At 75.0% G+C, this 110,600-nt stretch carries 119 protein-coding genes and 1 pseudogene (2 of these 120 running past the window's edge); 52 read left to right on the forward strand and 68 right to left on the reverse strand.

Annotated features, from left to right (window positions below; genetic code table 11):
- The 5 genes in view from QSK03_RS19615 to QSK03_RS19635 are tightly spaced (at most 27 nt apart) and all read right to left on the reverse strand, a layout consistent with a single transcriptional unit that may run on beyond the window.
- Positions 1–174: the start of a zinc-binding metallopeptidase family protein gene (locus tag QSK03_RS19615; RefSeq protein WP_285655475.1), read on the reverse strand. 1,161 nt of this gene lie to the left of the window's left edge; only the first 174 of its 1,335 coding nucleotides appear in the window; its start codon is at positions 172–174; its stop codon lies off the left edge, out of view.
- Complete coding sequence (locus tag QSK03_RS19620; protein ID WP_285655478.1) at positions 171–293, reverse strand: hypothetical protein; 123 nt, start codon at positions 291–293, stop codon at positions 171–173. The genes QSK03_RS19615 and QSK03_RS19620 overlap by 4 nt, the downstream gene beginning before the upstream one ends.
- The gene (locus tag QSK03_RS19625; RefSeq protein WP_285655480.1) at positions 290–1,081 is read right to left on the reverse strand and encodes an alpha/beta fold hydrolase; all 792 of its coding nucleotides are present in this window, start codon (positions 1,079–1,081) and stop codon (positions 290–292) included. The genes QSK03_RS19620 and QSK03_RS19625 overlap by 4 nt, the downstream gene beginning before the upstream one ends.
- The gene (locus QSK03_RS19630; RefSeq protein WP_285655482.1) at positions 1,071–2,297 is read right to left on the reverse strand and encodes a Rieske 2Fe-2S domain-containing protein; all 1,227 of its coding nucleotides are present in this window, start codon (positions 2,295–2,297) and stop codon (positions 1,071–1,073) included. The genes QSK03_RS19625 and QSK03_RS19630 overlap by 11 nt, the downstream gene beginning before the upstream one ends.
- 27 nt (positions 2,298–2,324) lie before the next feature.
- Entirely contained in the window at positions 2,325–3,305 is a 981-nt protein-coding gene (locus tag QSK03_RS19635; protein WP_285655484.1) for a PDR/VanB family oxidoreductase, read from the reverse strand.
- Positions 3,306–3,575: 270 nt separating this feature from the next.
- On the opposite strand from QSK03_RS19635, the gene QSK03_RS19640 reads away from it, so the two are divergent.
- Positions 3,576–4,916 (forward strand): MFS transporter, encoded by a 1,341-nt coding sequence (locus QSK03_RS19640; RefSeq protein ID WP_285655485.1) that lies wholly within the window; start codon positions 3,576–3,578, stop codon positions 4,914–4,916.
- A 66-nt stretch (positions 4,917–4,982) separates the two neighbouring features.
- Here QSK03_RS19640 and QSK03_RS19645 read toward each other — a convergent pair whose 3' ends face one another.
- Positions 4,983–5,702 (reverse strand): TetR/AcrR family transcriptional regulator, encoded by a 720-nt coding sequence (locus tag QSK03_RS19645; protein WP_285655487.1) that lies wholly within the window; start codon positions 5,700–5,702, stop codon positions 4,983–4,985.
- Between the two features lie 77 nt (positions 5,703–5,779).
- Here QSK03_RS19645 and QSK03_RS19650 point away from each other — a divergent pair, with 77 nt between their 5' ends.
- The 4 genes from QSK03_RS19650 (at position 5,780) to dmpG (ending at position 9,452) form a co-directional block, all read left to right on the forward strand.
- The gene (locus QSK03_RS19650; protein WP_285655489.1) at positions 5,780–6,550 is read left to right on the forward strand and encodes an IclR family transcriptional regulator; all 771 of its coding nucleotides are present in this window, start codon (positions 5,780–5,782) and stop codon (positions 6,548–6,550) included.
- A gap of 120 nt (positions 6,551–6,670) precedes the next feature.
- Entirely contained in the window at positions 6,671–7,471 is an 801-nt protein-coding gene (locus QSK03_RS19655) for a 2-keto-4-pentenoate hydratase (RefSeq protein ID WP_285655491.1), read from the forward strand.
- The gene (locus tag QSK03_RS19660; RefSeq protein ID WP_285655493.1) at positions 7,468–8,430 is read left to right on the forward strand and encodes an acetaldehyde dehydrogenase (acetylating); all 963 of its coding nucleotides are present in this window, start codon (positions 7,468–7,470) and stop codon (positions 8,428–8,430) included. The genes QSK03_RS19655 and QSK03_RS19660 overlap by 4 nt, the downstream gene beginning before the upstream one ends.
- The gene (gene dmpG, locus QSK03_RS19665; RefSeq protein ID WP_285655495.1) at positions 8,427–9,452 is read left to right on the forward strand and encodes a 4-hydroxy-2-oxovalerate aldolase; all 1,026 of its coding nucleotides are present in this window, start codon (positions 8,427–8,429) and stop codon (positions 9,450–9,452) included. Before QSK03_RS19660 ends, dmpG begins: the two co-directional genes overlap by 4 nt.
- Here dmpG and QSK03_RS19670 read toward each other — a convergent pair whose 3' ends face one another.
- Genes QSK03_RS19670 through QSK03_RS19680 form a run of 3 tightly spaced genes read right to left on the reverse strand, consistent with a single transcriptional unit; the run spans position 9,453 to position 10,838 of the window.
- The gene (locus QSK03_RS19670; RefSeq protein WP_285655497.1) at positions 9,453–9,947 is read right to left on the reverse strand and encodes an SRPBCC domain-containing protein; all 495 of its coding nucleotides are present in this window, start codon (positions 9,945–9,947) and stop codon (positions 9,453–9,455) included. It lies immediately after the preceding gene.
- On the reverse strand, positions 9,925–10,269 hold the full coding sequence (locus QSK03_RS19675; protein ID WP_285655499.1) for an ArsR/SmtB family transcription factor: 345 nt from the start codon (positions 10,267–10,269) through the stop codon (positions 9,925–9,927). Before QSK03_RS19675 ends, QSK03_RS19670 begins: the two co-directional genes overlap by 23 nt.
- 53 nt (positions 10,270–10,322) lie before the next feature.
- Positions 10,323–10,838, reverse strand: a complete 516-nt coding sequence (locus tag QSK03_RS19680; RefSeq protein ID WP_285655501.1) for an isochorismatase family protein — start codon at positions 10,836–10,838, stop codon at positions 10,323–10,325.
- A 57-nt stretch (positions 10,839–10,895) separates the two neighbouring features.
- On the opposite strand from QSK03_RS19680, the gene QSK03_RS19685 reads away from it, so the two are divergent.
- From QSK03_RS19685 to QSK03_RS19695, 3 genes are read left to right on the forward strand one after another with little or no spacing between them, the layout of a single operon-like run.
- Positions 10,896–12,137, forward strand: a complete 1,242-nt coding sequence (locus QSK03_RS19685; RefSeq protein ID WP_285655503.1) for an acyl-CoA dehydrogenase family protein — start codon at positions 10,896–10,898, stop codon at positions 12,135–12,137.
- On the forward strand, positions 12,134–12,649 hold the full coding sequence (locus QSK03_RS19690; protein WP_285655505.1) for a cytidyltransferase: 516 nt from the start codon (positions 12,134–12,136) through the stop codon (positions 12,647–12,649). The genes QSK03_RS19685 and QSK03_RS19690 overlap by 4 nt, the downstream gene beginning before the upstream one ends.
- Complete coding sequence (locus QSK03_RS19695; RefSeq protein ID WP_285655507.1) at positions 12,646–14,010, forward strand: alkaline phosphatase family protein; 1,365 nt, start codon at positions 12,646–12,648, stop codon at positions 14,008–14,010. Before QSK03_RS19690 ends, QSK03_RS19695 begins: the two co-directional genes overlap by 4 nt.
- Here QSK03_RS19695 and QSK03_RS19700 read toward each other — a convergent pair.
- The 7 genes from QSK03_RS19700 to solA all read right to left on the reverse strand — a co-directional run bounded on the left by QSK03_RS19700 (position 14,007) and on the right by solA (position 22,884).
- Positions 14,007–14,402 carry a VOC family protein gene (locus QSK03_RS19700; protein WP_285655510.1) on the reverse strand — a complete coding sequence of 132 codons (396 nt, stop codon included), beginning with the start codon at positions 14,400–14,402 and terminating at the stop codon, positions 14,007–14,009. The two genes, QSK03_RS19695 and QSK03_RS19700, sit on opposite strands and share 4 nt — an antisense overlap.
- A 42-nt stretch (positions 14,403–14,444) precedes the next feature.
- The gene (gene treS / locus QSK03_RS19705; protein ID WP_285655513.1) at positions 14,445–16,688 is read right to left on the reverse strand and encodes a maltose alpha-D-glucosyltransferase; all 2,244 of its coding nucleotides are present in this window, start codon (positions 16,686–16,688) and stop codon (positions 14,445–14,447) included.
- A 37-nt stretch (positions 16,689–16,725) separates the two neighbouring features.
- Positions 16,726–17,700, reverse strand: coding sequence for an NAD-dependent epimerase/dehydratase family protein (locus QSK03_RS19710; RefSeq protein WP_285655516.1), 975 nt, complete (start codon positions 17,698–17,700; stop codon positions 16,726–16,728).
- A 61-nt stretch (positions 17,701–17,761) separates the two neighbouring features.
- Positions 17,762–18,940, reverse strand: a complete 1,179-nt coding sequence (locus QSK03_RS19715; protein WP_285655519.1) for a M24 family metallopeptidase — start codon at positions 18,938–18,940, stop codon at positions 17,762–17,764.
- A complete protein-coding gene (locus QSK03_RS19720; RefSeq protein WP_285655522.1) occupies positions 18,937–20,334 on the reverse strand; it encodes an aldehyde dehydrogenase family protein in 1,398 nt (465 codons plus the stop codon). Before QSK03_RS19720 ends, QSK03_RS19715 begins: the two co-directional genes overlap by 4 nt.
- Positions 20,335–20,342: 8 nt before the next feature.
- A complete protein-coding gene (locus QSK03_RS19725; protein ID WP_285655525.1) occupies positions 20,343–21,653 on the reverse strand; it encodes an aromatic ring-hydroxylating oxygenase subunit alpha in 1,311 nt (436 codons plus the stop codon).
- Positions 21,646–22,884 carry an N-methyl-L-tryptophan oxidase gene (solA, locus tag QSK03_RS19730; RefSeq protein ID WP_285655529.1) on the reverse strand — a complete coding sequence of 413 codons (1,239 nt, stop codon included), beginning with the start codon at positions 22,882–22,884 and terminating at the stop codon, positions 21,646–21,648. Before solA ends, QSK03_RS19725 begins: the two co-directional genes overlap by 8 nt.
- Positions 22,885–23,035: 151 nt before the next feature.
- On the opposite strand from solA, the gene QSK03_RS19735 reads away from it, so the two are divergent.
- Positions 23,036–23,962 carry a LysR family transcriptional regulator gene (locus tag QSK03_RS19735; RefSeq protein WP_285655532.1) on the forward strand — a complete coding sequence of 309 codons (927 nt, stop codon included), beginning with the start codon at positions 23,036–23,038 and terminating at the stop codon, positions 23,960–23,962.
- Between the two features lie 170 nt (positions 23,963–24,132).
- Here the strand turns inward: QSK03_RS19735 and QSK03_RS19740 are convergent, their stop codons facing one another.
- A complete protein-coding gene (locus QSK03_RS19740) occupies positions 24,133–26,307 on the reverse strand; it encodes an HNH endonuclease signature motif containing protein (protein WP_285655535.1) in 2,175 nt (724 codons plus the stop codon).
- A 69-nt stretch (positions 26,308–26,376) separates the two neighbouring features.
- Between QSK03_RS19740 and QSK03_RS19745 the strand changes: the two genes are divergently transcribed.
- The gene (locus QSK03_RS19745) at positions 26,377–26,706 is read left to right on the forward strand and encodes a hypothetical protein (RefSeq protein ID WP_285655538.1); all 330 of its coding nucleotides are present in this window, start codon (positions 26,377–26,379) and stop codon (positions 26,704–26,706) included.
- Here the strand turns inward: QSK03_RS19745 and QSK03_RS19750 are convergent.
- Together QSK03_RS19750 and QSK03_RS19755 are read right to left on the reverse strand one after the other, a co-directional pair.
- Positions 26,703–27,824: a mandelate racemase/muconate lactonizing enzyme family protein gene (locus QSK03_RS19750; protein WP_285655541.1), complete on the reverse strand. Its 1,122-nt coding sequence runs from the start codon at positions 27,822–27,824 to the stop codon at positions 26,703–26,705. The two genes, QSK03_RS19745 and QSK03_RS19750, sit on opposite strands and share 4 nt — an antisense overlap.
- A gap of 46 nt (positions 27,825–27,870) precedes the next feature.
- Positions 27,871–28,773: a LysR family transcriptional regulator gene (locus tag QSK03_RS19755; protein ID WP_285655543.1), complete on the reverse strand. Its 903-nt coding sequence runs from the start codon at positions 28,771–28,773 to the stop codon at positions 27,871–27,873.
- A 380-nt stretch (positions 28,774–29,153) separates the two neighbouring features.
- Here QSK03_RS19755 and QSK03_RS19760 point away from each other — a divergent pair.
- Positions 29,154–29,987 (forward strand): annotated as a pseudogene (locus tag QSK03_RS19760) (MFS transporter); the annotation flags it as partial.
- A gap of 148 nt (positions 29,988–30,135) precedes the next feature.
- Here the strand turns inward: QSK03_RS19760 and QSK03_RS19765 are convergent.
- From QSK03_RS19765 to QSK03_RS19775, 3 genes are all read right to left on the reverse strand, one after another.
- Positions 30,136–30,867: a 2OG-Fe(II) oxygenase gene (locus QSK03_RS19765; RefSeq protein WP_285655546.1), complete on the reverse strand. Its 732-nt coding sequence runs from the start codon at positions 30,865–30,867 to the stop codon at positions 30,136–30,138.
- A 179-nt stretch (positions 30,868–31,046) separates the two neighbouring features.
- Positions 31,047–32,408 carry an LLM class flavin-dependent oxidoreductase gene (locus QSK03_RS19770; protein ID WP_285655549.1) on the reverse strand — a complete coding sequence of 454 codons (1,362 nt, stop codon included), beginning with the start codon at positions 32,406–32,408 and terminating at the stop codon, positions 31,047–31,049.
- A 16-nt stretch (positions 32,409–32,424) separates the two neighbouring features.
- Positions 32,425–33,738: an MFS transporter gene (locus tag QSK03_RS19775; RefSeq protein ID WP_285655552.1), complete on the reverse strand. Its 1,314-nt coding sequence runs from the start codon at positions 33,736–33,738 to the stop codon at positions 32,425–32,427.
- A 206-nt stretch (positions 33,739–33,944) separates the two neighbouring features.
- Between QSK03_RS19775 and serA the strand changes: the two genes are divergently transcribed.
- On the forward strand, positions 33,945–35,144 hold the full coding sequence (serA, locus tag QSK03_RS19780; protein ID WP_285655554.1) for a phosphoglycerate dehydrogenase: 1,200 nt from the start codon (positions 33,945–33,947) through the stop codon (positions 35,142–35,144).
- 10 nt (positions 35,145–35,154) lie between these two features.
- On the opposite strand, the gene QSK03_RS19785 is transcribed toward serA, so the two are convergent.
- The 3 genes from QSK03_RS19785 to QSK03_RS19795 are packed head-to-tail and all read right to left on the reverse strand — an operon-like array spanning position 35,155 to position 38,025.
- Positions 35,155–35,943, reverse strand: a complete 789-nt coding sequence (locus QSK03_RS19785; protein ID WP_352232019.1) for an MOSC domain-containing protein — start codon at positions 35,941–35,943, stop codon at positions 35,155–35,157.
- Positions 35,944–35,965: 22 nt separating this feature from the next.
- Positions 35,966–37,069 (reverse strand): flavin-containing monooxygenase, encoded by a 1,104-nt coding sequence (locus QSK03_RS19790; protein ID WP_285655560.1) that lies wholly within the window; start codon positions 37,067–37,069, stop codon positions 35,966–35,968.
- 5 nt (positions 37,070–37,074) lie between these two features.
- On the reverse strand, positions 37,075–38,025 hold the full coding sequence (locus QSK03_RS19795; protein ID WP_285655562.1) for a LysR family transcriptional regulator: 951 nt from the start codon (positions 38,023–38,025) through the stop codon (positions 37,075–37,077).
- Positions 38,026–38,097: 72 nt separating this feature from the next.
- Here QSK03_RS19795 and QSK03_RS19800 point away from each other — a divergent pair, with 72 nt between their 5' ends.
- The 6 genes from QSK03_RS19800 (at position 38,098) to QSK03_RS19825 (ending at position 41,046) form a co-directional block, all read left to right on the forward strand.
- Entirely contained in the window at positions 38,098–38,430 is a 333-nt protein-coding gene (locus QSK03_RS19800) for a DMT family transporter (protein WP_285655564.1), read from the forward strand.
- Entirely contained in the window at positions 38,427–38,744 is a 318-nt protein-coding gene (locus tag QSK03_RS19805) for a DMT family transporter (RefSeq protein WP_285655567.1), read from the forward strand. The genes QSK03_RS19800 and QSK03_RS19805 overlap by 4 nt, the downstream gene beginning before the upstream one ends.
- A 63-nt stretch (positions 38,745–38,807) precedes the next feature.
- Entirely contained in the window at positions 38,808–39,206 is a 399-nt protein-coding gene (locus tag QSK03_RS19810) for a hypothetical protein (RefSeq protein ID WP_285655569.1), read from the forward strand.
- 11 nt (positions 39,207–39,217) lie between these two features.
- Entirely contained in the window at positions 39,218–39,730 is a 513-nt protein-coding gene (locus tag QSK03_RS19815) for a sigma-70 family RNA polymerase sigma factor (RefSeq protein ID WP_285655571.1), read from the forward strand.
- Positions 39,727–40,401: an anti-sigma factor family protein gene (locus tag QSK03_RS19820; RefSeq protein ID WP_285655574.1), complete on the forward strand. Its 675-nt coding sequence runs from the start codon at positions 39,727–39,729 to the stop codon at positions 40,399–40,401. Before QSK03_RS19815 ends, QSK03_RS19820 begins: the two co-directional genes overlap by 4 nt.
- A gap of 222 nt (positions 40,402–40,623) precedes the next feature.
- Positions 40,624–41,046, forward strand: coding sequence for a hypothetical protein (locus tag QSK03_RS19825; protein WP_285655577.1), 423 nt, complete (start codon positions 40,624–40,626; stop codon positions 41,044–41,046).
- A gap of 3 nt (positions 41,047–41,049) precedes the next feature.
- On the opposite strand, the gene QSK03_RS19830 is transcribed toward QSK03_RS19825, so the two are convergent.
- Positions 41,050–41,592: a TetR/AcrR family transcriptional regulator gene (locus QSK03_RS19830; protein WP_285655580.1), complete on the reverse strand. Its 543-nt coding sequence runs from the start codon at positions 41,590–41,592 to the stop codon at positions 41,050–41,052.
- Positions 41,593–41,695: 103 nt separating this feature from the next.
- On the opposite strand from QSK03_RS19830, the gene QSK03_RS19835 reads away from it, so the two are divergent.
- The 5 genes from QSK03_RS19835 to QSK03_RS19855 are packed head-to-tail and all read left to right on the forward strand — an operon-like array spanning position 41,696 to position 45,182.
- Positions 41,696–42,745 carry an aldo/keto reductase gene (locus QSK03_RS19835; protein WP_285655582.1) on the forward strand — a complete coding sequence of 350 codons (1,050 nt, stop codon included), beginning with the start codon at positions 41,696–41,698 and terminating at the stop codon, positions 42,743–42,745.
- Positions 42,746–42,758: 13 nt separating this feature from the next.
- A complete protein-coding gene (locus QSK03_RS19840) occupies positions 42,759–43,538 on the forward strand; it encodes an SGNH/GDSL hydrolase family protein (RefSeq protein ID WP_285655585.1) in 780 nt (259 codons plus the stop codon).
- A complete protein-coding gene (locus tag QSK03_RS19845; protein ID WP_285655588.1) occupies positions 43,535–44,203 on the forward strand; it encodes an alpha-ketoglutarate-dependent dioxygenase AlkB family protein in 669 nt (222 codons plus the stop codon). The genes QSK03_RS19840 and QSK03_RS19845 overlap by 4 nt, the downstream gene beginning before the upstream one ends.
- Positions 44,200–44,424, forward strand: a complete 225-nt coding sequence (locus tag QSK03_RS19850; protein WP_285655591.1) for an Ada metal-binding domain-containing protein — start codon at positions 44,200–44,202, stop codon at positions 44,422–44,424. Before QSK03_RS19845 ends, QSK03_RS19850 begins: the two co-directional genes overlap by 4 nt.
- Positions 44,425–44,429: 5 nt before the next feature.
- A complete protein-coding gene (locus tag QSK03_RS19855; protein WP_285655594.1) occupies positions 44,430–45,182 on the forward strand; it encodes an IclR family transcriptional regulator in 753 nt (250 codons plus the stop codon).
- Position 45,183: 1 nt separating this feature from the next.
- Here the strand turns inward: QSK03_RS19855 and QSK03_RS19860 are convergent, their stop codons facing one another.
- Positions 45,184–46,449, reverse strand: coding sequence for an FAD-dependent monooxygenase (locus QSK03_RS19860; protein WP_285655597.1), 1,266 nt, complete (start codon positions 46,447–46,449; stop codon positions 45,184–45,186).
- Between the two features lie 171 nt (positions 46,450–46,620).
- Between QSK03_RS19860 and QSK03_RS19865 the strand changes: the two genes are divergently transcribed.
- From QSK03_RS19865 to QSK03_RS19875, 3 genes are all read left to right on the forward strand, one after another.
- On the forward strand, positions 46,621–47,562 hold the full coding sequence (locus QSK03_RS19865; protein ID WP_285655599.1) for a PDR/VanB family oxidoreductase: 942 nt from the start codon (positions 46,621–46,623) through the stop codon (positions 47,560–47,562).
- 8 nt (positions 47,563–47,570) lie between these two features.
- Positions 47,571–48,776 (forward strand): cytochrome P450, encoded by a 1,206-nt coding sequence (locus QSK03_RS19870; RefSeq protein WP_285655601.1) that lies wholly within the window; start codon positions 47,571–47,573, stop codon positions 48,774–48,776.
- Between the two features lie 74 nt (positions 48,777–48,850).
- Positions 48,851–48,985 carry a hypothetical protein gene (locus QSK03_RS19875; protein WP_285655603.1) on the forward strand — a complete coding sequence of 45 codons (135 nt, stop codon included), beginning with the start codon at positions 48,851–48,853 and terminating at the stop codon, positions 48,983–48,985.
- Here the strand turns inward: QSK03_RS19875 and QSK03_RS19880 are convergent.
- Positions 48,967–49,773 carry a methyltransferase domain-containing protein gene (locus tag QSK03_RS19880; protein WP_285655605.1) on the reverse strand — a complete coding sequence of 269 codons (807 nt, stop codon included), beginning with the start codon at positions 49,771–49,773 and terminating at the stop codon, positions 48,967–48,969. The two genes, QSK03_RS19875 and QSK03_RS19880, sit on opposite strands and share 19 nt — an antisense overlap.
- Positions 49,774–49,842: 69 nt before the next feature.
- Here QSK03_RS19880 and QSK03_RS19885 point away from each other — a divergent pair, with 69 nt between their 5' ends.
- Positions 49,843–50,901 (forward strand): hypothetical protein, encoded by a 1,059-nt coding sequence (locus QSK03_RS19885; RefSeq protein ID WP_285655607.1) that lies wholly within the window; start codon positions 49,843–49,845, stop codon positions 50,899–50,901.
- Positions 50,902–50,913: 12 nt separating this feature from the next.
- Here the strand turns inward: QSK03_RS19885 and QSK03_RS19890 are convergent, their stop codons facing one another.
- The gene (locus QSK03_RS19890; protein ID WP_285655610.1) at positions 50,914–51,714 is read right to left on the reverse strand and encodes an enoyl-CoA hydratase/isomerase family protein; all 801 of its coding nucleotides are present in this window, start codon (positions 51,712–51,714) and stop codon (positions 50,914–50,916) included.
- 91 nt (positions 51,715–51,805) lie between these two features.
- On the opposite strand from QSK03_RS19890, the gene QSK03_RS19895 reads away from it, so the two are divergent.
- A complete protein-coding gene (locus QSK03_RS19895) occupies positions 51,806–52,027 on the forward strand; it encodes a helix-turn-helix domain-containing protein (protein WP_285655613.1) in 222 nt (73 codons plus the stop codon).
- On the opposite strand, the gene helR is transcribed toward QSK03_RS19895, so the two are convergent.
- From helR to QSK03_RS19910, 3 genes are all read right to left on the reverse strand, one after another.
- Entirely contained in the window at positions 51,984–54,212 is a 2,229-nt protein-coding gene (gene helR / locus QSK03_RS19900; RefSeq protein WP_285655616.1) for an RNA polymerase recycling motor ATPase HelR, read from the reverse strand. The genes QSK03_RS19895 and helR overlap by 44 nt on opposite strands.
- A 116-nt stretch (positions 54,213–54,328) precedes the next feature.
- Positions 54,329–55,228 carry an MBL fold metallo-hydrolase gene (locus tag QSK03_RS19905; protein WP_285655618.1) on the reverse strand — a complete coding sequence of 300 codons (900 nt, stop codon included), beginning with the start codon at positions 55,226–55,228 and terminating at the stop codon, positions 54,329–54,331.
- A 200-nt stretch (positions 55,229–55,428) separates the two neighbouring features.
- Positions 55,429–55,992 carry a hypothetical protein gene (locus QSK03_RS19910; protein WP_285655620.1) on the reverse strand — a complete coding sequence of 188 codons (564 nt, stop codon included), beginning with the start codon at positions 55,990–55,992 and terminating at the stop codon, positions 55,429–55,431.
- Positions 55,993–56,121: 129 nt separating this feature from the next.
- Between QSK03_RS19910 and QSK03_RS19915 the strand changes: the two genes are divergently transcribed.
- From QSK03_RS19915 to QSK03_RS19925, 3 genes are all read left to right on the forward strand, one after another.
- Complete coding sequence (locus tag QSK03_RS19915; protein ID WP_285655622.1) at positions 56,122–56,382, forward strand: hypothetical protein; 261 nt, start codon at positions 56,122–56,124, stop codon at positions 56,380–56,382.
- A 167-nt stretch (positions 56,383–56,549) separates the two neighbouring features.
- Positions 56,550–58,865: an endopeptidase La gene (gene lon / locus QSK03_RS19920; RefSeq protein ID WP_285655625.1), complete on the forward strand. Its 2,316-nt coding sequence runs from the start codon at positions 56,550–56,552 to the stop codon at positions 58,863–58,865.
- 1 nt (position 58,866) lies between these two features.
- Entirely contained in the window at positions 58,867–59,184 is a 318-nt protein-coding gene (locus QSK03_RS19925; protein WP_285655628.1) for a winged helix-turn-helix transcriptional regulator, read from the forward strand.
- 11 nt (positions 59,185–59,195) lie between these two features.
- Here QSK03_RS19925 and QSK03_RS19930 read toward each other — a convergent pair whose 3' ends face one another.
- The gene (locus QSK03_RS19930) at positions 59,196–59,960 is read right to left on the reverse strand and encodes a PfkB family carbohydrate kinase (RefSeq protein ID WP_285655631.1); all 765 of its coding nucleotides are present in this window, start codon (positions 59,958–59,960) and stop codon (positions 59,196–59,198) included.
- 374 nt (positions 59,961–60,334) lie between these two features.
- On the opposite strand from QSK03_RS19930, the gene QSK03_RS19935 reads away from it, so the two are divergent.
- Positions 60,335–60,931 carry a TMEM165/GDT1 family protein gene (locus QSK03_RS19935; protein WP_285655633.1) on the forward strand — a complete coding sequence of 199 codons (597 nt, stop codon included), beginning with the start codon at positions 60,335–60,337 and terminating at the stop codon, positions 60,929–60,931.
- Here QSK03_RS19935 and QSK03_RS19940 read toward each other — a convergent pair whose 3' ends face one another.
- Positions 60,932–62,536 carry a Na+/H+ antiporter gene (locus tag QSK03_RS19940; protein WP_285655636.1) on the reverse strand — a complete coding sequence of 535 codons (1,605 nt, stop codon included), beginning with the start codon at positions 62,534–62,536 and terminating at the stop codon, positions 60,932–60,934.
- Between the two features lie 46 nt (positions 62,537–62,582).
- The gene (locus QSK03_RS19945; protein WP_285655639.1) at positions 62,583–63,548 is read right to left on the reverse strand and encodes an NAD(+)/NADH kinase; all 966 of its coding nucleotides are present in this window, start codon (positions 63,546–63,548) and stop codon (positions 62,583–62,585) included.
- 113 nt (positions 63,549–63,661) lie between these two features.
- On the opposite strand from QSK03_RS19945, the gene QSK03_RS19950 reads away from it, so the two are divergent.
- The 5 genes from QSK03_RS19950 (at position 63,662) to QSK03_RS19970 (ending at position 67,401) form a co-directional block, all read left to right on the forward strand.
- Positions 63,662–64,891, forward strand: a complete 1,230-nt coding sequence (locus tag QSK03_RS19950; RefSeq protein ID WP_285655642.1) for an NAD(P)/FAD-dependent oxidoreductase — start codon at positions 63,662–63,664, stop codon at positions 64,889–64,891.
- A 55-nt stretch (positions 64,892–64,946) separates the two neighbouring features.
- Positions 64,947–65,918, forward strand: coding sequence for a helix-turn-helix transcriptional regulator (locus QSK03_RS19955; RefSeq protein WP_285655644.1), 972 nt, complete (start codon positions 64,947–64,949; stop codon positions 65,916–65,918).
- 248 nt (positions 65,919–66,166) lie between these two features.
- Positions 66,167–66,367, forward strand: coding sequence for a hypothetical protein (locus QSK03_RS19960; protein ID WP_285655647.1), 201 nt, complete (start codon positions 66,167–66,169; stop codon positions 66,365–66,367).
- A 60-nt stretch (positions 66,368–66,427) separates the two neighbouring features.
- Positions 66,428–66,868: a VOC family protein gene (locus tag QSK03_RS19965; RefSeq protein WP_285655650.1), complete on the forward strand. Its 441-nt coding sequence runs from the start codon at positions 66,428–66,430 to the stop codon at positions 66,866–66,868.
- A complete protein-coding gene (locus tag QSK03_RS19970) occupies positions 66,865–67,401 on the forward strand; it encodes an NADPH-dependent FMN reductase (RefSeq protein WP_285655651.1) in 537 nt (178 codons plus the stop codon). Before QSK03_RS19965 ends, QSK03_RS19970 begins: the two co-directional genes overlap by 4 nt.
- On the opposite strand, the gene QSK03_RS19975 is transcribed toward QSK03_RS19970, so the two are convergent.
- The 3 genes from QSK03_RS19975 to QSK03_RS19985 all read right to left on the reverse strand — a co-directional run bounded on the left by QSK03_RS19975 (position 67,382) and on the right by QSK03_RS19985 (position 69,404).
- Positions 67,382–68,029, reverse strand: coding sequence for a PaaI family thioesterase (locus tag QSK03_RS19975; protein ID WP_285655653.1), 648 nt, complete (start codon positions 68,027–68,029; stop codon positions 67,382–67,384). The genes QSK03_RS19970 and QSK03_RS19975 overlap by 20 nt on opposite strands.
- 103 nt (positions 68,030–68,132) lie before the next feature.
- Positions 68,133–68,342: a Rossmann-fold NAD(P)-binding domain-containing protein gene (locus QSK03_RS19980; protein WP_285655655.1), complete on the reverse strand. Its 210-nt coding sequence runs from the start codon at positions 68,340–68,342 to the stop codon at positions 68,133–68,135.
- A 165-nt stretch (positions 68,343–68,507) separates the two neighbouring features.
- Positions 68,508–69,404, reverse strand: coding sequence for an SDR family oxidoreductase (locus tag QSK03_RS19985; protein WP_285655657.1), 897 nt, complete (start codon positions 69,402–69,404; stop codon positions 68,508–68,510).
- Between the two features lie 97 nt (positions 69,405–69,501).
- On the opposite strand from QSK03_RS19985, the gene QSK03_RS19990 reads away from it, so the two are divergent.
- Complete coding sequence (locus QSK03_RS19990; protein WP_285655659.1) at positions 69,502–70,077, forward strand: TetR family transcriptional regulator; 576 nt, start codon at positions 69,502–69,504, stop codon at positions 70,075–70,077.
- Positions 70,078–70,081: 4 nt separating this feature from the next.
- Here QSK03_RS19990 and QSK03_RS19995 read toward each other — a convergent pair whose 3' ends face one another.
- The 9 genes from QSK03_RS19995 to QSK03_RS20035 all read right to left on the reverse strand — a co-directional run bounded on the left by QSK03_RS19995 (position 70,082) and on the right by QSK03_RS20035 (position 79,341).
- Positions 70,082–70,312, reverse strand: a complete 231-nt coding sequence (locus tag QSK03_RS19995) for a hypothetical protein (RefSeq protein WP_285655661.1) — start codon at positions 70,310–70,312, stop codon at positions 70,082–70,084.
- A 71-nt stretch (positions 70,313–70,383) separates the two neighbouring features.
- Positions 70,384–71,208: an alpha/beta fold hydrolase gene (locus QSK03_RS20000; protein WP_285655663.1), complete on the reverse strand. Its 825-nt coding sequence runs from the start codon at positions 71,206–71,208 to the stop codon at positions 70,384–70,386.
- The gene (locus tag QSK03_RS20005) at positions 71,205–72,641 is read right to left on the reverse strand and encodes an AMP-binding protein (RefSeq protein ID WP_285655665.1); all 1,437 of its coding nucleotides are present in this window, start codon (positions 72,639–72,641) and stop codon (positions 71,205–71,207) included. The genes QSK03_RS20000 and QSK03_RS20005 overlap by 4 nt, the downstream gene beginning before the upstream one ends.
- Positions 72,631–73,101: a (2Fe-2S)-binding protein gene (locus QSK03_RS20010; RefSeq protein ID WP_285655668.1), complete on the reverse strand. Its 471-nt coding sequence runs from the start codon at positions 73,099–73,101 to the stop codon at positions 72,631–72,633. Before QSK03_RS20010 ends, QSK03_RS20005 begins: the two co-directional genes overlap by 11 nt.
- Positions 73,098–73,937, reverse strand: coding sequence for an FAD binding domain-containing protein (locus tag QSK03_RS20015; protein ID WP_285655671.1), 840 nt, complete (start codon positions 73,935–73,937; stop codon positions 73,098–73,100). Before QSK03_RS20015 ends, QSK03_RS20010 begins: the two co-directional genes overlap by 4 nt.
- Positions 73,934–76,270 (reverse strand): xanthine dehydrogenase family protein molybdopterin-binding subunit, encoded by a 2,337-nt coding sequence (locus QSK03_RS20020; protein ID WP_285655673.1) that lies wholly within the window; start codon positions 76,268–76,270, stop codon positions 73,934–73,936. Before QSK03_RS20020 ends, QSK03_RS20015 begins: the two co-directional genes overlap by 4 nt.
- Complete coding sequence (locus QSK03_RS20025) at positions 76,267–77,031, reverse strand: SDR family NAD(P)-dependent oxidoreductase (RefSeq protein ID WP_285655676.1); 765 nt, start codon at positions 77,029–77,031, stop codon at positions 76,267–76,269. The genes QSK03_RS20020 and QSK03_RS20025 overlap by 4 nt, the downstream gene beginning before the upstream one ends.
- Before the next feature lie 13 nt (positions 77,032–77,044).
- Entirely contained in the window at positions 77,045–77,836 is a 792-nt protein-coding gene (locus tag QSK03_RS20030; RefSeq protein ID WP_285655679.1) for an MBL fold metallo-hydrolase, read from the reverse strand.
- Positions 77,833–79,341 carry a class I adenylate-forming enzyme family protein gene (locus tag QSK03_RS20035; RefSeq protein ID WP_285655682.1) on the reverse strand — a complete coding sequence of 503 codons (1,509 nt, stop codon included), beginning with the start codon at positions 79,339–79,341 and terminating at the stop codon, positions 77,833–77,835. Before QSK03_RS20035 ends, QSK03_RS20030 begins: the two co-directional genes overlap by 4 nt.
- 100 nt (positions 79,342–79,441) lie before the next feature.
- Between QSK03_RS20035 and QSK03_RS20040 the strand changes: the two genes are divergently transcribed.
- Positions 79,442–80,059 carry a TetR/AcrR family transcriptional regulator gene (locus tag QSK03_RS20040; protein WP_285655684.1) on the forward strand — a complete coding sequence of 206 codons (618 nt, stop codon included), beginning with the start codon at positions 79,442–79,444 and terminating at the stop codon, positions 80,057–80,059.
- Here the strand turns inward: QSK03_RS20040 and QSK03_RS20045 are convergent.
- Genes QSK03_RS20045 through QSK03_RS20060 form a run of 4 tightly spaced genes read right to left on the reverse strand, consistent with a single transcriptional unit; the run spans position 79,956 to position 83,364 of the window.
- On the reverse strand, positions 79,956–80,810 hold the full coding sequence (locus tag QSK03_RS20045) for a class I SAM-dependent methyltransferase (RefSeq protein WP_285655686.1): 855 nt from the start codon (positions 80,808–80,810) through the stop codon (positions 79,956–79,958). The two genes, QSK03_RS20040 and QSK03_RS20045, sit on opposite strands and share 104 nt — an antisense overlap.
- Entirely contained in the window at positions 80,807–81,790 is a 984-nt protein-coding gene (locus QSK03_RS20050; protein WP_285655689.1) for an alpha/beta fold hydrolase, read from the reverse strand. The genes QSK03_RS20045 and QSK03_RS20050 overlap by 4 nt, the downstream gene beginning before the upstream one ends.
- Positions 81,791–81,803: 13 nt before the next feature.
- Positions 81,804–82,949 carry an RNA polymerase sigma factor gene (locus QSK03_RS20055; protein ID WP_285655692.1) on the reverse strand — a complete coding sequence of 382 codons (1,146 nt, stop codon included), beginning with the start codon at positions 82,947–82,949 and terminating at the stop codon, positions 81,804–81,806.
- Between the two features lie 4 nt (positions 82,950–82,953).
- A complete protein-coding gene (locus tag QSK03_RS20060; RefSeq protein ID WP_285655695.1) occupies positions 82,954–83,364 on the reverse strand; it encodes a YciI family protein in 411 nt (136 codons plus the stop codon).
- A gap of 93 nt (positions 83,365–83,457) precedes the next feature.
- Here QSK03_RS20060 and QSK03_RS20065 point away from each other — a divergent pair, with 93 nt between their 5' ends.
- Positions 83,458–84,237: an enoyl-CoA hydratase gene (locus tag QSK03_RS20065; RefSeq protein ID WP_285655698.1), complete on the forward strand. Its 780-nt coding sequence runs from the start codon at positions 83,458–83,460 to the stop codon at positions 84,235–84,237.
- A 10-nt stretch (positions 84,238–84,247) separates the two neighbouring features.
- Here the strand turns inward: QSK03_RS20065 and QSK03_RS20070 are convergent, their stop codons facing one another.
- Positions 84,248–84,976 (reverse strand): GntR family transcriptional regulator, encoded by a 729-nt coding sequence (locus QSK03_RS20070; protein ID WP_285655701.1) that lies wholly within the window; start codon positions 84,974–84,976, stop codon positions 84,248–84,250.
- A 128-nt stretch (positions 84,977–85,104) separates the two neighbouring features.
- Between QSK03_RS20070 and QSK03_RS20075 the strand changes: the two genes are divergently transcribed.
- The 5 genes from QSK03_RS20075 to QSK03_RS20095 are packed head-to-tail and all read left to right on the forward strand — an operon-like array spanning position 85,105 to position 90,329.
- Positions 85,105–86,337, forward strand: a complete 1,233-nt coding sequence (locus QSK03_RS20075) for an acyl-CoA dehydrogenase family protein (protein ID WP_285655704.1) — start codon at positions 85,105–85,107, stop codon at positions 86,335–86,337.
- A 12-nt stretch (positions 86,338–86,349) separates the two neighbouring features.
- A complete protein-coding gene (locus QSK03_RS20080) occupies positions 86,350–87,246 on the forward strand; it encodes a fumarylacetoacetate hydrolase family protein (RefSeq protein WP_285655707.1) in 897 nt (298 codons plus the stop codon).
- On the forward strand, positions 87,243–88,220 hold the full coding sequence (locus tag QSK03_RS20085) for an alpha/beta fold hydrolase (RefSeq protein ID WP_285655710.1): 978 nt from the start codon (positions 87,243–87,245) through the stop codon (positions 88,218–88,220). The genes QSK03_RS20080 and QSK03_RS20085 overlap by 4 nt, the downstream gene beginning before the upstream one ends.
- Positions 88,217–88,822 (forward strand): VOC family protein, encoded by a 606-nt coding sequence (locus tag QSK03_RS20090; protein WP_285655712.1) that lies wholly within the window; start codon positions 88,217–88,219, stop codon positions 88,820–88,822. The genes QSK03_RS20085 and QSK03_RS20090 overlap by 4 nt, the downstream gene beginning before the upstream one ends.
- 4 nt (positions 88,823–88,826) lie before the next feature.
- Entirely contained in the window at positions 88,827–90,329 is a 1,503-nt protein-coding gene (locus QSK03_RS20095) for an FAD-dependent monooxygenase (protein ID WP_285655714.1), read from the forward strand.
- Here QSK03_RS20095 and QSK03_RS20100 read toward each other — a convergent pair whose 3' ends face one another.
- From QSK03_RS20100 to map, 4 genes are all read right to left on the reverse strand, one after another.
- The gene (locus QSK03_RS20100) at positions 90,330–91,523 is read right to left on the reverse strand and encodes a patatin-like phospholipase family protein (RefSeq protein ID WP_285655717.1); all 1,194 of its coding nucleotides are present in this window, start codon (positions 91,521–91,523) and stop codon (positions 90,330–90,332) included.
- 48 nt (positions 91,524–91,571) lie between these two features.
- Positions 91,572–91,901, reverse strand: coding sequence for a putative quinol monooxygenase (locus tag QSK03_RS20105; RefSeq protein ID WP_285655720.1), 330 nt, complete (start codon positions 91,899–91,901; stop codon positions 91,572–91,574).
- Entirely contained in the window at positions 91,855–93,549 is a 1,695-nt protein-coding gene (locus QSK03_RS20110; RefSeq protein WP_285655723.1) for a metallophosphoesterase family protein, read from the reverse strand. The genes QSK03_RS20105 and QSK03_RS20110 overlap by 47 nt, the downstream gene beginning before the upstream one ends.
- A 61-nt stretch (positions 93,550–93,610) precedes the next feature.
- The gene (gene map, locus QSK03_RS20115) at positions 93,611–94,393 is read right to left on the reverse strand and encodes a type I methionyl aminopeptidase (protein ID WP_285655726.1); all 783 of its coding nucleotides are present in this window, start codon (positions 94,391–94,393) and stop codon (positions 93,611–93,613) included.
- Positions 94,394–94,443: 50 nt separating this feature from the next.
- Here map and QSK03_RS20120 point away from each other — a divergent pair, with 50 nt between their 5' ends.
- Positions 94,444–94,710 carry a helix-turn-helix domain-containing protein gene (locus QSK03_RS20120; protein ID WP_285655729.1) on the forward strand — a complete coding sequence of 89 codons (267 nt, stop codon included), beginning with the start codon at positions 94,444–94,446 and terminating at the stop codon, positions 94,708–94,710.
- A gap of 7 nt (positions 94,711–94,717) precedes the next feature.
- Here QSK03_RS20120 and QSK03_RS20125 read toward each other — a convergent pair whose 3' ends face one another.
- Positions 94,718–95,713, reverse strand: coding sequence for an aldo/keto reductase (locus tag QSK03_RS20125; RefSeq protein WP_285655734.1), 996 nt, complete (start codon positions 95,711–95,713; stop codon positions 94,718–94,720).
- A 129-nt stretch (positions 95,714–95,842) separates the two neighbouring features.
- On the opposite strand from QSK03_RS20125, the gene QSK03_RS20130 reads away from it, so the two are divergent.
- Positions 95,843–96,685: a helix-turn-helix transcriptional regulator gene (locus tag QSK03_RS20130; protein ID WP_285655738.1), complete on the forward strand. Its 843-nt coding sequence runs from the start codon at positions 95,843–95,845 to the stop codon at positions 96,683–96,685.
- A gap of 3 nt (positions 96,686–96,688) precedes the next feature.
- Here QSK03_RS20130 and QSK03_RS20135 read toward each other — a convergent pair whose 3' ends face one another.
- The 3 genes from QSK03_RS20135 to QSK03_RS20145 all read right to left on the reverse strand — a co-directional run bounded on the left by QSK03_RS20135 (position 96,689) and on the right by QSK03_RS20145 (position 98,360).
- On the reverse strand, positions 96,689–97,282 hold the full coding sequence (locus tag QSK03_RS20135; protein ID WP_285655741.1) for an NADPH-dependent FMN reductase: 594 nt from the start codon (positions 97,280–97,282) through the stop codon (positions 96,689–96,691).
- Between the two features lie 63 nt (positions 97,283–97,345).
- Complete coding sequence (locus QSK03_RS20140) at positions 97,346–97,675, reverse strand: branched-chain amino acid transporter permease (protein WP_285655744.1); 330 nt, start codon at positions 97,673–97,675, stop codon at positions 97,346–97,348.
- Positions 97,668–98,360, reverse strand: a complete 693-nt coding sequence (locus QSK03_RS20145; protein WP_285655747.1) for an AzlC family ABC transporter permease — start codon at positions 98,358–98,360, stop codon at positions 97,668–97,670. Before QSK03_RS20145 ends, QSK03_RS20140 begins: the two co-directional genes overlap by 8 nt.
- An 81-nt stretch (positions 98,361–98,441) precedes the next feature.
- Between QSK03_RS20145 and QSK03_RS20150 the strand changes: the two genes are divergently transcribed.
- Positions 98,442–98,873: an Lrp/AsnC family transcriptional regulator gene (locus QSK03_RS20150; protein ID WP_285655750.1), complete on the forward strand. Its 432-nt coding sequence runs from the start codon at positions 98,442–98,444 to the stop codon at positions 98,871–98,873.
- A complete protein-coding gene (locus QSK03_RS20155) occupies positions 98,870–99,502 on the forward strand; it encodes a trimeric intracellular cation channel family protein (RefSeq protein ID WP_285655753.1) in 633 nt (210 codons plus the stop codon). Before QSK03_RS20150 ends, QSK03_RS20155 begins: the two co-directional genes overlap by 4 nt.
- Here the strand turns inward: QSK03_RS20155 and QSK03_RS20160 are convergent.
- Together QSK03_RS20160 and QSK03_RS20165 are read right to left on the reverse strand one after the other, a co-directional pair.
- Entirely contained in the window at positions 99,450–101,339 is a 1,890-nt protein-coding gene (locus QSK03_RS20160; protein ID WP_285655756.1) for a sugar phosphate isomerase/epimerase and 4-hydroxyphenylpyruvate domain-containing protein, read from the reverse strand. The genes QSK03_RS20155 and QSK03_RS20160 overlap by 53 nt on opposite strands.
- Positions 101,329–102,255 (reverse strand): shikimate dehydrogenase, encoded by a 927-nt coding sequence (locus QSK03_RS20165; protein WP_285655758.1) that lies wholly within the window; start codon positions 102,253–102,255, stop codon positions 101,329–101,331. The genes QSK03_RS20160 and QSK03_RS20165 overlap by 11 nt, the downstream gene beginning before the upstream one ends.
- Before the next feature lie 78 nt (positions 102,256–102,333).
- Here QSK03_RS20165 and QSK03_RS20170 point away from each other — a divergent pair, with 78 nt between their 5' ends.
- From QSK03_RS20170 to QSK03_RS20180, 3 genes are all read left to right on the forward strand, one after another.
- A complete protein-coding gene (locus QSK03_RS20170) occupies positions 102,334–102,999 on the forward strand; it encodes a TetR/AcrR family transcriptional regulator (protein ID WP_285655761.1) in 666 nt (221 codons plus the stop codon).
- A gap of 85 nt (positions 103,000–103,084) precedes the next feature.
- Complete coding sequence (locus tag QSK03_RS20175; RefSeq protein WP_285655763.1) at positions 103,085–104,431, forward strand: MFS transporter; 1,347 nt, start codon at positions 103,085–103,087, stop codon at positions 104,429–104,431.
- The gene (locus tag QSK03_RS20180; RefSeq protein ID WP_285655765.1) at positions 104,428–105,180 is read left to right on the forward strand and encodes an N-acyl homoserine lactonase family protein; all 753 of its coding nucleotides are present in this window, start codon (positions 104,428–104,430) and stop codon (positions 105,178–105,180) included. Before QSK03_RS20175 ends, QSK03_RS20180 begins: the two co-directional genes overlap by 4 nt.
- Positions 105,181–105,188: 8 nt before the next feature.
- Here the strand turns inward: QSK03_RS20180 and QSK03_RS20185 are convergent, their stop codons facing one another.
- The 6 genes from QSK03_RS20185 to QSK03_RS20210 form a co-directional block, all read right to left on the reverse strand.
- Positions 105,189–105,989, reverse strand: a complete 801-nt coding sequence (locus tag QSK03_RS20185; protein ID WP_285655767.1) for an alkyl sulfatase dimerization domain-containing protein — start codon at positions 105,987–105,989, stop codon at positions 105,189–105,191.
- Positions 105,983–106,363 carry an MBL fold metallo-hydrolase gene (locus QSK03_RS20190; protein ID WP_285655769.1) on the reverse strand — a complete coding sequence of 127 codons (381 nt, stop codon included), beginning with the start codon at positions 106,361–106,363 and terminating at the stop codon, positions 105,983–105,985. The genes QSK03_RS20185 and QSK03_RS20190 overlap by 7 nt, the downstream gene beginning before the upstream one ends.
- Positions 106,360–106,836, reverse strand: coding sequence for an MBL fold metallo-hydrolase (locus tag QSK03_RS20195; RefSeq protein WP_285655770.1), 477 nt, complete (start codon positions 106,834–106,836; stop codon positions 106,360–106,362). Before QSK03_RS20195 ends, QSK03_RS20190 begins: the two co-directional genes overlap by 4 nt.
- A 35-nt stretch (positions 106,837–106,871) precedes the next feature.
- A complete protein-coding gene (locus tag QSK03_RS20200) occupies positions 106,872–109,472 on the reverse strand; it encodes a winged helix-turn-helix domain-containing protein (RefSeq protein WP_285655773.1) in 2,601 nt (866 codons plus the stop codon).
- 172 nt (positions 109,473–109,644) lie between these two features.
- Complete coding sequence (locus QSK03_RS20205; RefSeq protein WP_285655776.1) at positions 109,645–109,875, reverse strand: DUF1049 domain-containing protein; 231 nt, start codon at positions 109,873–109,875, stop codon at positions 109,645–109,647.
- Positions 109,868–110,600, reverse strand: the 3' portion of a protein-coding gene (locus QSK03_RS20210; protein WP_285655779.1) for an AI-2E family transporter. Its footprint extends 371 nt past the window's final position; the window shows 733 of its 1,104 coding nt (coding positions 372–1,104); its start codon lies beyond the right edge, outside the window; it ends in the stop codon at positions 109,868–109,870. Before QSK03_RS20210 ends, QSK03_RS20205 begins: the two co-directional genes overlap by 8 nt.

Consider the following 110,600-nt stretch of genomic DNA (forward strand, 5'->3'; position numbering starts at 1 on the left):
GAGCTGCCCGGCGAGCCACGCGGCGAGCGGGCCCTCCTCGCCCGTGGGGCTGGGGATGTCGACCATGCCGACCACCAGCTCGGTGAGGCGTGTCGCGTCGAGGCGGGCGCAGGCGTCGTCGATCCACGTGCGCTGCTGCGCGGTGAGGGATGCGGTCAGCGGCGGGGTGCTCATCGGACCGGGTGCACCGTGCGGACGGTGGTGCGCCGGCCGAGCCTGGCGAGCAGCCCGGTGCGCGTGGCGACGGCGGTGGCGGCGGCCGCGGTGACGACGACGGCGGCGGTGCGGATCACGAGGAGCTCCTCAGGTGGGCGTCCACGATCGCGGCGACCGCGTCGGGTCGCTCGGACTGCGGGTGGTGGGCGGTGGCGTGCAGGACGGTGAGGTCGGCGCGGGGCAGGGCGTCGGCGAGCGCGGCGGCGTAGGCCGGCCCGGCGAAGGGGTCGTGCCGTCCCCAGACGAGGTCGACGGGCGCGGTGACGTGCGCGAGCCGGTCGCCCAGGTCCTCGGGGGTGCCGGGCGCACCCGCGGCACTTTGGTCGGACCGAAAGCGGGCGTCGACCAAGGCGTCCGGGACGCGGGACCGGTCGTGCCATTCGGCCTGACCGATCAACTCGCGCATCCGGCCGGCGCTGGGACGGCCGTCGCCGGCGTACGCCGCCCTCAGGCGGGCACCGAGTTCGGGGTCGAGCAGGTCGGGAACGCCCCCGGGTGCGGGCGTAGGCGTGCTGCCGACGAGGACGAGCCGCCGGAACCGGTCCGGTGCCCCGCTCGCGGCGAGCAGTGTGACCGACCCGCCGTAGGACTGCGCGAGCACGTCGGCCCGCTCGATCCCGAGGCCGTCGAGCAGGTCGACGAGCGCCCGCGCCGCCGCGCCCAACCGGGGCCCGGACGCGGCGGGGGAGAGGCCGTAGCCCGGCAGGTCGGCCCACAGCCACGACCGGCCCGGGCGGGCGTCCATCACCGCGGCGAAGTCGCTCGCCGCGTGGCAGCCCGGCCCGCCGCCGTGCAGGACGACCGTGACCGGCCCGCCCACGGCACCGCGCCGGCCGTGGGAGAGCAGGGCCGTCCTAGTGGCCACGGCGCGCCACCGTCTGGACCACGACGTCGCTGTCCTCGATGTGCTTGCGCCACGCGGTGAGCGAGAGGTCGGGGCGGTAGAGCCGCTCGGGCGGCGAGTCCATGACGTCGACCATCCACGCGTCCTGCGCGGTGAACTGGCCGTGGAAGAGCCACCGGATCGCGGTGAGGTACGTCGCCTTGAACGCCGCGGCCTTCCAGCCCGTCTCGAAGCGGACCATCAGCTGCACGTAGCGCACGTGGTCGGCGTCGACCGGGACGTACCACTCGTAGTGGAGGAACTGCGGGTACGCGACGCGCAGGATGCCGGGCAGCCGGATGCTGACGAACCCCGGCAGGTCCAGCGCGGCGATCACGGGGTTGGCGTCGCCGTTCTTGCCGGGCCGGTCGGGCAGCGGCATGCGCTTCCACCAGCGCTTGTTGCTGAACCGCCCGACGCCGGGGAACTCGGCCTCCCAGTGGACCTCGTCCTGCACGCGGATGAGCCAGCCGTCGCGCTCGACGATGCGCGTCCTGTTCCACGTCGGCATGACCTTGAACAGCCGCCACAGCGCCGTGTTGTGCAGGTACTTGGCGTGGCCCTCGTCGAAGCCGTTCTCGGCGGCGAAGCGCCAGTTGCCGTCGCGGATCTCGTTGCGGCCGCCGAGCACGAGCGTGTTCTGCGTCAGCTCGGCCGGGATGTCGTCCTCGACCGGCGGCGGGGTGCCGTCCTCGCGGAGCTCCCCGATGTAGACGAACACGAGCCCCAGGCGCTCCTGCACGGGGTAGGTCGCGACTGACACCTTGCCGCAGATGGGGGAGTCGGGGCCGTCGGTGATGACGGCGGCGAGCCGGCCGTCCTCGAGGTCGTAGGTCCAGCCGTGGTACGGGCACGAGATCGTCCCGGGGAACTGGCGGCGGCCCAGTGACAGCGGCACCCCGCGGTGCGGGCAGCGGTCGTGCAGGCCCTTGATCGCGCCGGTCCGGTCGTCGCGGACGAGCACGACCTTCTCGCCGCAGATCGTCACCGGCACGGGCGTGCGGCCGACCTCGTGCGCCCACACCGCCGGGTACCAGTGGTCGCGGAACCCCAGCTCGGCGCGGTCGTAGGTGCTCCACGTCGACCAGTCGGACCCGGTCTGCACCGGCGGGCCCGGTTCGGCGACGCGCTCGACGTAGCGGCGCGAGAGGCGCGGGCGGCGGGGGGCGACCTCGTCGGGCGCGGCTTCGGTGGTCACGGGGAACTCCTGTGGTGGTCGGGAGGCTCAGAGGTCCAGCACGAGCTCGGCCGACCGCGCGCGGGACACGCACGGGGCCATGACGTCGGTGCGGTCGGGCTCGGTGAGGGCGTCGCGGTGCCGCGGCTCGCCCGCGACGACGCCGACGAGACAGCTGCCGCAGACGCCGTCACGGCAGGCGTTGGGCAGCGCGTAGCCGGCCTCGTCGAGGGCCTCGAGCGCGGAGCGCCCGGCCGGGACGGTGATCCGGCGCCCGGTGCTGGCGACGACGACGTCGAACGGGGTCAGCTCTTCGTGCTCGTCCCGCGCGGCCGCGGCGAACCGCTCCACGCGCGGCGCCGGCAGCTCCTGCTCCGCGCAGTGCGCCTCGACCGCGGCGATGAGCCCGGGCGGCCCGCAGACGGCGAGCGCGGTGTCGGCGTCGAGGCCCTTCAGCAGGCGCCCGAGGTCCGGGACGCCGTCGACGTCGTCGGCGTGGACGGTCACGCGGTCCGCGTGCGCCTCCGGCGCGGCAGCTCCGCTGCGCTTCGTGCCGCGGTCCAGCCTCCCGAGGTCCTCCAGGAAGGCCATGCTGCGCCGCGAGCGTCCGAGGTAGACGAGCCGCCAGTCGGCGCCGCGGGCGGCGAGCTCCGTGGCCATCGTCAGCACCGGGGTGATCCCGATGCCGCCGGCGACGAGCACGTGACGCTCGGCGTCGGCCAGCGGGAAGTGGTTGCGGGGCCCGCCGACCTCGACCTCGTCGCCGGGGCGCAGCCGCTCGTGGACGTGCGCCGACCCCCCGCGGGAGTCGCGCTCGCGCAGCACCGCGACGCGGTAGCGCCGGCGGTCGGCGGGGTCGCCGCACAGCGAGTATTGCCGCACGTGCCCGCCGACCGCGAGGTCGACGTGCGCGCCGGGCGCCCAGGCCGGCAGCAGGCGGTCCCGGTGGTCGCGCAGCTCCACCGCGAGGACGCCGTCCGCCTCGCGGCGCAGTCCGACGACCTCGAGGTCCATCACCGCGTCGTCCATCGAGCCTCCGTCCTCCGTCGCCGTACTTAGTACGGTACGAAACATCGCACATCGCTCCACGCTTGTCACGCGGGCTTCTGTTTCCGTTGGGTGACGACGCAGCGCGATCGAGGAATCGGTTCTTGACGGCCGGGCGGCGCACCGTACAAAGTACGAACACCCGAACGGGCGCTGTGCTCACCAGCGAGGTCGCACACGGCAACGTCGGGTATCCGCGAAGCTCCCGGCGCCGGCCGGCGACTTCTCCGCCCCTCCCCCCGGGAGTCCCGCATGTCCGTCACCACCGGACCTCGCCGCAGTCCGGCGAAGGCCGTGGTCGCCAGCTGGATCGGCACCACCATCGAGTACTACGACTTCGCGATCTACGGCCTGGCGTCCTCGCTGGTCTTCGCGAAGCTGTTCTTCCCGACGTTCAACCCGCTCGCCGGCACGCTCATCGCGCTGTCGACGTTCGGGGTCGGCTACGTCGCGCGCCCCCTGGGCGCCCTCGTCTTCGGGCACTTCGGTGACCGCATCGGGCGGCGGACGATCCTCGTGATCACGCTGCTGATGATGGGCGGCTCGACGTTCCTCATCGGCCTGCTGCCGACCTACGCGAGCATCGGGATCGCCGCACCGATCCTGCTGGTGCTGCTCCGCGTGCTGCAGGGCATCTCGGTCGGCGGCGAGTACAGCGGCGCCGTGCTCATGACCGTCGAGCACTCCGAGGAGTCCCGGCGCGGGCTGCGCGGCGCGCTGGTCAACACCGGCACCTCGGCCGGCATGATCCTCTCGAACCTGGTCTTCCTCGCCGTGCTGACGCTGCCCGAGCCGGCCCTGATGTCGTGGGGCTGGCGCATCCCGTTCCTGGTCAGCGCCGTGCTGGTGGTGGTCGGGCTCGTCGTGCGACTCACGCTCGAGGAGAGCCCCGACTTCCTCGCGATCCAGCGGGCCGGCGCCGTGCGCCGCCTGCCGCTGGTCGAGGTGCTGCGCGGCAGCGGGCGCTCGGTCGTCCTCGTCGCCCTGGCCACGATCTCGGCCGGCATGGTCTTCACGCTCACGACCGTCTTCTCGATCTCCTACGGGAAGACCGCCCTGGGCCTGTCGAGCCCCGCGATGCTCGGGGTGCTGCTGCCCGCGGCCGTCGTGCTGCTCGTCGCCATCCCGGTCGCGGGCCGGCTCGCCGACCGGTTCGGTGTCCGCGCGGTGTTCCTCGCCGGCGGGGCCGCCCTCGTCGTCACCCCCTTCATCTGGTTCGCGCTGCTGAACACCCGGAACTACGGGCTGATGCTGCTCGGCTTCGTCATCGTGTTCCTGGCCTACTCGGCGAACTACGCGGTCTTCCCCGCGTACTTCTCGGGCGTCTTCCCGGCCGCGCTGCGCTTCAGCGGCATGGGGATCGGCTTCACGATCGGCACGATCCTGGGCAACGGGTTCGCGCCGGCGATCGCCGCGTCGCTGCAGGAGTCCGGCGGCTGGGTCGGCATCGCCGTCTACATGGCGGTCGGCGCCGTCGTCTCCCTGCTCGCCGGGCTCGCGCTGCGGATGCCGGCCTCGACGGACCCGACGGAGGGCGCCCCGGTCGAGACCCCCGCGGCGGAGCCGAAGGCGGTGCCGGCCGCCGGGAGCTGACCTCCTCCGACCGGATCGCCAGGACGCCGGACCCGTCGGCGCGACGGGTCCGGCGTCCTGCTGCGGTCAGGCGCCGGTGGTCGCCGGGACGGTCGCGACGAACCCCGCGATCCAGGTCTCCAGGCCGTCGGCGAACTGCTCGTCGGTGGGCAGGGTCGGCAGGTCGTCGGCGAGGTCGACGGTGTGCGGGAAGCGCTCGCGCGACAGACCCGCGTAGAAGTGGGTCCGCTGGCGGCGGGCCTCGGCCGTAGCGGCGGCGTCCTGCGCGCGGCCCCAGGCCCGGGGGGCCTCGTAGGCGGAGAAGCCGAGTGCGTAGGTGATGAGGAAGCCGTAGGCGTGCACCGCGCGCGGCCCGGTGATGCCGGCGACGGCGAGGCGTTCGAGCACGCCCTCCATGGCGTTGACCAGCGCGCCGGGGCTGTCGGTGACGCGGGTGGCGAGCAGGCGGACGACGCTCGGGTGGTCGCGCATCATCGCCAGGAACGCGTGCCCGAGGTCGCGCAGCGCCGCGGCCGGCTCGGTGGCGGCCTGCTCGGGCAGCGTCATCGACCCGAGGATCCGGTCGCCCATCGCGTCGAGGATCTCGTCCTTGTTGCGGAAGTAGCCGTAGAGCGTCATGACGCCGACGTCGAGGTCGGCGGCGAGGCGGCGGACCGTCAGGCGGTCGAGGTCGGCCTCCTCGTCGGCGATGACGAGGGCCGCATCGATGATCCGCTCGGCGGAGAGCCCGGACGCGGTGCTCGCCCGGCTCTCCTTGCCGCTGTCCTTGCGGCGACGTGGGGGCACGGGTCCTCCTCGAGGGAACGGGCCAGCGCGCACGCACGGGCGAACGTCGTACGGTCCAGTGTATCGAGGAGGGTCCCATGACGTCCGCGCCGACACCCGGGGTGCCGGTCACGGTGCTGGGCAAGGCGCTGGCCGTCCTGCAGGCGTTCGCCGCCGAGGACGCCGGCCTGGGGTTCGCCGAGATCCACCGGCGCACCGGCATGGCCCGCAGCACCGTGCACCGCACCCTCGGCGAGCTCGTCGAGCACGGGCTCCTGGAGCGCGTCGAGGGCCGCTACCGCCTCTCCGGGCTGGTCTTCGAGCTGGGCATGCGGGCGTCGGTCGGGCGCGGGCTCCTCGAGGTCGCGACCCCGTTCCTCGAGGACCTCTACGAGCTCACCCACGAGACCGTGCACCTCGGCGTGCGCGAGGGCCACGAGGTCGTCTACGTCGCGAAGATGGGTGGGCACCGCCAGGCCCGCTCGCCCTCGCGCCTCGGCGGGCGGATGCCGCTGCACGCCACGGCGATCGGCAAGGTGCTGCTGGCGCACGCGCCGGTGGAGGTGCGGTCGTCCGTGCTCTCCGTGTCCCTCGAGCGGCGGGCGCCGCGCACGATCACCCACGTCCCGGTGCTGCGCGCCCAGCTGGACGAGATCCTCGGGCGCGGCGTGGCCTTCGAGCACGAGGAGTCCGCGGTCGGCATCACCTGCGTCGCCGCCCCGGTGCCCGAACCCGGCGCGGGCGTGCGCGCGGCCGTGAGCGTCACGGGCCCCGTGCACCGCTTCCGCCCCGAACGCCACGCCGACGCCGTCCGCGCCGCCGCCGGCGGCATCGCCGCCATGCTCGCCCGCCGCGCCTCGGGCACCTGACCCTGTGCAGCGAACGCGGCGTTCGCTGCTTCTCGGGGCTCCCCGCCACCACCTCGAGAGTTCAGCTCACCGGAACTCGGTGCTGGTCTCGCGCGGCTCGGGACCGGCACCGTGCTCCGCGTGCCCACCACGACCGCCGGCGTCGACCAGGCCGCCGAACGCCTCCTCGACGCCGCCGACACCGGGACACCCTGCGCCCCGGTCCGCGACCTCATCGGCCCCGACGACGTCGCCGCCGCCTACGCCGTACAGCGCCGGCTCACCGCGCGACGCACGGCAGCGGGCGCCCGAACGGTCGGCCGCAAGATTGGTCTGACCAATCCGACGGTGCAGGCGCAGCTCGGCGTCGCCAGCCCGGACTTCGGGGTGCTGTTCGACGACATGCCCGTGGAGCACGACGGCACGGTCGCCGCCGGGCGCCTGCTGCAGCCGCGGATCGAGGCCGAGGTGGCGTTCGTGCTCGGCGCCGACCTCGACGGCCCCGACCTGACCGACGCCGACGTCCGCGCCGCCGTCGACCACCAGCGGGCGGCGCTCGAGATCGTCGACAGCCGCATCGCCGGCTGGGACATCACGTTCGGCGACACGGTCGCCGACAACGGCTCCAGCGGGCTGTACGTCCTCGGCCCCGAGCAGGTCGGGCTCGACCGGACGAACCCCGTCGACGTCACCATGACCCTGCGGCGCGGCGAGGAGACCGTCTCGAGCGGCGCCGGCGAGGCCTGCCTCGGCCACCCGCTGGCCGCGCTGGCCTGGCTGGCCCGCACCGCCCGCGACCTCGGCGAACCGCTGCGCGCCGGCGAGGTCGTCCTGTCCGGCGCGCTCGGCCCGATGGTCCCCGTGACGCCCGGCGACGCGTACTCCGCCCACATCACCGGCCTCGGCGACGTCGCCGTCACGTTCGCGAAGGAGACACCGTGACCACGAAAGTCGCGATCATCGGGTCCGGCAACATCGGCTCCGACCTCATGCTCAAGATCGTTCGGCTGTCGGAGACGCTCGAGGTCGCCGCGCTGGTCGGCATCGACCCCGACTCCGATGGCCTCGCCCGCGCCCGCCGCCTCGGCATCGCCGCGGTCGACACCGGCGTGAGAGGTCTGACCGAGCTCGACGGGTTCGACGACCTCGCCATCGTCTTCGACGCCACCTCGGCGAAGGCCCACGTCGCCAACGCCGAGATCCTGCGCCCGTACGGCAAGCGGCTGGTCGACCTCACGCCGGCCGCGATCGGCCCGTACGTCGTGCCGCCCGTGAACCTCGAGCAGCTCGGCGACGCCGGCAACGTCAACATGGTCACCTGCGGCGGCCAGGCCACCATCCCGATCGTCGCCGCCGTCGCGTCGGTGGCCCCCGTGCCCTACGCGGAGATCGTCGCGTCGATCGCGTCGAAGTCGGCGGGCCCCGGCACGCGCGCCAACATCGACGAGTTCACCGAGACCACCGCCGCGGCGATCGAGCAGGTCGGCGGGGCCGGCCGCGGCAAGGCGATCATCGTGCTCAACCCCGCCGAGCCGCCGCTGATCATGCGCGACACCGTGCTCTGCCTCGTCGGCGACGCCGCCGACCCGGCGGACGGGCCGACCCTCGCCGCCGAGGTGACGAGCGCCGTCGAGGCCATGGTCAAGACCGTTGCCGAGTACGTGCCCGGCTACCGCCTCAAGCAGGCCGTGCAGGTCCGGGCGATCCCCGACGACCAGCCGCTGCACACGCTCATCGGCGACGGGGCACGCCCCACCCACCAGGTGTCGGTGTTCCTCGAGGTCGAGGGCGCCGCGCACTACCTCCCGGCGTACGCCGGCAACCTCGACATCATGACCTCGGCCGCCCTGCGCGTCGGCGAGGAACTGGCCGGACACGCAGCCACCCGGAGCACGCGATGAGCCTCTACATCCAGGACGTGACCCTGCGGGACGGCATGCACGCCATCCGCCACCGCCTCGCGCCGGGCGCGGTCGGCACGATCACCCGCGCGCTCGCCGACGCCGGCGTCGACGCCATCGAGGTCTCCCACGGCGACGGGCTCGCCGGCGCCAGCCTCACCTACGGGCCGGGCTCGAACACCGACTGGGAGTGGATCGCCGCGGCCGCCGAGGCGATCGAGGCGAGCGAGAACACCCCGGTCCTGACCACCCTGCTGCTGCCGGGCATCGGCACCATCGCCGAGCTGACGAAGGCCCACGACCTCGGCGTCCGCTCGGTCCGCGTGGCCACCCACTGCACCGAGGCCGACGTCGCCGCCCAGCACATCGCGACCGCCCGCGAGCTCGGCATGGACGTCTCCGGCTTCCTCATGATGAGCCACATGGCCCCGCCCGCCGAGCTCGCGCGGCAGGCGAAGCTGATGGAGGACTACGGCGCCCACTGCGTCTACGTCACCGACTCCGGCGGCCGCCTGACGATGCCCGACGTCGCGGCGCGCCTGGACGCCTACCGCGAGGTGCTGCGGCCCGAGACCCAGATCGGCATCCACGCCCACGAGAACCTCTCGCTGTCGGTGGCCAACTCCGTCGTCGCGGTCGAGCACGGCGCCGTCCGTGTCGACGCGTCGCTGGCCGGGCAGGGCGCGGGGGCGGGGAACACGCCGATCGAGGCGTTCGTCGCCGTCGCGAACACCTACGGCTGGACCCACGCCTGCGACCTCTTCGCCCTGCAGGACGCCGCCGACGACCTCGTGCGCCCGCTGCAGGACCGCCCCGTCCGCGTCGACCGCCAGACGCTGACCCTGGGCTACGCCGGGGTCTACGGCAGCTTCCTGCGCCACGCCGAGAACGCCGCCGTGCAGTACGGCGTCGACACCCGCGAGCTCCTCGTCGAGATCGGGCGCCGCGGGCTCGTCGGCGGCCAGGAGGACATGATCGTCGACGTGGCGCTCGACCTCGTCGCCGCGCGGGGTGCCGCCTGATCAGACCGCCGCGGCGAACGCGCCGAGGATCTCCTCCCAGCCGCGGACGAACGCGCCGCCGCGGTAGCCGCCGGGGCGGGCGCAGTCCTCGCCCAGCTGGGCCTCGGAGAGGGCCTCCCAGCCGCGGTGCTCGACGGCGACGCGCGTCAGCGACGGGCCGAGCGCGGTGAACGTCAGCTCGACCTCGGTCGGGACCGGGGTGATGTTCCAGGTCATGACGAACCGCTCGGGCGGCGACCACGCGAGCAGCCGGCCCCAGTCGACCTCGGTGCCGTCGTCCCAGCGCTCGTACACCCGGCCGTCGACGCGCGGCTCGACGTGCACCCCGCGGACCCGGTCCTTGCCGGCCGAGTAGGGCTGCAGCGGCCACCACTGCCCGATCGTCGCGACGAACACGTCGAAGGTGTGCTCCCGGTCGCTGCGCACGGTCGTCGCCTGCCGGATCGGCGGGCGGCGCAGCGCCGTGACGGTCTCAGCCGGTCGCGGAGCGGCCATCGGTGATCCCCCTGTCGGTTTCGACGATCCGGCGCGCGGCGTCCAGCGACGAGCCCCACATGTCGTCCAGGAACCCGCGCAGCCCGTCGAGGCCCTCGGGGCGGGCCCGGTAGAGCCGGCGGGTGCCGTCCCGTCGCTCGGTGAGCAGGCCGGCGTCCTTGAGCACCGTGAGGTGCTGGCTGACCGCGGGCCGGGTGACCTCGAACGTCGCCGCGATCTCCCCGGCGGAGAGCTCGTCGTGGGCGACCAGGCGCAGGATCGCGCGACGGCGTGGCTCGACCAGCGCGCGCAGCGCGGCGCCTTCCGGGTCCTCGTCCGTCACGACACCCTCCAGGGTCAGTCGCGACGAACGTTAGCGCACACGTACCCGACCTGTCACTTGATCAGCTTCTGGACCTCGCGGAAGGCCTCGTGCTCGCTGTCCCCGAGCCACTCGAACAGCACCATCTCGGTGGTCACGACGTCGACGCCGTGGTCGCGCATCCGCTCGACCGCCCGGTCGCGGTTCGCCTCCGTGCGGCTGCCGACCGCGTCGGCGGCGACGGCCACGTCGCGGCCCGCCGCGCGCAGGCCGAGGACGGTCTGCTGCACGCACACGTGGGCCTCGCAGCCGGCGACGACGACGGTGCCGGGGTGCGCGGGGACGGGCGCGCCGAACGCCGTCTTCGCCACCGGCGGGTCCGGGAGGAGGTCCGCGATCGCCGAGACCGTCGGCCCGAGCCCGGCGGGGTTCTGCTCGGTGACGTGGACGGCGACGCCGAGCCGCGTCGCACCGCGGACGAGCCTGCTCGCGTTGTCGAGCACGGCCCCGCCGTCCGCGATGGCGGGCATGAGGCGTTCCTGGAGGTCGACGACGAGGAGGAGGGAGGCGTCTGCGCGCAGCACCGGCACGCCGTCGACCCTAGCGAGCGGTTGACGGGACCACGCCCGGCGCCGTAGGGCTGGCCCGTGACGAGCACCCCCGGACGTACCGACCGCGTCGCCGACTACACCGAGCGCTTCGGCGCCTTCCTCGAGTCCGACGTCGCCCCGCTCGAGGCCGCGCTGGCCGGGCAGGACGCCGGTACGCCGTGGAACCCCCGTCTCGACGAGGCGGGGCGGATGCACCCGGCGGTGTGGGAGGCCCGGCGGGAGGCCCAGCGCCGCGCGGCCGCCGCCGGCCTCTACGCGCCGCACGTGCCCAGCGGCCTCGGCTTCAGCGACTTCACCCGCGCCGAGATGCAGCACGTCGAGGAGTACGTCTACCGGCACGCCGGCCTCGGGCTGGGTCTCGCGGCGCTGGCGTGGACCGAGGGCCCGAACCCCGCGATCGAGCACTGCTCCGACGCGGCCCGGGAGCGGTGGCTCGCGCCGCTGCTGGCCGGGGAGATCACCGCGGCGTTCGCCAACACCGAGATCGCCGTGGGCACCGACGTGCTCGCCATGGAGACCCGTGCGCGCCGCGACGGCAGCGACTGGATCCTCGACGGCACCAAGGCGTGGATCACCAACGCGCACTTCTGCGACGTCGTCCAGATCACCGCGGTCACCGACCCCGGCGCCGGCACCCGCTCGCTGTCGATGTTCCTCGTCGACGCCACCAGCCCGGGCTTCACCCGGGGCCGCGACATCCCGACCATGCTCGACGACGGGCTCACCGGCGAGCTGCACCTCGACGGGGTGCGGGTGCCGGCCGAGAACGTCGTCGGCGAGCCCGGCGACGGCTTCGCGCTGGCCATGGCGTGGATCAACTGGCGGCGTCTGTGCCGGGGCGGGATGTGCGCGGGCTGGGGCACGTGGCTGCTCGACCGGGCCCTCGACCGCGCGGGGCAGCGCACCTCCGGCGGCGCGCCGATCGCCGACCTGCAGGCGGTGCAGCACATGCTCGCCGACATCGACGCCGACGTGTACGCGGCGCGGGCGGCGTCCCTGCAGGCGCAGGCCGAGCTCGACGCCCTCCCCGGCGGCGCCTTCGGCGTGCCGCTGCACCCGGACGCCCCGCGCCTCATGAGCCTCGTGAAGGTGATCAACGACGAGGCGTTCCTGCGCGTCGCCGACCGTGCCCTGCAGGTCCACGGCGGCACCGGGCTGCGCAAGGGCTCGCCGGAGGAGAAGCTCTACCGCCTCGCCCGGAACCTCAAGATCCCGGCCGGGACGGTGGAGATCCAGCGCAACGCGATCGCCCGCGGCCTGCTCCGCGGGACGCGATGACGACGCTCGCCGCCGTCACCGGGCGCTTCCAGCCGGTGCACGCCCAGCACCTCGAGCTGTTCGCGCTCGCGCTCGCCGAGCACGACCGTCTCGTCGTCGCCGTGACCAACCCCGACACCGGGGCCCGCCACGCCGAGTCCACGTCGGCCCACCGGCACACCGACGCGGCCAACCCGTTCACCTACTACGAGCGCGCCCGCCTGCTCGCCGCCGCGCTGGCCGGTGCGGGAATGGGCGACCGTTCGATGGTCGTACCGTTCGACCTCACCCGTCCCGAGGTCTGGGCCGAGTACGTCCCCCGCGATGCGGTGCACTACGTGCGGGCGTACTCGGCGTGGGAGTCCGACAAGGCCGGTCGTCTGACCGACGGCGGCTACCGCGTCGTGGTCGTCGACGGCGACCCCGTCGCGAAGCTCGACGCGACCGACATCCGCGCGCACTTCGCCGACGGCACCTGGCGGGACCTCGTGCCGCCGGCGACCGTGCCCGTGCTCGAGGATCTGCTGACGTGAGACCCCCCGGCCACGGCGAGACCCAGCCCCGGCTCGACGACGACCGCCGCCCGGTGGTGCTGGTCGTCCTCGACGGTCTCGGCGACCGCCCGGTACCCGAGCTGGGGGACCGCACGCCCGCCGAGGCCGCGCACACGCCGGTCCTCGACGCGCTCGCCGCCCGCGGCGCCTCGGGCTGGCACCTGCCGTTCGGCTGGGGCCGGGCGCCCTCGTCGGAGCTCGCGCACTGGGCGGTGTTCGGGTTCGGCGACGTGCCCTTCCCCGGCCGCGCGGTGCTCGAGGCGCTCGGGGCGGGCGTGGACGTCCCGGCCGGCGTCGCCGTCACGCACGCGGCGCTGCGGACGTCCTCGGCCGACGCCGACGGGCGCGTATGGATCACCGGACGGGTCGGCCGTGACGACGCCGAGGACGCGGCGGCGCTGTTCACCGACGTCGTGGATCTCGCCGGCACGCACGGGCACCGGCTCGTCCCGCTCGACCGCCCCGGGGGGCGCGCCCGCAGCGAGGCGGTGCTGCTCCTGCCCGGCCACGCCGACGGCGGCGTCACCGACTCCGACCCCTTCTTCGAGGACCGCCACCCATGGCTGCGGGTGCTCCCGGTCGAGGGCGCGGCGGGGGCGGCGCCGACCGCCGCGGCCCTCACGGAGCTGCTCGTCGCGGCCCGGTCGGCGCTGCGCGCCCACCCCGTCAACGCCGCCCGCCGCGCGCGGGGCGCGCCGGCCCTCGACGTCGTCACCACGAAGTGGTCGGGAGCGCTGGGGCCGGTGCCGTCGTTCGGCGAGCAGGTCGGCGTCCCCGGCGCCGCCGTGACCAGCACCCGGCTCTACCGTGGTCTCGCGGCCCTGCTCGGCCTGCGGACCCGGGACCTCGCCTCGGTGCCCGACCTCGCCGCGGACCTGGTGGCGCGGCTGGACGCCTGCCGCGCGCTGCTGGCCGAGGGCGCGGCGTTCGTGCACGTGCACACCAAGGCCACCGACGACGCCGGCCACACCAAGCGCCCCCGCGCCAAGCTCGAGGCGATCGAGGCCGCCGACGCCGGTCTCGCGGACCTGCTCGACCTCGCCGACGAGGCGGTCGTCGCGGTCACCGGCGACCACGCGACGCCCTCGACCGGCGGCGTGCTGCACACCGGCGACCCCACCCCGCTCGTCGTGGCCGGGCCGGGCGTCCGCCCCGACACGGTGACCGCGTTCGGCGAGGCCCCGGCGCACGCGGGCTGGTACGGGGCCCTCGCCGCGCGCGACCTGCTCCCGCTGCTGCTGGGCCACGCGAACCGGCCGGCGTTCCTCGGTCACCGGCCCACGCCGCGGCGCACCCTCGCCCTGCCCGACGACCCACCGCCGATGCCGGACCCGGGTTAGAGCCGGGCCTCCGCGCGGGTCGGCTCGAAGAGCTCCACGGGATTGCCGGACGGGTCCTCGAGCAGGATCTGCTTGCCGCCCACGCCGGTGACGACGTCGTTGCGGAACCGCGTGCCGGCGGCCCGCAGCTCCCCGACGAGGCCTTCGAGGTCGGCGACCTCGAGGGTGAAGCGGTTCCACCCGCCGGGGCGCGGCACCGTCCCGTCCGGCATCGCCTGCCCGCCGCCCCCGCCCCCGCCGGGGGCCGACAGGACCAGGCGCAGGTCGCCCCTGCTCAGCATCGCGAACGTCGGGGCGGGGTGCATGTCCTCGTGGAAGCCCAACCGCCCGCAGTAGAAGGAGATCGCGGCATCGACGTCGTCGACGATGTACCGCACGCTCACCGTGGCCATGCGGAGTGATGGTCCTCCGCCGGGCCGCGCGGTTCCAGGCCCTCAGGCCCCGTCCGGTGCCTCCACGAGCAGCGCGTGACCCTGGTGGGCGTTGAGGTCGACCGCGAAGGAGCGCAGGTCGTCGACGACGGCGACCGTCTCCTGGGTGAACATGTCGATGACCGTGCCGCCGGGCGGGAGGGCCTCGGCGCGGACCGTTGTCGTCACCGGCTCGGCGGCGAAGTTCAGCACCGTCAGGGCGTGCCGCCCGTCGTCGAGCACGTGGACGAGGACGAGCAGGCCCGTGTGCGAGACGTCCGGGATCTCGACCTGGCGGCTCGTGGCGATGCCGTAGTGCTTGCGCACCCCGAGGATCGCGGCGAGCTGGCGCAGGAAGCTGGTCTCGTCGGCGAGCTGCTCGGGGATGCTGCCGTAGAGGCTGCGCCCGCGGGGCATGCCCTCGGCCGAGCGGGACGCCGCCGGGTCGAGGCCCATGAGGTCGTGCGCCGCCCGGTGGATCCAGCGGGTGTCGCCCTCGGAGAGCAGGCTCCCGACCTGCTCGGGCCGCAGCGTGAGCATCCCGGTGATGTCCCAGCCCGACAGCGCGAAGACGCCCGGCTGCATCGCGTTGAACATGGCCAGCAGCAGGTGGATCTGCCGGATCGCGTCGACGTCGTCGTCGCCGATCGCGTCCAGGTCGGTGATCCCCAGGGTGGCGGCGATGACGGTCGCGGTGGTGCAGGCGATGCCGTTGGTGGTGAACACCAGGTTGTAGGGCGCGCGCTCGCCCGCGAGGTGGGCGGCCAGCTCCTGGCGCACGGTGTCGCCGATCTCGGCGCCGGTGGCGGGCGCGCCGCGAAAGGTGAAGACGTCGTCGCGGTGCCCGGTCGACCAGTGGACGAGCTCGTAGGTCACCTCGTCGTGGTTCTGCAGCGCGTGCACGAGCGAGGCCGGGTCGATGCCGGTGTCGCGGCAGGTGCGCAGGCACAGGCGCAGGAACTCGGCGTCGCCGGTGGCGAGCGCGTGGTGGTAGCCGGGCCGGTTGACGAAGTCGTAGGACAGGTCCGCGCCGGCCTCGCCGACCTGGCGGATGTCGTCCATGGTCAGGTTCAGTTCCTGGAACGTGAACCCGCCGACCTTGCGCACCATGCTGGCGATGAGGTGGTTGGCGGCCTCCGAGAGCGGGTGCCCCTCCGACCATGCGGGGTTGCCCTCGGCCGCGCTCTTCTCGACGCCGAGGAAGCCGTTGGCGTCGAGGCGCAGCGCGCCGGAGCCGAGGTCGGCCAGCGAGTGCAGGGCGTCGCCGATGGTCAGGCGCATGCCGGCGAAGGACGGGTCCAGCCAGTTGATCGAGGGCTGGCCCTCCTTGAAGTAGTGCAGGTACACCCAGCGGCGCTCGACGCCGTCGACGCCGACGACCGGGCGGGTCGCGCTCCAGTTGGTCTCCTTGACCCCGGGCGCGTAGAAGATCACTCGCTGGAGGCGGCCGATGATGTAGCCCGACTTCTCCAGCTGCTCCTCGACGACGGCGTCGAGGTTCACCGAGTCGCGGCCGGGCGGCACCTCGGGCAGCAGGTGCCAGTCGTCCGGCTCGATCTCGACCATGTGGTAGATGCCGGGGTAATCGGCGTGGGCCATCTCGGCGAGGCGGAAGTCGGCGCCCTTGCCGGTGTGTCCGGGCACGACGTCGTCGATGATCGTGCCGCCGTGGAAGGTGGCCATCCCGCACATCGCCCGGAACTCCTGCTCGGAGCCGAACGCCGGGTCGATGACCGTCGAGATCCGGTCGAAGTGCCCGTCGACGCTCGGGGTGCTCGACCAGCCGGTGATCCCGCCCGCACGCTTGACCGGGCCGGTGTGCAGGGCCTCGATGCCGATGTCGGCGAACGCCGACCACAGTTCCTCCTCGCCCAGGGCGGCGAGGAACGACTGGCCGGGCCGCGTGATCAGCGACAGCGGGTAGGCGGTGAACCACACCGACGCGGTCTCGACGGCCAGGCGCGGGTCGGGGTCGGCGTAGGGGTTCTGCCACATCGCGCCCTGGCCCGAGAACTGCCGGGAGATGGTGTTCGCGTCGGCCAGCATCGACTCCGAGACGAGCCACGCCACGTAGGCCGGGTTGGTGCCGACCGCGTCGCCGTCACGGGCGGCGGCGTTGCGGACGACGCTCTGGCGCACCCGCGGCCGGTGGCGCAGCGCCCGCGGGCGCGCGGGATGGAAGTGCTCGGCGTAGCTGATCCCGGCCGGTTCGAACGGGAGCTCGTCCGCGGTGTCGTCCGTGACCTCGTCGCGGGCCTCGCCGTCCAACCACGCACCTCTTCTCCGAGCCGGGGAGGGACCATGGTCACACGGGGGCGTGATCGACTCCCCGCCGGGCGAGCGGCACGTTCGGCGGGTTCGCGTGCCAGGCCAGGGTCCTGGCGAGGCCGTCGCGCCGCGGGGTCGTCGCGCGCCACCCGAGCTGCTCGGCGGCGGGGCCCGGGTCCGCGACCAGGGTGTGGTCGTCGCGCCGGTCGCCCCGGTCGCCGAAGCCCAGCGGCCCGCCGTAGCCGGCGAGGTCGGCGAGCTCGGTGACGACGTCGGCGATGCTCGCGGTGCGGCCGGAGCCGATGTCGAGGACGTGCCCGGCCCGCTCGCTCGTCGCGGCCCGGACCAGGGCGTCGACGACGTCGTCCACGTACACCCAGTCGACGAGCCGGGTCCCGCTCGACAGCTCCGGCGTGACCCCGTCGAGCACGCACCGGCTGACGTAGGGCACGAGCTTGCCGTCGTCGGGCTGGTCGGGCCCGTAGACCATCGCGATCCGCAGCACCGTCACCGGCAGGTCCCACTGCGCGTGGAACAGCCGGGCGTAGCCGGTGGCGGCGGACTTCGCGGCCGCGTACGGGGAGCTCGGCGGCTCGTCGCCGTGGGGTTCCTCGAGCGAGCCGGCGAGGACGACCCGGCAGTCGCCGAGCTCGTGCGCGGCGGTCATCACCGCGACGGCCGCGCGGGTGTTCGCCTCGAGCATCGGTATCGCCAGGTCGCTCTCGCGGGCGCCCGCCACCTGGCTGGCGAGGTGGAACACGGCCGCCGGGGCGACGTCGTGCACGACGCGCCCCAGCTCGTCGGGGTCGGTGATGTCGCCGCGGTGCCAGATCACCCCGGGGAGGGCGGGGTCGTGGGGCCCGTCGCCGCGGGTCAGGGCGTGGATCTCGGCCTCGAGGTGCAGCAGCCGGCGGACCAGGTGCCGGCCCAGGAAGCCGGTCGCGCCGGTGACGAGGACGCGGCGGCCACGGAGGCCGGTGGCGTCGTGGGGTGCGGCGAGGTCCGGATTCATCCGATCGGGGTATCCACGTCGACGGGTTCCCAGACGGGTGAGCCGGACCACGGGGCGAGCCTCAGAGGAGGCGGTCCTCGGCCGGCGCGGAGGAGAGCAGTTCGGGCGCCGCGTCGGTGATCACGATCTGGTCCTCGTACTTCGCGCCCGCGGAGCCACCCACGCGGCCCGTGTAGGCCTCGACGCTGATGACCATGCCCGGCTCGAGCACCCCGCCGTGGTGGCCGTCGACGACGATCGCCGGGTACTCGTCGGCGGCGCCGCACCCGTGGGCGAGGAAGGGGTAGCGCTGGGCGCGGTACTCCGCGGGCAGCCGGGGGCCGAGCAGCTCGCCGAGCTCGCGGAACGACCGGCCGGCGCGGAACTCGGGGATCGCCTCGCGGACGAAGCCGTACGCCGCGCGGTAGGCCTCGCGCAGCTCGCGCGACGGGGCGGCGTCGCCGCAGACGTAGGTCCGCGAGATGTCGGTGAGGTAGCCGTGCGGCCCCACGAGGTCGGTGTCGAAGGCGACCGGCTCGCCGTCCCGCACGACGCGGCCGGACGCCTCCTGCATCCACGGGTTCGTCCGCGGCCCGGAGGAGAGCAGGCGGCTCTCGGAGTGCAGGGCGCCGCTCGCGAAGGCCTCCCGCATGAGGTCCGCCCACAGCTCGAGCTCGGTGCGCCCGGGCTCGAGGCGCTCGAGGAAGCGCCGCACGGCGACGTCGGTGAGCCGGGCGTTCTCCCGGTGCACCGCCAGTTCGAGATCGGTCTTCACCGACCGCGCGACCTCCAGCACGCCGACGGCGTCGACGAGGTGGACCCCGAGCTCGGCCAGCGCGAGGAACACGACGGCCTCGGCCCGGTCGATCCCGAGGGGCGCGCCGGCCAGCCCGCGCTCGCGCAGCGCGTCGCGGACCTCCGCCATCGCGGCGAGCGCGTGCCCGGCGCTGCGGTCGCCAGACCCGAAGAACGTGAACGAGGTCGTCGGGCGGATCTCGCCGTCGAACCGCCCGCGGGCGAGCGGGATCGACTCGGTCGGCTCCCAGAGGATCGGGTCGTGCTCGGCGAGCACGAGCGCCCAGCGGTAGGAGCAGTGCAGGTTCGCCACGAGGTACGACCCGTCGCACGTCGCGTACCGGACGTTGGCGGGGTCGAACAGGAGCGCGGCGGGGAGGTCGTGCTCACGCAGGGCCTGCTGGGCCCGGGCGAGGCGCTGCGCGCCCAGGGTGCGGACGTCGACGTCGGCGGCGGCCGTCGTCATCGCGGGCCGACCCGGGCGACGACGGTCTTGTCCCGCAGGTAGCCGTCGAGCGCGACGAGGCCCCGCTCGCGGCCCGTGCCGGAGAGCTTGGTGCCCCCGAACGGCACCGACGGTCCGCCGGCGAAGTACTCGTTGATCATCACGTAGCCGGCCTCGACCTGCCCGGCCACGCGCAGCGCGCGGTCGACGTCGCGGGTGTGGATGCCGACCCCCAGGCCGTAGTCGGTGCCGTTCGCCAGCGCGAGGGCCTGCTCCTCGTCGTCGAACGGCATCGCCACGAGCACCGGCCCGAAGATCTCCTCGCGGGCGATCCGCATCTCCGGGGTGACGCCGGTGAACGTCACGGGGGCCAGGAAGTGCCCGCGGTCGGGGACGGCGCGGGGTCCGTCGGCGACGACCGCGCCCTCGGCCTGCCCGAGCGCGACGTAGGACGACACGCGGCGGTGGTGCTCGGCCGAGACCAGCGGACCGAGGTCGGGGTCGTCGATCCCCGGGCCGAGGGTCAGCGCCGCCGTGCGTGCGACGACGCGGGCGACGAGCTCGTCGTGGACGCCACGCTCGACCAGCAGGCGCGACCCGGCGTCGCAGTACTGCCCGCTGTTCGCCGTCACACCCGTGACGACCTGGGCGGCGACGTCGTCGAGGTCGGCGTCGGCGAACACGATCTGCGGGGACTTGCCGCCGAGCTCGGTGACCACCGGCGTGACGTGCTCCGCGGCCGCGCGCAGCACCGCCCGCCCGGTGGCGACCGAGCCGGTGAACGTCAACGACCCGATGCACGGGTGCCCGGCCAGGGCGTGGCCGGCCTCGGCGCCGAGGCCCGCGACCACCGTGACCGCGTGCTCCGGCAGGCCCGCCTCGCGCGCGAGCTCGGCGAACCGCAGCGCGGTCAGCGGGGTCTGCTCGGCGGGCTTGACCACCGCCGTGTTCCCCGCGGCCAGCGCCGGCGCGACGCTGCGGCAGAGCATCGACAGCGGCGCGTTCCACGGCACGATGTGGGCGGTCACGCCCACGGGCTCCCGCACGGTCCAGGCGAGCGAGCCGGGGCCGAGCGGGATGGTCTCGCCGTGCAGCTTGTCCGCGGCGCCGGCGTAGTAGTCGAGGTAGCCGACGCACCCGGCGACCTCGCCGCGGGCGAGCGACAGCGGCTTGCCGGTGTCCCGGGTCTCGAGCCGGGCGAGCTCCTCGCGCTCGGCGTCGACGGCCGCGGCCAGCGCCCGCAGCAGCCGTCCCCGGTCGGCCGGGGCGATCGTCCGGGTGCGGCGCGCGCCGACCCGGGCCGCGGCGACGGCGCGGTCGACGTCCTCGGCGGTGCCGCGGGGGACGCGCGCGATGGTCTCCTCGGTCGAGGGGTCCTCGACGGCGATCTCGTGGGTCAGGGTCGCGGCTGTCACGGGCGCGCTCACGGGTCGGGGAACATCCGGGTCATGGTGCTCTCGTCGCCGGAGGGCACGCGGTCGACGCCGACCATCTTGTCGATCACCATGTTCTGGAAGCGGTGCAGCGGCTCCTCGAACCGGAAGCACATCCGACCGCCGCGGTAGGCCGGGTTCTCGAGGCCCTCCTGGACGCGCTCGACGATCTCGAGGTCCTGGGTGTTCACGAGGTCCCAGAACTTCGCGAGCTGCTCGACGCCCTCCTCGGCGGTGTCGTCCCCGCCCTCCCCGCCGAGCGACTCGGGGTGGGCGAGCAGCACGGCCGTCTCGACGGTGTGGTTGGGCGAGACGGGCCGGTTGAACAGCACGAACGCGTGGTTGGGCAGGACGACCAACGCCGTCGACGGGAACAGCCACACGAACCGCCCGCTGTCGGCGTCCTGCGGGCCGAGCGAGCTCAGCGGGCGCAGCCCGTCCCAGCCGCCGGCGTCGGAGTTGCGCGACACCGGCGTGGTGCACATCCCCGTGTACATCCCGGGGCCCTGCCACCGGTAGTGGTCGGAGAACTTGGAGACCTTGTTCAGCTCCGGGTGCACCCAGGGCAGGTGGTAGTACTCCATGAAGTTCTCGCCGATGAGCTTGTGGTTGGCCGCGACGTCGTAGGTGCGGCGGCGCTGGGTCACCCACTCGTCGAGCCGGTAGTCGGCGAACCGCCGGGGCAGGTCCCCGAGCTGGGTGGCCAGCGGCGACGGGTTCGGCGCCAGGTTGACGAAGAGGAAGAGGCCCCAGGTGTCGACGGCCACCTCGAGCAGCCCGTAGTCGGCGCGGTCGAAGCCCGTCGCGATCGAGGTGTCGAAGATGGCCTCCTGGCCCTCGGGGATGTCGGAGCCCTCGAACAGCGGGGTCCCCAAGCACGCGCCGTCGGTGTCGTAGGTCCAGGAGTGGTACGGGCAGCGGATGCGCCCGCGGCGTCCGACCTCGCGGGCGTCGGCGTCGAGCAGCTTCGTCGCGCGGTGGCGGCAGAGGTTGTGGAACGCGCGCAGCTCGCCGTGCCGGTTGCGGGTGACGAAGATCGACCGCCCGGCGACCTCGACGACGACGCAGGCGCCGTGCCGGGCGACGTCGCTCGTGATGCCGACCGGCACCCAGCTGTCGGTGAAGAGGCGGTCCCGCTCGAGGGCGAAGAACTCCGGGCTGGTGTACGCGTCGGGCAGTAGCGTCGAGGCGAGCTCCACCGGCAGGCGGGTGCTGCGGTACGTGCTCTCCAGCGTGAAGAGCGCCGGGTCGACGGGGCGCGCCGGGAGGGTGGTGTACGGGTTCACACGCGTGTCAGACATGGAAGCTCCGCGGAAAGCTCGGGTCGGTCAGGGCGGGCCGGGTGATCGAGAAGGCGTCGATCGGGTGCGAGGGCTCGTGTCCGAGCGCGAGGTCGGCGAGCAGCCGCCCGATGAGGGCGGCGAACTTGAAGGCGTGACCGGCGCCGTTGGCGACCGTGATCTGCGGGTGCTCCGGCAGCGTGTCCAGCACGAAGTCCTGGTCCGGCGGGACGGTGTAGAGGCAGGTCTTCGAGTAGAGCTCCGGCCCGCCGAAGCGGGGGACGTGTTGCTCGAGGAAGTCGGCGTACCGGCCGCGGCGCACCGGATCCGGGTCGAAGGTCCGGTCGTCCGCGGTGGTCTCCTCGCCGCCCATGTGCTGGCCGAGCTTGGTCGCGACCTCGCCGTAGACCGGGAAGCCGTAGAAGTTGTGGCGGCCGTGCCACATGAAGACCGGGAAGTGCGACGGCGCGAACTCCGCGAGGTGCGGCGTCGCGTAGTACGTGACCTGCTCGCGCAGGACGGTCAGGGGCAGCTGGGTCCCGGTCTCGGCGAGCACCTGGTTGGTCCACGCGTCGGAGGTGACGACGACACGGTCGGCGTGCAGGGTCTCGGTGTCGGTGACCACCGCGACGCCCTCGCCGTCCGGCCGGATGGCGCGCACCGGGGTGTGCGCGCGGACCTCGGCGCCGTGGGCGCGGGCGAGCGCGAGGTGCACGGCGTTGGCCCGCGCGGCGTCGACGATGCCCGACTCGGGCTGGTAGAGCGCCTGCTCGCCGCCGTCGACCCGGAACTGGGGCCAGCGGGCGACGAGCTCGTCGGCGTCGAGGCGCTCGTAGGCGACGCCGAAGCGGTCGAACATCGCGGTGTAGCCCTCGATGTTGCGGTTGCCGGTGGCGGCGCCCCGGCGGGCGACGCGGTCCTCGATCACCAGCCCGCCGGTGCGCGTGACGATCTGCTGGCGGGACTCGGCCTCGACCTCGTCCCAGGCCTTGTAGGCCGGGGCGGCCAGCGCCGCGTAGTGCTGCTCGTGCTGGGCGAGCCGGATGATCCGGGAGTGGTCCTGGGAGGCTCCCCGGGTGTGGCCGAGCTCGAACTGCTCGAGGCCGAGGACGCCCGCGCCTGCTCCGGCTGCCCCGCCGTCCCCGCCGTCCCCGCCGTCCCCGCCGGTCTCGCCGATCTCGCTCGCGAGCCGGTAGAGGGCGGCCGACCCCAGGCCTCCGAGGCCGACGACGATGACCCGATAAAACGACATTTCGGACTCCTGCGGGCGCCCAGGGGCGCGCCGAGACGGTGGTGGGGGTGCACCGCCGGCGTCGGCGCCGTGGTGTCTGCTCGCAGTGTCGGCGCCGGAATCTGTCCACGTCCATCGAAACGTCGGACTCATGATCTTGTACGTTCATTGCATGATTGACCGGCGCCTCGGCGTGCTCCAGGCGATCGCGCGGCACGGCACCGTGACGGCCGCCGCGGAGGTCTGCCGGCTCACGCCGTCGGCGGTCTCGCACCAGATGCAGGCCCTCGCGCGCGAGCTCGACGTCGTGCTGCTCGAGCCCGTCGGGCGCACCGTCCGGCTCACCCCGGCGGCGCACACGCTGATCGCCCACGCGGAGACGCTGACCGCGCAGTGGGAGCACGCGCGGGCCGACCTCGCTGCCCACCGCAGCGGGGACGTCGGGGGCACGCTGCGCTTCGCCGGGTTCTCCAGCGCCGCCGCGGTGGTCGTCCCGCGGGCCCTCGACCTGCTCCGCGACGAGTACCCGGCCCTGCGCGTGCACCTGCGCGAGAGCGAGCCCGCACGCTCGTTCGACCTGCTCGCGGCCGACGACACCGACCTCGCCGTCGTGGTCGCGACGCCGAGCATCCCGCCCGCCTCGGACGCGGCGTTCGACCAGCACCAGCTCTTCGACGAGCCCCTCGATATCCTCGTCGGGCCCGACCACCCGCTGGTCGGGCGCGACACCGTCGGCCTCGGCGATCTCGCGGCCGATCCGTGGATCTGCGGCAACACCGGCCGCGCGTACCACCAGCTGGTGACGCTCGCCTGCACCGCGGCCGGCTTCGCACCCGACATCGCGCACTACGCCGACGAGTGGGACACCGGGGCGGCCCTCGTGGCGCGTGGCTTCGGGGTGGCGCTGGTGCCGCGGCTCGCCGACCTGCCCGCCCACCACGACACCCGGCGCCTCCGGATCACCACCGACCCCGTGCCCACGCGCCGCGTCATCGCCGCCGTCCGGGCGGGCTCCGGACTCCAGCCCACCATCGCGGCGGGCCTGGACGCCCTGCGGCGTGTCGCGGCCACCGACCTGCCGGCCCTCGAACAGGACTAGCCGGACGCCGGGACGCCGGGACGCCGGGACGCCGGGACGCCGGGACGCCGGGACGCCGGGACGCCGGGACGCCGGGACGCCGGGACGCCGGGACGCCGGGACGCCGGGACGCCGGGACGCCGGGACGGCAGTGTCGGTCGGCCGGTGCCGTCCGGCGACCCACCCGCCTGTCAGAAGGGCGGCGGGCCGTCGTAGCGGGACGGTGTCGGGGACAGCGGCGGTGGGGTCGTGCGGCGCCGCTCGGCGCGGAGGCCGCGGAGGTGGTCGTCCTCGTCGTCCGTGACGTCCTCGGGCCAGCCGTCGGGCGGGAGGGGTCGCGGCCGGGCAGCGGGTCGCGGGTCGGGCAGGGGGTCGATGACCCGCTTCGGCGCGGTGACGTGCGTGACGCCGGCACGGGTGCGGATGACGAAGCGCCCGGCGGCGGGTTGGCTGACACACCAGCCCGCGCGGTGCTTGGCGCGGTGGTGATGGGTGCACCAGGCACCCAGGTTCCAGGAGGCGGTCGGCCCGCCGTAGGCGTGGTCCCGCGTGTGGTCGATCTCGGCGCGGTGGGCGGGACGGCGGCAGCCCGGGACGACGCAGCAGCGGTCGCGCACGCGGATCCAGCGGTCGAGTTCGGCGCCGGGGCGCCGCCGCGACCACTGGTCGAGGTCGTCGTCGGCGTCCGGCGGCCGCCCGGGACCGGAGGTGGCGGCGAGGTCCCGGGCGCGGGTCTGGAGCTCGCGGATCAGCGGTGCCCAGCCGGGATGTCGGTCGGGATCGAGGGCAGCGAGCAGCGTCGTCGGGACCTGGAGCTCGACGATGCTGGCGGCGCGCTGTGAGCGCTGTCTGCCCCGCGTCCGGTGTTCGCCGCGGGGCCGGGGATGTCGTGTCGACGGTGGCGGCGGTCGGCGGCGGGTGAGCAGGACGTGCGCGAGCCGCCCGTCGTGGTCGGTCAGGACCACGCGCCATTCACCGTGGCGGTGTGCGTGGAGCATGGCGAGGGCGTCGTGGGGCAGCACGGTGCCGTAGCCGGGGACGGTGGCGGGGTGCTGGTCGAGCCCGAGGGCGGTGCTGAGCCGGATGCGGAGCTCGACGGAGCCCTGCCGCAGCCGCCCCGGTGTGCGGTCCGGCGGCCCGTGCGGGTCGAGCAGCTCCGGCTCCGGCGCACCGGGTCGGGGTGGCAGGCCGAGGAGGTCGAGCACGCCCTGCTCGGCGGCGGGGCGTGGTGAGGGGATCACCCGGCGGGCCGCTCCGCCCTCGCCGGCCTCGCTGCCACCGCGCTCCGTCACGTCCGGGGCGGGAGTGGGGGTGTCGACGGGATCGCTGTCCGGATCGACCGGCCCACCGGACGCGCTCGACCCGCCCTCGGGCTCGTCCCCGAGATCGGGTGCCTCGCCGCGATCGTCGTCGTCGGGACCGTGGTCGTCGTCGGGACCGGAGTCGTCGGGACCGGAGTCGTCGGGACCGGAGTCGTCGGGACCGCCATCGTCGGGGTCGTCACCCGTGGGGTCGTCGGGACCAGCGTCGTGGGTTCCGCCGTCGGGATCGTCGGGGTTGGTGGCGGCGTGGTACTCGGCGGCCATCTGGATCGCGATGCTGCGGTCGTCCACGCCGGCGGTGGAGCCGTCGAGCAGCCGCATCCCGACCTGCAGGCGCAGCTGCTTGATCGGGGTCAGCACCCCGAGCGCGCGCACCGCCGCGGCCAGCGCATCGATCCGTGCCTGCGAGGCGATGCCGTCCGGAGCCGGGGCGTCGACGAACGACAACGTCGCCGTGCCCGACGGGTTCGCCGAGAGCAGCACCTGGGCGCGGGACTCGGCGCGCTTGCGGCGCCGCTCGGCCCAGCCCGGGTCCACCGCCCCGATCACCGACTCGATGCGCTCCTGCAGCGCCCGCACGGGCAATCCCGGCGCCTCGGGCAGCACGACCTGGCAGACCTCGTGCGCGTGGTCCTCGGACAGGTCGGCGGTCCACTCGCTCACGGTGCGGGCCTTGGTCTCGTCCAACCAGCCCGCGTGCAGCGCCTCGCCGACCTCGGGCAGGCGCACGAGCAGATCATCGGCCAGGTTCAACCGCCGCGCGGCCATCGTCGACGACCACCCCAGCAGCGCCGAGGCCTCGTCACGGGAGAACTCGTCGAGCTCGGGGCGCCGCACACACGTGTCGGCCTCGGCGCGCCCGAGATGGTGCAGCGCGTCGAACAGCGTCGCGGTGGCCCGGTTGTGCACCCGCCAGCAGTCCCGCACGTACGAGCCCAGAGCCTCCCCGGTCAACGCGCCCGGCGAGACACCCTCCAGGGCAGCGACCAGCGTCGCGTCGGGCTCGGCCTCCCGGCCGACCCGTACACCCTGGTCGATGCTCACGAACCCGACGCTAGACCCGACCCCCGACAACCAAAGACGATCAAGAGACGGCCCCGTAGCGTCGACGGGATGGCGACGACGAAGACCGCGGGCAGGGGATCGTCGATCCCCGGAGCGGGGTGGGTGCGGCCCTGGCTTCAGCTCGCCGAGATCGCGGTGTCGGCGCCCGTCGTCGTCGGCTACCGCACGACGCGGCTCGTGCTGGGCGGCTGGCCGCCGCCGGCGCGGGAACGCCGTGAGCTGGTCCGGATGGTCACCGAGAAGGCGGACGCCTTCGGCCGCGCGGCCGTGGCCGCGGTGACCACCCCGCCCAGGGACGCGGCGGCCGCCGTCGGTGCCGTCGTCGCCCCCGTGCACCGCAGCGTCGTCGCCAACCGTCGACGCCTCGCGCGGAGCTAGTCACCCCAGACCGCCACCGGCTCGCCGAGCACGTCCTCGTCGACCGTCGCGCCGAGTCCGGGCGCCGTGCCGGGACGGATGCCGTCGTCGGTGCGGACCGTGTCGAGGGCGGCCACCCTGCGTGTGACCATGTCCTCGCAGTTCAGCACGCCGCGCAGGAGACGAGTGGGGACCGTCGCGCCGAGGTGCAGGATGGCGGCGAGGGCCAGCGACGAGCCGACAGTGTCCTGGACGGTGATCGTCAGCCCGGAGGCTCGGCAGAGGTCGCGGTGACGGCGTCCCGGCGTCAGCCCGCCCGCCTTCGAGATCTTCAGGTTGATTCCGTCCGCGGCCCCGCCCGCGGCGACGGCGACGTCGGCGTCGAGCGCGGCGAGCTCGTCGACAACGATCGGGCACGAGCAGCGCCGGCGCAGCGAGGCCGTCTCGCTCCACGTCGCGCATGGCGCCTCGAGCGCGAAATCGAGCCCGGGCGGTAGCAGCCCGAGCATGCGCAGCGCCGACTCGACGACCAGCCCGCCGTTGGCGTCGACGAGGAAGAACTCGCCGGGCTGTCGATCGGCGAGGCTCGCGGCGATCCGTTCCGCGTCGAGCGCCGGGCCACCCTCGGCCTCGGACGCCCCGATCTTCACCGAGTGCGCGCGGTACCCCCGCGCGCGATACGCGGCGACCTGCGCGCGCATCGCCTCCGGGTCCCCGGCGCCGAGCGACGACATCATCGGGAGGGCGGTGTCGGTGGACCCGCCGAGCAGCTCGCAGACCGGCAGCCCGACCGACCGGCCGAACGCGTCCCAGCACGCGACGTCGAGCGCGGTACGGGCGTCCTGGTGGCCGGTGAGGGTGCGGTCCATGACGTCGCCGATGCGTTCGGTGCGCCGTGGGTCGGCGCCGAGCAGTGCCGGGGCGAGCAGCCCGATGGCCGCGCGGGTCCCGGCCGGGTGGGCGGCGATGTAGGTCGACCCGAACGGCGTGCTCTCGCCCCAGCCCTCGGTGCCGTCGTCGCAGGTGACACGCACGATCGAGGCCTCGAAGGACGTGTAGGTGCGCCCTCCTGAGAGGTGGTAGACGCCGCCGGCGTAGGGGAGCTCGACGTCGTACAACGCGATGCGCGTGATCCTCACGCCGCGAGAGTCTCGGGTGCCCCACTCGCGAGGTCCAGCGGCGACCTCAGCCCGCGAGAATCTCGGCCACGACGCCGTCGATCGTCCCGAGGGCGTGCGCGATCGTCGGCTGCCCCGCCGCGCCGGCCCGGGTCAGCGCGGCGATGTGCCGGACCGGCGCCGACGGCCCGGTCAGCGGGATGCGCACGACGTCGTCGCGGTGCAGCGGGGCGAGGCGGGGCAGCAGGTAGACGCCGAGGCCGTGGGCGACGAGGGCGGCGCCGGTGTCCCACTCGGCCGAGTAGTGCGCCACCGCCGGGCGGAAGCCGGCGGCCTGGCACGCGCTCAGGAGCAGCCGGTAGTAGGGGCTCTCCGGCGGCGAGACGATCCAGGACTCCCTCGCCGCGTCCCGGAGGCTCAACCGCGACCGCGTGGTCAGGCGGTGGCCGGCCGGGACGGCGAGGTCGATGCGGTCGTCGAACAGCGGGCGCTGGTCGAAGCGGGTGTCGGTGATGGGCGGCACCCGGTCGTCCACCACCAGGAGGGCCAGGTCGCCGTCGCCGGAGAGCAGGAGGTCGATGCACCGGGCGGGCTCGGCCTCCCTGACCTGGATCTCCAGGTCGGGGAATCTCGCGCGCAACGCGGCGGCCGTCGGAGCGAGCAGGGTCATGGCGGTGGAGAAGCCGCACAGCCCGATGCGTCCCGCGGCGTCCCCGACGGCCGCGAGCTCGGCCCGCGCGCTCTCCGCGCGAGCGTGCAGCGCGTCCGCGTGCCGCAGCAGGATCCGCCCGGCGGCGGTCGGCTCCATGCGGCGTCCGACCTGGGTGACGAGGTCGACCCCGAGCTCCTCGGACAGCCCGCGCAGCTGCTGGGAGACCGCCGACGGCGTGAAGTGCAGCACCTGGGCGGCCGCGGTCACCGACCCGTGGTGGGCCACGAGCTGCAGCGTCCGCAACCGGTGGTCGATCATGTAGCAACGCTACACGGGAGTTGCAGCAACGTGAGCTGGTCCTGAAAGGTCGACGGCGGCACGGTCGCCGGTGTGCCGACGACCGCGCAAACCCCGACGTCCGTGCTCACCCCGACGACCGTGCCCACCCCGACGATCCCCGCCGCACCCTCCGAACCGTCCCGCGCCGCACACCGGTGGCTGCTCGCCACGCTGACGCTGCTCGCCGCCGGCGCCAACATGCCCAGCCCGCTCTACCCCACCTACCAGCAGCAGTTCGGCTTCGGCGACCTCACGCTAACGGCCGTCTACGCCGTGTACGCGCTGGTCACGGTGCCGGCGCTCCTGGTGATCGGGCCGCTCGGCGACCGGCTCCCGCCGCGCGCGGTCCTGCGCGGCGGGTGCTCGCCGCCGCGGCGGGCTCGCTCTGCCTCGCCCTGGCGACGAGCACCGGCTGGCTGGTCGCGGGACGCGTGGCCTACGGGGTCGCCCTCGGTGCGGTCACCGGGGTGGGCGTCGCCCTGGCCGCCCGCACCGGACGTCCCGGCCGCGGCGCGGCGAGCGGGGCGCTCGCGTTCCTCCTGGGCTCGGCCGTCGGCCCGCCGGCGACGGGCCTGCTCGCCCGGTTCGCGCCGTGGCCGACGGTCCTGCCGTTCGCCCTGCACCTCGTCCTGCTCGCCGCGGTGCTCGTCGGGCTCCGGACCGTCCGGCAGGCACCCCACGCACCCGACACCACGCCGCACGACACAGGGACCCACGACACGACGCCCCACGACACCGGGACCCACGACACCACCCACGACCGGCGGCCCCGGATGTCGCCCGCCGCCCGTCGCGCCGTGCTCGTCGCGACCGTCAACGGCTTCCTCGGGTGGACGGTCGTCGGGCTCTTCCTCGGCCTCGTCCCGACGGTGCTGGACCGCGTTCTCAGGGTGGGCGACCCGGCCGTCACGGGTGCGGTCGCCGGCGGCGTCGTCGCGGTCTCGCTCGTCACCCCGCCGGTGCTGCGCCGCCTCGGCCCGCGGCGCGGCCAGGTGGTCGGGCTCGTCGCCGTCGTCGTCCCGCTCGCCATCCTGACCGCCGGCGCCGGATCCCTGACGGTCGTCCTCGTGGCCGCCGCGGTCGCGGGCCTCGCCCACGGGCTGCTCTACGGCGGCGCCGTCGCGACGGTGGCCGCGACCGCCCCGCCCGCCCGGGCCAGCGGGATCACCGCGGCGGTGCACGTCGCCTGCAACGTCGGGGTCGGGCTGCCGACGCTCGTGGCCGGCGTCGCGACGGCGTTGGTCCCGCTGACGACGACGGTGTCGGTCGTCGCCGCCCTGGCCCTCGTCCTCAGCGCGGCCGTCCTCGCCCCGACCGCACGGCTCGCGGGACGCGCGCGCGTCACCGAGCGTTGTGGAAGATCACGCCCAGCACGTGGCGGTCCCCGGTGTGCACGGCCGACACGCCGTGGCGCATCTGCACCCGGTGGTACCCGCGCGACCCCTGCTTCGGGCGGTGTCGCACCGGGAAGATCACGGCCTGCCCGAGGCCGGGGCGCGCGACCATGGGCCGGGACTGCTGGCGCGGCCGCTGCTCGACGAACACGCTCTCGCCGCCCGTGAAGTCGACGTCCGGCGTGTTGAGCATGACCAGCACCTGCAGCGGGAAGGTCAGGTCGCCGTAGACGTCCTGGTGCAGGCAGTTGTAGCCCGTGGGCCCGTAGCGCAGCACCAGCGGCGTGGGCTTGCGCTGCCCCGCGGCGGCGCAGGCCTCCACGAGGCCCTCGTGCGTCTCCGGGAACGGCTGCTCGCCCAGGAGCCCCGTCCACCGGTTCGCGATGGCCGCGAGCGGCGGGTACAGCCGGGTCCGCAGTTCGGTCACCAACGGCGGGAGCGGGTCGGCGAAGTACCGGTACCGGCCCTCGCCGAAGGAGAGCCGTGCCATGTCGACGGTGGAGCGGAAGGCCCCGTCGTCGTCGAAGACGTCGATCATCTGCCGGCACTGCTCGGGGTCCAGGAGCGGCCCGGTCATCGCGAAACCGTCGCGGTCGAGCCGCGCGGCGAGCTCGGGCCAGTCGAGCCCGTCGAGCGCCGGGACGGAGACGCCGTGGTCGAGAGTCGTGTCGGTCGCCATGTCCGGGAGAACACCGCCGCCGACCCGGGCGTGGCACCGGTCGCTCCCGGCACATGATCAGGAGCGCGTCATGCACCCGCGGCACGCCGACGAGGGTGACGACGTGCCCGTGATCTCCGCGGAACGGCGGGCGTGCCCCTCGCGGGCTGCGATCGGCGGACGCGGCGCCGGCCACGGGCTCAGCGGCGATGGCCCGCCGCGGGGTGGTCCTTCGCGGCGCGCGGGCCCGCTCCGCCGAGCACCTCGCGCAGCGTCCCGGCGGGCGGGATCGCCGGCATCCGGCCGCGCCGGCGCAGCTCGGGGACGACGAGCCGGGCGACGTCGACGAACGTGCCGGGCGTGACGGCGTAGGCGAGGTTGAAGCCGTCAGCGCCGGTCTCGTCGACCCAGTGCTCCATCGCGTCGGCGACCTCGGTGGGGGAGCCGACGACGACCGGCCCGCGGCCGCCGACCGCGAGGTGGGCGGTGACCTCGGCGAGCGTCCACTCCCGGTCGGGGTCGTCGGTGGTGAACGACGCGAGCGCCGAGCGCCCGGCGTCGGTCTCGACGTGGCGCAGCGGCTCGTGCGGGTCGAGCCCGCCGAGGTCCAGGCCCGTCCAGCCCCCGAACAGCGCGAGCGCACCCTCCTGCGACGCCACCGCGAGGTACTCGTCGTAGCGCTTCCGCGCCTCGGCGGCGGTCGGGGCCACCACCGGCGCGAGCTGCACGAAGATCGTCACGGACTCCGGGTCGCGGCCGGCCTCGGCGGCCGCGGCGCGGATGCCCGCCACCGACTTGGCGACGACCGTCGTCGACGGGCCGGAGACGAACACCGCCTCGGCGTGGCGGCCGGCGAAGGCCTGCCCCCGCGACGACGCTCCCGCCTGGAAGATCGTCGGCGTGCGCTGCGGGGACGGCTCGCACAGGAAGGGCCCGGGGACGTCGAACCACGTGCCGTGGTGGGCGACGTCGTGCACCTTCGCCGGGTCGGTGTAGACGCCGCGCTCGGCGTCGCGCACCACCGCGTCGTCCTCCCAGGAACCCTCCCAGAGCTTGTAGCAGACCTCGAGGTACTCCTCGGCCATCTCGTAGCGCTGGTCGTGGGGGAGCTGGTCGCCCAGCCCCAGGTTCGCCGCGGCGCTGGCCAGGTAGCCCGTGACGACGTTCCAGCCCACCCGGCCCTTCGTCAGGTGGTCGAGCGTGGCGAACCGGCGGGCGAGCGCGTACGGGTGCTCGTAGCTCACCGACACCGTGATGCCGAACCCGAGCCGCGAGGTCGCCGCGGCCATCGCCGGCACCGGCAGCATCGGATCCCCGAGCGGCACCTGCGTCCCCGCGCGCAGGGCGGCGTCGCGGGAGCCGCCGTAGACGTCGTAGATCCCGAGGACGTCGGCGAGGAACAGCGCGTCGAACCCCGCGTCCTCGAGCACGCGGGCCAGGTCGACCCAGTGCTCGACGTCGGTGTAGCGGAAGCCCTCGTCGCTCGGGTGGCGCCACAGCCCGGCGGACTGGTGGCCCGCGCAGTTCATGGCGAAGGCGTTGAGGTGGATGCGGCGGGACACGACGACAGGATTCCCCTCAGGCCGCGAGCGGGTCGAAAGCGGTCTCGCGGGCGGCCACCGCCGCCACCGTGGTGACCACCGACAGCACCGCGGTGAACGCCACCACGGGCCAGAACGATCCGGTGTCGCCGACGAGCGCGGCGGCGACGAGCGGCGCGAACCCGCCCGCGACCACCGAGCCGATGCCGTAGCCGAGCGAGGCGCCGCTGTAGCGCAGCCGCGTCGAGAACAGCTCGGCGAACCACGCGGCCTGCGGGCCGTACATCGCGTCGTGGGTGACGTTGATGCCGATGATCATGGCGAGGACGATCAGCACCGTCGACCCGGTGCCGACCGCGAGGAAGAACAGCGCCAGCGCGATCGTGCCGCCCACCGAGCCGACGAGGTACGGCGTCCGCCGCCCGATCCGGTCGGACAGCATCGCCCACAGCGGCGTCGTCGCGAGCCCGAGCGCCGAGGTGATCACCACGGCGAGGAGCCCGGCGCTGTTCGCCTTCCCGAGCTCGCCGGCGATGTAGGTCAGCCCGTAGGTCGTGAGCAGCACGAACAGCGCGATCTGGGAGAGCCGCAGGCCGGTGGTGACCAGGACGTTGCGCGGCGCCTCCCGGAACACCTCGACGATCGGCAGCCGCGCGACCTCGCCGGACTCCCGCAGGGTCCGGAACGCGGCCGCGTCGGAGATGCGCAGGCGGATGAACAGCCCGACGCCGACCAGCAGCACGCTCGCGAGGAACGGCAGGCGCCACGCCCACGCGAGGAACGCCTCGTCGCCGGCGAGCACCCGCACCAGGAACAGGGAGCCGGTGGCGAGCAGCATGCCCGCGGGCGACCCGAGCTGGGTGAAGCTGCCGAAGAAACCGCGCCGCCGGGCCGGGGCGTGCTCGACGCCGAGGATCGCGGCGCCGGCCCACTCGCCGCCGACCGCGAGGCCCTGCACGATGCGCAGCACCACGAGCAGGATCGGTGCCCCGACGCCGATCGAGGCGTAGGTGGGCAGCACGCCGATCGCGGTCGTGGCCAGACCCATGATCACCAGGGCGGCGACCAGCACGACCTTGCGCCCGAGCCGGTCGCCGAGGTGCCCGGAGATCACCGCGCCGATCGGGCGGGCGCCGAAGCCCGCCGCGTAGGTCGCGAACGCCGCGAGCGTGCCCGTCGTCGGGTCGACGGACGGGAAGAACAGCTGGTTGAACACCAGCGCCGTGGCGGTGGCGTAGAGGTAGAAGTCGTACCACTCGATCGTCGTGCCGACGGCGCTCGCGAGGGCGACGCGGCGCGGGGTGTGGACGGTCTCGGCAGGGGCGACGGACCCCGTGGGTGCCGTGGACATGGAGGACTCCGGGAGGGCGGGACGGACGGTGGCTGACGTGTGACGTCAGCGACAGCCGCTGCTCGCCGTGCGCAGGAGGTCGACGTGGCGTCGCCACGTCAGCACCCTCCGCACACCCATGAGCGGGAACTCTCGGGTGCCGGGCCCCGGGAGTCAACCGCCCGGGGGACGCGTCACGTCGGCGCGCGGCGGCCTAGTCTCGTCGCGTGAAGGCTCTTCTCCTGGAGAACATCCACCCCGTCGCCGCGGACGCGCTGCGCGCCCGGGGCATCGAGGTCGACGCGCGGTCGGGGTCGTTGTCGGGCGCGGAGCTGGCCGAGGCTCTGCCCGGGGTGTCGTTGCTGGGGATCCGGTCGAACACGACGGTGACCGCGGAGGTCCTGGACGCGGGCAAGGATCTGTTGGCGGTGGGGTGTTTCTGTATCGGCACCAACCAGGTCGATCTGCCCGCTGCCGCGGAGCGGGGGGTGGCGGTGTTCAACGCCCCGTTCTCCAACACCCGCAGTGTGGTGGAGCTGGTGCTCGGGGAGATCATCGCGTTGGTGCGGCGGTTGCCGGAGAAGACCGCGCGGATGCACGAGGGGGTGTGGGACAAGTCGGCGCGCGGTAGCCACGAGTTCCGGGGCCGGACGTTGGGGATCGTGGGTTACGGCAACATCGGCACGCAGTTGTCGAACATCGCCGAGGCGGTGGGGCTGCGGGTGATCTTCTATGACACCCAGGACCGGTTGGCGCACGGCAATGCCCGCAAGGTGGGGTCGTTGGAGGCGTTGCTGGCCGAGGCCGATGTGGTGAGCCTGCATGTGGACGGCCGTCCGGGGAACGCGGGGTTGTTCGGGGCGGAGCAGTTCGCTGCGATGAAGCCGCGGTCGATCTTCATCAACGCGTCGCGGGGGATGGTGATCGATGACGAGGCGTTGCGGGAGAACATCCTGTCCGGGCATCTGGCGGGGGCGGCGATCGATGTGTTCCCGATCGAGCCCAAGGCGCAGGGCGACACCTTCTCCTCGCCGTTGCGCGGGCTGGACAACGTGATCCTGACCCCGCACGTGGGCGGGTCGACTCAGGAGGCCCAGGAGGAGATCGGGCACTTCGTCGCGACCAAGCTGACCGGCTTCGTCGACACCGGCGTCACCGCCCTGTCGGTCGACCTCCCCGAGGTCGCCCTGCCCGCGGCACCCACGGCCTTCCGGATGGGCTACCTGCACGAGAACACCCCGGGGGTGCTGGCGGGGATCAACCAGATCCTGCTCGACAGCGGGGTGAACGTGGTCAGCCAGGCGCTCTCGACCCGCGGCGAGCGCGGCTACGTGCTCACCGACACCGAGGCCGCCGTCCCCGAGGAGACCCTCGCCGAGCTGCGCCGCTCCCCGCACACCGTCTGGCTGCGGACATGGACGCCCTGAGACGCCCTGATCAGCCCAGCTCCACCGCGTCGCCCCGCCGCACCGTCCCGCCCCGCACGACCTCCGCGTAGACACCGGCGCACGGCAGCACGCCGAAGCCCGGCACGTCGACGCGGTTGTCGGTGAGCAGCGGCCGCAGCGCTTCGGGGGCCCGGGGCCGGTCGCCGTGCTCGAGGGTCGGCACCGAGCAGCGCGGGGTCGGCAGCACGACGCGGAGCACGACCTCGCCGACGGTGAGCTCGCGGCCGACCCAGTCGGTCTCGGCGAACGGCTGCCCGTCCGACTCGATGATCAGGTTCGGCCGGTAGCGGACCGGGTCCACGCCGAGGCGGTCGAGGGTCGGCGTGGTGATCAGGTGCACCGGTGCGTAGTCGACGAACGTGTCGGCGGCGCTGCCCATGGAGATCTCCAACGTGGGCGCGGCGACCTCGGACTCGACGCCCTGGGCGAGCACGTCCTCGGGATCGGGGCGCTCGACCTCGGCGCCCTGCGGGCGTGTCGCGGCGACCGTGACCTCGCGGCCCAGGTCGGCGGCGAGCTCGGAGGGCAGGCGCGGGTCGTCGACGTCGCGCACGTGGCCGTCGGGGGCCGTGACCTGCACCCGGTCGTCCTGCGCGGCCGCCGAGTACTGCAGCAGCCGGCGCCACAGGCGCGGGTGCTTCGCGGTCGCGACGAGGCCGGTGGTCGCGTCGAGCAGCCCGTAGCGCCGGTCGAGCGCGAGCCCGGCCGCGGTGATCTCGGCCTGCTCGACCGGCTGGCCGAGCATCGACTTGACGGGGTAGCGGGTCAGCGTCGACACGCGCACGGGGGTCCTCCGGGGGTCAGTGGGGTACGGGCAGCGCGGCGACCTCGCCCGCGATGTGCACGGCCTCGCGGTGGAGGTGCACGCACGGGGCGGTGCCGCGCTCGGGCGGGGTCGGGGTGAACAGCGGGCCGGTCACCGTGAGCCGTTCCCGGGCCGGCGGCCCGGCGTCGGGCTCGTCGGCGACGACGAGGACGTCGAGCGGCCGGACGGTGCCGTCGGCGAGTGCGAGGCCCGCGCCCTCCACGGCGGTCACGTCCTCGCGGGCGATCACGGAGACGTGGTCGCGACGCACCGCCTCGAGCCAGCCGCCGTCGAGCGTCACCGGCCCCGGTGGGCCGGCGGGCACGAGCAGCTCGACGAGCCGCGGGTCGTCGCCGAGCCGGGCCCGCATGGCGTCGCGGTCGGCCGCGGGTGGGGTCGCGTCGGGCGCCTCGCGTGTCGCGGCGAACCGGTCGCGGTAGGCGTCGCGCTCCCGCCAGCCGTAGACCGGGTTGACGCGCGGGACGACGTCCCGCGGCCTGTCGGCGACGACGGTCAGGTGCGCCACCGCGTCCACGACCGCGGGGACGAGCTGGATCGTCGAGGCCGTGGTCCCCAGCACCCCGACGCGCTGTCCGCGCAGGTCGTGGCGGTCCTCCCGCCAGGACGCGGTGCGCAGCACGGTCCCGGCGAAGCCGTCGACGGCGACCGCGGGCTCCGCGGGGAGCCGTCCCGTGCACGCGACGAGTGCCCGCGCGCGGACGGTCTCCCCGCGGTCGGTGCGCACCGTCCACGCCTCGCCGTCGTGCTCCGCGGCGGTGACCGTCGTCGACAGGGCGATGTCGCGGCGCAGGTCGAGCCGGTCGGCGACGAAGCGGAACCAGCGCTGGACCTCGTAGCCGGCCGGGTGCGGCTCGCTCCAGCCCCACTCGCGGTAGAGCTGCTCGGAGAAGAAGTACTGGTAGACGTGGCACGGGGTGTCCAGGTGCGAGCCCGGGAAGGCGTGCCACCACCACGTGCCGCCGACGTTGCCCGCCGCGTCATAGGCCCGCACCCGCAGCCCCCGCTCGCGCAGCAGCGCCAGCACCGCCAGGCCGCTGTAGCCGGCGCCGATGACGACGGCGTCGAGGGTCTCGGGCACGGGACTCATCCTGCCCCGGCCGGGGCCTCGGTGGCGCCGCCCCGCCCGCCCGCGATCTCGCGGAGCAACCGGTGGAAGCGGCGCGTCGCGGGGGAGCGGTGCGCCTCCGCGGGCCCGGTCACCGTCAGGACCCGGCCCCCGAGGTCGACCGCGGTCGCGTACTCCCGGACGCCGTCCCCCGGTGCCTGGGAGAGCGTCAGGTCGGGGACGATCGTCGCGCCGAGGCCGGCGGCGACCAGCGCGAGCATCGTGTGCGACTCCGTGCAGACGTGGCGGTGCCCGCTCTCGACGCCGTGGTCCGCGCAGAGCTGGTCGAGCAGCCGGTGCGCGCCGTGGCGCTGCGGCGACGTCACCCACGGGCCGGCGAGGAGCTCGGCGAGCGTGTCCGGCGTGGCCCGGACACGCGGGACGACGACCCGGAAGGCGTCGCGGCACAGGTCGTGCTCGACCAGCCCCCGGTGCGGGCCGGTGGTGGGCGCGGTGGCGTCCGAGTAGCGCTCGCCGAGCAGCAGGTCCAGTTCGCCGGCCCGCAGGAAGTCCAGGCCCTCGGCCGCGGTGACCTCGTGGACCTCCACCCGCAGCGCCGGATCGCTCACCGCGACCTCGTGCAGCGCGGGCACGACGAAGGCGCCGAGCGCGGTCGCGAAGCCGCCCACGCGCACGGTGCCCCGCGTGCCCTCGCGCAGGCGGTCGGCCTCGCGCGACGCCTCGGCGAGGGCGACGGCGACGTCGTCGGCCCGCTCGGCCAGCGCGAGCCCGGCCGTGGTCAGCGCGACGGCCCGCCCGCCGCCGCGCCGCGTCCGGTCGAGCAGCGCCAGCTTCGTCTCCGACTCGAGGCGCGTGAGGTGCTGGGAGACGCCCGACGCCGTGAGGTGCAGCGCCGCGGCGGCGGCCTGCACGCTCCCGGTCCGGTGCACGGCACGCAGCACCAACAGCCGGTGGGGATCGATCGGCATTCACCGATACTGAATCACTGGGCGAGGAACTGTCACTCCCGCTGACGGCCGATCGGGCTCACCATCGAGACCGTGGGTTCACGAGGTGTGGTGCTGCTGGCCGGCACCGTGGTGTGCGAGGTGCTGGGCACCGTGTCGTTGTCCGCGTCCGACGGGTTCACGCGCCCGGCGGCGACGCTCGGCGTGCTCACGGGCTACGCCGTGGCCGTGCTCCTGTTCTCCCGGGCCCTCGAGCACGGCCTGCCGCTCGGCATCGCCTACGGCACGGTCACCGGCTGCGGGCTGGTCTCGGCGACGGTCCTGTCGGCGGCCGTGCTCGGCGATCCCGTCACCCCGGTCCAGGCCGGCGGCCTCGCACTGATCCTCGGCGGGGCACTGCTGCTGCAGCGGCGGGTGCCGGCGTGATCGAGACCCTGCTCCTGCTCGGGTCGGTGCTGACCCAGGGCCTGTCCCTCGCCGCCATGCGGGCCTCGGACGGGCTGCGCCGGGCCCCGTGGTCGGCGACGGCGTTCCTCGCGATGGGGGCGTCGGTGCTGCTCATGTCCCGTGCCCTCGCGCTGGGGATGCCGCTGGCGGTCGGCTACGGCATCTGGAGCGGCGCCGGCATCGCCCTCGCGGCGACCACGGGCGCCCTCGTCTTCGCCGACCGTCTCGCGCGTGTCCACCTGGCCGGCCTGGCGCTGGTCCTTGCCGGGGTGCTGCTGGTCCACGGCGGGTGAACCGTTCGGCCCTGCCGTCCGTGTCCGAGGGGTGAGGGACCTACCACCGAGAGGACGACGCCCATGGTCACCCACGCCGCCGCCGCACCCCGTGCCGTCGCCGCCCCGCTGACCGCGGTCCGGATCACCGCCGTGCTGTCGGTGATCGTCCTGGCCTGGCAGTTCGTCACCGCGGGCGCGCTGCTGCCGCGCGGCGGCCCGATCGGGCTGCACGCCACCGGCGCGATCGTGCTGCACGTCGTGCTCGGGCTGCTCGCGATCGCGGCGATCCTCTGGTCCCGCGCGGCCCGGGGCCCGTGGTGGCCCGCGGTCCTCGCGGTGGTCGTGTTCGTGCTGTCGTTCGCCCAGGCCTACGCGGGTGAGCACGGCATCCTCGCTCTGCACGTCCCGTGCGCCATGCTCCTCACCGTGGGCACGGTGTGGGTGGCCGCCTGGTCGTTCACCTCGGCCGCCCGGACCTGACAGGGGGTGGGGTGACGTCCGAGGAGGATCTCATCCGGCTGCTCCACGAGCGCCACGGCGCCGTGCTGTGGGCGGTCGCCCTGCGGACCACGTCCGACCCGGGGCGCGCGCAGGACGCGGTGCAGGAGACGCTGCTGCGCGCCTGGCGCCACCCCGACGCCCTCGACGAGAGCCGCGGCGACCCGCGTCCCTGGCTGCTGCGCACCCTGCGCAACGTGCTGATCGACGACTGGCGCGCCCGCTCGGCCCGTCCCGAGGTGCTCTACGACGACGTGCCCGAGGCCGGGGACCGCACCGTCGCCGACCACGCCGACGCCGCGGCGCAGACGTGGGTCGTGGCCGCCGCCCTGGCCCGGCTCACCCCGGAGCACCGCGCGGTCCTCGGCGAGTGCTACTACCGCGGCCGCACCGTGGGCGAGGCCGCGGCCGCGCTCGGCATCCCGCCGGGCACGGTGAAGTCGCGGACCCACTACGCGCTGCGCGCCCTGCGCCTGGTGCTCGAGGAGATGGGGGTGGGGTCATGAGCTGCCGGCACCGGTTCGATGTCGGGGTCTACGTCCTCGGCGCCCTCGAGCCGGCGGAGCGCGAGGCGTTCGAGTCCCACCTGCCCGGCTGCGCCGACTGCGCGCGCTCGCTGGGCGAGGTCGCGGGGCTGCCGGGCCTGCTGTCCCGCGTGCCGGAGGGCGATCGCGACGCCGAGCCCCTCGCGGACCCGCCCCCGGACCTCCTCGCCGGCACCCTGCGCCGCGTGCGACGCCGTCGGCGGACGGCCTGGGTGCTCGCCGCGGCCGCGGTCGTCGTCGCGCTGCTCGGCGGCGGTCTCGTGGGCTGGGCGGTCCTCCCCGCCACCACGGGCACGGCGGCGACCCCGCCCGTGCGCGAGATGGCCCTGCCGCCCGTCGCGGACTCGCCGTCGTCCGGTCTCGCCGACCTCACGGCGCGCCCGTGGGGCACCGAGATCGCGCTGAGCTGCCTCTACCACGGCGCGGAACGCCCACCCGCGCCTCCGGACGCCCCGCGCACCACGTACGTCCTGGTCGTGCGCGGGCCCGACGGCAGCGAGCAGCAGGTCGCCCGCTGGAGCCCGCCGCCGGACCAGGACGTCCGGGTCTCCGCGGCCACCGACCTCCCGCCGGACCGCGTGCGCGGGCTGGAGGTCCGCACCGCCGACGGCGCGACGGTCATGCGCTCCTGAGCGCCCGGATCGGCCGCGGGGGCTCGGGACGGCGCGGATCCCGAGGCCTCGCGGCCCGCTCGGCGAGACTGGGGGTGTGAGCGCGGCACCCAGCGACGACGGCTCGCGGGCGGGCGCGTGGCGGGCGTGGGCCCGCGGGCTGTTCCGCCTGCGTGGCGCGCGCTTCGACGGCGTCGATGCCGTGCGTGCGGGCGGCTGCGCCGGCGGGGTGGTGCTGATCGGGTGGCTGGCGCCCCCGGGCCCTGGTGGCGGCGACGTTGCGGGCCGCCGCTCGCGTGGTCCCGCACCTCGCCGACCGCAGCACGACTGGCCCGACGGCGCGCGGCGCGCCGGGACCTCAACCAGCAGGTCCTCGCCCTCGCCGACGCGCACCACGTCGGCGAGCTCGCCGCGCCTGTCCGGCCCGACCCCCGGACCACGCTGTGGTGGCCGGCCCTCGACACCACGCACCGCCTGGCCCACCGTGTCCTCGCGGCCTGCTGGGCGCTCGACACGACCGACGCCGGAGCCCTGCCCGCCGACCGCGCCGAGCGCCTCGTCGCCGAGCTCGACGCGCTGGCGCGGGGGAGGGCGTCGGACCCCTCGGGCGCGGACGACTTCCTCGAGCCCGAGGTGGACGCCCTGCGCGGCTCCCTGCCGGGCTGAGCGCTACGGGCGCAGGCTCTCGACGACCAGGTCGAGCAGCCGCTCGGCCTGCTCGCGGCCGTCCTCCCCGGCCGGGACGCGCCACACGGCGCCCATGAGCAGCAGGACGTCGTCGGGGTCGAGGCCGGGCCGCATGCTGCCGTCGGCCTCCCCGGCCCGCAGCAGCGTGGTGATCGCCCCGATCACCGGCCCGTAGGTCTCGGTGGTGGCGGCCGCGTGGTTCTCGGCCGTCAGCGCGTCCCCGAGACCCCGCTTGAGCCGGATGTACCCGGCCAGGATCGCGAACCAGGCCCGCAGGGCCACCAGCGGCGGCTCACGCTCGAGCAGCTCGGGCACCCGGTCGACCAGCCGTTGGACCTCGGCGCGGTAGACCGCGAGCACGAGGGCCTCACGGTGCGGGAAGTGCCGGTACAGCGTGCCGGCGCCGACCCCCGCCCGGCCCGCGATCGAGTTCAGCGACGCGTCGCCGTCCTCGGCCAGGGCCGCCGCGGCGACCTCCAGGATGCGCGCGCGGTTCTGGCGCGCGTCGCTGCGGGCCGGGGGCACGGGTGCGGTCCACCTCCTCGCGAAGCGGAGAGTTCTCCGCTACGTTGGTCCTCGTACCGGAGAACTCTCCGATTCATCCGACCACGATCCCGGAGGATCGGCAATGGAGTACGTGAAGCTGGGGGCGACGGGTCTCGACGTCTCCCGGATCGCCATCGGCGCGATGACCTACGGCGAACCGGGCCGCGGGCACCCGGTCTGGTCGCTCGACGAGGAGTCGAGCCGGCCACTGATCAAGCACGCGCTCGACCGGGGGATCAACCTCTTCGACACCGCGAACATGTACTCGCAGGGGTCGTCGGAGGAGATGCTGGGCCGCGCGCTGCGGGACTTCGCCGACCGCGACGACGTCGTGATCGCCACGAAGCTGCGCCACCCGATGCGTCCCGGCCCCAACGGCAAGGGCCTCTCGCGCAAGGCCGTCCTGACGGAGGTGGACCACAGCCTGCGCCGCCTCGGCACCGACTACATCGACCTCTACCAGGTGCACCGCAACGACCCGTCGACGCCGCTCGAGGAGACCCTCGAGGCGCTGCACGACGTGGTGAAGGCCGGCAAGGTCCGCTACCTGGGTGCGTCGTCGATGCACGCCTGGGAGTTCGCGAAGGCCCTGCACCTGCAGCGCGAGCACGGGTGGACCCGCTTCGTCGCCATGCAGGACCACTACAACCTCCTCGCGCGCGAGGAGGAGCGGGAGATGCTGCCACTGTGTGCCGACGAGGGCGTCGGCACCGTCGTCTGGAGCCCGCTGGCGCGCGGACGGCTCGCGCGGCCCTACGACGACGCCAGGGCCACCGCCCGGAGCGCCGACGACGGCGACTACGCCGACCTGCTCTACACCCCGGCCACGGCCGACGCCGACCGCCGCATCCTCGACGCCGTCGGCGCGGTCGCCGCGGCGCGCGGCGTCTCCCGGGCGCAGGTCGCCCTCGCGTGGCTGCGCTCCCACCCGGTGGTCGTCGCGCCCCTCGTCGGCGCCAGCAGCGCCGCGCAGATCGACGAAGCCGTGGACTCCCTCGCCCTCGACCTCACCGACGAGGAGATCGCGACCCTGGAGACCCCCTACACCCCGCGGCACGACTTCCAGGGCATCTCCGACGACCGCGAGCTCCAGAGGATCATGGCGCGCGTCCCGGGGTTCGCCCCCGCCTGATAGATGTGGAGCCGTGCGGTACGCGGCGATCGGGGACAGCTTCACCGAGGGCGTCGGCGACGAGCGCGGCGACGGGGCGGTGCGCGGGTGGGCGGACCTCGTGGCCGCCGGTCTCGCCGCGGCCCGGGGCGCGCCGATCTCCTACGCCAACTTCGCGGTGCGGGGCCGGTTGCTCGACGACATCGTCACCGGCCAGCTGGACGCGGCGCTGGGTCTCGACCCGCCACCCACGCTGCTCACGCTCAACGGCGGCGGCAACGACATGCTGCGGCCCCACACCGACGTCGCGGAGCTCGCCGAGCGCACCGCCCCCGTGGTGCGCCGGTGCGCCGACGCCGGGGTGCGCCTCGTGCTGATCAGCGGCGCGGACCCGTCGGACCACATGCCCCTCGGTCGGGTCGTGCGCCGCCGCGGCGAGGAGCTGACCGCGCGCATCGCCGAGCTCGCCGCTGCCCACGACGTCACGTACGTCGACTGCTTCCACGACACCGAGCTGCACCGCCCGATCTACTGGTCGCCCGACCGCCTGCACCTCGGCCCGGCGGGCCACCGGCGCGCGGCCGGGCTGATCCTGCGCGGCATCCTCGGCGGCGGGGAGGTCCCAGCGACCACCGGCAGCGACCTGCGCCGCGGTCCGCTCGCCCAGCTCCGCTACCACCGCGAGCACGTGCTGCCCTGGGTGGGCCGGCGGCTGCGCGGCGAGTCGTCGGGCGACACCGCCACCGCCAAGCACCCCGACTGGGTCACCGTGCCTGCCACGCGCACCGTGGCGGCGGGGTTCTCCGGAGCGTGACGTTCGAGCTGCTCCCGCGCGAGCGCCGGGAGCTCGCACCCGGCGCGGTGCACGTCCCGGACTGGCTCGGCCGCGACCGGCAGCGCTCCCTCGTCGACGCGTGCCGCCGCTGGGCGGTCGAGGGCCCGGGCATCCGGGCGGCGACGCTGCCGAACGGCGCGCGGATGAGCGTGCAGACCGTCTGCCTGGGCTGGCACTGGGTCCCGTACCGCTACTCGCGCACCCGCGACGACCAGGACGGGTCGTCCGTCGCGGAGCTGCCCACCTGGCTCGCCGACCTCGGACGCGAGGCCGTGGCGACGGCGTACGACGACCCGGCCCTCGGCCGCGGCTACGCCCCGGACATCGCGCTGGTGAACCACTACACCGCCGACGCGAAGCTCGGGATGCACCGAGACTCCGACGAACGCGCGCCCGACCCCGTCGTGTCGTTCTCGCTCGGCGCGCCGTGCCTGTTCCGGCTCGGCAACCCGCACTCGCGCGGGCGCCCGTGGGCCGACGTCGAGCTGCGCTCGGGTGACCTGCTCGTGTTCGGCGACGAGAGCCGCCTCGCCTACCACGGCGTCCCGTCCGTGCTGGCCGACGACGACGGCGACGCCGCCGCGATCGGGCTCGCCGAGGGCCGGCTCAACATCACCCTGCGGGTGTCGGGGTTCGCGGCGTGAGCTACCGGCTGATCGGCGCGGACGGCCGCCCGTACAGCTCGGCCTCGCCCGGCACCCTCGGCGGCCACCGCCGTCTGAGGATCTACGGCCGGCTCGACTGCCCGAGCGCCCTGCGGTGGCTCGCCCGCGGCCACTACGCCCGCCACCGCGTCTTCTTCGCCGACGAGGCCACCGCCCGCGCCGCGGGGTACCGCCCCTGCCGGGTGTGCAGCGCACACTGAGGGCCGTGGCGCGGTCGAGCTCGGGGGAGTCGGTGCTCGAGCGCGTCGTGCGCATCCTCGAGGCGTTCACCCCGGACACGCCGGCGCTGCAGATCTCGGAGGTCGCGCGTCGCGCCCGGCTGCCCGTCGCGACCGCGTCGCGGCTCGTCGCGGAGCTCGTGGAGCACGGCCTGCTCGCCCGCGACGACGACCGGCACGTGCGGATCGGCACCCGCCTGTGGGAGCTGGGCCTGCGCGCGTCGCCGACGCTGTCGCTGCGCGAGACCGCGATGCCGGTGATGGAGCAGCTCCTCGCGACGGTCGGCCACCACGCCCAGCTCGGCGTGCTCGACGGCGACGAGGTGCTGTTCGTCGAGCGCCTGTCCGCCGACCACGCGGTCATCAACATCACCCGCATCGCGGCCCGGCTGCCGCTGCACGCCTCGTCGTCCGGGCTCGTGCTGCTCGCCTACGGTTCGACGGTGCTGCAGGAGCGCATCCTCGGCACGCCGCGCCACCGCTACACGCCGGCGACGGTCTGCGAGCCCGGCCGGTTGCGCGTGCTCCTGGCCGAGGTCCGCAAGCAGGGCTTCGCGCTCTGCCCGGGCTTCATCCACCCCGACGCGACCGGCATCGCCGTCCCGATCCGCACCGCGGACCGGCAGGTGATCGCCGCCGTCTCGGTGGTCGTCCCGAACGACGAGCGGGCGCGCGGCCACCTCGCGACGCTCACGGCGGCGGCACGCCGGATCGAGCACCGTCTCGCGGACGCCCCCTGAGCTACCCCACCGCATCCCGGCGGGACGCGTCGTGCTCGCGCCGGCGGGCCCGCAGACCCCGACGCACTGACGAGGCCCCGCGGCGCAGGCGCCGCAGGGCCGGCTGCTGGGTGGCGCGCAGCAGGTGCCAGCGCCAGGTCGGGGCGTCGCCGCGCCGTCGCCACAGCGACCACGCGAGGTGGAGGTCGTCGACGGCGTCGCCCGGCCGCGCCGAGGACGTCGGCGCCGCGGACGGCCGGACGAGATCGGCGAACCACGCCGTGCTCCGGTCGGCCTCGTCCTGCAGCGGCGCCAGGACGGCCCGCCGCTCGGCCTCGTAGCCGGCGAAGGCCTCCGCGAGCGGGCCCTCGTCGGCCAGGCGGGCCCCGAGAGCCCGGGCGTCGCCGAGCGCGAGCGAGGTGCCCGAGCCGATCGTGAAGTGCGTGGTGTGGGCGGCGTCGCCGACCAGGACGAGGTTGCCGACGTGCCAGCGACCGAGCTCCACCCGCTGGAAGCGCGTCCACGGGGCGGGACGGTCGGGAGCGGGTCGCTGCGCCTCCGCCACCAGCAACGACTCCCCGTCGAGCAGGTGCGCGAACAGCTCCTCGAGGGCGCGCAGGCACGCCTCGACCGGCATCCGGTCGAGGCCGAGTGCCCGCCACGTCGGCTCCGGGCACTCGACGATGAAGGTGCTGCGGTCGGCGCGGAACGCGTAGGCGTGGCACCACATCCAGCCCGCGCCGGTGTCGACGAACCCGAAGGTGAAGGTCGGGAACCGCCGCGCGGTACCGAGCCAGATGTAGGGGTGCCAGGAGAGCGTCGCCCGGGCGCCGAGCGCGGCCTCGTGGGCGGCGCGCCGCGCGCTGTTGACGCCGTCCGCCGCGACGACGACGTCGGCGCCCGCGAGCAGGTCGGGACCGGGGTCGGACGTCCCGAACCGGACGTCGACGTCGAGCTCGCGGGCCCGCGCGGTGAGCAGCCCGAGCAGCTCCTGGCGGCCCACCGCGTACCCGGACCCGCCGAGGAACACGGGCGCCCGCCGGCCCACCTGCAGCAGCTGGCCGTCCCAGACCTCCGCCGCCGCGCTCAGCGCCCGCGCCGAGACCGGGTCGTTCCGGTGCATCGTGTCGAGCAGGTCGTCCCAGAACACGACCCCCCAGCCGTGGGTGACCCCCGGCGGGTTGCGCTCCACGACGACGATCTCGTCCCGCGCGCCCGCCAGCCGGGCGGTGATCGCCGTGTACAGCCCGGCCGGGCCGCCGCCCACGCACACGATCCGGCGCTCCATCCGACCTGCCTCCCCGGTGCACGGCCCGGCCGCCGCCCGCGGCCCTCCACCTCTGGACACGGAGCCCGGGACCCGCGGGTTCACCGCTCGTCTCCCATTGGATGAGAACGCCGTTCCGCCGACTCGGCCCCGCCCGTCACCGTCACCGGCAGCTCGACGGAGGAGGCGGATGTGGAGAGCGACCGGCTCGTGGTCGTCGCGAAGGAGCCCGCGGCGGACGACGTGGTGACGCTGGTGCTCGCCCGGCCCGACGGGGGTCGGCTGCCGGACTGGGCGCCGGGAGCGCACATCGACGTCACGCTCCCGACCGGCGCGACGCGGCAGTACTCGCTCTGCGGCGACCGCTGGGACGCGCACACCTACCGGATCGGCGTGCTGCGCGAACCCGCCGGCCGTGGCGGCTCGGCCTACGTGCACGACGAGCTGGACACGGGCGACCTCGTCGCCTTCGGCGGGCCGCGCAACGACTTCGCGATGGTGCCCTCGCCCCGCTACCTGTTCGTCGCGGGCGGCATCGGGATCACGCCGTTGCTGCCGATGATCCACCAGGCGGATCTCGTCGGGGCCGACTGGTCGCTGCTCTACGGCGGCCGGCGCCGCGGTTCGATGGCGTTCGTCGGCGAGCTCGCCCGCTACGGCGACCGCGTCCACGTCCGGCCCGAGGACGAGCACGGCCTGCTGCCGCTCGCCGCCTGGCTCGGGGACGCCGACGACGACACCGTCGTCTACTGCTGCGGTCCGGCCCCGCTGCTGGACGCCGCCGAGCGCGCGGCGGCGCACCGGCCGCGCCACCGCCTGCGCACCGAGCGCTTCACCGCCCCCGAGCTGGGCGCCCCGGTGCGCGACGCGCCGTTCGAGGTCGAGCTGGCGCGCACGGGCACGACGGTGACGGTGCTGCCGCAGGGCACGGTGCTCGACGCCGCACGCCGCGTCGGGGCGACCGCGCTGTCCTCGTGCGAGCAGGGCCTGTGCGGCACCTGCGAGACCACGGTGCTCGCCGGTGTCCCCGACCACCGCGACTCGATCCTCGCCGACCACGAGCGCGCCGCCGGCGACTGCATGTTCCCGTGCGTGTCCCGGTCGTGCACCGACCGTCTCGTGCTCGACCTCTAGGAGAGCCCATGACCACGACGGCACCCGCCATCCCGGTGAACCACGTCGACCCGTTCTCACCCGAGGTGCTCGAGGACCCCCTGCCGTTCCAGCACGCGCTGCGCGAGGCGGGGCCGGTGGTGCACCTGGCGCAGCACGACGTGTACGCGATGGGCCGCTACGAGCATGTCCGCGCGGCGCTGGTCGACTGGCAGCGCTTCCCGTCCGGCGCCGGTGTCGGGCTCGCGAACTGGCGCTACGAGAAGCCGTGGCGCCCGCCGAGCCTGCTGCTCGAGACCGACCCGCCCCACCACGACGCGCCCCGTGCGGTGCTCGCCCCGATCCTGTCGCCGCGGGCGCTGCGCCGGCTGCGTGAGCAGTGGTGTACCGAGGCCGAGACCCTCGTCGACGAGGTCCTGGCGAGCGGTCCCGAGGTCGACGCCATGTCCACGCTCGCCGAGGCCTTCCCGCTGCGCGTCTTCCCCGACGCCGTCGGGATCCCCCGCGAGGGTCGCGAGCACCTGCTGCCCTACGGCGACCACCTGTTCAACGCCTTCGGCCCCGAGAACGCGCTGGTCGCGAAGGGCGCGCCGACGCTGCCCGAGCACGCGGGGTGGGTGAACGCGCAGTGCGCCCGCGACCGCCTCGCCGAGGGCGGGTTCGGCGCGCAGATCTGGGCGGCCGCCGACCGCGGTGACATCACCCCGGAGCAGGCCCCGCTCGTCGTCCGCTCGTTGCTGTCCGCCGGCGTCGACACCACGGTGCACGGGCTGGGCGCCTGCCTGTCCGCCATGGCCACCCATCCCGAGCAGTGGGCGCGGCTGCGCGCACAGCCCGGCCTGGCGCGCGTCGCCTTCGACGAGGCGGTGCGCTGGGAGTCGCCGGTGCAGACGTTCTTCCGGATCGCCGACGTCGACGTGTCCGTGGGCGGCACCGTCGTGCCCGAGGGCCGCAAGATCCTCATGTTCCTCGGCTCGGCGAACCACGACCCGCGGCGCTGGGACGCCCCGGACGTTTTCGACCTCGACCGCGACCCCTCCGGCCACGTCGGGTTCGGCATGGGCCTGCACCAGTGCGTCGGCCAGCACGTGGCCCGCCTCGAGGCGGAGGCGCTGCTGACCGCCCTGGCTCGCCGGGTGGAGCGGATCGCACCGGCCGGGACGCCGCGCCGGCACCACAACAACACGATGCGGGGCTGGGAGTCCCTCCCGGTGCGGCTGGTGCCCGCCGTCTAGCGTGCCGGGGCGCCGGACCGGGAGCGCCCTGACGGCCCTGTCCTCCGGCGTCGGGGCCGGTCAGGATGGTGTCCATGGACCCGGTGCACCCCGCGACCACGCCCGACGACGTCGAGACCGCCGTCGCCGCGACCCCCGAGCCCGACCCCGACATCGCGGCGCTGCACGCCGCGGAGGCGGTCGCCAACGACTACCACCCGGAGCGCTGACCCCACGCCGTGATCATCGGTGACGTCGCCAGGTCGGGCACCCGCCCGTCGGCGACGTTCCGGACGTGGGTGTCGATCTCCTCGGCCGTCGCGATGCCGCCCTCGACCAGCCGCTCGCAGATGTGCTCGACCGTGGCGATCTCGAGGGTCGCGCCGGCGTCCGCGGTGATCGGGAAGTAGGCGTCCGCGCCCACCGCCGTCAGACCCGCCGCGCGCAACCGTCGCGGCAGCGTGCGCCCGTAGGCGAGGTCGGCGCCGCGGCCGGCCATCAGCGTGCGGAACCCGTGGCGCAGCCGGTTCGCGAGCTCCTGCTCGGGCCCGTACTCGTCGGGGCAGAGCAGCGGCTGCAGCCCCGGGTCGGCCTCCTCGACCACCAGCCACCCGCCCGGGCGCAGCGCCCCGGCCATCGCGGCCAGCGCCGCGTCCCGCCGCGGCACGTGGGTCAGCACCAGCCTGGCGTGGACGAGGTCGAGGTCGTCGGCGGGGGGTTCCTCGACGCCGACGTCGTGGCGCAGCACCCGCAGCGGCGCCCGGGGCTCCGGGTCCTCGAGCCACGACGTGTCGATGTCCGTGGCGAGCACGAGCCCGCCCGCACCGACGGCCCCGGCGAGCTCGTCCGGCACGCTGCGGCCCCCGGCGCCGACCTCCCAGCAGCGCCAGCCCGGCGCGAGGCCGCGCGCGGTGAGGTGGCGCAGCGTCGACGGGTCGAACAGCGCCGCGAGCGCGGTGAACCGGGCGCCGGCCTCGGTGCGCCGGTTGTCGAGCAGATAGCCCTCGTCGTCGGCCATCGGGCCATCCTGGTCGGCCCGGTCCGATCCGACATCAGGTCCTCACAAGGTTCCTGACATGCTCCGCGGGTGATCGTCCCCGGGACCGTGTCCAGGCTCGTGGCGGCCCTGTCCACCGTGGTGGTGCTCGTGCTCGTGCTCGCGGGCGCCTGCTCCGGCGCCGGCAGCGGCCCCGGCCCCGGCTCGGGCGGCGGGTCCGCGGCGGACGCCGGCCCGGAACCCACCCGTGACGTCTACGCCCGGCCCTTCGCGTGGGACTCGATCTGGAACCTGCCGCTCGCGACGAGCGCGCAGTACCAGGAGACCGACCTGCAGATCGGCTCGCTCTACCCCGACGTCGAACCGATCTCGCTCGACCCCGACGCCCCGGTCAAGCAGCTCGACGGCGACCCCGGCGGCGCCGTGCTCGTCGATCCCGACCTCCACGCCGACGGCACCTACAACAACTGCGCGACGCTGCTGCGGGACTCCCCGGACCGGACCACGGTCGTCCAGGGCCAGCCGCTGCGCCTCGACCGCGGGGGCGACCCCAGCTGGGAGTACGGCTGGGCCCCGGTGTCGCTGACGGGCACCGGCATCCCGGGGTGCCACGGCGGATCGGGCCTGTCGGGCATCGGCGGCACGATCCGCGAGGGCGAGCTGTCGGGAGACCAGCCGATCCGCCACGCGCTCAAGATCAGCCTGCCGTGCGACACCAGCTGCTCCCCGGCGAACGGCGGGCACCGCTGGCCGGCGAGCAAGGCCGACTCGGGCTACGAGGGCAAGTACGGCGGCGACGACCCGGACATCGGCATGGGCACGCTGCTCGCCCTCCCGCCCGACACCGACCTCTCGGGGATCACCGACCCGGACGTCCGCAAGGTCGCCCAGGCCCTGCAGACTTACGGCGGCTACGTCGTCGACGAGAGCGGGGGCGCGCCGGAGGGGTCCCTCGACGTGCAGTCGACCGCCGTCCGCGAGTTCCCGTCGATCGACTCGGGCGAGATGCGCGGTGTCATGAACCAGCTCGCCGCCGTCACGAACAACACCGAGGGCACGCCGGGTGGCGGCGAGCTCGGCACGCCGCGGCGCGCCCCCTGCGCGCCGGCGTTCAGCGACGGCACCGGTGGTGCGCCGCCGGGCTGCTGATCCCCCGGCCCGTCACCGTCCGGTGAACTCCGGTGCCCGCTTCGCGAAGAACGCCGCCACGCCTTCGACACGGTCCTCGCTGGCCACCACGCGCGCCACGGCGTCGTCGGTGTCGGCCCAGCCGCGGTTGTCGGCGTCGCGCAGCGCGGCGTCGAGCGCCTGCAGCGTCGCCTGCACGGCCACGGGCGACCGCGCGGCGACCCGGTCGGCGAGCTCGAGGGCCCGCGCCTCGGCGCGGCCGGGCTCGACGAGCTCGGTGACGAACCCGAGCTCGTGGGCCCGCTCGACCGGCAGCGGGTCCCCGGTCAGCAGCATCTGCCGGGCCACCGAGGGCGGCAGCGCGCGCGGGCCCCGGAACAGCGCGCCGCAGTTGGCGGCGAGGCCGAGCCCGACCTCGGGCAGCGCGAACCGTGCCGTGGTCGAGGCGATCACGAAGTCGCAGGCCAGCGCGATCTCGAAGCCGCCCCCGAACGCGATGCCCTCCACGGCGGCGATCAGCGGCGTCGTCCGCCGCCGGGCGACGACGCCGTAGTTGCCGCCCCGCGGCGTCGGCGCGCCGGGACCGACGCTGATGTCGGTGCCGGCGCTGAACGCCTCCGGGCCCCCGGTGAGCACGCCGCACCGCAGCTCGGGGTCGTCGTCGAGGGTGGTCAACGCGGTGTCGAGCGCGGTCGTCATCGCGACGTCGATGGCGTTGCGCTTGTCGGTGCGCTCCATGCGCATCGCCAGGACGTGGCCCCGGCGCTCGGTCCGCAGGCGGGCGGCGACCTCGTCGGCGGTCGGCGGCGGGGGCTCGGGCCACAGGGTGCTCACTGACGGGAGCATGTCTCAATCCTGAACAGTTCGCGAAGGAGGTGCCGAGCGGCACCTAGTGTCACCGCGAGCTGGCGAAAGGAGACCCCCGGTGCCGGACACCACCACGGCCGTCGTCGACGATCCTCGGGCCGCACGTCGACGGGAGCGCGCGCAGCTCGCGCGCTACCTCGTCGAGCGCTACGCCGCGGGGGAGAGCCTCATGCGGCTCTCCGAGGACACCGGCCGGAGCTTCGGCCACGTCCGCAAGCTCCTGCTCGACGCCGGGGTCACCCTGCGTCCCCGTGGCGGGAGCCGGCTCCGCACGACGTGAGCGCGGGCGCTCCCGTGAGCCCGGCGAGGGCCGGCGGGAGCGGGTCCCGGTGCAGGACCCCGAGGCGCTGGGTGGCCCGGGTCAGGGCGACGTAGAGCTCGGCCGCGCCGCGCGGGCCGTCGGCGAGGATCCGGTCCGGGTCGACGACGAGCACGGCGTCGAACTCGAGCCCCTTGGTCCCCGACGGCGTCACGGCACCCTCCGTCCCGGGCGGGCCGATCACGACGCACGTGCCCTCCCGGGCGGCCTCGTCGCGCCGGAACTCCTCGACGGCGGCCGCGAGGTCGTCGTCGGCGACCTGCCGCGACCACGGCCGGACACCGCTCGCGCGCACCGACTCCGGCGGGCGGACGTCGGGGGCGAACTCGGCGAGCACGGCGGCCGCGACGCCCATGATCTCCGCCGGGGTCCGGTAGTTGACGGTCAGCGAGCGGTACACCCACCGGCCGGCGACGTAGCGGTCGAGCATCGCGCCCCACGAGGTCGCCCCGGCCGGTGACCGGCGCTGCGCCAGGTCGCCGACCACCGTGAGCGACCGGCTCGGGCAGCGGCGCATCAGCACGCGCCAGTCCATCGCGGACAGCTCCTGGGCCTCGTCCACCACGACGTGGCGATAGGTCCAGTCGCGGTCGGCCGACGCCCGGTCGACGAGGTCGCGGGTGTCCCGTTCCTCGAAGCGATCGGCGAGGGCCCCGGCGTGGAGGAGGTCGTCGACGGTGACGCCGACGTCCTCGTCCAGCTCCTCGCGGTCGAGCGTGAGGATCTCCATGACGCCCGCGGCGTACTCCGCCTCCTCCTGCCGGGAGCGGTCCGCCGCGCGGGCGGCGGCCTTCTCCGCCGCCGGGTCCGGGCCCAGCAGGTCGACGAGCTCGTCGAGCAGCGGCACGTCGGACACCGTCCAGGCGTCGCCGTCGGCCCGCCCCAGAGCGGGGTCCGCGCCCGCGGCGCGCAGGCGCTCGGGCGACGCGTAGAGCGTGGCGAGTACCGCCTCGGGGGTGAGGACCGGCCAGAGCGCGTCGAGCACGCCGGTGAACGCCTCGTTCCCCGCGAGCTCGTCGCGCAGCTCGGCGGTGAGGCCGCGCCACGCGTCCCGGTCCCGCGGCGTGAGCCACCCGCGCCCGATCCGGGCGGCGGCCCGCTCGGTGAGGACGTAGGCGACGATGTCGGCGAACACCGCGCGGGCCTCGTTGTGCGGCCGTCCGCCGGCGCGGGCCTCCTCGCGGGCCCAGGCCGCGGTCTCGCCGTCGACCCGGACGGTGACGTCCCCGATCTCGACCGGCAGCGGCTCGTCCGGCAGGCGCTGACGGTCAGCGACGGCCGCCGCGAGCACGTCGAGGATCGCGAGTGACCCCTTGGCCCGGGCGGCCTGCGGGGTGTCCTCGGCGGTGACGTGCCGGCCCGGAACGAGGTCGCCCGTCGTCGTGAACACCACGTCGGACTCGCCCAGCGACGGCAGGACGCGCCCGATGTGGTCGAGGAACGCCGGGTTGGGCCCGACCACGAGCACGCCGTGGCGCTCCATGCGCTCGCGCTGGGTGTAGAGCAGGTAGGCGACGCGGTGCAGCGCCACGACGGTCTTCCCGGTGCCGGGCCCGCCCTCGATCACGGTGACGCCCGGGTGGTCGAGCCGGATGATCTCGTCCTGCTCGGCCTGGATGGTCGCGACGATGTCGCGCATCCCCTCGCCCCGGGGCGCGTTGACCGCCGCGAGCAGCGCGGCGTCGCCGTGCGCGCCGGCGCCCGGGCGGCCCAGCTCCTCGTCGGTGAAGGAGAGCAGCCGCCGTCCGCGCGTGTGGAACTGCCGGCGCAGGCGCAGACCCTCGGGATGGGCGCCGGTGGCGGTGTAGAACGGCCGCGACGCCGGGGCCCGCCAGTCGAGCAGGACGGGCTCGTCGTGGTCGTCGCGCAGCCCGATCCGCCCGATGTACGAGCGGTCCCCGTCGACGCCGTCGAGCCGGCCGAAGCACAGCCCGTCGTCCGCGACGTCGAGACGCCGCACCACCCGTGCCGACGCGCGGACCTGCACGTCACGGTCCATGGGCGTCATGCCGTCGCCGGCCAGCGCGGTCTCGTACTCGCCCGCGGCTCGCGCGCGCTCGGCGTCGAGCCGCGCGTGGAGCCCGCCCAGGTACTCCCGTTCCGTTCGCAGTTCCTCGTCGTATCCCGCGCTGTCGTCAGGGTGCACGCGTCTCCCGATCCCGAAGCCGTTCTCGACAACGGCGGGAATGGTCCGCCCCGACCCGGGTCTTGCCGCAAGACCCGTGGTCCGCTATACGTTGGACACGGCGGAAGGAGCGGCGCTCAGTCGCGCCCGAAGATGGCGTGCCCGTCCGCGTAGCCGAGATCCACCAGCGTCGTCCCCGGCGACTCCCGCGCCACCGCGTCCCGGATCGGCGCCGTGTCCATCGGCCGCGAGAAGCCGGGCAGCCAGTCATCGTGGTGGCACGGCACGATCGTCCGCGCGCCGAGCGCCGCGGCCTGCTCGGCCACGAAGTCGGCGGTCGTGCCCTGCACCGGCTCGCCGTCCCGGTTGCCGCGGCCGGCCACGGCGAGGATCGCGACGTCCGGGCTCTCCCCGGCGAGCACGCCGCTCCAGCAGCCGATGCTGTCCTGGAACAGCAGCGAGCCCTCCGAGGTCTCGACGACGAACACCAGCGCGCCGCCGTCGCCCCGCTCACCGAGCCGGGCCGCGGCCAGGTGGGCCTTGACGTCGTCGCCCATCGCGTCGAAGCCCGCCCACAGCGCGGCCATGCGCTCGCCGCGGTCCTGGAAGGTCAGCCCGAGCTCGCCCAGGCAGACCTCGTCGGCGGGCGGCATCGGCTGCGACGACCACACGCACGAGTGCAGGCTCGGCAGCACGCGCACCGAGGTCGTGGCGTCGAGGGCGACGCGCTCGCCGCCGGCCACGGCGAGGAGCTGGTCCTCCGGGACGCCGGCGTCGGCGAGCACCCGCACCGACTCGTACGAGCCGACGACCCTCGCGCCGGTGCGCCGCGCGATCCGCTCGGCGCCCCACACGTGGTCGAAGTGGCTGTGGCCGACGAGGATCCAGTCGGCCTCGGTGACGTCGTCGACCCCGACGCCGCTCTGCTCCGCGTCGGGGACCCGGTCGAGGTAGGCGTCGAGGAAGACCGTCAGGCCCTCCGCCGTGCGCAGACGGAACGTCGCGCAGCCGTACCAGTCCAGTGTCGCGGTGCCCACGGCGACGAGCTTCTCGCCGTGGCTGCTCCGGTGCCAGTCCGGGCGGGGTGGTCGGGTGGGCGACGGAGATCAGGAGCGCGTGGTCCACCGCGGAACGGGCCGGCGCGTCGATGGTGCGCTCCTGATCGATCACCCACGGAACGAACGGCGCTCTCGCTGCTTCGGAAGCAGCGAGAGCGCCGTTCGTTCGTCATGAGGTGTCAGCGGCGGGCCCACCGCCACCGGCGCCGCAGCAGCACGGTCTCGGAGTCGGTCGGCCCCGCGCGCATCGAGACGACGACCGAGCGCTGGACGAGCACGACGGCGCCGATCAGCACCGCCGCCATCGGGAGCTCGAGCAGCAGCGCGGAGAGGGCGCTGACCAGGACGTCGGAACGCTGCGCGGTGGTGGTGTCGAACCAGGCGTCGCAGACGAGCAAGGTCGCGGTGATGAGGGCGGGGTAGACGAGCGCGGGCCGGGCCCGCCAGGTCATCCAGGCCGTCATCGCCAGCCCGACCACGAGCGCGACGTCGAACCCGACCCACGCGAGCGTCCAGTGCCGCGCCTCGTACCGGTGGGGGAGCGTGGCCGCGAGGATGCCGATCCACGGCACGAGCACGAGCGACCCGATCGCCGCGACCAGCAGGAAGCGCCGCCGTCGCCGGCCCGCGGGCAGCTCGGGGCGCGAGACGCCGCGCGCCGTCACGCGCCGGACGAGGTCCTGGCGCTCCTCGACGGACATCCGCTCGAGGTCCTCGTCGCTCCACCGCGGGGACGTGTCCACGTGCGCAGCATGGCGGGCGGCCCGCCGGCCGGGAAGTACGCCGACGGGCGGTGACGGGTCGGGGAACACTCGGCGACGACCGGCGCGGACGGCTTCGGCGTCCGCCGCGGCGTCGGGACACTCTCCACCGTGGTGCACCTGCGGCGCTCGGAGCACGCCGGCGCGGACCTCGTCGCCGTCTCGCTGATGCTGGACCCGGACGACCACCGGGCGCTGGTCCTCGCGCCCGGCCGCGTCAGGATCGTCGACCACGAGGTGGCCGACCGCCTCGAGCGGCTGGTCGACGCGGCCCTGGCCCACGCGACGGCCGCGGGACGGGAGGCGCCGCTCGATCTCGACCGGCTCGCCGACCGCGCGGCCACCGACGTCGCCGCCCGCCGGGCGCGGTGAGCGGACAAGATCTGGACGAGTGGCGCGAACGTTCGCCTGAGGAGAACGACGGCTCCACTGGTCAGGATCTCGCGGCCCGGGGCGCCGGCTCCGAGGACCTCCCCAGGAATATCGAAGCCGCTTCAACACTTGTAGCTGCTACCAAGCACGAGTGATGGGGTGACGAGATGACCGAGCTGTTGCTGGTCCCCGTCGACGACAACGTGATCTTCCCGGGCATGACCGTCGTGGTGCCGGCCTCCGAGGTGGGTGCCGAGGAGGGCGAGCAGGTGCTGCTCGTCCCGCGCCACGAGGGTCGCTTCGCCGGCGTCGGCACCGTCGCCGACGTCATGGGCCGTACCCGGATGCCGAACGGCGTGACCGCCGTGCAGCTGACCGGGGCCCACCGCGGGAAGGCCGGGACGGGCAGCGCCGACGGCGCAGGACACCTGCGCGTCGACGTGACGCCCCACCCGGACGACACGGAGCGCGACGGACGGATCCGCGAGCTGGAGAGCACGTACCGCGCGGTGGTCGAGGAGGTCCTCGAGCTGCGCGGCGACGACGGACGGGTGTCGACGTTCCTGCGGGGCATCGACGAGCCCGGCCCCCTGGCCGACACCGCCGGCTGGGCGCCGGAGATCCCGTACGACGAGAAGGTGGCCCTGCTCGAGACGCTCGACGTGCGCGAGCGGCTGGAGCTGGCCGTGCGCCTGCAGCGCGAGCGTCTCGCGGAGCTGCAGGTGCGCAAGTCGCTGCGCGAGGACGTCGAGTCCGGCGCGGCGAAGCAGCAGCGCGAGTACGTGCTGCGCCGCCAGCTGGAGGCCATCCGCAGGGAGCTCGGCGAGGGTTCCGAGGGCGGAGACGGGTCCGACGACTACCGGGCGAAGATCGCCGAGGCCGGCATGCCCGACCACGTGCGCGAGCAGGCCGAGCGCGAGCTCGCCCGCCTCGAGCGCAGCGGCGAGCAGTCCGGCGAGTCGTCGATGATCCGGACCTACCTGGACTGGCTGCTGGCCCTGCCGTGGGCGCAGCGCTCGGAGGAGCAGCTGGACCCGGTCGGTGCACGGACGGTGCTCGACGCCGACCACACCGGCCTCGAGGACGTGAAGGACCGCATCGTCGAGTACCTGGCCGTCCGCAAGCTGCGCCGTGACCGGGGCGTGGAGGACGACGGGGGCAAGGCCGGGACGATCCTGACGCTGGTCGGCCCGCCCGGCACCGGCAAGACCTCGATCGGCGAGTCGGTCGCCCGGGCGATGGGTCGCGAGTTCGTGCGGATGTCGCTGGGCGGCGTCCGCGACGAGGCCGAGATCCGCGGGCACCGGCGGACCTACGTCGGCGCCCTGCCCGGCCGCCTCGTGCGGGCCCTGCGCGACGCGGGCACGATGAACCCGGTGATCCTGCTCGACGAGGTGGACAAGGTCGGCGCCGACTGGCGCGGCGACCCGTCCGCCGCGTTGCTCGAGGTCCTGGACCCGGCGCAGAACCACGCGTTCCGCGACCACTACCTGGACGTCGAGATCGACCTCTCGCAGGTCGTGTTCCTCGCGACGGCCAACCAGATGGACACGATCCCGGGTCCGCTGCTCGACCGCATGGAGGTCATCTCCTTCGACGGCTACACGGTCGAGGAGAAGGTCGCCATCGCGCGGGACCACCTGCTGCCACGCCAGGTCCGCGCCGCCGGTCTGACGACCGACGACGTGACGGCCGACGAGTCGGCGCTGCGCCTCGTGGTGTCGGAGTACACCCGCGAGTCCGGCGTCCGGCAGCTCGACCGCGCGCTCGGCAAGCTGACCCGCAAGATCGCCACGGAGATCGCCTCCGGGGCGGCGGAGGTCACCGTCGACACCGACGTGGTGCGCAAGCACCTCGGCCGGCAGAAGGTGTTCACCGAGTCCGTCGAGCGGACCGCGGTGCCCGGCGTCGCGACCGGCATGGCCGTGACGGGGTCGGGCGGCGACGTCCTGTTCATCGAAGCCGCCTCCATGACCGGCGACGAGGGCCTGGTCCTCACCGGCCAGCTCGGCGACGTCATGAAGGAGTCCGCCCGGATCGCCCTGTCGTGGGTGCGCTCGCACGCCGCGGAGCTGGGCATCGCCGAGGACGCGTTCACGGGACGCTCGTTCCACGTGCACGTCCCCGCGGGCGCGATCCCGAAGGACGGCCCGTCGGCCGGCGTCACGATGGCCACCGCGCTGGTGTCGCTGCTGACCGGGCGTCCGGTGCGGCACACCGTCGCGATGACCGGCGAGCTGACGCTGCAGGGTCGCGTGCTGCCGATCGGCGGCGTGAAGCAGAAGGTCCTGGCTGCGCACGCGGCCGGCCTGACGCAGATCGTCGTGCCGGAGCGCAACCGCGCCGACCTCGACGACGTCCCCGCGGACGTCGCCGGGCAGCTGGAGTTCCACCCGTCGATGACCATCCGTGAGGTCCTCGACGTCGCCCTCGAGCCGGCGCCGGAGTCGATCTCGGAGCCGACCCTCGAGGTGGCGGCCTGACATGTGCTCGCGGGAGCCGGTACCGCCCGAGGTGCGCGCGCTGGCGGCGCTGCTGGAGCGACGGTGGTCGCTCTCGGTGCTCTACGCCGCGCACCTCGGCGCGGTCCGGTTCTCCGAGTTCGAGCAGGCCCTCGGCCAGGTGCCGCCCGCGACGCTCGCGGCGCGCCTGGCCGATCTCGAGTCCGCGGGGCTCATCGAGCGCCGCGTGCTCCCGACCCGCCCCCCGCGCACGGAGTACGTGCTCACGACGGAGGGCGAGCGCCTCGCGCCCATGCTCGAGGCCCTGACGGCCTGCAGCCGCGACCGTCGCCACCGCTGAGCGGCCCGGCGTCACTCCACCGCGGCGGCGAGGGCGTCCCCGGTCGGCATGGCGGCGCGGCCGCCGGGCGCGGCCACGCAGAGGGCGGCCGCGACGCCGGCCACGTAGAGCGCGTCCTCGAGCTCCTGGCCCACGGCGAGACCCGCGGTGAGCACCCCGGCGAGGGTGGCGCCGGCGCCTGCCGGGTCCGCGACGGTCGTCTCCGGCGCGGGCAGGCGGCGCACCCGCCCGTCCTCGACCAGGAGCGCGCCCTCCGCGCCGAGCGTCACGACCACCGGGCCGCCGGACCAGGAGTGCAGCGTCGCCGCCCCCGCGGCCACCGAGGCCGGGTTCGCGGCGCGCTCGCCGCCGCCGAGCCGCAGCAGCTCGGTGAGCTCGCCGGCGTTCGGCGTCAGCACCGGGTGGAGGTCGAACAGCCCGACGACGGTGTGGACGACGGGCGCGGGATCGAGCACGCAGGGCACGCGCAGGCCGGTGGCGGTGCCGACCCCGGCGGCGATCGCGGCGGCCGGGATCTCGCTGCTGACCAGGACGGCGCCCAGCTCGGCCGCGCCGTTCAGGACCGCCCGGACGTGGGGTGCCTCGAGGTGGCCGCTCTCGACGACCTGCACGTCGTCGACGACGACGCCCTCTCCCCGGAGCTCGTCGAGGGCCGCGGCGCCGGCGTCGTCCACCGCGCCGACGAGCCGGACCTCGGCGCCGATCCGCGCCGCGGCGACCGCGGCGTCGGCGCCCTTCCCGTCGATCGCACCGACGACGACCATCGACGGGCTCATGTCATGCCTCCTGGTGACGACGCGGCGTGGTCCCGCAGAGCCTGCCCCAGGTGCCGGTCCGCGGCACGACCGCGCTCTTTCCGGGCCCCCACAACAATGGTTTCGGCGTGCCGAAACCATTCATGGGTCGGGCCCCACAATTCCTCACCCGTGAGTGCGATCACCGCGGAATGACAATTCCCGGGATCGTCGGATAGGTTCTCGGGCAAGCGAAGGGGAGTAGCTCCCAACATCGCGGTCGACACACTGACGCCCCGCGCGTCCGGCCGCGGCGGCCGCCGGGTCCCGGCGGCGGGCGAGACCTTCGGCGTCGACCCGCAGGGTCGGGCCGGAGCGCGCCTCGGTCCGATCCGACCGAGAGGAGCCCGACCGCCGTGACCGGCCTGCTCGCCGCGACCGCCCTGAGCTTCGCCGTCATCTTCGTCGCCGAGCTGGGCGACAAGTCCCAGCTGATGGCGCTCACCTTCGCCACCCGGTTCAAGGCGCTGCCCGTCCTGCTCGGCATCGCCGCGGCCACGGCGGTCACGCACGCGGTCTCGGTCGGTGTCGGCTACCTGCTCGGGGCCGCGATCCCGACCTTCTGGATCTCGCTGGTCGCGGCTGTCGCGTTCCTCGCGTTCGGGCTCTGGACGCTGCGCGGCGACACCCTCACCGAGAACGAGAAGGACAAGGGCGCCACCACCTCGCGCTCCGCGTTCGGCGCGGTGGCCGTCGCGTTCTTCCTCGCCGAGCTCGGCGACAAGACCATGCTCGCCACGATCACGCTCGCCGCCCAGCACCCCGGGGCCGGCGGTATCACCGGTGTCTTCGTCGGCTCGACCGTCGGCATGGTCGCCGCGGACGCCCTCGCGATCGTCGTGGGCCGGGTGCTCGGCCGGAACCTCCCCGAGAAGGCCATCCGGATCGGCGCCGCCGTGCTGTTCTTCGCCTTCGGCATCTGGCTCGCGGTCGAGGCCTTCGCCGGCGCCTGATCACTCCGGGCCGGGCGCCCCGCGCAGGCCGAGCTCCTCGTTGTCGAGCTCGGCCTGGACGACCAGCAGGACGGCGTCGTCGATCACGGACTCGTCGCGCAGGTGGAGCAGCAGCCGGCGGCGCTCGTGCAGCAGCGCGATCCGCAGCTCGGTCTCGACGGCGGCGTCCTCGCGGGCGTCGTCCAGCGCGTCCGCGTCGCTGCCGTGGGCGGGGTCGAGCACGTGGCGGCGGTGCTCGTGCTCCGCCCGGACGCGGGCGACCAGGCCCTCGGGCATCTCGTGGTCGGCCGCCAGGCGGGGGAGGGCCTCGAGCGCGGCGTCCAGGGTCCGCTTGCGCGCGACCAGGACCTGCCGGTCGAAGGAGGTGTCGGGCCCGAAGTGCCCGAAGCGGATCACCGCGGGCAGCGTGAGCCCCTGCCCGACCAGCGTCACGAGGATGACGCCGAAGGCGATCACGATGAGCAGGTCGCGGTCGGGGAAGGGCGCGCCGGTCGTGGTCGTCAGCGGCACCGCGAGCGCGATCGCGAGCGACACCGCGCCCCGGAAGCCCGACCACGCCAGCGGCAGCCGCCCGCGTGCCCCGATGCGCCGGGCCCGCTGCGACGCGCGGCGGTCGAGCAGGCGGATCAGGTAGGGGATCGTGAACATCCAGAGCAGCCGCACGACCACGACGACCACGGCCACGAGGAGCGCGGCCAGCACGGCCGCGCCGAGCGACCGCGACGACACCTCCCGCAGCGCCCGCGGCAGCTGCAGCCCGACGAGGACGAAGAGCGCGGCGTTGAGCAGGAACGTCGTGATCTGCCAGAAGGAGTATGACTGCACGCGGGTCCGCGCGCTGATGATGCGCGGGCCGACCCGGCTGATCGCGAGCCCGGCCACGACCACCGCGAGCACCCCCGACGCATGGATCTCCTCGGCGAGCAGGAACGCGACGAAGGGCGTGAGGACGCTGATGACGCTGCCGAGCAGGGCGTCGCCCGCGATCCGCCGCGCCGTGACCGCCAGCCAGGCCACGAGCGCGCCGACGGCCGTCCCGCCGAGGTAGGACAGCGCGAACGCGCCGAGGGCACCGAGCGGCTCGAACTCCTCGGCGCCCGTGGCCGCGGCGACCGCGACCCCGAACAGCACCAGCGCCGTGCCGTCGTTGACCAGGCTCTCGGCGCGCAGCATCGTCAGCTGCCGGCGGGGCAGGGCGCGGGCCACCGCGGCGACCGCGGTCGCGTCCGTCGGCGCCACGATGGCTCCCAGCACGAACGCGACCGCCCACCCCATCCCGAGCAGGTGGTGCGCCGCGGCGGCGACCGCGGCGGCGGTGGCGAGCACGAGGAACACCGAGGAGAGCACGAGGGTCCGCAGGTCGTTGCGGATCTCCTGCAGCGACGTCGTCAGCGACTCCCAGTAGAGCAGCGCCGGCAGGAACAGGAGCACGACCAGCTCGGGGGGCACCCGCAGGCCCGAGGTGGCCGGGACGAACGCCAGCGCCAGCCCGCCGAGGGTCAGCAGGACCGGCGCGTTCGCCCCGGTCCTGCGCGCGACGACGGAGAGCACGAGGATCACCACGCCGAACAGGACGAGGACGGTCAGTCCCGTGGGGTCGTACACGCCACCGCCCTCCCGCCCGCCGTGTCCTGGAGCTGACGCTAGGGCACTACTCCGGCGGCCCCCAGCCCAGCGCGCCCTGCCGACGGTGCTCGCGCAGGCGGGTGAGGACGTCCTCGCGCAGCTCCGAGGGCAGGAGCTCCGCGATCTGCTCCCGGCGCAGGGGCAGGTCGAGGAGGCTGAGCTTGACCCGGCTGCGTTGGGCGTGGCGGTCCGGGTCGAGGCGTACGACCTGGGCGGCGTCCGGGTGCGGGCGCGCGGTGGCGACCGCGCCCGGCGGGAACGCGAGCGTCATGACCCCGTCGACGCGCAGGACGGCGTCGTCGACGTGGGTCTGCCGGATCCGCACCGCGTCGCCGGCGGGCAGCACGATGGAGTGCGACAGCCCCGACATCGGGGCCACCGGGGTGAGGGCGAGGACGTCGGCGTTCGGCGAGATCACGGGTCCGCCCGCCGCGTAGTTGTAGGCGGTCGAGCCCGTCGGCGTGGCCAGCACGAGGGCGTCGCAGCGGTAGTAGCCGAACTGCGTGCCCTCGACCTCCAGGTCCAGCTCGACCGAGCCGCCCGGCGCGCCGGCGCCGAGGACGACGTCGTTGAACGCGACGACCGTCGCGCCGTCGTGGTCGATCTCGACGCAGCTGTGCTCCTCGACCTCGTAGCGGTGCTCGGCGAGGCGGTCCAGGGCCGGCCCGATCTCGGCCGGCACGACCTCGACGAGGAAGCCGACGTTGCCGTGGTTGACGCCGAGCACCGGCACCGGGCGGTCGACGGTCAGCCGCATCGCGCCGAGCATCGTGCCGTCGCCACCCAGGCTGACCAGCGCGTCGACGCGATCCAGGAACTCGGGCTCGGGCAGCACCTCGACCCCCGGCGGCACCCGCGCGGCCTCCGGCGCGCGCGCCACCACCGTCACGGCGTGCCGGTCGCCCCACGCCAGGAGCGCACGCAGCGAGTCGTCCACCGGCTTCGTCGGGTGGACCACGACGCCGACGCACGCCAACCGAGGTCGCACCATGACGTCGATCGTGCCGAAACGGGACGCCGCCCGCGATCTCCGGGCCCGCGGGGCGGGCCGGCGACGCCGGTCGGCGGGTGACGGGCGCCCGCGGGAGGGCCAGAGTGGACGTCATGGCCGGACACGTGATCGTCGGGGCGTCGCTCGCCGGGGCGTCCGCCGCAGGGACGCTGCGCGAGGAGGGGTACGACGGCCCCGTCGTCCTCCTCGGCGCCGAGCGGACCGTGCCCTACGAGCGGCCCCCGCTGTCGAAGGAGTACCTCATGGGCAGCAAGGAGCTCGAGGCGGCCTACGTCCACCCGCCCGCGTGGTACGTCGAGCACGACATCGACCTGCGCCTCGGCGCCGAGGTGGTGGGCATCGACCGCGACGCGGGCGCGGTCACCCTCGCGGACGGCGGGACCGTCGGCTACGACCGCCTGCTGCTGACGACCGGAGCCTCGCCGCGCCGGCTCCCGGTCGAGGGGGCCGACCTCGACGGGGTGCACACGCTGCGGACCGCGGACGACGCGGTGACGCTGCGCGGGCTGCTCGCGGACGGCGGGCGGCGCCTGGTGGTGATCGGGTCGGGGTGGATCGGCCTCGAGGTCGCCGCCGCGGGCCGCACCCACGGCAACGAGGTGGTCGTGGTCGAGCAGGAGGACACCCCGCTCAAGGTCGCGCTGGGCGCCGAGCTGGGGGCGGCGTTCGGGGCGCTGCACCGCGAGCACGGCGTCGACCTGCGTCTGTCCTCGGGGGTCCGGCGGATCACCGGCACCGGCGGGCACGTCACGGGCGTCGAGCTGGCGGACGGGAGCACGGTGCCCGCCGACGACGTCCTCGTCGCCATCGGCGCGGCACCGAACGTCGACCTCGCCCGGACCGCAGGCCTGGCGGTGGCGGACGGGATCCGGGTCGACGCGGCGCTGCGCACCGCCGACCCGCGTGTCTTCGCCGCGGGCGACGTGGCGTCGGCCGACCACCCGCTGGCCGGGATCCCGGTGCGCACGGAGCACTGGGCGAACGCGCTCAACGGCGGGCCGGCGGCCGCGCGGTCGATGCTCGGCCAGGACGTCTCGTACGACCGGCTGCCGTACTTCTTCACCGACCAGTACGACCTGGGCATGGAGTACTCGGGCTTCGGCGCGCTCGCCGGGGACGCCCGGCTGGTCTACCGCGGCGACCGCGACGGCCGGGAGTTCGTGGTGTTCTGGGTCGACAGGGCCGGCCGTGTCGTGGCGGGCATGAACGTCAACGTCTGGGACCAGACCGACGCCATCCAGGCGCTGGTGCGCCGCTCGTTCGCCGCGCCCGTCGACGTCGACCGGCTCGGTGACCCGGCGGTGCCCCTCGCCGAGCTCTGACCCGGCCCGGTAGACAGGAGCCCTGCGGGTCGGTGGGGGGTGTGGTGTGACGGCGGTGTCGGAGCCGCGGAGCTACGAGTTCTCGACCGAGGACCCGGATCTCGCCTACGAGATGATCTGCTCCCGCTACACGGACAGCACCATCCGGGTCTCCGGGCACCGCGAGCAGTTCCGGTTGCGCGTGCGGGGCACCGACACCGACCTGTTCACCCTCGAGCGGATGCGGCAGACGGTCGCGTTCCACACCAGCACGTCCCCGAGCGGTGCGCTGTTCGTGGCCCGGGCGAACGAGGGCCGCTGCGAGGTGGCGACCCCGGAGCGCGCGGTGCGCTTCGGCGCCGGGGAGACGGTGCTGATCGACCCGGAGCGGCCCCTCGAGGTGCTCCTCGACGACGTCGACTACGACGTCGTGCGGCTCGACCTCGCCGCGACCGCGCAGCTGGCGGCCGACGCGTCCGGGCTGGATGCCGCAGACGTCCGGTTCCGGCTGTCCCGACCGGTCTCGGACGGGCGCGCGCGGCACTGGCGGGCGGTGACCGAGCACGTGCGGCGCGAGGTGCTCGGCAACGACGAGATCGCCGCCAGCCCGCTCGCGCGCGCCGAGGCGTTCCGCCTCCTGGCCACGGCCCTGATCCACACCTTCCCGAACACGGCGCTGGAGGCCCTCGAGGACCCGGCCCACCCCGGCCCCGGTGTCGGGGAGCCCGCGGTGGTGCGCCGGGCGATCGAGTACATCGAGGGCCACGCCGGGGAGCCGATCGACGTCGCCGACATCGCGGCCGCCGCCGGCATCGGTCCGCGCGGGCTGCAGCACGCCTTCCGGCGGCACCGCGACACGACCCCGCGCGACCAGCTCCGCACGACCCGCCTCGACCGCGCCCACCGCGATCTCCAGGACGGCGACCCCGGGCACGGCGACACCGTCTCGGGCATCGCCCACCGCTGGGGCTTCACGCACCTCGGGCGCTTCACCGCGGCCTACCGCGACCGGTTCGGGGTCGCGCCGAGCGAGACCCTGCGTCGCTGAGCGCGTCGCTCCTGGTCGCTACGCGAGATCACGAGTACGGTTCGCGACAGGCGGTCCCGCGCGGCGGCTCGTTCGCTCGGGGGAGCGGACGGAGTGGCGGCGCGCGCCGCGGGCTCTCCGATGGTGGGTCCAACCGCGCGGCCCACTCCGTCGCCCGGAGCCACCGCTCCCGACCGCGCCTCCCCCCGGTGCGGTCGCCTGGTGGCTCCGGGTCCGTCTCCTCCCTCGGGCGGCGAGGTGGTGTGGGCGTGGACGCCGAGTCGTGCGACGGGTACGTCGTCGTGGTGGTGCGCCGGGAGAGCGGCGAGGCCGAGTGCTACGGCCCGTTCGACGAGGTCGCCGAGGCTGCCGACTTCGTCATGCGTGCGCGCGAGGAGTCCGCGGCACCGGAGTTCGACGACGTCGACGTCGACGTGCTGCGCTGGCACCGCATGGACCTCGGGGACTGACGCTGCTCCGACCGGCCCATGTGAGTGATTTTCCCGGCCATAGCCGGGAAAATCACTCACATGCTGCTGAGCGGGGTGGACCACATCGCCGTGCTGACCCACGACCCGGCGCGGATGGGCGCGTTCTACGAGGCCGTCTTCGACGCGGAGATCGGGCCGACGCGACCGCACGGCCAGCAGGGCGAGGAGACGATGACGGTGATGCGGATCGGCCCGCACACCGAGCTCAACGTCTTCACCGTCCCGAGCAGCGACGGCGCGGACCGCCAGACGCCGATGTGGCACCGGGGCCGGCTCGACCACTTCGGCCTGCACGCCGGGTCGTACGCCGCGTTCGCGACGATCCGCGAGCGGCTGATCGACCAGGGCGCCTCGGACGGCACCGTCAACGACTTCGGCGGGGCCTTCAGCATGTTCTTCCGCGACCCCGACGGGCTCGAGGGCGAGGTGCTGGTGCCCAAGGCCGCCGACGGGTCGCACCCGGTGCGGGGTGGCGGGTGACCGCGGTCCTCCTCCTCTCGGGGAGCACGCGGGCCGGCTCGACCAGCACCGCCGCGCTGCGCACGCTCGCCGCCCTGGAGCCCGACCGCACGCGCCTGTACGCCGAGCTGGTCGCGCTCCCGGCGTTCGACCCTGATCTCGACGCGGACCCGCTGCCGCCGCCCGTGGCGCGGCTGCGCGCGGCGCTCGGCGAGGCCGCCGGGGTGCTCGTCTGCACGCCGGAGTACGCGGGCGCCCTGCCCGGCGCGTTCAAGAACCTGCTCGACTGGACCGTCGGCGGCCACGAGATGCCCGGGCTCCCGGTCGGCTGGGTCAACGTGTCGTCGATCGCCGCCCCGACGGGCGGGCGCGGCGCGCACGACGAGCTGCGCACGGTGCTCGGCTATGTGCAGGCGCGCGTGGTCGACGACGCCTGCCGCCGCCACCCGCTGTCCCGCGGCGACGTCGGTGCCGACGGCCTGGTCGCGGACCCGGCGACGCACCGGGTGCTCCGCGAGGTGCTGGCGGCAGTGCTCAGCGCTGGCCGGGCCTGAGCTCGACGAACAGCGCCGAGGCCTCGGCGCAGAGCCGGTCGCCCTCGGAGAGGGTGCCCCGCAGGTAGCGCTTCCGGCCCTCCGCGCGCTCGAACCACGCCGCGACCCGCAGGTCGGTGTCGATCGGTGCGACCGAGCGGTAGTCGACGTGGAGGTACGCGGTCCGGGAGCGGGGACGCCCGCCGGAGATGTCGAGCCGGCCGAGCACGTCGTCGAACAGGTACGGGATCGCCCCGCCGTGGACGACGCCGTTGCTGCCCAGGAAATGCGCGCCGAAGCGGACGTGCCCGGTCACGCGGTCGTCGCCGATCTCGTCGATGTGCAGCGGCGGGGCGCCGAGCGCGCCCCGCCCGGGGGCGGCGAGCAGGCGCCCCGAGAGCCGCGCGGTCTCCTCCACCGCGCAGTCGGCCAGCGCGGCGTTGATCTCGGCGATCGCCTTGGTGGTGCGCGTGACGAGCTCGCCGTCCGGGGCCGCGGCCGCGACGCGGTCGAGGAGCTCCCGGAGCTCGTCGATCATGTCCGTGTAGCCCTCGGGGACCGGCTGTCCCGACCAGGTCTCCCGGTCGGGGGCGTGCGGGTCGGTGCGGGCCAGCGGGGCGGAGAGCCCGTTCTCCTGCTCGTCGCCCACGTCTGCTCCTGACTCCCGGCGCCTGGTCCACCTCACCGTGGTCCACTCCCGCCCGCGACGCACCCCCGGGGTCCCGCGACGTGCACAGCCTCACGTCCGCGGGCTACCACCCCAGCTCGCCGTCGTCCTCGGCGAAGACGCCGGTCGGCCCGTCGGGACCGATCGTGGCCATGCGGACCACGGTCGCCGCGCTGACCTCGACCGGGCGGCCGAGCGGGTTGGCCGCGCCCCCGAGCTCGGTCGCGGTGTAGCCGGGCTCGACGGCGTTGATCTTCACCCCGGGCTCGGCCCGCGCGTACTGCACCGTGAGCATCGAGACGGCCGCCTTGCTCGCGCCGTAGACGGCGACACGCTGGTCGTCGCCACCGACGACGTGCGGATCATGGTCTACACCGCCGAGCCGGGCACCGAGGACGCCGAGCGCCTCGCGCTGGCGGTCGTCCTCGGTACCCAGACCCTGGTCGAGCGCTGACGACGGTCAGGCGTCCCGGTACGCGCCGGCCTTGATGTCGGAGAGCAGGCCCGGGCCCGTCGGGGTCCAGTCGAACGTCTCCCGGGTCCAGTCGCTCGACGCCGCCAGGTCGAGGGAGAAGAAGCGCCCGATGAAGCCGAAGTGGTCGACCGCGTCCTCGGGCGCCACGGACGTCACCGGGACGCCGAGGGCGTCGCCGATGGCCTGGGCGATCTCGCGGGTCGGGATCGCCTCCTCGGCCACGGCGTGCAGGCGCGCCCCGGCCGGCGCCTGCTCGAGCCCGAGCCGCACGAGGCGTGCGGCGTCGGAGCGGTGCACCGCCGACCAGCGCGCGGCGCCGTCGGCGACGTACGCGGAGACACCGTGGCGCTTGGCGGCCGCCGTGATCAGGGCGATGAAGCCGTGGTCGCCGTCGCCGTGGGTGGTCGGCGCGAACCGGGCGGCCACGGCCCGCACGCCCCGGTCGACGTAGGCGAACGCGAGGTTCTCGGTGCCGCCGCGCGGGGCGTCGGGTCCGATCCCGCGCGACGGGTCGGCCTCGGTGGACGGGCGGCCGACGGCGAGCCCGGCGACGCCGGACGCCAGCACCAGCGGCCGGCCGGTCCCGACGAGCGCCTCGGCGAGGGTCTCGACGGCCGCCCGCTCGGCGCGGTCGGACTCCTTCGGGTTCGCCCAGTCGTGCTTGTTCGCGAGGTGGACGACGCCCTCGGCGTCGCGCGCGCCGCGGCGCAGGGCGTCGAGGTCGTCGAGGTCGCCGCGCAGGACCGCGGCGCCCTTCGCCTCGAGGGACGACGCCGAGCCCTCGGAGCGGGCGAGGCCGACGACCTCGTGACCCGCGGCGAGCAGCTCGTCGACGGTGGCGGAGCCGATCCATCCGCTGGCTCCGGTGACGAAAACACGCATCGTGCGTGGCCTCCTCTGCCCTCCCGGGCGTCATGTCAGCTGCTGACATCACTGTAGACCCTCATGTCAGTGGCTGTCATCGCCTAGGATGGACGGCATGGTGCGGTGGCAGCCCGGAGCGCGCGAGCGGCTGCAGGCCGCCGCGCTCGAGCGCTTCGCCGCGCAGGGCTTCGAGGGCACGACGGTCGCCGAGATCGCCGCGACCGCCGGCCTCACCGAGCGCACGTTCTTCCGCTACTTCGCCGACAAGCGCGAGGTGCTCTTCGCCGGCCAGGACGAGTTCGAGCGGCTGTTCGTCGACGGCATCGCGCGGGCCCCGGACGCCGACCCGATGGGCCTCGTCGCCGCGGCGCTCGAGGGCGCGACCACGTTCTTCGCCGAGGAGCGCCGGCCCTGGTCGCGGGCGCGCCAGGTCGTCATCGACGCCGACCCGGGCCTGCAGGAGCGCGAGCTGCTCAAGCTCTCCGGCCTCGCCGCGGCCATGACACGGGGCCTGCGGCACCGGGGCGTCGACCCGATCCCGGCGGCGCTCGCCGCGGAGAGCGGGGTCGCGGTGTTCCGGGTGGCGTTCGGGACGTGGATCGCGGAGGGCGAGGAGCGCTCCCTGATCGACATCCAGCGTGCGGTGCTCGCCGAGCTGCGCACGGTGGTGGACGGTCAGCCCGTGGGGTGACCGATCAGTCCTGCGCGTCCCGCAGCGCCAGCACCACCCGCATGACGTGCTCGACCGCCGTCTCGAACACCGCGCCCCGCAGCTCGCCGCGGTCGGCCAGGTTCTGGGCCGCGAAGCCGAGCATCCGCTCCGGGCCGAGGCGTCGCACCAGCAGCGCCGCGATCTCCTCGAGGTCGAGGCCGGGGTGGTCCAGGCGCGTCAGGGCGAACTCGACGATCAGCTCCTCGTCGGTCACGGCGGCCTCCCTCCCCCCGGGGTGCCCATCATGCGCCGTCGCCGGCGGGGGAGGTCCGTTCGAGGCCGACGTCACCCGCATGCCACGGCGAAGTCCTCGACCAGACCGTTGAACACCGCCGGGAGCTCGAGGTTGGTGAGGTGCCCGGTGCGGGGGAGGACGGCGAGACCGGCGTCCGGCAGCGTGGCGGCGAGCATGAGGTTGGCGTCGAGCGCGTCGCGGTCGCTGTCGCCGACGACGAGCAGGGCGGGCACGCGCAGGCCCGCGAGCTCGTCGCGCAGGTCGTAGAGCGAGGGGCGCGCGGCCTGGACCCCGCGCATCGTCAGGGCGGCGCCGGTGGGGTCGTGCTCGGCGAGGATCCGCAGGTGCTCGGCGTGGCCCTCCGGGTCCCTCCTGCGCAGCGGCTGCCGGGCCGGGCGGTTCCCGTAGTCGGCGGCGACCGCGGGGCTGCCGTCGCGCTCGTAGGCGTCGGCGAGGGCGAGCGCGTCGGCGCGGAAGGCGGCGGTGTGGTCGGGGTGGGCGCCGTACCCGCAGCCGGCGACGACGATCCCCTGGCACCGCTCGGGGTGGCGCAGGCCGAGGTGCAGCGTCGCGAAGCCGCCCATCGAGTTGCCGACGACGAGGGCCCGTGCGATGCCGAGGGCGTCGAGGACGGCGACGGCGTCGGCGACCGCGTGGTCCTGCGAGTAGGCCGCCGGGTCGGTCGGCACCGCCGAGGGCGGGTAGCCGCGGGCGTCGTAGGTGACGCAGCGCCGGTGCGCCGCGAAGTGCGCGACCTGCGGCGCCCAGGAGCGGTGGTCGCCGCCGAACTCGTGGACGAAGAGGATCGGCGTCCCGTCCTCCGGCCCGTGGACCTGCACCGCGAGCTCGACGCCGTCCGGACCGGTGACGATCACGGGGCCTCCCCGAGGACGGTTCGCTGGATCTTGCCCATGGCGTTGCGGGGCAGCGCGTCGAGGAAGCGCACGGACTTCGGCACCTTGTACGGCACGAGGCGCTCGCGCGCGGCGGCCAGCAGCGCGTCGGGGTCGGGCGCGGGGGACCCGGCCACCACGAACGCGGTGACCTCCTCGCCCCAGCGCGCGCTGGGCACCCCGGCCACCGCGACCTCGGCCACGCCCGGCTGCCCGGCGAGCACGGCCTCCACCTCCCCGGGCACGACGTTGTGGCCGCCCGTGATGATCAGCTCCTTGAGCCGCCCGACGATCGTCAGGCGGCCCTCGGCGTCGAGGCGGCCGAGGTCGCCGGTGCGGAACCACCCGTCGAAGCGGAAGGCCTCGGGGGCGACGCCGCCCCAGTAGGTGTCGATGACCTGCGGGCCACGCAGCTCGATCTCGTCCTGGTCGCCGAGGCGCAGCTCGACGCCCGGCAGCGGGAAGCCGACGGTGCCCGCCACCCGCGGGCCGTCGTAGGGGTTGGAGACGTCCAGGCCGCTCTCGGTGAGGCCGTAGCGCTCGAGAGGGACCTGGCCGAGGTGCTCGGCGACCCGGTCCGCGACCGGCGGGGGGAGCGGCGCCGACCCCGACACCGCGAGCCGCAGCCGGGCCATGCCGGCGAGCACGGGCGGGCGCTCCAGCAGCCGGTGCCACATCGCGGGGACACCGAAGAAGACCGTGGTGTCGGGGTGGACCGGCGCGGCCGGGTCGAAGCGCGACCCGAGCCGGGCGGTGGTGCCGGCGATCAGCGTCATGTGCAGGCCGCCGAGCCCGTGCTGGTGGAACAGGGGCAGGGCGTGGCTCAGGACGTCGCCGTCGTGCCACCGCCAGGCGAGCATCGCGGCGCGGGCCGAGGCCAGGAGGTTCGCGTGGGTGATCGGCACGCCCTTGGGCGCGCCGGTGGTGCCCGAGGTGAAGGCGAGCACCGCGACGTCGCCGTTGCCGGGACGCTCGACGGTGCCCACGGGCCGGCGCGGGCGCGCGGCGGCCAGGGCGGACAGCCTCGCGTCGTCCAGGACGAAACGGGCACCCGCGGCGTCGACCACGGACCGCACCGCCGCGGCCGGCTGCACGGGGTCGACCGGGACGACGGCGGCGCCGAGGCGCTGGACCGCGAGGTAGGCGACGACGAACCGCACCGAGGCCGGGGCGGCGAGCACGACCGTGTCCGCCGGTCCGACACCACGCTCGGCGAGCAGACCCGCGGCCGCGGCGACGGCAGCGTCGAGCCGCCCGTGGGTCAGGGCCTCGCCGTCGACCTCGACCGCGACCCGGTCGGGGCGCGCGGCGGCCGACGCCGCGGCGACCGCGGGCAGCGTGCCGGCGGCGAGCTCGGCGCGCAGGGTGTCGGGGACGGGCCCGCCGAGGTGGCGGGCCCACGCGTCACGGGTCACCGCGACCCGCCGCCGCCTCCTCGACCGCGTCCACGATCCCCACGTACCCCGTGCACCGGCAGATGTTCCCGGCCATCTCCGCGCGGATGCGCGCGCGGTCGGGCGCGGGCTCGGTGTCCAGCAGGTGGGCGGCCGTCATGAGCATCCCGGGCGTGCAGGCGCCGCACTGCAGCCCGTGGCACCGGGAGAACGCCTCCTGCAGCGGGTGCAGGGTGCCGTCCTCGGCCGCGAGGCCCTCGACCGTCTCCACCGCCGCGCCGTCGGCCTGCACGGCGAACATCAGGCACGCGCGGGCGGGGAGCCCGTCGACGATCACGGTGCACGCGCCGCACACCCCGTGCTCGCAGCCCAGGTGGGTGCCGGTGAGACCGAGGTCCTCCCGCAGGGCGTCGGCGAGGGTGCGGCGCGGCTCGACCTCGACGCGGTGCCGCTCGCCGTTGACGGTCAGGACGATCTTCACGCGGCCTCCGGGGTGCGGTGCCCCGCGAGCTGCGTCAGCGCCCGCGCGGTCATCTGCTCGGTGAGCGCGCGCCGGTACCCGGCGCTGCCGTGCAGGTCGGACGGGGGGTCGACGTCGTCGGCGGCGGCCGCCGCGAGGATCGCGACGCGGTCGGCCGAGAGCCCGCCGTCACAGGTGGCGAGGTCGCCGGGATCGACGAGGTGGGGCACCCCGGCGACGCCGCCGACCACCACCCGCAGCCGGTCGCCGAAGCGGGCGGCCGCGACCGACACGATCGCGAAGTCGCCGTGCCGGCGCGCGAACTCGGCGAAGCCCCACGCGTCGGGCACGGGGAGCTCGACGCCCGTGATCATCTCGGTCTCGGCGAGCGAGCTCTGCAGCGCGCCCACGAAGAGCTCGTCGGCGCCGAGTCGTCGCGTCCCGCCGGGCCCGGCGACGTGCACGGCGCCGTCGCACGCCCGCAGCACCGCGGGGAGCTCGGCCGACGGGTCGGCGTGGGCGAGGCTCCCGGCCAGCGTGCCCCGGCTGCGGATGGCCGTGTGCCCGATCCAGCGCGCGGCCTCGGCGGCCAGCGGGTGGTGATCCTGCCCGGCGAGGTGGAGGTGCCGCACGAGCGCCCCGGCGTGCAGCACGCCGTCGCGCACGACGAGGCCGTCCAGCCCGGGGACGCGGTTGACGTCGACGAGCACGGCGGGGCGCGCCAGGCGCAGCGCGAGCAGCGGCACCAGGCTCTGCCCGCCGGCGAGGATCTTCCCCTCGCCGTCGGCGGCGCCCAGGGCGGCCACGGCGTCGGCGACGTCGGTGGCGCGGTGGTAGGAGAACGGCGGGCACTTCACGGCGACACCAGCTCCCAGACCCGCGCGGGCGTCACGGGCAGGTCGTCGACCTCGACCCCGAGCGCGTCGAGCAGCGCCCCGGCGACCACCGCGTTCGGTGCCAGCGTGCCGCCCTCGCCCACGCCGCGGACATGGGTGGGGTTGGCACCCTCGGTGCACACGTGCCCGATGCGCAGCTCGGGGATCTCGCCGGCGGTCGGCATGAGGTAGTCGAGCAGGGTGCCGGTCGACAGGTTCCCGTCCTCGTCGTAGACGAGGTGCTCGTACATCGCGCCGCCGATGCCCTGCGCGATCGACCCGGCCACCTGTCCCGCCACGATCACGGGGTGGACGATCCGCCCGGCGTCCTCGACGCACACCCAGTCGAGGATGCCGATCTCGCCGGTCGCGGGGTCGAACTCCAGCGCGGCGATCTGGACGCCGGCGGCGAACGCCCCGCGGATCGGGTCGTAGAACTTCGTCGACTCCAGCCCGGGCTCGAAGCCCTCGGGCAGGCGGTCGGAGCGCAGGTAGGCGACCTCGGCGACCTCGGCCAGCGCGATGACCGGCTTCTCCTGCCCGCGGACGTGCACCTGCCCGGCGCGCAGGTCCAGGTCGGAGACGTCGACCTCGCACAGCGCCCCGGCCAGCGCCAGGGCCTTCGCCCGCACGTCCGCGCCGGCCAGGTGTGCGGCGCCGCCGCCGATGACGGCCTGCCGCGACGAGAACGCCCCGAAGCCCCACAGGGACGAGTCGGTGTCGCCGATCCGGACGTCGACCGCGTCGTAGTCCACGCCCAACGCGTCGGCGACGACCTGGGCCATCGTCGTCTCGAGACCCTGTCCCTGCGACGTGACGCCGGAGAAGACGGTGACCGCGCCGTCGGGGTTGATGCGCACCGTGCAGGCGTCGTGGCCGGTGCGGAACGGCATCCGCGGCCCGGCCGACGCGGCGCGCCCGAGACCGGTCAGCTCGTTGTAGATCCCGACGCCGATCCCGAGCGGGCGCCCGCCGACCTTGCGGCGCCGGCCCTGCTCGGCTCGCCAGCCGGCGAGGTCGAACATCGCCACGGCCCGGTCGAGGCAGGCCTCGTAGGCCCCGGAGTCGTCGACGAGCCGGGACGGCATCCGGTACGGGACGTCGGCGGGCAGGATGAGGTTGCGGCGGCGCAGCGCGATCGGGTCCATGTCCAGCGCGCGGGCCCCGGAGTCGAGCAGCGCCTCCATCGCGAACACCGTCGCCGGGCGCGCGACTCCGCGGTACGGGCCCGAGGGGCTCGTGTTGGTGGTGACGCCGCGGACGGTGCACGCGTAGTGCGCGAGCTTGTAGGGGCCGGTCAGCAGGCCGCCGGCCATGAGGGGCTCGATCCCCGCGGTCCACGGGTAGACGGAGTAGGCGCCGACGTTGCACCACACGTCGGCCCGCACGGCGAGCAGCTCGCCGTCCGCGGCGAACCCCGCGCGCAGCACGTAGCGGTGGTCGCGGGCGTGGGTGGCGGCGAGGAGGTGCTCGACGCGGTCCTCGACCCACTTGAGCGGGATGCCGGGCGTGGCCATCGCCATCAGGCACAGCGCGACGTCCTCGGGGTAGAGCACGGCCTTGACGCCGAAGCCGCCCCCGACGTCCGGGGCGATCACGCGGATGTTGCCCTCGGGCAGGTCGAGCAGCTCGGCGAGCTGGGTGCGCACGAGGTGGGGCACCTGGGTGCCCGACCAGAACGTCAGCCGCCGGTCGGCGGCCTCGTAGCGGGCGACACCGGCGCGGCACTCGATGGGGTTGCCGCCGTGCCGGTTGGTGGTCAGGTCCCGGTCGACGACGACGTGCGCGCCGGCGAGGGCGTCGTCGACGTCGCCGGCGGTGAACGTCCGCGAGAGCAGCAGGTTGTCGGGTGCCTCGTCGTGCACGGGGTCCGTGATCCCGGCGTCCCACGCGCACACCGTCGGCGTCAGGGGCTCGTAGTCCACGACCACGGCCTCGGCGCCGTCCTCGGCGAGGTAGCGGTCGTCGGCGACCACCGCGGCGACCGCCTCCCCGGCGAAGCGCACCTTGTCGCGGGCGAGCGGGGGCTGGTCGGTCTCGACGTAGCCGGGCAGCGCCGAGAGCGCGCGCAGCGCGACCGACGCGAGCGCCGGGTGCTCCCCGGTGAACACCGCCGTGACGCCGTCGACCGCGAGCGCCCCGTCGGTGTCGATCCCCGTGATGCGGCCGTGCGCCAGGGGGCTGCGCACGAACGCGACGTGGCGCATCCGGGGCAGGGCGAGGTCGGACACGTAGCGACCGCGCCCGGTGAGCAGGCGCGCATCCTCCTTGCGGCGCACCGGGGTGCCGCTGGCCGGTCGGTGGTCACCGGTCATGGCATCGCGAACCCGCCGTTGACGGACACCACCTGGCCCGTGGTCCACGACGAGCACGGCGAGGCCAGCAGCAGGATCGTCGGCGTCACGTCCTCGGGGCGCCCGAGGCGGCGCAGCGGGTAGAGCGCGGTGATCTTCTTGAGGCGCTCGTCGTCGGTGCCGCCCGCGTGGTCGGAGAACCGGTCGGTCTGCACGAGCCCGATCGAGACGGCGTTGGCGCGGATGCCGTGGCGGGCGAGCTCCTTCGCCAGCGACTTCGTCAGGCCGAGCGTCGAGGAGCGCGCCGTCGCGGTGACCGTGAGCCCCGACTCGCCGACCCGCCCGGAGTCGCCCATCAGCGAGACGATCGCGCCGCCGCCGTGCTCGGACATCCGCCGCGCGACGGCGTGGGAGATCCGGACGGTGCCCGTCACCGTCACGTCGATCTCGGCGGCGAACTCGGACGCCGAGCGCTCGAGGAAGCGGCCCCGGCTCGTCACGGCCGCGTTGTTCACCAGCACCCCGATCGGCCCGAGCCCGGACTCGACGGTCTCGATCGCGCGGGCGACCGCGTCGTCGTCGCGGGTGTCGACGGCCACCGCGAGCGCCTTGACCCCCGACGCCCGCGCGGCCTCGGCGGCCTCCTCGGCGCCGGCGGACGAGGTGTTGTAGCCGAACGCCACCTGGGCGCCCTCGGCGGCGAACGCCTCGCCGATGGCGCGGCCGAGGCCCTGTCCGGCCCCCGTGACGAGCACGGTGGTGCCGGCGAGCTGCAGATCCATGGGGCTCCTGTCCTCAGATCGCGACGAACCGTCGCCGGTCGCCGAAGGTGACGACGCGGCCGAAGGCGAGGCCGGGGAAGTGGGCGGCCGCGACGGCGTCCTCGGTGTCGACGACCTCGTCGGCGAGCCGGTTCCGGACGGCCTGCGCGGCGTCCGGGTCGACGTCGAACGTGGCCTGCCAGTCGGGCTCGGCGAGCTCGACCACCGAGTGCGCGACGTCGCCGATCAGCAGGGCACGCCGCCCGCGGCTGGACACGACGTAGGTGGTCGAGCCCGGTGTGTGCCCCGGGGTCGGGCGAGCGTCCAGGCCGGGCGCGACGGTGTGCGCGGCGTCGAAGGTCTCCAGGCGGTCGCGCAGCGGCGCGAGCTTGCGCACCGCACCCGGGTCGGCGTCGGGGGCGTCGACGAAGTGCGCCCAGTCGGCCGCGTGGACGCGGTAGGTGGCGTGCGGGAACACCACCTCGCCCCTGCTGGTGGCCCAGCCGACGTGGTCGAAGTGGAGGTGGGTGAACACGACGTCGGTCACCTGGTCCGGGGTGACGCCGAGGCCGGCCAGGGCGTCGATCATCCCGCCGCCCCGGTAGCGGTCGTTGTGGATCCGGCCGACGCCGGCGTCGACGAGCACCAGCCGGTCGCCCGTGCGCAGCAGGAACCCGCCGAGGGTCAGCGCGAGGTCGCCGTGGGCGTCGAGCTGCTCGGGGTGGCAGGCCCAGCGGTCGCCGCCCGGCGCGGACAGGACCTCGCGGGCATTCTCCCGTCCGGTGCCGTCGACGACCGGGACGACGTGCAGGTCGCCGACCCTCATGCGGGCGCCCGGTCGTCGGTGAGCAGGCGCGCGAGCTCGAAGCGCCGGATCTTGCCCGACCCCGTGCGCGGGATGGCGTCGACCGGGAGGAACGCGACCGGGACCTTGAACCAGGCCAGACGTTCCCGGCAGTACGCCGCGACCGCGTCCGGGTCCGGCGCGCCCACGACGAACGCCACCGGTTCCTCACCGAGATCGGGGTGCGCCCGGCCGACGACCGCGGCGTCGGCGACCCCCGGCGCGGCGAGCAGGACGCTCTCGATCTCGGCCGGGTAGATGTTCTCGCCGCCCCGGATGATCATTTCCTTGGTGCGGCCGCTGATCGTCAGGTAGCCGTTCTCGTCGGCCCGGGCCAGGTCGCCGGTGCGGTACCAGCCGTCGACGAGCACGCTCGCGGTCTGCTCCGGCCTGCCCCAGTAGCCGCGCATGACGTTCGGGCCGCGCACCCACAGCTCGCCCTCGCCGCCGGGCGGGGCGTCGGTGCCGGTGGCCGGGTCGACGAGCCGCACCGCGAGCCCCGGCAGCGGCAGCCCGCACGAGCCGGCGGGCCGCGCCCCGTGCGGCCAGTTCATCGTGACCATCGTCGAGGTCTCGGTGATGCCGTAGCCGTCGAGCAGCGGCACCGCGAACGCCTGCTCGAAGGCCCGGTCCACGGTCGCGGGCAGGATCGCGCCGGCCGAGATCGCGAGCCGCAGCCGGTGGCGCGGGGCGCGGTCGCCGGCGGCCTGCACCAGGTACGAGAAGCCGGTCGGGACGCCGGGCAGGACGGTGTGGCGCTGGTCGCCGGCCAGGAGCTCGAGGATCCGGCCGGGGGAGAAGCGCGGCAGGATGCGCTCGCTCGCGCCGGTCGCCACGACCCCGAGCACGCAGAGGTCCAGGGCGTAGGAGTGGAACAGCGGCAGCGCCGAGAGCACGACGTCGTCGGGGCCGAGGCCGACGATCGGCGCCCAGCACGCCGCGACCACCCAGAGGCAGCTGCGCAGCGTCAGCTCCACGCCCTTGGGGCGCCCTGTCGTGCCGGAGGTGTAGAGCATGAACGCGGTCGCGTCGAGGTCGGCCGGGTCGGGCGCGACGACGTCGGGCTCGGTCGCGATCAGGTCGGCGTACGACCCGCCGGTGCCCACCACGACCGTCGCGACGTCCGGGCCGACCAGCCCGGCGTGCGCGGTGTCGGTGACCACGAGGCGGGCGCCGCTGTCGGCGAGCATGTAGTCGATCTCCGCCGGCGCGGCGTCCGGGTTGAGGCACACCGCCACCCCGCCGGCGCGCGGGATCGCGAGGTAGGTCTCGACGGTCTCGACGGCGTTGCCCAGGACCATCGCGACGCGGTCGCCCGGGCCCACGCCGCGGGCGGCGAGGTGCCCGGCGAGCCTGCGGGTGGTGGTCGCGAGCTCGGCCCACGTGACGCTGCGGGCGTCGTCGGCGAACGCGACCGCACCGGGCCGCCCGGCGGCGTGGCCGTCGAGCAGCTCGTGGACGGGCCGGATCACCTCGGTACGCAGCATCGCGCCTCCCGACTGACGAACGCTCGTTAGCAAGGTAGCGAGGGTCACGGCAGGGACACAAGGCTCACTAACGCTCGTTCGTTCGTGGCACGATGCCGCCGTGCGCACGGAGCCGTCCGACCTCGCGACCCGCCGGGTGTCACGGGCGGCCCTGACCCCCGACGTCGTGCTCGACGCGGCGCTGACCCTCTTCGCCCGGCGCGGCTACCACGGCACGGCGCTGAGCGAGATCGCCGAGGCGCTGGCGGTGCGCACGCCCAGCCTCTACAACCACATGGGCTCGAAGCACGACCTCCTGCGCACGATCGTCGACCGCACGACCGCGGCCGTCCTCGACGACTTCCACGCGGTGCTCGATCCGGACGACCCGCCCGCGACGCAACTGCGCCGCGCGGCCCGGGTCTACGCGTACCGCCACGCCACCCATCGGCGCGAGGCGCTCGTGGTCAACCGCGACACCGGCAGCCTCGAGGAACCGGCGTTCGGGGAGATGCAGGCCCGCCGACGCGAGCACGAGCACGCGCTGCGGGCCGTGATCACCCGTGGCGTGGAGACCGGGGACTTCGCCGTCGAGTCGCCGGCGCTCGCCTCGTTCGCCATCCGGGAGATGTGCGTCAGCGTCGCGCGGTGGTTCTCCCCGGACGGCGCCCTGACCGCCGAGCAGGTGGCCGACCAGTACAGCGGGTTCGCGCTCCGCCTGGCCGGCTCATCCCCCTGAGGCGGCGACGATCTCGCCGTGCGGGATCGAGAACCACCCGTCGGGATCGCGCGACCAGTCCGTCCACGCCGCCGCGATGTCGCGCAGCTCGTCCGCGGTCGGAGTCGACGATGCGCTCGGCCCACTGCCCACCCCACCAGCGGCGCTCGGCGTCGGTGGCGAAGCACCAGATCGAGGCGCCGGGGGTGACCGCCCGCGCCCCGGCGGCGCGGGCCCAGCCGAGCAGCCGCCGCCCGGCGTCGGGTTCGGTGCCGTGCGCCCGCGCCACCCGGTGGTAGATCTCCAGCCAGCGGCCGAGCCGGGGGTCGTGCGGGTGGTGCACGATCCCGCCGTAGTCGCAGTCCCGCGCGGCCACGACGCCGCGGGAGACCGCGAGCATCGCGCGCAGCGCGGCCACCGGGTCGGTGAGGTGCAGCAGGACCTGGTGGGCGTGCACGACGTCGAACCGCTCGCCGCCGGTGACGGCCGGGAGGTCGTGCACGTCGCCGACCACGAACTCGACGCCCTCCACGCCGGCCGCGGCCGCCCGCGCGGTCGCGATCACCGAGGGCTCGGCGTCCACGCCCAGCACGCGCCCGGGCGCGACCCGGCGGGCGATGTCGAGCGTGATCGTGCCCGTGCCGCACCCGACGTCGAGCACCGTCGTGCCCGGCGTGAACCGGTCGGCGACGTACGCGGCGGAGTTCGCCACCGTCCGCCACTGCTGCGACGCCAGCACGCTCGGCGCGTGCCCCTGGCTGTAGGCGGTCATCGACGTTCCTCTCCCCGCCGGTCGAGCGCGTCGAGCAGCGGCGTCACGGCGGCGGCGAAGCGCTCGGGCTCGCCGAGCAGGGCGAGGTGGCGGGCGCCGGGGATCTCGGCGACGAGGTCGGTGCGCAGGCGCGCCGCGGTGGCCAGGGCCTGCGGGCGGGAGAAGCTGCCGTCCTCGCTGCTGGAGACGATCGCCGTCGGCACGGCGATCGCGGTCTCCTGGGCGTCGGTGAGCCCGATGAGCGGGCTGCGGATCACGTCGACGAACGCGTCGACCGCCCCGGGGCCGAGAAAGGGGGCGCGCCAGCGGTCGATGGCCGCGTCGTCGGTGGGGCAGCCCGGCCCGCACTGCGCGGCGACGATCGAGCGGATCGGCGCGCGGTGCCGCACGACGGCCGTGACGACGGCGGGGGCGATCGGGTCGACGAGCAGCCACCGCGGCCCGCGTCCCGCGCTCGTGCGGTCGGTGCCGAAGTAGGGCGTGCCGTCGCCGTTGGCCGCCACGACCCCGGTGAGGGTCTCCGGCGCGCGGAGGGCGAGGGACAGCGCGATCGCCACGCCGGAGGAGTGCCCCATGACCACGGGGTGGTCCAGGCGGAGTGCCGCGACGACCCCGGCGAGCTGGTCGGTGTCGGCCGCGAGGTCGTAGGGCGGCACGCGGTCGGTGAACCCGAAGCCGCGCACGTCGTAGGCGTAGACGTCGCGGTCGGCGGCGAGCAGCGGGGCGACCCGCGACCAGACGTAGGTCGACTCGGCGAACCCCGGGATCAGCACCAGCGGCGGGCGCCCCGAGGGCCGCGCGGCCGGCCAGTGCTCGACGTGCGTGCGCACCCCGGCGGCGTCGACGTCGAACCCCGGCGGCGCGACGTCGAGCCGTTCGGGATCGAGCCGGTCCCAGCCGAGGTAGGCGCCGGACACGGCGAACACCAGCACCACGAGGACGAGGACCGCCATACCGAGCCGCCGGAGCCATCGCCACACGATCGGCAACGATTCACGACCCCAGCAGCTGCCGCACGCGGGCGGCCTCGCGGGTGAGGTGATCGCGCTCGGGCACGCTGGTCGCGGCCCGCGACGCCCGCGCGTACCCTGCGGCGGCCTCGGCGAGGTCCCCGGCGCGTTCGTGCAGGTAGGCGGCGACCGCGTCGTAGCGGGGGAGGGCGGGGTCCAGGTCGGCCAGCGCCGACAGCCCGGCCTGCGCCCCGTCGGCCGCACCGAGCGCCACGGCGCGGTTGAGCCGCACCACCGGGCTGTCGGCGACGGCGAGCAGCTCGTCGTACCACTCGACGATCTGCACCCAGTCGGTCTCGGCGGCACTCGGGGCGTCGGCGTGGAGCGCGGCGATCGCGGCCTGCGCCTGGTACTCGCCCAGGCGGTCCCGGCCCAGCGCGGTCTGCAGGATCGTCACGCCCTCGGCGATCAGGGCGGTGTCCCAGCGGGAGCGGTCCTGCCGGTCCAGCGGCACGAGGCGCCCGCCCGGGCCGGTGCGCGACGCGCGCCGGGCGTGGTGCAGCAGCATCAGCGCCAGCAGGCCCGCGACCTCGGGCTCGTCGGTGAGGGCCGCGAGCTGGCGGGCGAGCCGGATCGCCTCGGCCGCGAGGTCGAGCTCGCCGCCGTAGCCCTCGTTGAACACGAGGTAGAGCACCCGCAGCACGGTGCCGAGGTCGCCGGGGCGGTCGAGCGACTCGTCGGCGATCCGCCGTTTCGCCCGGCTGATCCGCTGGGCCATCGTCGCCTCGGGGACGAGGTGGGCCTCCGCGATCTGGCGGGTGGTCAGGCCGCCGACCGCCCGCAGCGTGAGCGCCACGGCCGCGGCCGGCGGCAGCGCGGAGTGGGCGCAGAGGAAGTAGAGACGGAGCGTGTCGTCGGTCGCCGGACCCGGCTCCGCCGGGGGTTCGGCCTCGACCGCGTCCTCCCGGTCCCGGCGGGACGACGCGGACCGGGCGGCGTCGACGAACTTGCGCCACGCGGCCGCGACGAGCCAGCCCTTCGGGTCGCGGGGCGGGTCGTCCGGCCAGGTGTCGAGGGCGCGGATGAGCGCCTCCTGCACGGCGTCCTCGGCCGACGCGAAGTCCGCGCCGCGCCGGACGAGGACGCCGATCACCGCGGGCACCAGGTCCCGCAGCAGGGACGGGTCCATCACCTCAGTCCTGCGTTCCGGGCGCGCCGGTGAGGAACGGCCGGACCTCGAGCCACTCCTGGATCGGCTCGCCGCCGGGCCCGGGCGCCGCGGAGAGCTCGCCGGCCAGCTCGAGGGCCCGCTCCCACGAGTCCACATCGATGATCATCCAGCCGGCGATCAGGTCCTTGGTCTCCGCGAACGGGCCGTCGGTGACCGGCGGGCGCCCCGCGCCGTCGTGGCGCACGAACGCGCCCTCGGCCGCCAGGGCCTGGCTGTCGACGTACTCCCCGTTCTCGCGCAGGCGGTCGGCGAAGTCGTTCATGTACTGGAAGTGGGCGTCGACCTCCTCGGGCGTCCACTGGTCCATCGGCGTGAAGTCCATCCCCGGGTGACCCGGTCCGCCGCGGTAGTGCTTGAGCATCAGGTACTTCATGGCTGTTCTCCTCCGTGCTCGGTCTCGTGCCCCGGGGACGGAGCCGCCGAGGGGTTCTCGACACCCGGGACGCGGACCCCCGAAGATTTTTCCGTGAGTCTCGCGCGGATCGACCTGCCCCACGCCGAGGCCGTCGTCGGCGACGACGGCGTCGGCACGCTGACCGTCGTGAACAGCCGGTCGGCGAACGTCCTGGGCACGCCGGCGATCACCGACCTGCGGACCGCCCTCGCCGAGCTCGCGCAGCTCGACGCGCTGCGGGCGCTGGTGCTGCGCGGCACCGGGGACGAGGCCTTCGTCGCCGGCGCGGACATCGGTGAGATGGCCGTGCTGGACCAGCCGTCCGCCGAGGTCTTCATCGAGGGCCTGCGGCTGCTGTGCGAGGCGGTGCGCCACCTCCCGGTCCCCGTGATCGCCCGGATCCCCGGGTGGGCCCTCGGCGGCGGGCTCGAGCTCGCGATGGCCTGCGACCTGCGCATCAGCAGCGACGCCGCGCGCTTCGGGATGCCCGAGGTCGCCATGGGCATCCCGTCGGTGGTGCACGCCGCGCTCATGCCGCGGCTCGTCGGCGCCGCGCACGCCTCCTGGATGCTCCTCACCGGGGAGTCCGTCGACGCGGCCACGGCACTGTCCTGGGGGCTGGCCGACGAGGTCGTCCCGCTCACCGGGCTCGACGCGCGCGTCGGTGAGCACGCCGCCCGGTTCGCGGGGTTCGGGGCCGACGTCGTGCGCCGGCAGAAGCGCCTGCTGCGCGAGTGGGAGGAGCAGACGCCCTCCGCGGCCGCCGTCGCGAGCGTCGCCGAGTTCGGCGCCGCGTTCGCGACCGGCGAGCCGCAGGCGTTCATGCGCCGGTTCCTCGAGCGGGAGCGGTGATCGGGGGAGATCACGCCGTGGCGTCGCCGCCCCTGAGCCGCCGGCGCGAGGCGTCGAGGCTGCCCATCTCGCGCAGCATCGTGGTGAGGTTGTTCTCGAGGTGCTCGCGCACGGCGTCGCGCACCGTCGCGGGGTCGCGCGTGCGGGCGGCGTCGACGATCTCGTCGTGGGCGTGCGCGCGGTGCTTCGCGAACGAGTCGGGCGCCTCGACGGGGTCGAACACGAGCCGGGTGTAGCGCTCGGAGGCGTCCCAGAGCGGGGCGAGCATCCGCCGGTCCCAGCCGCTCGCGGCCGGCTCGATCATCCGCGCGTGGAACTCCCGGTGCGGCGCCCAGAACTGCTCGCCGAGCACGTCACCGAAGGTCGCGCGGACCATGCCGTCGAGCTGGGTGATCTCGGCGTCGGTGCGGTCCGGGGCGGACAGCGCGGCGAGCTCGGGCTCGACGGTGGTCCGGAGCCGGTAGATCGCCCGCAGGTCGTCGGGATCGAGCGGGGTGACCATCGCGCTGCGCGAGGGGCTCAGCGTGATCAGACCCTGCGCCTCGAGCTGCCGCAGGGCCTCGCGGACGGGCACATGGCTGACCCCGAGCTGCTCGGTGAGGGCCGGGACCGTGAACGGGCGCCCGGGCGGTAGCTCCCCGGACAGGATCGAGCGGCGGATCTCGTGCAGCACGAGGTCCACCGCCGAGGCCTTCTGTGAGGCCACCGACCGCATGCCGCGGCCATCGTGCTCGTCCACCGCCACCCCCAGGTCCCGCGCCAGCCGGGTCAGCGTAGCGCGCGTTGACATCTTATAAGTTAGCGCCGTAGCGTCCAGAGCGTGGCCCAGGTCACGCCGACGTGACGAGCAACCGGAGGTGCTCCGAGATGACCACACCCTCGATGAACGACTGCGCGCTGGACCGCGCCGGCACGTCCGACGAGGCCCGCGCGCTGCGCTCGACGCTCGTCGGCCGCGCCCGCGAGATCGTCCCGGTGCTCGCCCGCAACGCGGCCCGCACCGAGGAGGACCGGCGCGTCGTCGAGGAGAACATCGCCCTGATCGACGAGGCCGACCTCTTCGCGATCATGAAGCCGCGCCGGCTCGGCGGGCTCGAGACCGACATGCGCACGAAGCTCGAGGTGTCCCGCGAGCTCGCCCGCGGCTGCGGCTCGACCTCCTGGGCCATCACGCTGATGAACGTCTGCTCGTTCTTCGCCGGCCTCTACCCGGACCAGGCGCAGCGCGACGTGTGGGAGGCCACGCCGGGCGCGCGGATCGCCGGGGTGCTCGCCCCGTCGGCGGAGGCCACGCGGGTCGACGGCGGCTACCGGCTGACCGGGCGCTGGGGCTGGGCCTCGGGCTGCTTCCACGCGCAGTGGGCGGTCGTCGGGTTCCCGGTGCCCGACGAGCACGGCGAGGTCGTCGACCAGGGCCTCGCGCTCGTCCCGATGGACGAGCTGACCATCGAGGACACGTGGTTCGTCGCCGGCATGCGCGGCACCGGGTCGAACACCCTGGTCGCGCGGGACGTGTTCGTCCCCGAGCACCGTGTCCTCTCGATCCCGGCCGCGATCGGCGGGCGCTACGGCACCGAGCACACCGGCGAGGCCCTCTACCGGTCGGCGTTCGTCCCGGTCGCCGCGCTCGTGCTCGCCGGTCCGCAGCTGGGCCTCGCCCAGGCCGCGCTGGACCTCGTGATCGAGAAGGCGCCGAAGCGCGCGATCTCCTACACCTTCTACGACACCCAGACCGACGCCCCGACCTTCCAGCTCGCCGTGGCCAAGGCCGCGTCGCTGGTGGACGCGGCGCACCTGTTCGCCTACCGCGCCGCCGCCGACATCGACCAGGCCGCGGCCGACGGCATCTACCCCGACTACGCCGCGCGCGCCCGGGTGCGCATGGACACCGGAGCCGCGATCGAGAACGCCCGCGAGGCGATCCGGGTGCTGATCTCCGCCCACGGGGCGGGGTCGTTCGCCGAGACCAGCCCGCTGCAGCGCATCTGGCGCGACTCCGAGGTCGCGTCCCGCCACGCCGTCATCAGCCCCGCGATCTCCTCCGAGGTCTACGGGCGGGCCCTGCTGGGCCTCACCGACGGCGTCACCGCCCTCGTCTAGGAAGGACGTTCGTTGCGCATCGCCAACCACGCCGGGCGGCTCGCCCTGGTGGAGCCCGACGCCGAGTCGCCTGGCGGGCTGCGCGGGCTCGACGTCGAGCGCGCCAGCGACGGCCGCTTCGCCGCCGACCCGCAGGCCGTCTACGACCGGTGGGACGAGTTCCGCGACTGGGCCGGCACCGCGGACCTCGCGGCCGCCGTCCCGCTGGGCAGTGTCGATTCTCCTGGGGCTGCCCTCGGCCCCGTCGCCCCCCGGCCGCCGCAGGTCTTCGCGGTGGGCCTGAACTACCGCGACCACGCCGCCGAGTCGGGCATGGACCTGCCGGCGACGCCGCTGGTGTTCACCAAGTACGCGTCGAGCTTCACGGGCCCGCAGGGGGACATCACGCTCTCGCCGGGCACCGTCGACTGGGAGGTCGAGCTCGTCGCCGTCATCGGCACGGGCGGTCACCGCATCCCGGCGGCGCAGGGGTGGGACCACGTCGCCGGCCTCACCGTCGGCCAGGACCTCTCCGACCGCGTCGCCCAGTTCGCCGCCCCGCCCCCGCAGTTCGGGATGGGCAAGTCCTACCCCGGGTTCTCGCCGATGGGCCCGGCGCTGGTCAGCGTCGACGAGCTCCGCGCGGCCGGCCTCGACCCCGACGACCTCGAACTGGGCTGCCTCGTCAACGGCGAGAGCGTCCAGAAGGGGCGCACCGGGGCGATGATCTTCTCGGTCCCGGTCCTGGTCGCCGAGCTCTCGGCGATCGTGACGCTGCTGCCCGGCGACGTGGTCTTCACCGGCACCCCGGCGGGCATCGGGGCGGGCCGGACCCCGCCGCGCTTCCTCGGCGACGGCGACGAGCTCGTCACCTGGTGCGCCGGGATCGGCCAGATGCAGCACCGCTTCGTGACGGGAGACCGATCGTGACCGTCCAGGAGGCCGCCGACCGCGGCGACGTCTTCGTCCCGCACGGGTTCGACGAGCAGACCGTGGACCTCGGCGAGGTCCGCATGAACTACGCGACCGCGGGCGAGGAGTCGTCGCCGGCGCTGCTGCTGATCCCGGGCCAGTCCGAGTCTTGGTGGGGCTACGAGGCGGCGATGCCGCTGCTGGCCGAGCACTTCCGCGTGTACGCGGTGGATCTGCGCGGGCAGGGGCGTTCCACGTGGACCCCGGGCCGCTACACGATCGACAACTTCGGCAACGACCTCGTGCGGTTCATCGACCTGGCGATCGGACGGGAGACGCTGGTCAGCGGCCTGTCGTCCGGCGGCGTGCTCTCGGCCTGGCTCTCGGCGTACGCGAAGCCCGGGCAGGTGCGGGCCGCGGTGTGGGAGGACCCGCCGCTGTTCGCGTGCCAGACGACGCCCGCGATCGGCCCGGGCATCCGCCAGGCCATCGGGCCCGTCTTCGAGGCCTGGAACACCTGGCTCGGCGACCAGTGGAAGGTCGGCGACTGGGACGGGCTGATGCGCGCCATGCCCACCGCCCTGCCCCCGGAGATCCTGCGCGCGATGGCGTCGATGATCCCGCCGCCCGATCCTGACGCGTACCCGCCGGCCGGCCAGAACCTGCGCGAGTACGACCCCGAGTGGGGCCGCGCGTTCACCAGCGGCGCCGCGACGGCGTCCTGCGACCACGTGACGATGCTGCGCCAGGTCCGGGTGCCGGTGCTGTTCACCCACCACTTCCGCACCGTCGACGAGCAGACCGGGCGCCTCATCGGGGCGTCCACCGACCAGCAGGCCCGCCGGGTCCGCGACCTCGTGGCGGAGGCCGGGCAGCGGATCGACTACCGCTCGTTCCCCGAGGTGCCGCACTCGATGCACGAGCACGCCCCGAAGCTGTACGTCGAGGCCGTCCTCGACTTCGTCGCGACCCTCGACCAGGAGACGCCATGAACCAGCACAAGCAGGCCCCGATCATCCCCCCGAAGCTGCACCACGCGACGTTCCTGACGCTGAAGCTCGACGAGATGGTGCGCTGGTACGGGCTCGTGTGCGGGCTCTACCCGGTGCACTACGCCGAGACCGCGGCCTGGCTGACCAACGACGAGGCCAACCACCGGATCGCGCTCATCGCCCACCCCGCGGTGCACCGGCCGGTGAACAAGCCGACCAGCGCGGGCCTGCACCACACGGCGTTCGAGTACGACTCGTTCGACCAGTGGCTCGACAACTACGAGCGGCTGCGCGACCACGGCATCACGCCCTTCATGTGCCTGGACCATGGCATCACGATGTCGCTCTACTACGCCGACCCCGAGGGCAACGGCGTCGAGATCCAGTTCGACGCGTTCGGCGACTGGGCGGTGTCGAAGGAGTGGATCTGGGCGTCGCGCGAGTTCGCCGAGAACCCTCTCGGCGAGTGGTTCGACCCCGACAAGCTCGTCGAGGCCCGCGCGCAGGGGGTCTCCCAGGACGAGATCCACGAGGGCGCGCGCGCCGGGAAGTACAAGCCCGAGAACCCGCCGGCCGACCTCCTGCTGCCCGAGGTCTACTGACGACGTGGATCGCTGCGAGGTCCTGGTCGCGGGCGGCGGGCCGGTCGGGCTCGCCACCGCGGTCGAGCTCGGCCGGCGCGGGATCGACTGCCTCGTCGTCGAGCCCCGCCCGTCGGTGTCGCGCAGCCGCCCGCGCTGCAAGACCGTCAACGTCCGCACCATGGAGCACCTCCAGCGCTGGGGCGTCGCCGACCGGCTGCGGGAGCGCGCCCCGTTGCCGGTCGACTGGTCGCAGGACGTCGTGTTCTGCACCTCCCTGTCCGGGCACGAGCTCTCCCGCTTCCGCGGCGTGCTCGGGCTCGCCCCGGAGGAGGGGCGCTGCGCGGAGCCCGGGCAGCAGGCGCCCCAGTACGTGCTCGAGGAACTGCTGCGCGAGGTCGTCGCGGAGATCCCGTCCTGCACCCTCGCCACCGGGAGCCGGGTGGTGGCGCTGGAGCAGGACGAGGACGCCGTGCGGGTGACCGTCGACGACGGCGCCGGGTCGACGCGGGTCGTGCGGGCGAGCTACGTGGTCGGTGCCGACGGGCCGCGCAGCGTCGTGCGCGAGCAGGTCGGGGCCGACTACCTCGGCGAGCACGCCCTGCGCCCGAACTTCGGGATGGTCGTGCGCTCACCCGATCTGTGGCGCCACGTCCGGCACGGCCCGGCCGTGCAGTACTGGACGGTGAACCCCGTCGCCCCGGCGCTGATGGGTCCCCTCGAACGCGACGGCACCTGGTGGATCATCGCGTTCGGCGTCGAGCGGGCCGACGGGGAGGCACGCGCCCGGGAGATCGTCGACGCGGTCGCGGGCGTGCCGGTCGAGGCCGAGGTGCTCTCGACCGATCCCTGGACCGCGCGCATGCAGCTGGTCGACCGGCTGCGCGTCGGCCGTGTCCTGCTCGCCGGCGACGCCGCGCACCTCAACCCGCCCTTCGGCGGGCACGGGCTCAACACCGGCATCGGCGACGCGGTCGACCTCGGCTGGAAGCTCGCGGCGGTGCTGCGCGGGTGGGGCGGGCCGGGGCTGCTGGCGAGCTACGAGGCCGAACGGCGCCCGGTGCAGGAACGGGTCATCCACGCCGCCGAGGACAACATGAAGACGCTCTCGACCGACCTGCTCGTGGGCGACCTCGACCGCGACGCGGCCGCGCGCCGGGCGGCTCACGAGCGGATCCAGGAGACCAAGCGCGCCGAGTTCCACGCGCTCGACCTCGTCCTGGACGTCGTCCACGACCGCTCGCCGGTCGTCTGTCCGGGCGCCGGGGACCGGCTGCCGCACCGGTGGCTCGGTGCCGGCCGCTCGCTCTACGACGCGCTGGGTCCCGTGCTGACGCTGCTCACGCCGGACCGGGTCGCCGCCGGCGCGTTCACCGACGCCGCCCGCGCCCGCGGCGTGGACCTGCGTGTCCTCGACGAGCCCGGCCCCGAGCTGCTGCTCGTGCGTCCGGACCAGCACGTCGTCTGGCGCGGCGCCGCGCCCCCTCCCGACGCGCCCGCCGTGCTCGCCCGGGTGCTGGGTGGGTGATCAGGCCGCGCCCGGTGGGTCGTAGGTCCAGCCGGCGGCGAGGGACTGCACGGCGTGGGCGCGGCCGAGCTCGACCTGCTGCTTCGCGTACTCGCCGTCGAAGAGGATGTGGCTGAGCAGCTCGTCGCGGCCGAGGCCGTCGCCGAGCGCGTCGAGCAGCCGCCCGACCGCGGAGTTCGCATCGAGCGGCAGCGCCGAGGGCCGGAACGTGTCGGCGGCGAGCCGGGCGAGCTGGCCGTCCCGCGGAGCGACCAGCAGGTACGGGACGCGGGGGTACGGCCTGCGGTCCTCGGGCAGGACGTCCGCGACGCCCTCGAGCCAGCGGTTGCGCAGGCCGAGCGCGTGCAGGTCGTCGGCGAGCCCGTCGGTGAGCACGGCGCGCACCGACAGCGCCGCGGTCGCCGCGGTGTCCGGTGGCGGGGACCCGGCGTCCACCGGCGTCGGCGACGGCGGCGGGCCGACCGAGTGCCCGGACACCACGACCAGCCGGGTCACGCCGCAGGCGAGCGCCGCGTCGACGGGCGCGTTGAGCCGCACGCCGCCGTCGACGTAGTACCCACGGAACCGCGGCGGCTCGGCGACGTACTCCGGGGGGAACGCCACGGGGATCGCGGCCGAGGCGAGGACGTGCGACAGGTCGATCCGGTCGACCGCGGCGACGTCGACGGCCGGGTCGTCGGGCGGGCGGACGGGTTCGCGGCCCAGCAGGAACAGCCGCGAGCGGGCCGCGGCGCCGTCGGTGGGGCACACGGTCGCCGCCACGGCGAGGGTCTCGGGCCGGCCGGCGCGGACGTGGGCCGCCACGCGGTCCGCGTCGAAGATCTCCTCAGCGTGCCGGCGCAGCGGCGCGGTGTCGAGCAGCGACGCCACCGGCCCGACGAGGCGTTCCCACGGGCTGCCCGCCAGGAACGCGCGCCCGACCACCCGCAGCCCGGCGTCGTCGAGGACGGGGTTGTCGAAGACCTGACCGAAGCCGGTCCACACGTCCGCGACGTGCTGGCCGGCGTCGTCCCCGGTGTCGGCGAACTGCGCGAGCAGCGTCGCGGAGATGCCGCCCGAGCTCGTGCCGAGCAGCACGACGGGCTCCCGCCCCTGCTCCCGCAGCGCCGGGACCAGCACCGACAGCGCGCCGGCCTGGTACGGACCCCGCGCCGCCGCCCCCGACAGGACCAGCCCCACCCGCTCGTCGCCCACCCGCGCGATCCTGGTGCATCGCCCGCCAGCGCCGACACCGCCGCCGGGTCACATGTGCGCGGCGACCTCGCCCATCTCGCTCCAGCCGACCCCGGCCGGCAGCTCCTGGTAGACGATCGTCGGGACCCGCGACACGACCGAGGGCAGCCAGCCGAAGAACCACTGCGCGTGCTCGGATGACACGTGGGCCTCGCCGGCGGCCTGGTCGGCGTAGTTCGCGACGACGACGAACTCGTCGCCCTGCTCGACGCTCTCGTAGCAGGTGAAGTGGAGGTTCCCGGGCTCCTCGCGGACCTGGGCGCTGTAGCGCGTCACCCCGGCCAGGAAGTCGTCACGCTTCTCGGGACGCACGTCGATGCTGATCACGATGAAGATCACGAGGTCTGGCCTCCTCGGCGAGGGACTGGCGGGGGTCGAGCACGAACGGTTCGTCGACGAGGTGCACCGACCAGTTCTGCTCGGTGCTCCAGCGCGGGGTCGCGCCCGCCGACCACCGCCAGCGCCGCGGGACGCGCTCGACGCCGAGGGCGTAGACGGTCAGCGTGCCGTCGGGCGCAATGCGCAGGCGCAGGAAGCCCTTGTGGTCCTCGATGCTCTGGGCGGCGAACAGCTCGTTGCGGTTGGTCCAGCGCCCGTAGGCGAGGAAGAACGCGGCGAGGACGACGCTCGCCACGAGGCCCGCGACGAGCACGACGGCCGTGGCGGCCAGGGCGCCGCCGAGGGCGCGGGCGACCCACACCGACACCCCCGCGACGATCAGCTCGGGCAGCGCGAGCAGCGCGGTGAACAGGATCTTGCGGGGCGCGCCCGGGCGCTGCGGCGCGACGAGCCCGAAGCACACGCCGGCCACGACGACCGCGCCGACGCCGACCAGGATGCGCAGGCCGAGCACCGCCGGGACGATCACCAGGCCCTGGAGGACCGCGAGCAGCAGCAGGAGAGCCGCCCCGTTGCGCCACGGCAGGCGGTAGAGCACCCGCCACGCCTCGAGCCGCGACTCGCGCGCCGTGGGGAAGACGCGCGGGCCGAGCTCGTAGCGGTGCGTGGTGTGGGAGCGGTGGGGGCCGGGGTCGGCGAGGTCGGTGGTGACGTCGAGCGCCGGCTCGAGGAAGTGCGTCGCCGACGTGTACGCCCCGCCATGGCCCGCGGTGACGAGCACCTGCTCCTCGTCGTCCGGATCCGCCGTGCTGCCGGGGCGCCGCAGCGCGTACCGCGCGTAGTGGTGGGTGTCGCCGGTGAGCACGAGGCGCACCGGGTGGTCGTGGCCCGCGAGGATCTCGCGCAGGAAGAACGCGAGCCGGTCCATCGCGTGCTCGGAGCCCGCCTCCGCGCCGTACCAGGCGGGGGTCGCGGTGCACAGGATGATCCGGTCGCCGGGGCTCATCCTGTCGACGACGGCCCGGAACCACTCCAGCTGGGTGGCGTCGATGTAGGTGTCGAGCTGGATGTCGATCGCGAGCACCCACCACCCGTGGGGCAGCGAGGCCGCGAAGTACGAGCGACGCTGCTGCGTGCGCCAGGCGGCGAGGTCGCGGCCCTGGCAGAACACGCGCAGGAACGCGGTGAGCCCGTCGTACCAGTCGTGGTTGCCGGGGATGGCGAGGACGGTCGGCTGCTCCGCGCCGGGGACGAACTGGCCGGTCAGCGGGGCCTCGAGGCGCTCCTCGTAGGCGCGCACCCCGGCGACCGGGTAGACCTCGTCGCCGCCGAGCAGCAGCAGACGGCCGCGCGGCAGGTCGTGGCCGTCGACCTCGAGGGCGGGCCGGCCCAGCAGCGTGGCCACCGTGCACGTGGGGGCGAAGCCGTCTCCGGTGTCGGCGAGGAAGTCCAGCCAGAACTCCTCGCCCGGTGCCGCGGTGAACGCCGCGGGCTCCTGGGTGAAGGTCGTGCCGGACATGACGTCGCGCTTGTCGGAGTACGCGGTGACGACGCCGGCGATCGCGACCTCGATCCCGGTGCGGGCCAGCTCCACCGGCGACAGCCACCGCACGGCCGGGCGTTGCGGCGGCTCGACCTCCCGCTCCACCCGGACCCCTCCTCGCCGCCGGCCGTCGGGTGATCAGCCTGGTCCGCGGCGCGCGGGGGCGTCAACTCGCGACCGGCTCCTCCCGCCGGGTCAGCACGCGCGGTCCGTCCCCGGTGATCGCGATCGTGTGCTCGGAGTGGGTGGTCCGCGAGCCGTCGGCCGACCGGATGGTCCAGCCGTCGGGGTCGTAGACGATCTTGCCGGTGGTGCGGGCGAACCAGGGCTCGAGCGCGAGCGTCAGGCCGGGCCGCAGCCGCAGCCCGCGTCCGGGGCGCCCGTCGTTGGGGACGTGCGGGTCCTCGTGCATCGTGCGCCCGAGCCCGTGCCCGCCGAACTCGAGGTTGACCGGGTAGCCGTGACGGGCGGCGACCGCCCCGATCGCCGCCGAGACGTCGCCGAGCTTCGCGTCGGGCTGCGCCGCGGCGATCGCCGCCTCGAGCGCCTCCTCGCTCGCACGGACCAGGCGCACGTCGTCCTCGGCGGGGGTGCCGACGATGACGGTGACCGCGGAGTCGGCCACCCATCCGTCGATCCCGAGGGCGAGGTCCATCGTCAGCACGTCGCCGTCGCGCAGCACGTAGTCGTGCGGCAGGCCGTGCAGCACGGCGTCGTTCACCGAGAGGCACACGACGTTGCGGAACGCGCCGCGCCCGAAGGACGGCGCGTAGTCCCAGTAGCAGGACTCGGCGCCGCGCTCGCGGATCATCGTGCGGGCGTGCTGCTCGAGGTCGAGCAGGTTCACGCCCACCTCGGCGCGCGCGGACAGCGCGGAGAGCACCTGCGCGACGAAGCGGCCGGCCTCGTGCATCCGCTCGATCTCCGCGGGCGACTTGAGCTCGATCACGTGGCTCGCTCCATGGTCGGGATAGTTATACCGGTATTAGTATCACGACCATGGTGCGCGTGCCGCTGTCCGGGGAGGACCACGAGCGGGGCCAACGACTCGGTCAGGTGCTCCGGGCCGCCCGCGGGCCACGCAGCATGACCTCCGTCGCCGCGGCCGCCGGGGTCTCGCCCGAGACGGTGCGCAAGATCGAGAGCGGCCGCGTGCCGACGCCGGCGTTCTTCACCGTCGCCGCCCTGTGCACGGAGCTGGGCCTGTCGATCGACGACCTCACGGCCCGGTGCGCCCCGCCGGCACCGCGGTCCCGCAGCGCCTGAGCCGAGGTCAGTTCCCGACGCCCAGGCTCGCCATGAACGCCGCGGGGTAGCGGTCGCCGCGCGCCGACCCGGCGGGCACGGCGTCCTCGATGCGGGCGAGGTCGTCCGCGGTGAGCTCCAGGTCCGCCGCGGGCAGGGCCTCGTCCAGCCGCGTCCGGGTCCGGGCGCCGACCAGCGGCACGATGTCGTCGCCCTGGACGGCGACCCACGCCATGGCGAGCTGGGCGACCGTGCAGCCCGTGCTCGCCGCGACCTCGCGCAGGGCCTCGACGAGCGCCAGGTTGTGCTCGACGTTGCCGTCGGCGAACCGCGGGGTGGCGCCGCGGAGGTCGCCGGGGGCGGTCCGCCCGGTCGTCCAGTGCCCCGAGATCAGGCCGCGGCCGAGGACACCGTAGGCGGTCAGCCCGATGCCGAGCTCGCGCAGCGTCGGCAGGACGTCGGCCTCGACGGCGCGGGAGAGCAGCGAGTACTCGATCTGCAGGTCGCTGATCGGGTGCACGGCGTGGGCGCGGCGGATCGTCGCGGCGTCGACCTCGGAGAGCCCGATGTGCCGGACGTGGCCGGCCTCGACCATCTCGGCGATCGCGCCGACGGTGTCCTCGATCGGGACCGCCGGGTCGAGCCGCGCGGGGCGGTAGACGTCGACGTGGTCGGTGCCGAGGCGCTGCAGCGAGTAGGCCAGGAAGTTCTTCACGGCCGCCGGTCGGTTGTCCTGCCCGCTGAAGACGTGGCCCGGTCCCCGCAGCGCCCCGAACTTGACGCTCAGCGTGTAGCTGTCGCGGTCCCGGCCGCGCAGGGCCTCGCCGAGCAGCATCTCGTTGTGGCCCATGGCGTAGAAGTCGCCGGTGTCGATCAGCGTCATCCCCGCGTCCAGGGACGCGTGCACCGTCGCGATCGCCTCCGCGCGATCGGGCTCCCCGTAGGCCCCGGGCGACATGCCCATCGCGCCCAGGCCCAGCGCGCCCACGGCCGGCCCGGTGCTCCCCAGTCGTCGCGTCCTCATCGGTCCTCCTCGTGCTCGGTGATCACTGCTGTCCACCGTGCGCCCGTCCGCGCGGGGCCGGGAGAGGAGCGTTCATCGGGGGAGCGGCTCTCCCTGGATCGGGCGCCGCCGGCGGGGGATCGTCGGGGCATGCAGCGCGACGAGCTCGCCGACTTCCTGCGCCGGCGCCGGCTGGCGATCCGCCCGGCGGAGGTCGGCCTGGTCGACGGGCCGCGGCGTCGCACCGCCGGCCTGCGCCGCGAGGAGGTCGCCCTGCTCGCCGGCATGTCGACCGACTCCGTCGTGCGCCTCGAGCAGGGCCGCGGCAGCCGGCCCTCGACGCAGCTGCTCGCCGCGCTGGCCCGGGCGCTGCGTCTGTCGGAGGACGAGCGCGCCCACCTCTTCCACCTCGCCGGGCACCCGGCGCCCCCGGCGGACGGGACGGCGCGACTGGCGCGGGCGGGTCTCGTACGCATGATCGACCTGCTCGACACCCCGGCGATGGTGCTCTCCGACCTCGGCGAGGTCCTCGCCCAGAACCGGGCGTCGGTGCTCGTGGCGGGCGAGCACACCGGATACACCGGCGACCGGCGCCACCTCGCGTACCGCTGGTTCACCGAGCCCGACGTGCGCGCGTCCCACGCACCGGACGAGGTCGAGCGCCACTCCCGCGAGCTGGTCGCCGACCTGCGGGCCACCGCCGGGCGGCGCTCCGACGACCCGACCGTCGGCGGCCTGGTCGAGCGCCTGCGGGCCGCGAGCGACGACTTCCGCCGACGCTGGGCGGACCACGAGGTCGCGGTGCGCCGCGCCGACCGCAAGACGCTGGTGCACCCGCGCGTCGGCGAGCTGGTGATGGACTGCGAGACGCTCGTGACCCCCGACCAGCGCCAGCAGATGGTCGTGCTCACGCCCGCCGACGCGACGACCCGCGAGCGTCTCGACCTGCTGCGCGTCCTGGGGCTCGAGGAGTTCCCGACGCTCGCCCGGTGACCGTCAGCGGGACCCGCGCAGTCCCAGCGTGCCGATCCACTCGGTGAGGCCGTCGAGGGCGGCCTTGCCGCCGGTCTCGGTCTCCGCGGCCGGGGCGAAGACGCGCGCGTCACCCTCCCCGGAGACGTTCTTCGCCGCGAACGGGATCGGCACGGTGGCCGCGACCGGCACCATGCGCAGGCCCACGAGCACCGGCCAGAGCGCCTCGGCGGCCCGGGCGCCCGCCGCGACGCCGCCGTAGCCGATGAGGGCGACGGGCTTGCCGGCCCACTCCTGGTTGAGGTGGTCCAGGGCGTTCTTGAGGGCGGCGTTGTAGCTGTGGTTGTACTCGGGGTGCACGATCGCGAACGCGTCGGCGCGGGCGATGATCGCGCTGAACGCCTTCGTCGAGTCGAGCGTGTAGCGCCCGAAGCGCGGGTGCTCGGGCTCGGCGAACATCGGCAGGTCGACGTCGGCGAGGTCGACGATCTCGACGTCGAACGCCCCGTGCTCGCGGGCGTACTCGGCGAACCAGCGCGCGATCGGCTCGCCCACCCGTCCGGGTCGCGTGCTCGCGACGATGATCTGCAGCAGCGGACGGCGACCGGCCTCGGTCATCGGACTCCTTCGACGATGGTTGTCGGTACAACCATCATCCTCCTCGTCGCGGCGGGACGCACCTCAGCCGGGGACCAGGGTGAGCGCGATCGCGTACGTGACCGTGCCCGCCGCCATGCTGAGCAGGGCCTGGCGGCGCCACAGGTGCACGGCGACGGTGACGGCGACCGGGACGAGCTCGCGGGCGACGAGCAGCGGGCGGTCGACGGGCAGGTCGCGCAGCAGGTAGACGACGAGGATCAGCATCACCCCGGCGGGCAGGTGGCGGCCCAGGTGGGCCACGAGCCGCGAGGAGCGCAGGCGGCCGAGCACCGCGAACGGGGCCGCGCGCAGGGCGAGGGTGATCGTGGCGGCGACCGCGACGACCGCGACCAGGTAGCCGGTGCTAGGCACGGCGCACCTCGGTCGCCCGGTAGCGCACCAGCAGCACCGCGACGAACAGCGCCATCGCCACGAGCAGCATCTCGCCGGGGGCGACGAGCCGGGCGACCAGCGCGCAGGCGACGGCGAGCAGCGGGCCCGCGGCCTCGCGCCCGGCCACGGTGGCCTCGGTGGCCAGGACGACGAAGAGCGCGGTGAACAGGAACGCGAGCGCGGGCACGTGCAGCGAGAAGCGCTCCCCGGCCAGCGCGCCGACGAGCCCGCCGCTCACCCAGGACACCTGCAGCAGGGCCTGCGACCACAGGATCCGCCCGCTCGAGAACGCCTCGGCGGGCCGGGCGGTGGTCAGCGCGTAGGCCTCGTCGATGAGCGCGAACACCGCGTACGCGCGGCCGAGCCGGCCCCGGACGCGGTGCAGGGGGAACGACAGGCCGTAGAACACGTGCCGCCCGTTGACCAGCAGGGTCGTGAGGGCGACGGCGGCCAGCGGCGTCCCCGCGACGGCGAGCGTGACCAGCAGGAACTCCAGGGACCCGGCGTAGACGACGGCGCTGAAGACCGGCGCCCACCACCAGGCCAGCCCGGAGCCGACCACCACCAGCCCGAAGCTCGTGCCGAGCAGGAACATGCCCGCCCCCACCCCGGCGACGTCGCCGGCGGCGGCGCGGAGGTCGGAGCGGTGTCCTGGGGCGAGCACGCCGGCAATGCTAGGCCGGTCGCGGCGCCACGCGATGGCGAATCCGGGTGGCTCCATCGCTGGCTGTGGCACGATCCGTGCGTGGACACGATCGACCGCGCAATCATCGCCGCCCTGCGGGTGGACGCGCGCCAGTCGAACGTCGACCTCGCCGAACGGGTCGGGCTCACCCCGGCGCCGTGCCTGCGGCGGGTCCGGCGGCTCGAGGACGAGGGGGTGATCACCGGGTACCGCGCCATGATCGACCCCGCGCTCGACGGCCGGGGCTTCGAGGTCCTGGTCAACGTCGACCTGGTGGCCAAGGACCGCGACGCCTTCCTCGCGTTCGAGGAGCAGGTGTCGGCGTTCGAGGAGGTCGTCGAGCTCTGGCGCATGTTCGGCCTGCCCGACTACGTCATGCGCGTCGCGACGCGGGACCTCGAGGCCTACGAGTCCTTCGTCGTCGACCGGCTCAGCCGCGCGACAGGCCTGGCGAAGATCGATTCCCACCTCCCGATGCGGAAGATCAAGTGACGGCCCTCGTCCTCGACCTCGCGGGCACGGTCGCCTTCGCGCTCAACGGCGCGATGACCGCGGTGCGGGCGGCGCGCCTGGACATCGTCGGCGTCGTGACCCTCGCGATGATCACCGCGCTGGGCGGCGGCATCCTGCGCGACGTCCTGCTCGGGGCGCTGCCGCCGGCGACCTTCAGCGACTGGCGCTACCTCGTCGTCGCCGCGGTCGGCGGGCTGGTGGCCTTCGCGCTGAGCCGCCAGCTCGAGCGTGTCGCCCTCGCGGTCACCGTCTTCGACGCTCTCGGGCTGAGCCTCTTCGCCGTCACCGGGACCACCCGCGCGCTCGACCTCGGCGCCGGGCTCGGGCAGGCGGTCCTGCTGGGTGCGATCACGGCGGTCGGCGGCGGGACGCTCCGGGACGTGCTCGTCCGCCGGGTGCCGACCGTGCTCTCGAGCGAGCTGTACGCGATCCCCGCGCTGGTGGGCGCGGGGATCGTGGCGGTCGCCGCCCGGCTGGGGCTCACCGGCCTGCTCGTGGCCCTGCTCGCCGCGGGCGCGTGCTTCGGCCTGCGCATGCTCGGCGTCGGGCTGCACCTCAACGCGCCGCGGCCGCCGGGTGGGACGGCGGGGTCGGCGAGACCGGCGTGACCGCGCGGCGGGCCAGGCGCCGCCGGCGGTGGGCGCTCATGCGCACCGGGGCGTCGGCCCAGCCGTACCCGTCGTCGTCGCCGAGGCGCTGGACGAGGGCGACGAAGATGCGCCCGGCGAGGACCTCGGTGCAGACCTGCAGGTAGGCGCCGTCGGGGCCCTGGTCGTGCAGGACGCCGAGCTCCCGGTACGCCGCGAGCCGGTCGGCCGGGAGGTCGACGCGGGCGGCGAGGTCGTCGTAGTAGTTGTCGGGCATCGCGAGCAGGGGCGCCCCGGCCTCGCGCGCGGCGCGGGCCGCGGCGAGCACGTCGTCGACCGCGAGCGCCACGTACTGCGGTTCGGGGACGCCGGGCGCCCACTCGCCGCGACGCAGCAGCGAGACCGTCAGGGCCAGCCGGACGCGACGGGCCGGGTCGGCGAGAGCGCGGCTGCGGACGAGGCCGAAGGGGGCCGCGAACTCGCCCGCGCTCCCGGGCGTCAGCCCGAGGACCGCGCGGTAGAACAGCGTCGCCTCGTCGAAGTGGTCGAAGGGCTGGGCGAGCCCGACGTGGTCGATCGCGCGGACGCCGATGCCCGCCCCGACCTCGTCGGTCTCCCCGGTCGCGCGGAAGTCGCCCGCCCAGTCGGCGTCGACCCCCGGCCGGCAGAAGAACAGCGCCGTGCCGTCCGGTGCGGTGACGGCGGGGAGGTCGGCCTCGGCGGGCCCGCGCGAGCGGGGCAGCGGCGGCGCCCCGAGACGGGCCGCGCGGCGGGCGGCCGCGGACGGGTCGGCGGACTCGACGGCGAGCGCGCCGACGGCCGTCGACCGTTCCCCGGAGCGGTTGACGAGGATGCGGGCGCTGCCCTGCTCCCACCGGTCGACGGGCTTGGTGCGGTGGTGCCCGGTGCGGGCGAAGCCGAGGGCGGCGAGGGTGTCGTCGAGGGCGGGCTCGGCGCCGCCGGTCGCGATCTCGACGAACGCCGTGCCCTCGACCGCGGGCGCCGGCCCGCCGACCGGGTCGGTGCCCGCGCCCCGGGCGGCCGTGGCCTCGGCGAGGGCGAGCAGTGACCGGTGCGCGTCGGCGGCAGTGCGCACGGGGTCGGCCTGGCGGAAGACGTCGTTGAACACCTCGAGCGAGAGCGGGCCGCGGTAGCCCGCGCCCAGCACGGCGGCGAGGAAGCGCGACAGGTCGAAGCCGCCCTGGCCGGGGAAGAGCCGGTGGTGGCGGCTCCACTGCAGGACGTCCATCGCGAGCACGGGCGCGTCGGCGAGCTGCAGGAAGAAGATCTTCTCGCCGGGGACGTCCGCAATCCCGTCGATTTCGCTCGTGCGGGAGAGCACGTGGAAGCTGTCGAGGCAGAGCCCGAGCGCCGGGTGGTCGGCGCGGCGGACCACGTCCCACGACGCGTCCCAGGTGTTGACGTGCCGGCCCCAGGCGAGGGCCTCGTAGGCCAACCGGAGCCCCCGCTCGGCCGCCCGGTCGGCCAGCCCGTGGAGCTGGGCGGCCAGCCGATCGGGGTCGGCGACGGCGTCCGCGCCGACCGAGGAGCACACCAGCACCGTGTCGGTGCCGAGGGCGCGCATGACCTCGAACTTGTGCTCGGCGCGGCGGTGGTTCGCGGCGAGCCGGGCCTCGTCGGTCGAGTCGAGGTCGCGGAAGGGCTGGTAGAGGTCGATCGACAGGCCGAGGTCGGCGCAGCGCAGCCGCACCTCGCCGGGCGACATCGGCGAGGCCACGAGGTCGGGCTCGAAGATCTCGACCCCGTCGAAGCCCGCGGTCGCGGCGGCGGCCAGCTTGTCGTCGAGGGCGCCCGAGAGGCAGACGGTCGCGACGGCGGTGCGGGGGTCAGCCGGCACGGGGGTCCTCCCGGGGCTCGGTGGTGGGCTCGGTGGTGGGCGCCGTGTCAGCGACCAGCTCGGCCAGGTGACGCCGCATCCGGGCGGTGTCCGGGTGCCGCCCGGTGAACAGGTGCAGGGCGTCGGCGGCCTGGTGGACGGCCATGAGGCCGCCGTCGAGGGTCCGGGCGCCGACCCCGGATGCCACCCGGAGCAGCTCGGTGTGCAGCGGCCGGTAGACGATCTCGGCGACCCAGAGCCGGGGGTGCAGCACCGCCGGGGGGACGGGCAGGCCGGGGTGCTCGGCCATCCCGGTCGGGGTGGCGTGCACCAGCCCGTCGGCGCGGGTCAGCACGTCGCCGACCGCGTCGATCGCGACGGCGGTGGCGCGTCCGGCGCCGAAGGTCGCGGCGAGGCGGGCGGCCAGGGTGTGGGCGCGGTCGTGGTCGACGTCGAGGACGTGGACGACGCGGGCGCCGCCGGTCAGGAGGGCGTGCGCCGCGGCCGCGCCCGCCCCGCCGGCGCCGAGCAGCGCGACGTCGCCGTGGGCGGCGCCGGGAAGCCCCGCCTCGAGCGCCGCGGCGAACCCCGACCAGTCCGTGTTGTGCCCGACCGCGCGCCCGCCGTCGAACACCACGGTGTTCACCGCGCCGATCGCCGCGGCGTCCGTGGAGAGCGCGTCGAGGTGGGGCAGGACGTGCTGCTTGACCGGGTGGGTGACGTTGACCCCGCGCAGGCCGTCCGCGCGGGCCCGGGCGAGCACGGCGCCGACGTCGGCGGGCGCGGCGCCCAGCTCGTCGAGGTCGAAGCGGGTGTAGCGGTACGACAGCCCGAGGGCGCGGGCCTCGCGCTCGTGCAGCGCCGGGGACAGCGACGGTCCGATGCCGGCGCCGATCAGCCCGGTGCGGACGAGGCGTGCGTCGACGACAGGTGCCACGGCTCGCAGCGTACGTACTAGTTGGTTCATAATCCATGGGTGCGATCCGCCGTCCCGAAGCCGCCTAGGGTCGGTGTGGTGACCGGAGAGGACCGCGCGGTGGACACGGCCGAGCGCCGGCGCGACGCCGCGCGCACCCGCGCCGACCTGCTCGCGGTCGCCACCACGGAGTTCGCCGACCACGGGTTCTCCGGGGCCCGCGTCGACGAGATCGCCGACCGCACCCGCACCACCAAGCGGATGATCTACTACTACTTCGGCAGCAAGCGCGGGCTCTACCTGGCGGTGCTCGAGCACGCCTACGCCGGTATCCGGGCGCTCGAGTCCGAGCTGGCGGTCGACCATCTCGACCCGGCCCGGGCCCTGCGGGCGCTGGCCGAGCTGACCTTCGACCACCACGAGTCGCACCCCGACTTCGTGCGGCTCGTGGCCATCGAGAACATCCACCGCGCCGAGCACCTACGACAGTCCGAGGCGCTGGCCGGCCTGGCGGCCCCGGCCGTGGACGTGCTGGGCGGGATCCTCGAGCGGGGGCGGGTCTCGGGGCTGTTCCGCGCCGACGTCGACGCCCTCGACGTGCACATGGTGATCAGCGCGTTCTGCATCTTCCGTCTCGCCAACCGCCACACGTTCTCCGCCGTCTTCGATCGCGACCTGCTCGACCCGGCCCGGCGGGAGCACTACCGGCGCATGGTCGGCGACCTCGTCGTGGAGTACCTGACGGCGCACGTCGGCCGCACCTGACCGGGGTCGCTTGACACGGCGGTGCGCGCCAACTCACCATCCGGTACGTAACTAGTTGGTACATAGACGTGCCGAGGGAGTGCCCGTGACCGCACCGCAGGCAGCACCTCCTGCCCAGCCCCGCAAGGCCGCCCTCGCGGCGTGGATCGGCAGCGCGCTCGAGTACTACGACTTCTTCATCTACGGCACGGCCGCCGCGCTGGTGTTCAACAAGCTGTTCTTCCCCGGCTCCGAGCCGGCGACCGGCACGCTGCTCGCGCTCGCCACGTTCGGCGCGGGCTACCTCGCGCGGCCGGTCGGGGCGTCCGTGCTCGGCCACCTCGGCGACCGGTTCGGGCGCAAGCGGATCCTGGTCGCGACGGTGCTGCTCATGGGCGTCGCGACGTTCGCGGTCGGCTGCCTGCCCACGTATGCCTCGATCGGCGTCGCCGCTCCGATCATCCTCGTCTCCCTGCGGTTGCTGCAGGGCTTCTCCGCCGGCGGCGAGCAGGCCGGTGCCTCGTCGACGAGCCTGGAGCACGCCCCGCCGCACCGGCGCGCCTACTTCACCAGCTGGACCCTCGGGGGCACCCAGTTCGGGCAGGTCCTGGCGACGGCGATCTTCCTGCCGGTCGCCGCGCTGCCCACGCCGGACCTGCTGAGCTGGGGCTGGCGCCTGCCGTTCTGGCTCAGCGCCGTCGTCGTGGTCGCGGGGCTCCTCATCCGCCGCACCCTCGACGAGACGCCGGTGTTCACCGAGCAGGAGCAGCGCGGCGAGACGGCCCGCGCGCCCATCGCGGTGCTGCTGCGCGAGCACCTCGGGTCGGTGGTCCGTGTCGTCTGCGCGGCCACCATCGCCACCGTCAGCACGATCTTCACCGTCTACGCGCTGTCCTACGCCGTGAACGACGTCGGGCTCTCGCGCACCGCGATGCTGTGGGTCGGCGTCGTCGCCAACCTGGTCGCGATCGTCGTCATCCCCGCCTTCGGCGTGCTGGGCGACCGGATCGGCCGCAAGCCCGTCTTCCTCGCGGGCTCGATCGGGATGGCCGTGACGATGGTCGGCTACCTCTACGCGATCTCGGCCGGCAGCTACGTCTGGATCTTCGTGTTCGGCATCCTCGTCTTCGGGCTGGGCAACAGCGCCACCGGCGGCGTCTGGCCCGCCTTCTACGGCGAGATGTTCCCGGCGCGCGTGCGGCTCTCCGGCGTCGCCATCGGGACGCAGATCGGCTTCGCCGTCGCCGGCTTCGCGCCCTCGATCGCCGCGGCGCTGGCCGGGGACGACGGCGGCAACTGGCCGGCCGTGGCGGGCTTCGTGGCCGCCGTGTGCCTGCTCAACATCGTCGCCGTCGCCACCGGGCGCGACTACTACCGCACGCCGACCGAGGACCTCGGCGTGCGCCCGGTGCCGCGGCCGCACGCGGAGGCGCCCGCGGGCTCGTCCGCGTGACCTTCGCCGTCCACGCGATCCGGTTCGCGAGCCGGCCCGGGGTCCGCGGCCAGCACTTCCTCGGCCACGACGCGCGCTCGCACGAGCCGCACCCGACCGCCTACTCCGTCTGGCTCGCGACCGACGGGGAGCACACCGTCCTCGTCGACGCCGGCATCGACCCCGATCGGCCCGCACCGATCGACGGCCTGGTGTTCCACGGCTCGCCGGTCGACGGGCTCGCGGCGCTCGGCGTCGACCCCGCGCAGGTCGGCCACGTCGTCCTGACCCACCTCCACTACGACCACACCGGCACGGTCGCCGCGTTCCCCGCCGCCCGGTTCGTGGTGCAGCGTGCGGAGCTGGCCTACTGGACCGGCCCGGTCGCCGCCCGCATCCGGCGCGAGCAGTGGCTGGTGTCCCGGGCGGACGTCGAGCACCTCACCGGCCGGGCGCGCGACCGGCTCGACCTCGTCGACGGGTCGGTCGAGGTCGTGCCGGGCCTGGAGGTGCACCACGTCGGCGGGCACACCGCGGGCATGCAGGTGGTGCGCGTGCGCACCGCGGCCGGCCCCGTCGTCCTCGCCTCCGACGCCGCCCACTTCGCCGAGAACCTCGACGCCGACCACCCGCCACCGATCCTGCACTCGGTCCCGGACGTGCACGCGGCGTTCGACCGGCTCCGCGAGCTGGCGGGCCCCGACGGGATCGTGGTGCCGGGTCACGACCCCGCGGTCGCCGGCGGGAACACGGTCGTCCGCCTGGCCTGACCCCGCGGTCAGGGCGTGACGATCGCGAAGCCCGGATCGGGCGGGTCGAGGACGCCGAGCAGGCGCGGGAGGGCGTCGTGGACACCGGCGACGACGAGATCGCCGGACGCCTCGAGCTCCTCTGTCCCCACACGCCCGCCGATCAGCCCGAGCAGGGCGGTGCGACCGATCCGCACCCGCGCGTCGCCGGCGTCCCGCCCGCTGCCCGGGCCGTGCACGAGGACACCGTTGCGCAGACGGGTCCAGTGCTGCTCGGCGGAGCCGTCGTCGGCGGTGACCGTCCAGTCGACGCCCAGCCGCAGGTCCCCGGCGCGGGGGCCGTCGACCTGGATCGCCACCGAGTCGAAGAGCTGGTCGAGGCTCAGCTGGGCGATCAGGTCCGGGCTCGCGGTCGTCGTCGGCGTCCCCAGCACGCCCCCGCGCAGCTCCGTGGCCCCGGTGAGGAAGAAGTTGCGCCACGGGCCGTTCTCGGCGCCGAACCCGAGCTGTTCGAGGGCCTCGGCCTGCAGCGCGCGGGCGTCGGTGTTGCCGGGGTCGGCGAAGACGAGGTGGCCGACGAGCTCGGCGACCCAGCGGAAGTCGCCCTCCTCGTAGGCGCGACGCCCGGCGGCCAGCACGGCGTCCGGCCCGCCGATGGCCTCGACGTAGCGGCGCCCCGCCGCCTCCGGCGGGTGGGTCCAGAGGTGGGCGGGGTTGCCGTCGAACCAGCCCATGTAGCGCTGGTAGACCGCCTTGACGTTGTGGCTGATGGAGCCGTAGTAGCCGTGGGCGTTCCACGCGTTCTCGAGCCCGGCGGGCATCGTCAGCATCTCGGCGATCTCGGCGCCGACGTAGCCCTGGTTGAGCAGGCGACGATCCGGACGCCATCGAGCGTCTCCTCCTGCCCGGTGTGCGTGACGTCCCAGGTCGGTGGGATGAGCGTGACCGTGCCGGTGGACGTGGTCATCCCGAGGCCCGCGCCCATCTGACCGCCCGGTCCGACGGGCAGCGCGGCGCCGTACATGTACGCCGCGCGCCGGCTCATGGCGGCGCCGGCGTAGACGTTCTCCGCGACGGCGTGGTGGACGAAGCCCTCGGGCGCGAGGACGGGGACGCGGCCGGAGGCGACGTCGTCACAGGAGACGACGCCCCGGACGCCGCCGAAGTGGTCGACGTGGCTGTGGGTGTAGATCACCGCGGTCACCAGGGGTGTAGATCACCGCGGTCACCGGGGGTGTAGATCACCGCGGTCACCGGCCGGTCGCCGCGGTGCTCGCGGTAGAGCGCCAGGCCGTCCGCGGCCGTCTCGGTGGAGATCAGGGGGTCGATGACGATGACGCCGCGGTCGCCCTCGACGATCGTCATGTTCGACAGGTCCATGCCGCGGACCTGATAGATGCCGTCGGTGACCTCGTAGAGGCCGTGCAGCGCGACCAGCTGGGCCTGTCGCCACAGGCTGGGGTGCACCGTGTCCGGGCGCGGCCCGGCCAGCACGTCGGCCCAGGCATCGGCGTTCCAGACGACACGCCCGTCGTCCGCGTGGACGGTGCCGGGACTCCGGGATCCGAGCAGCCCGCGACGCGCGTCCTCGAGATCCCTGGTGTCGCCGAACGGGAGGCGGTCCTCCACTGCCCGCGCCGCGGCCAGGATTCCGGGGTCCACCGTCGCTTCCGTCATGCGTCGATCGTCGGGCGGGTCGTGCCGGTGACGCCTCATCCACCCCGGGCGAGGTCCGCCGCCTCGAGCAGCCCGCGCCGCCGGGCCTGGGTGACGGCGTGGCGGCGGTTGTCGACCTGGAGCTTCGCGTAGATCGCGCGGATGTGGGTCTTCACGGTGTTCACCGAGACCGCGAGGTCGTCGGCGATCTCGCTGGTCGAGCGCTGTGTCGGCAGCATCTCCAGGACGGCCTGCTCGCGGTCGGTCAGCGCCGCGGGCTCGGGGCGGGCCGCGCCGGCGGGCAGCGCGAGGGTGTCCGCGACGAGCGCGTCCGCCCGGCCGAACGAGCCCGCGTGCTCGGCGAGGAACAGGCGCACCCCGGGCGCCAGGTGGTGCAACGGGCGGACCACGCCGTACCGGTCGGCGCCCTCGAGGGCGGCGCGCACCCGGCGCCGGGCGGTCGCCCGCTCCCCGCGGGACAGGGCGATCTCGGCGTCGAGCAGGGGAGCCTCGACGAGGACGGGGAGCACCACGGGCGGGCACGCACCCTCGAGAGCCGGGGCGAGCAGGCGTCGCGCGCCGGGATCCCCGGCGGTGACCCAGGCCGCCCTGGCCTCGAGGAGCGCGAGCTCCGGGGTGCCGGCGAGCCGGTGGGCGACGGCCCGGACGGCCTCGTGGGCCTCGGCGGCGCGTCCGAGCGCGAAGGCCGCCTCCTGCTCGAGGAGGGCGGCGAAGGCGACCTGGTGGTCGTCGAGCGCGGCCGGGTCGCCCGTCAGCCGGGCGTGCCGGATGCGGCGCCACCCGCCCAGGGCGTCCCCGAGGTCGAACTCGGCGGCCCCGAGGATGGTGGTCACGAGGGCGTGCAGGGCCGGGAACCGCGCGGGGTCGCCCTGCAGCGCGCGGAGGGCGTGCTCCCGGGCGCGCGCGGGGCGGCCCCGGCGCAGCTCGGCGGTGCCGAGGATCGCCAGGGCCGCGATCGACCACGGGCTGTCCATCCAGCCGTGCCGGGCGGCGCGCTCGACGACGGCGGACGCGCTGCGGACCATCGCGAGGGTGTCGCCCTCGGCGGTGCGGGCGATGCCGAGGGTCGACTCGGCCTGGAGCGCGAGGTAGGGCAGGCCGTGCCGGTCGGCGATCTCGAGCGCCCGCGACGCCTCGTGGCGGGCCTGCGCGGGGTCGCCGGTGGCGAGCGCGGTGCCGCGGGTGGCGTGGGCCAGGCCGCGCAGCGCCGGCCCGGTGATCGCGTCGGGGTCGACGCGGCGCGCCGCGGCGGCGCCGTCCCCGGGGCGGCCGTGTGCCGCGGCCCGGCGGGCGTCGGCGAGGTCCCGCAGCACCGCGTCCCCACCGCGGGACCCCGCGTGCGCGAGGACCTCGTCGGCGGCGTCGAGCCGGCCCGTCTCCAGGGCGACGACGGCCCGCAGCAGGTCGAGCGGCGGGTCGTCGCCGGCCGTCGATCGCCGGTCGAGGGCGTCGGTCAGGGCCGCGAGCTCCCCGCGGGCGAGGAGGTCGGCGGCCCGGCGGCGCAGCAGGTCCGCCGTGGCGTCGTCGTCGCCGGCGTCGACGCTGTGGCGCAGGGCGCCCACGGGGTCGTCGTGGTCCTCGCACCACGCGGCGGCGCGGTGGTGCAGCGCGGCGAGGTGCTCGGGGTCGCGGCGCCGCAGCCGGGTGAGGATGTGCGAGCGCAGCAGCTCGTGGATGTGGAACTGCTCGCCGTGGCGGTCGAGCGGGGTCAGCATCCCGCTGCCCGCGGCGAGGTCGGCGAGCACGTCCGCCGCGCCCGGGTCACCGGTCAGGGCCACGGCCTCCTCGACGGCGACGACGTGCCGCACGCTGGTGGCCACGAGCACGCGGTACTCGCGCTCGGACAGGCGTGCGAGGACCTCGTCGACGAGGTAGTCCGCCACCGACCGGTCGTCCCCGGCGAACTCGGCGACGAAGGCGTCCGGGTCGGGCGCGCTGCGCAGCGACAGGGCCGCCAGGCGCAGCGCGGCGGGCCAGCCCTCGGTGCGCTCGACGAGGGTCGCGATGCGGTCGGGCGCCAGCTCGATGCGCTCGAGGTCGAGCAGGGCCGCGGTCTCGGCGGGGCTGAACCGCAGGTCCGCGGCCCGGATCTCGCTGAGGCGCTCGGCGAGGCGCAGGCGGTCGAGGCCCAGCGGCGGGTCGACGCGGCTGCACAGCACCAGCACGAGGCGGCGCAGCGGGTGCCGCACCAGCGCCCGCAGCCCGTCGACGGTCGGGCTCCCGAGGACCTCGTGGACGTCGTCGAGGACCAGGCGCAGGGGCACCGGCAGGTCGTCGAGCGCGTCCACGACGCGGGCGCGCACGGCGGCGGGCTCGGCCGTCTCGGCGACGGGCTCGCGCAGCGGGCTCGCGGTCGGCACGGACGGGCACGTCGCGATGGCCGCCAGCACCGACGACCAGAACGTCACCTCGTCGCGGTCGGCGGCGTCGAGCGAGACCCAGGCCGTCTCCAGGTCCGGGCGGGCCCGGACCCAGCTCGCGACCGTCGCCGTCTTCCCGTACCCGGCGGGCGCGCTGACGAGCAGCACCGGGCGCCACGGCGCGCCGGAACCGGGCACGTCGAGGGCCTCGCGCAGGGCCGGGCGGTCGACGAGCTGCGCGGGGGCGTGGGGCACCGCGGTCTTGGCGCGCGGCATGGCCCTCCCTCGCTGCCTCGGGCCGGGGTCCGGAGATCTCGTGTTGTACGCCGATCACGCTGCGGTGACCAGGTCATACGCCGCAATGCACCGTGTGAGGGGTGAGGCTGCTCCGCACGCGAGGCCCCGACGGACCGACCGTGCCCGGACGATCACGCCGTGTCGAGAGGCGTCAGCGGCGCCGGCGACGTAGGAGCAGTCCGACGATCACGCCGATGACGAGGGTGATCGTCAGCGCCGCCCACTGCGGCATCACGACGAGCGGGATCAGGAGCCGGATGCTCACCAGATCCCGGTTCTCCAGCACGAAGATCACCGCGAGGACGAGCAGCACCACCGGCAGCACCCACCCGGCGCGCCACCACGGCGTGGTCGTGGTCCGCCCTGTCGTCTTCTCAGCCATGGTCGACCTCCGAGGTCCCGACGGAATCCGTGCTCGGCGCCGTCCCGGGGGGAGCGGCGTCCGGGGGCGTGATGCCGGCGGCACGGCGCCGCTCGGCGCCCACCTGCCGGAAGACGACCTTGGCGGCGGCCGTGAGGGGGAGCGCCGTGATCGCGCCGAGCAGGCCGCCGACCGACCCGCCGACGAGCACGGCGACGAACGCCGCTGCCGGGGAGATCTCGACCGCCTGGGAGAAGACCCGTGGCGCGATGAGGTAGTTCTCCAGCGCCTGGTAGATGCAGAAGAAGATCAGGGTGGCGACGGCCAGGCCGAGGCTCACCGACAGGCCGACGCCGATGCCCGCCAGCGAGGCCAGGGCGGCGCCGACCTGCGGGATCGCGTCGAGCACGGCGACGACGAGGCCGAGCAGCGCCGGGTAGGGCGTGCCGGCGACGAGGAAGAACGCGAACGCCGCGACCCCGGCGATGCCGGAGACGGTCAGTTGGCCCGAGACGTAGCCGCCGATGCGTCCGAGCGCCTGGTCGACGGTGTCGATGCGGTCGTCCCGCCCGATCATCCGGTCGAGCCCGGCGCGGATCCGGGGCATCGCGAGGGTGAAGTACACCAGGAGGGCGAGCACCGTCACCGTCGCGAAGACGCCGCCGAGCAGGGCGCCGAGCACGCCGAACACCGCGGCGGCGGAGGTCGCGAGGACGTCGCCGGCCGCGCTGAGCAGACCCTGCAGC

The sequence above is a fragment of the Actinomycetospora sp. NBRC 106375 genome, from assembly GCF_030269665.1.
In the GTDB taxonomy this organism is placed as follows: Bacteria; Actinomycetota; Actinomycetes; order Mycobacteriales; family Pseudonocardiaceae; genus Actinomycetospora.

Excerpts from the sequence above, each read along its gene's own strand:
- QSK03_RS19635 (WP_285655484.1), bottom strand. The coding sequence starts at position 3,305 with ATGGACGACGCGGTGATGGACCTCGAGGTCGTCGGACTGCGCCGCGAG.
- QSK03_RS19640 (WP_285655485.1), top strand. The coding sequence starts at position 3,576 with ATGTCCGTCACCACCGGACCTCGCCGCAGTCCGGCGAAGGCCGTGGTC.
- QSK03_RS19650 (WP_285655489.1), top strand. The coding sequence starts at position 5,780 with ATGACGTCCGCGCCGACACCCGGGGTGCCGGTCACGGTGCTGGGCAAG.
- dmpG (WP_285655495.1), top strand. The coding sequence starts at position 8,427 with ATGAGCCTCTACATCCAGGACGTGACCCTGCGGGACGGCATGCACGCC.
- QSK03_RS19670 (WP_285655497.1), bottom strand. The coding sequence starts at position 9,947 with ATGGCCGCTCCGCGACCGGCTGAGACCGTCACGGCGCTGCGCCGCCCG.
- QSK03_RS19690 (WP_285655505.1), top strand. The coding sequence starts at position 12,134 with ATGACGACGCTCGCCGCCGTCACCGGGCGCTTCCAGCCGGTGCACGCC.
- QSK03_RS19700 (WP_285655510.1), bottom strand. The coding sequence starts at position 14,402 with ATGGCCACGGTGAGCGTGCGGTACATCGTCGACGACGTCGATGCCGCG.
- QSK03_RS19710 (WP_285655516.1), bottom strand. The coding sequence starts at position 17,700 with ATGAATCCGGACCTCGCCGCACCCCACGACGCCACCGGCCTCCGTGGC.
- QSK03_RS19715 (WP_285655519.1), bottom strand. The coding sequence starts at position 18,940 with ATGACGACGGCCGCCGCCGACGTCGACGTCCGCACCCTGGGCGCGCAG.
- QSK03_RS19725 (WP_285655525.1), bottom strand. The coding sequence starts at position 21,653 with ATGTCTGACACGCGTGTGAACCCGTACACCACCCTCCCGGCGCGCCCC.
- solA (WP_285655529.1), bottom strand. The coding sequence starts at position 22,884 with ATGTCGTTTTATCGGGTCATCGTCGTCGGCCTCGGAGGCCTGGGGTCG.
- QSK03_RS19735 (WP_285655532.1), top strand. The coding sequence starts at position 23,036 with ATGATTGACCGGCGCCTCGGCGTGCTCCAGGCGATCGCGCGGCACGGC.
- QSK03_RS19745 (WP_285655538.1), top strand. The coding sequence starts at position 26,377 with ATGGCGACGACGAAGACCGCGGGCAGGGGATCGTCGATCCCCGGAGCG.
- QSK03_RS19755 (WP_285655543.1), bottom strand. The coding sequence starts at position 28,773 with ATGATCGACCACCGGTTGCGGACGCTGCAGCTCGTGGCCCACCACGGG.
- QSK03_RS19765 (WP_285655546.1), bottom strand. The coding sequence starts at position 30,867 with ATGGCGACCGACACGACTCTCGACCACGGCGTCTCCGTCCCGGCGCTC.
- QSK03_RS19775 (WP_285655552.1), bottom strand. The coding sequence starts at position 33,738 with ATGTCCACGGCACCCACGGGGTCCGTCGCCCCTGCCGAGACCGTCCAC.
- QSK03_RS19795 (WP_285655562.1), bottom strand. The coding sequence starts at position 38,025 with ATGCCGATCGATCCCCACCGGCTGTTGGTGCTGCGTGCCGTGCACCGG.
- QSK03_RS19810 (WP_285655569.1), top strand. The coding sequence starts at position 38,808 with ATGGTCACCCACGCCGCCGCCGCACCCCGTGCCGTCGCCGCCCCGCTG.
- QSK03_RS19820 (WP_285655574.1), top strand. The coding sequence starts at position 39,727 with ATGAGCTGCCGGCACCGGTTCGATGTCGGGGTCTACGTCCTCGGCGCC.
- QSK03_RS19835 (WP_285655582.1), top strand. The coding sequence starts at position 41,696 with ATGGAGTACGTGAAGCTGGGGGCGACGGGTCTCGACGTCTCCCGGATC.
- QSK03_RS19860 (WP_285655597.1), bottom strand. The coding sequence starts at position 46,449 with ATGGAGCGCCGGATCGTGTGCGTGGGCGGCGGCCCGGCCGGGCTGTAC.
- QSK03_RS19870 (WP_285655601.1), top strand. The coding sequence starts at position 47,571 with ATGACCACGACGGCACCCGCCATCCCGGTGAACCACGTCGACCCGTTC.
- QSK03_RS19875 (WP_285655603.1), top strand. The coding sequence starts at position 48,851 with ATGGACCCGGTGCACCCCGCGACCACGCCCGACGACGTCGAGACCGCC.
- QSK03_RS19880 (WP_285655605.1), bottom strand. The coding sequence starts at position 49,773 with ATGGCCGACGACGAGGGCTATCTGCTCGACAACCGGCGCACCGAGGCC.
- lon (WP_285655625.1), top strand. The coding sequence starts at position 56,550 with ATGACCGAGCTGTTGCTGGTCCCCGTCGACGACAACGTGATCTTCCCG.
- QSK03_RS19925 (WP_285655628.1), top strand. The coding sequence starts at position 58,867 with ATGTGCTCGCGGGAGCCGGTACCGCCCGAGGTGCGCGCGCTGGCGGCG.
- QSK03_RS19930 (WP_285655631.1), bottom strand. The coding sequence starts at position 59,960 with ATGAGCCCGTCGATGGTCGTCGTCGGTGCGATCGACGGGAAGGGCGCC.
- QSK03_RS19945 (WP_285655639.1), bottom strand. The coding sequence starts at position 63,548 with ATGGTGCGACCTCGGTTGGCGTGCGTCGGCGTCGTGGTCCACCCGACG.
- QSK03_RS19950 (WP_285655642.1), top strand. The coding sequence starts at position 63,662 with ATGGCCGGACACGTGATCGTCGGGGCGTCGCTCGCCGGGGCGTCCGCC.
- QSK03_RS19965 (WP_285655650.1), top strand. The coding sequence starts at position 66,428 with ATGCTGCTGAGCGGGGTGGACCACATCGCCGTGCTGACCCACGACCCG.
- QSK03_RS19980 (WP_285655655.1), bottom strand. The coding sequence starts at position 68,342 with ATGCTCACGGTGCAGTACGCGCGGGCCGAGCCCGGGGTGAAGATCAAC.
- QSK03_RS19985 (WP_285655657.1), bottom strand. The coding sequence starts at position 69,404 with ATGCGTGTTTTCGTCACCGGAGCCAGCGGATGGATCGGCTCCGCCACC.
- QSK03_RS19990 (WP_285655659.1), top strand. The coding sequence starts at position 69,502 with ATGGTGCGGTGGCAGCCCGGAGCGCGCGAGCGGCTGCAGGCCGCCGCG.
- QSK03_RS20020 (WP_285655673.1), bottom strand. The coding sequence starts at position 76,270 with ATGACCGGTGACCACCGACCGGCCAGCGGCACCCCGGTGCGCCGCAAG.
- QSK03_RS20025 (WP_285655676.1), bottom strand. The coding sequence starts at position 77,031 with ATGGATCTGCAGCTCGCCGGCACCACCGTGCTCGTCACGGGGGCCGGA.
- QSK03_RS20030 (WP_285655679.1), bottom strand. The coding sequence starts at position 77,836 with ATGAGGGTCGGCGACCTGCACGTCGTCCCGGTCGTCGACGGCACCGGA.
- QSK03_RS20035 (WP_285655682.1), bottom strand. The coding sequence starts at position 79,341 with ATGCTGCGTACCGAGGTGATCCGGCCCGTCCACGAGCTGCTCGACGGC.
- QSK03_RS20045 (WP_285655686.1), bottom strand. The coding sequence starts at position 80,810 with ATGACCGCCTACAGCCAGGGGCACGCGCCGAGCGTGCTGGCGTCGCAG.
- QSK03_RS20055 (WP_285655692.1), bottom strand. The coding sequence starts at position 82,949 with ATGGACCCGTCCCTGCTGCGGGACCTGGTGCCCGCGGTGATCGGCGTC.
- QSK03_RS20060 (WP_285655695.1), bottom strand. The coding sequence starts at position 83,364 with ATGAAGTACCTGATGCTCAAGCACTACCGCGGCGGACCGGGTCACCCG.
- QSK03_RS20075 (WP_285655704.1), top strand. The coding sequence starts at position 85,105 with ATGACCACACCCTCGATGAACGACTGCGCGCTGGACCGCGCCGGCACG.
- QSK03_RS20090 (WP_285655712.1), top strand. The coding sequence starts at position 88,217 with ATGAACCAGCACAAGCAGGCCCCGATCATCCCCCCGAAGCTGCACCAC.
- QSK03_RS20120 (WP_285655729.1), top strand. The coding sequence starts at position 94,444 with ATGGTGCGCGTGCCGCTGTCCGGGGAGGACCACGAGCGGGGCCAACGA.
- QSK03_RS20125 (WP_285655734.1), bottom strand. The coding sequence starts at position 95,713 with ATGAGGACGCGACGACTGGGGAGCACCGGGCCGGCCGTGGGCGCGCTG.
- QSK03_RS20130 (WP_285655738.1), top strand. The coding sequence starts at position 95,843 with ATGCAGCGCGACGAGCTCGCCGACTTCCTGCGCCGGCGCCGGCTGGCG.
- QSK03_RS20135 (WP_285655741.1), bottom strand. The coding sequence starts at position 97,282 with ATGACCGAGGCCGGTCGCCGTCCGCTGCTGCAGATCATCGTCGCGAGC.
- QSK03_RS20185 (WP_285655767.1), bottom strand. The coding sequence starts at position 105,989 with ATGCTGACGATGCCCGCCGGGCTCGAGAACGCGTGGAACGCCCACGGC.
- QSK03_RS20195 (WP_285655770.1), bottom strand. The coding sequence starts at position 106,836 with ATGACGGAAGCGACGGTGGACCCCGGAATCCTGGCCGCGGCGCGGGCA.
- QSK03_RS20200 (WP_285655773.1), bottom strand. The coding sequence starts at position 109,472 with ATGCCGCGCGCCAAGACCGCGGTGCCCCACGCCCCCGCGCAGCTCGTC.
- QSK03_RS20205 (WP_285655776.1), bottom strand. The coding sequence starts at position 109,875 with ATGGCTGAGAAGACGACAGGGCGGACCACGACCACGCCGTGGTGGCGC.